Below are 111,184 nucleotides of genomic sequence, written 5' to 3'. Positions count from 1 at the left end.
TATCGTCACCGAGGGCAATATCCGCTTCGACGACGTGCATTTCGCCTATGACCCGGCCCGTCCGATCCTGAAAGGCATCAGCTTCGAGGTGCCGGCGGGCAAGACCGTGGCGATTGTCGGCCCCTCGGGCGCGGGCAAGTCCACCATCTCGCGCCTGCTGTTCCGGTTCTACGATATCCAGGAGGGCGCGATCACCATCGACGGGCAGGATGTCCGCGACGTGACGCAGGAGAGCTTGCGCAAAGTCATCGGCATGGTGCCGCAGGATACGGTGCTCTTCAACGACACCATCGCCTACAACATCCGCTATGGCCGCATGACCGCGAGCGAGGAGGATGTGGAGCGCGCCGCCGACCTGGCGCAGATCTCCAACTTTATCAAGCTCCTGCCTGACGGTTACCAATCCATGGTCGGCGAGCGCGGGCTGAAACTCTCAGGCGGCGAAAAACAGCGCGTCGCCATCGCCCGCACCATCCTGAAAGCCCCGCCGATCCTGATCCTCGACGAAGCCACCTCGGCGCTCGACACGGCAACCGAGCAGGAAATCCAGTCCGCGCTCGACATCGTCAGCAGGGGCCGCACCACGCTTGTCATCGCCCACCGCCTGTCCACGGTGATTGGCGCGGACGAGATCATCGTGCTGAAAGACGGCCTCATCGCCGAACGCGGCACCCACCGCACGCTGCTCAATAAAAAAGGCCTCTACGCCTCCATGTGGGACCGCCAGCGCGAAGCCACCGAAGCCGAAGAACGCCTGCGCCAGATGCGGCAGGAGGATGAACTGGGGGTGCTGGATAGGGGCGTCCCGGCGGGGGAGTGAGGGCAAACACCACCGTCCCGTCCCCCATGTTTGTGGCCGTTGTTGTCATGGAGGAGTAGAGGAATGGATCCCAGTGACGAGCACTGGGATGACGGGGTGGAGATGTTTTGCCCGTATCGGGTATGTTTCTGCCAAGCGGCGAGGAGGGGAGTTTGACTCCCCAATAGCCAAGCAACCCGTCATCCCAGTGCTTGTCACTGGGATCCATGCCTCGACGTCTCCGCCTCAACTACGTACGAAATACTTGCGCGGAATATAGATGCGCGTAACATTCGCTTCATGGCACGGCGGGGATATGTCTATATCTTGGCATCGAAGAAAAACGGGACGCTTTACGTCGGTATGACAAGCGACCTGTCGGGCCGGCTGTTGCAGCATCGCTCCGGGCACGGTTCCAAATTTGTCGATCGGTATGGCGTTATGCGGCTGGTATGGTTCGACGAGTTCGAACTGATAGTCGATGCCATCGCTCGTGAAAAGACAATCAAGGGCTGGCCGCGACAGTGGAAAATCAATCTGATCGAGCGAACAAATCCTCACTGGAACGATATCGCCTGGCATCTTGTTTAGCTGCTATTGTCTGTGCCTTATCGGCAAAACACACGTAATAGCTCGGCCCGCAATACACCAAGCGCGCACAATCAGGTTTGCTCATCGCTCTATTCTCCACTATGGAGTGGGCAAATAGAGGATTGACCATGAGCCTATTCGATACCATCCGCAACACGTTCGTGCCCATTCACCGCGAGGGCTATCCCTTCATTGCGGCGTTTTTCCTGGCGTCGCTCGTGCTTGGCTGGTTCTGGGACCCGCTGTTCTGGGTCGGCCTGGTGTTCACCATCTGGTGCATCTATTTCTATCGTGACCCCGAGCGCGTCACGCCGCAGGATGACCGGCTGGTGATCAGCCCGGCCGATGGCAAGGTGTCGTCTGTCGGCCCGGCCATCCCGCCGCGCGAGCTGGACCTCGGCAGCGAGCCGATGCTGCGCATTTCGGTGTTCATGAATGTGTTCTCCTGCCATGTGAACCGCGCGCCGGTGACGGGCCGCATCGAGCGGATCGCCTATCGCCCGGGCAAGTTCCTCAATGCCGAGCTCGACAAGGCGAGCGCGGAAAACGAGCGCAACGGTCTCGTCATCGACAGCGTTCACGGCAAGGTCGGCGCGGTGCAGATTGCGGGCCTCGTCGCGCGGCGCATCGTTTGCTGGGTCAAGGAAGACGAGCCGCTGGGCGCAGGCGAGCGCTTCGGCCTCATCCGCTTCGGCTCGCGCGTCGATGTCTATCTGCCTGAGGGAGCCACCCCGCGCGTCGCGGTCGGCCAGACGGCGGTGGCGGGCGAGACCGTTCTCGCTGAATTCGGCAGCGACCGGCCCGCCGCGCTCGTGCGGACGATCTGACGCCCATGGAAACGCCGTTTCCGCCTTTCGAGCCGAACGGTCCCGCCGAAGAGGGCAGGGGGCCGCGCCTTTCGCAGATACCGATGCGGATGGTGATCCCCAATGTCATCACCGTCCTCGCCATCTGCGCGGGCCTGACGGGCGTGCGCCTCGCCTTCGAGAATCGGTTCGAAATGGCGGTGTCGATGGTGCTCGTCGCCGCCTTCCTCGACGGTATAGACGGGCGCGTCGCGCGCATGATGAAGGGCTCGTCGAAATTCGGCGCGCAGATGGATTCGCTCGCCGATATCGTCAATTTCGGCGTCGCCCCGGCGCTGGTGCTCTATTTCTACATGCTCGACCAGGCGCGTGCCTTCGGCTGGATCGCCGCGCTGCTTTATTGCATCGCCTGCTGCCTGCGGCTCGCGCGCTTCAACGTCATGATCGAGAACCCGCGCCAGCCTCCCTGGCTCGGCAATTATTTCATCGGCGTGCCCGCTCCGGCGGGAGCGATGCTGGTGCTGTTGCCGGTCTATCTCGGCTTTCTCGGGCTCGATCCCTCGCGGACCATCGCCTATTTCGCCTCCATCTACACCGTCGCCATCGCCTTCCTGCTGGTCAGCCGCCTGCCGGTCTATAATGGCAAGGCAGCGGGCCTTGTGCGACGCGACGCGGTGATGCCGCTCATTCTCGGCGTCGTTCTCTATGTCGCTTTCCTGATGAGCTACACATGGCAGACCCTGGCGCTGACGGCGATCGCCTATCTCGCCTTCCTGCCCTTCAGCGTCGCCGCCTGGCGCAAGCGCATGGCGGCGGAGGCGGCGAGCCGGAGCGAGGATTAGACCTTTTCATATTTAGAGAAACGGTTGGTTGACACTTTCATCGTTCCGGTCGCGTCACCGCAGAGGCATGGATCCCAGTGACGAGCACTGGGATGACGGGGGGAGATGTTTTTTCACTACCGGATATGCTTCCGCCGAGCGGGGAGGTTGAAGTTTTACCTGCCAGCACCAAAGCAAACCGTCATCCCAGTGCTTGTCACTGGGATCCATTCCTCTACCTCTCCATGGCAACAACGGTCCAAAAGCTGAATTCAGGCCATTCCATCAAAACATGAACGGCGCTAGGCCCCTCAGCCCGGTTCCTTGTCCAGCGACATGTAGTCGAGCGGCAGCTCGGTCGTGTATTTGATCTGCTCCATCGCGAAGGATGACGATACGTCGCGAATGTCGATCTTGGCGATGAGGCGCTTGTAGAAGGAATCGTAGGCGGCGATGTCGGGAACGACGACGCGCAGGAGATAATCGACATCCCCGCTCATGCGATAGAATTCCACGACTTCAGGGAATTCCGTCACCACTTCGGAAAAGCGCTTCAGCCACTCGTGATTATGCGAGCTCGTGCGGACCGACACGAAGACGGTCACCCGCGCATTGATCCGCACCGGATCGAGAATCGCCACGCGCCGCTTGATGACGCCGTCCTCCTCCAGCTTCTGGATGCGCCGCCAGCAGGGCGTCGTGGAAAGCCCGACTTTCTTGGCGACGTCAGCAACCGCCAGCGTTGCATCTTCCTGCAGAAGCCGCAGAATTTTCCGGTCCAGTCTGTCCATGGCGTCGCCTCTCGATAATGCACGAAAGCTCATGCGCTTAAGAATGGAATACCTTATGCAGCATGAATGCTAGAGTATCCAAGAAAGGCTTTCTACTTATATCGTGCTTAGGCGAATTTATTTTCCGTTATCGGTCAATTCCTGAACAAGGCGCTGCAAAACAGGCACAAGTTCCCGGTCAAACCAGGGATTGCGTTTCAGCCAGCCGCTATTGCGCCAGGAGGGGTGGGGCAGGGGCAGCACGATACGTCCGGCTTTATCGGGCGCTTCGAGGAAGGCGCGCCAGTTCTCGACGGTTTGGGTCAGGCTCTTCTGGCGCCGGTCGGGCATATGGTAGGCCTGCGCATATTGGCCGATGGCGATGATGAGCTTCAACTGCGGCATATCGGCGAAGACGCGATCATGCCAGATCTCGCGGCATTCCCTGCGCGGCGGCAAGTCGCCGCCCTTGGCGTCATAGCCCGGAAAGCAGAAGCCCATGGGGATGACGGCGAAGCGGGCCGGATCGTAGAATTCCTCGCGCGTCACGCCCAGCCATTGCCGGAGGCGGTCGCCCGAGGGATCGTTGAAGGGCACGCCCGTATTATGGACGCGGATGCCGGGCGCCTGCCCGCATATGGCGATGCGCGCCGTCCGCGACATCACGCAAACCGGGTGCGGCTCATGCGGCAGCGGCTTGCCATGGCGCGGCGCGTCGAAGCACACGCGGCACTGCGAGATCTCGTCCCGCAAGCGGCTTTGATAGGTCACATTTGCTCCAGAGTGGTTTTGATAAGGCTCTTGAGCCAAAGATAGAGCTTCCGCAGGAAGGTTTCGAGGGGTGAGGGCGCATTGGGGAGCGCTTCCTGCGCTTGCCGCGCCTTTCGCCAGTCCTGCGGACGTTCGAAGGTTCCGGCCCATATGCCCCGCCGCATGGTCCGGGCCATCTCCTCCTCCCCGGCATAGCGGCCATAGGCGACGGCCCACCCTTCCTCGACCATCTGGCGGTTGAGGTCCGTCCCGCCTATCCGGCAATCGCTGAGGAGCCGCTGGTATTTGTCGATGCCCCGCCCGGTGCAGCGCACGCTCCGCCCGTTGATGAGCGCTTTCAGCGCATCGCGCGCTTCCACGCCGCAGGCATAATCCTGCCCGCCACGGCGGCAGCTTTGGCCCATCTCGGGCGCATCGATTCCGGCAAGGCGGATGTGCTGGCTGCTGATGACGAGCGTATCGCCGTCGATGATCCGCGCGGGCCCCGTCACGGGCTCACCCGTGGGCGGGGAGGTTTCGAGACGCGCCACCACCAGCGCGCCGAGGGCGAAGAAGGCGATTGCCAGGAACCAGTCGAACAGACGCCGCAACGGCCGCCGCCGGGGAGGCTCGCCGTCATAATACCATCTGCCGCGCCGGTACATGCGCCGATACATGGTTCCTACACTGTTCGATTGCGGTATTTGATTATTTATCTAACGTAAAGCTTGAGGTTCTTTTAATCATTTCTCCATATTCTGCCCCTCTGTGATCGATCCTGGGCTGTGGAACATGAGGCGGAAACTGCGGAAATGACAATGTCATCCCCGCTTATCGACAAGAATGTCGTCGACCGCCGCCGCGTCCCGCGAAATCCCGAGCTTGCGAAGACCATGCGGAAAACCCGCGACCGCCTGCTCGAAAAGGCCGGACAGGCCAATTACGAATATGAAATCCTGCGGATATATGCCCGGGCGGTAGTGGCGAGCGCCGTTCCCATCGGGCTTCTCGTGGCCATGGTGGCGGCGGCGGGATTTGTGGTCGGCCTCGAAAAACAGATGGTGATCTGGCTGGTGCTCACCATCGGCTGTTTCTCCTTCCTGATGCTTTCCGCCCACAAGTTCATCAACACGCCGCAGGAAGCGCTCGATATCGAGCAGTGGAAGAACATCTTCTTTGCCGGCCATGCGCTGACGGGCATTGGCTGGGCCTATTTCGCATCGGTCCGCTGCACCACATGCGGCATCGACTTTTTCCCCTTCGCGCAGGCGCTGGTCTTGCTGGTGGCGATGGCCGCGACCGCGATCATCTGCTCGGCGCTGCGCGGCGCGACCGTTGCCGCCTTCGCATTGCCCATCGTGACCTACAGCCTGACCACCGGCCGGGAACTGCCCCCCACCTTCCATGCCACCATGGTGGTGATGCTGGTCATGGCGCTGATTTTCTTCACCTACATCGCCACCCATTTCAACCGCTCTGCGCGCATGACGCTCGCTTTCCAGAGCGAGAAGGATGCGCTGATCGCGGAGCTCGAAACCGCCAACGCCATGTCCGACGAGGCCCGCCGCCGGGCGGAGGAGGCCAATCTCGCCAAATCTCGCTTTCTGGCCTCGATGAGCCATGAGCTGCGCACGCCGCTGAACGCCATCCTGGGCTTCTCCGAGGTCATGTCCAAGGAAATACTGGGCAGGATGGCCAACGACACCTATCGCGATTATGCGCGCGACATCCACACCTCCGGCCAGCATCTGCTAAACCTGATCAATGAGATACTGGACCTGAGCCGCGTCGAGGCGGGACGCTACACGCTCAATGAGGAGCCGGTGCAACTGGTGGATGCGGTGAACGAGAGCATCCACCTGATGCAGATCAAGCTGCAGAAGAAGAACATCAAGCTGACGGAGCATTTCGAACAGGAATTGCCGCTGCTATGGGCGGATATCCGTTCTGTCCGCCAGATCGTGCTGAACCTTCTGTCGAATGCGGTGAAGTTCACCCCGGCGAATGGGGAAATCCAGGTCAAGGTCGGATGGACGGCGGGCGGCGGACAATATATCTCGGTCCGCGACAACGGCCCCGGCATCCCGCAGGAAGAGATCCCCATCGTGCTTTCAGCCTTCGGGCAGGGCAGCATCGCCATCAAGAGTGCGGAGCAGGGCACCGGCCTCGGCCTGCCGATCGTCCAGGCGCTGATGGCCATGCATGGCGGCGAGTTCCGGCTTTACTCGAAATTGCGCGAGGGTACCGAAGGCATAGCCATCTTCCCCGCCGCCCGCGTCATGGAAGCAATGCCCGCGATCAAGCCGAAGACACGTCCGGCCAAGAGAGCAGCGAAGGGGTCGAGGGCTGCTGCTTAGAGCCTTTCAAATTGAACGGTAGCGGGACAGCGCCCCCCTCTGCCCTGCCGGGCATCTCCCCCTTGCGGGGAGATGCCCGGCAGGGCAGAGGGGGGCGCCTCGCGGTTCCATCAAAACATGATTTGCTTTCCAGCCTACCCCTTCCTCAGCGAAACCTTCCGCAGCGCCTCGAACAGCTTTTTCTTGTCCGCAGCCGTGAGCTTGGGCTCATCGACCATCCTGTCGAAAAGCGCCCGCTGGCCCGGCCTGATCCGCCCTTGCGAAACCAGCACTGCCTGCAACTGCCTCAAAATCGCATCTCCCGTTTCGCCAATGCGCGCGCGCAGCACGGGAAGCGGAATGGGCTTCGTATTCTCTCGCGGAACGGACATCCAGTCGGCGCGGTAGCGGTATTGGATGGCCTTGGCGGCGTCGATCTGGGCGCGCAGAAACGGGCCGATGGAGTCCGGCGCAAGGCCGATTCTGCCCGCTTCGGCTTTCGAGGCCGCGATGACCTTCTCTTCCTGCGCGATATCCTCGACCGGCTGATGGCTTGCCGCCTTATAGGCAGCCACATCCTTCATATAGGCCAGCCGCTGGTCGATGAGGCTGAAGAGCTTCTGGTCTTCGGCCGCACCAGCCATGGAAGGGGTTATGAGGATGGCGATGATGAATAACAGTCTAAGCAAGGCATTTATCCCCATAAGTAACAGTCTGTGGAAAACTTGCCTTATCCATGAATATCAGTCCATTTATTTCTGATACGCTTCGCTTATCTTTCAAGTCGCGCCAGCAGGGAAGACGTGTCCCAGCGCCCGCCGCCTATTTTCTGAACTTCCTTGTAGAATTGATCGACGAGAGCGGTAAGGGGAAGCGCCGCGCCGTTGCGGTCGGCTTCGGCGAGGCAAATGCCGAGGTCCTTGCGCATCCAGTCCACGGCGAACCCGAAATCATATTTGCCCTCATTCATCGTGTGGGAGCGGTTTTCCATCTGCCAGGAGCCTGCCGCCCCCTTGGAAATGGTTTCCACTACTTTTTCGATGTCGAGTCCCGCTTGCTTTCCGAAGTGGATGCCTTCGGCCAGTCCCTGGACGATTCCGGCAATGCAGATCTGGTTGACCATCTTGGTCAATTGCCCTGCACCTGACGGTCCCATCAGGCCGACGGAGCGCGCGAAAGCGCTGATAACAGGCTTTGCGCGCTCGAAAACCGCCTCGTCTCCGCCAACCATCACCGTGAGCACGCCGTTTTCCGCCCCAGCCTGACCGCCGGATACCGGCGCATCGAGGAAATGGAAACCGCGCTCCTCGGCCTTTACCGCAAGCTCGCGGGCCACTTCCGCCGATGCGGTGGTGTTGTCGATGAAAACAGCGCCCGGCTTCATAGTGGAAAAAGCGCCGTCCTCGCTGGTCGTCACCTGCCGCAGATCCTCATCATTGCCGACGCATGAGAAGACGAAATCCTTGTCTTTCGCCGCCTCCGCCGGGGTAGCGGCATATGCCCCGCCGAATTCCTGCGCCCATTTTTCGGCCTTGGCCGCCGTGCGGTTATAGACTGTGACATCATATCTGCCGCGCGTCTTCAGATGGCCGGCCATTGGATAACCCATTACGCCCAAACCGATGAATGCAACTGTCGTCACGGCCCATATTCCTCTTCAACCAATAGTGTGGGATGCTTCGTCTAGCGGTGAGTCTACGATCTTGAGAGGGAAACTAGGCGAATGCGTCGCATCATCAAAGTTCTTTTGTGGCTTCTGTTCTTTCTCGTTCCCCTCGCATTGCTGGCAGCGGCGGCGTTCTTCGTCTGGATCGGCCGGTCCGTCACCCGGCCTGATGGCGAGGCGCAACTGGAGGGGCTTACCGCGCCGGTGACCATCGTGCGAGACCGCAACGATGTGCCGCATATATCGGGCGCATCGCTCCCGGATGTGGCGATGGCGCTGGGCTTTGTGCATGCGCAGGAGCGGCTGTGGCAGATGGAGGTCGCGCGCATGGCCGCGCAAGGGCGGCTTTCGGAGCTCTTCGGCGAAACGACTGTTGGCACCGATATCTTCCTGCGCACTCTTGATCTCCATGGCGCTGCCGCCCAGTCACTGAATGCACTGACGCAGAGCGACCGGGCGGTGATCGAGGCTTATGCCAAGGGCATCAACGCCTTCATCGATGCGCCGGGCAGGCCGTTCGCCTCGAAATATTCGCCTGAATTCGTCATTCTCAGCCACAAGCCGGCGCCATGGCGGCCCGCCGACGTGGTCGCCGCCGTCAAGATGATGTCGCTCTCGCTCGGCGCCAACATGGCGCAGGAGATCGAACGGCTCAAATTCGCGCGCCTCGGGATGACGGATGCTGAAATAGATGACCTTCTGCCGCCGCTCAAGGCCGACAATCCGCCGCCCCTGCCGGACCTCAAAAACCTGCTCGGCCTCGCCAGCGGGCCGATCGATGCGGCGTCGCTGGCCGAAGAGCAACGTTTTGCCGCCATCGACGCCTTGATGGGCAAGGGCGCATCGAACAATTGGGTGCTTTCGGGCGATAAGACGGAGACCGGAAAGCCGATACTCGCCAACGATCCGCATCTGGAATTCTCCGCCCCCTCGCTCTGGTATCTGGCGCATTTGCAGGTGAAGACGCCTGATGGTGAGACGCGCAATGTCGTCGGCGTCACTTTGCCCGGCACGCCGCTGGTCTTCCTCGGGCGCAACGATCGCGTGGCCTGGGGTTTCACCAATACGGATCCGGATGTGCAGGACCTTTTCATCGAGCGGATCAATCCGGAAAATCCGGATGAATATCTGACGCCGGACGGCTATCGCTCTTTCGACAAGCGGACGGAAACGATCAAGGTCAAGGGCGTCCCCGATAGGACATTCGAGCGCCGCGTGACCCGGCACGGCCCGGTACTGCCGGGGAGCTATCGCGGCATCCAGCGCTACCTGCCCGAGGGAACCGTGGCAGCTTTGCAATGGACGGCCTTCGCCACCGATGACACGACGATGTCGGCGGGGTTCGGCCTGTGGCATGCGGGGTCGGTGACGGAGTATTTTGAGATTGTGCGGGATTTCGTGACGCCGATGCAGTCGATGGTCGTGGCCGATGTCGACGGTAATATCGGCCTTATCGCGCCGGGCCGCGTGCCGGTGCGCGATCCCGCAAACCTGGTCATGGGCCGCGCGCCGGTGCCCGGCTGGGACGCCACCTATGACTGGAAGGGCTATATCCCCTACGAGGAATTACCGCGCCAGTATAATCCCCCGCGCGGCGGCATCGGCACGGCCAATACGAAGATTGTCGATTCGAGCTATAAGCCGTTCATCACCTTCGACTGGGACGAGCCATGGCGGCAGGAGCGTATCAACACGCTGCTGCTCGACAGCAATGCCCGGCAGACGCTCGAAACCAATCGCGAGGCGCAAGGCGACGATTATTCCCCGGCCTATGCGGCGCTCGGGCCGGTCATGCTCAAGCTGGTCGAGGGGCGCAGCGACGTGGACCGGGAGGCCGTCACGGCGCTCCAGCGCTGGGATTACCGGCAGGACAGGACGCGCAGCGAGTCGCTCATCTTCGAGGCATGGCTTCGCGCCGCCACGAGGCGCATCATCGCCGACGATCTGGGCGAGGCCTTTCCCGATTACTGGAAGGCGCGGGCAAGCGCCATGCTTCGCTGGCTCGCTCCTGATCCGGCGCGCGACTGGTGCGACGACCGCCGGACACCGGAAAAGGAAAGCTGCGCCGACGAACTGGCGCTCGCCCTCAAGGACGCGTTGAGCGACCTCGAAACGCGCCTCGGACCCGACCGCAGCAAATGGGCTTGGGGCGCCCTGCATTACGCCTATGGCGCACACCGGCCCTTCGCGCGGGTAAGCCCGCTCAACCGGATTTTCGATGTGAACGAGCCGATGTCTGGCGGCGCCTTTACGCTTGACCGCGGCACCTCGAACTGGAACGACGACGTCAATCCCTACCGCGCCACTCACGGCACCAGCTATCGAGGCATATTCGACTTGGCCGACCTCGACCGTTCCACCTATATCCAGACCACCGGCCAGTCGGGCAATGTGCTCTCACCGCATTATCGGGATTTCGCCGCGCGCTGGGGCAATATCGAGGCGTTCACCATTCCCGTGGCGGAGGATGCGTATCGTGATGGCGCGCTGGGGACATGGCGGCTGGAGCCGAGGTGACAGCCTAATACGCAGAGGTCGGCGGGACAGCGCCCCCCCCCTGTCCTGCCGGACATCTCCCCCGCAAGGGGGGAGATTGGCTGATATGGCATTTACCGCACAGCTTTCGACCCTTTGCGATTGATACCGAGCATCTATGAAAGCGCAATCTCCCCCCTTGCGGGGGAAGATGCCCGGCAGGGCAGAGGGGGGCGCTGTCCCGCCAGCGCTGGAGTGCTTCACAGATAAAACTGTTGCTATGGCGCCCCCCTTCACCCTCGCCCTTCGAGGCTCGCTTCGCGAGCACCTCAGATGAGGGTGAAGGGGGGCGGCGGCGGCGCTTCAGTAGCCCTCATGGTGAGGTGCGAATGGAGCGCAGCGGAATTCGCCTCGAACCACGAGGGCGCTTGGCTCCTACGTCAGCGGCACCATCACCGTCTTCGCAAACGCCGGGCGGGCCTTCAACTGCTCATACCACCCCATCAGATTCGGAAAATCCGGCCGGCCCGGCAGCGGCAGTTCCGCCCAGGAGTAGATATAGACGCCGAGCGGAATGTCGCCCATGCCGAATTCGCTTCCCGAGAGCCAGGGCTGGTCGGCCAGCGTCTTCTCGGGCACTTCCAGCGCCTTGGCGAAAGCGGCGACGGCGGCGGAGAGGATTACCGGGTCGCGCTGATCTTCGGGCAGACGTAGCCCATGCCAGATGATGTCGCGGTAGGCGTTCGATAGCCGGGTGCTCGCCCAATCCATCCACTTCTCCGCATCGGCCCGGCGGGCAACATCATCGATCCAGAGCGTCTCTGCCCCATATTTCGCGGCGAGATAGCGCACGATCGTGTTCGATTCCCACAGGACGAAGCCGTCATCCTCGATGACAGGCACGAGGCCGTTGGGGTTGAGCGCGCGATATTCTGGCGTATCGACAATGCCATAGGAGCCGCCGGCGAGGACATTCTCATAGTCGAGGCCGAGCTCGGACGCCGTCCAGAGCGCCTTCTTCACATTGGTCGAATTGGGTCTGCCCCAGATTTTCAGCATGGCTTTTTCCCTATGGAGGTTAGCGAACGAGATGGCGCGTCAGGCGTCGCTCGAAGAAATCCCAGATATTGCGGATTATCTCGACAATGCCGAAATAGATGAGCGCGGCCCAGAGATAAGTCTGGAAATCGAAGGTCTGGGAATAGGCGCGGCGCGTCTCGCCCATCAGATCATAGACGGTGATGATGGCGACGATGGCGGAGCCCTTGAGCAGCAGGATCAGCTCGTTGCCATAGGGCCGCAGCGCGACGATCAGCGCCTGCGGCAGGATCACCTTCCAGAACGTCACCCTCTTGGAAACCCCAAGCGACGCCGCGCCTTCCCACTGGCCGACAGGCACACTCTTGATCGCCCCGCGCAGGATCTCGGCTTGATAGGCGGCGGTGTTGAGCGTGAAGGCGAGGACGCCGCAATTCCAGGCATCCCGAAAGAACACCCAAAGCCCCAGATCTTGGAGCACCGGGCGGAACTGGCCGAAGCCGTAATAGATGAGGAAGGTCTGCGCGAGCAGGGGCGTGCCGCGGAAGAAATAGACATATCCGCCCGAAAGCCGGCGCAGCCAGCGGTTCTTTGACAGGCCGCCCATCGCGATGGGAACCGAAACGATCATGCCGAGCAGGAAGGAAATGCCGACAAGCGCAAGGGTGATCTGGAGGCCGGACCAGTATTTGGGCGCATACCGGCTTATGAGATCGATGCTCCAGACATCATAGAGATAAAGGGCGAGGCCCGCGAAGAAGGCAAGCCAGATGCCGACGAGGATGTAGCCGGCCACGCGCTTGCCCGTCCAGGGGCGGGGCAGGGCGGGCGGGCGCAGCACCGTTGCAGCGGGGGACATGGCGGTATCGGTCGTCATCATGCGCGACCCTTCATGTTCTGGCTCTGATACGCCCAGTTCTCGATGCGGTTGATGAAGTAAGACGAGATGATGGCGAGCACCAGATAGAGCATGCAGGCGACACCGTAGAACAGGAAGGCTTCCTTGGTGACGCGGGCGGCGACGCCAGTCTGGCGCATGATGTCGGCAAGGCCGATGACGGAGATGAGCGAGGTATCCTTGAACAGCACCATCCAGAGATTGGCGAGGCCCGGCAGCGCGATGCGGACGAGCTGTGGCAGGATGATCTTGCGCATCGTCAGCCCGTTTGAAAGGCCGATGGCATAGCCCGCCTCATATTGCCCGGCGGGAATGGCGCGGAAGGCCGAGAGGAACACTTCGCTCGCATAGGAGGAAAAGACGACGCCGAGCGCCACCATGCCGGCGACAAAGGAGTTGATCTCGATGGTGGCGTCGATTCCGAGCAATGAGACGAGCTTCTGTAGCCCCATCTGCGCGCCGAAATAGACGAGAAACATCGTCAGGAGTTCCGGCAGGCCGCGAAAGATGGTGGTGTAGATATTGGCGGCGAGCCTTATGGAAGGTTCCTTGGATTGCTTCCCCATGGCGACGAAGAAACCGGCCAGCAGGCCCAATGGCAGGGTTGCCAGCGCCAGCGATACCGTGATGAACACGCCGCTGGCTATGCTCTTGCCCCAGCCCCCTTCGCCGAAGCTCAAGAGCGCCGCATAATATTCCATCCGCCTTTTCCCTCTCAGGACCGCTAGAGCAACTCACCGCTTTAGCCGGTCTGGCGTTTACCCGATGGTGCGTTCAAAATGAACCGGTTTCTCCGAAAAAGCGGCGGAATTCGCTTCCGCCGCTTTTTGTTTATTCAGATGCTGGCGGGACAGTACCCCCCCTTTGCTCGCCCTTCGGCAAGCTTAGGCCGACAGAGGGGGCCGTTGGCGCCTCCATCAAAACGCGGCCTCAATCGCCATAAACGTCGAAATCGAAATATTTGTCGTTGATCTTCTTGTAAGTGCCGTTGGCGCGGATGGCGGCGAGGGCGTCGTTGAACTTCTTCACCAGTTCAGGCCGCCCCTTCTTGATGGCGATGCCCATGCCGGGGCCGAAAATCGCGGGGTCCGCCTTGGCGGAGCCGATAATCTTGCAGCAGGCGCCGTCGGCCGTCTTCAGCCAATTTTCGATCACCACGCGATCGTCGACAGCCGCGTCGAGACGGCCATTGGCCAGATCAAGCTGATATTCCTCGGCGGTCGGGTAGGATTTGATATCGCTGTCCGTGTAGGTCTTTTCCGAAAAATTGGAAAAAGTGGTCGACCCCTGCACGCCGATGGTCTTGCCGGCGAGATCTTCCTTTGTGATGCCCTTGATATCCGTATCCTTGGGCGCGACGACGGCCGGCGGCGTGCTCATATATTTGCTGGTGAAATCGACCTGCTTCTCCCGCTCAGGCGTGATCGACATGACCGCGATATAGGCGTCGAACTTGCCGGCCTGCAGGGCGGGAATAGCGCCGTCCCAATCCTGGGTGACGAAGCTGCATTCCGCCTTCATCTGATCGCAGAGCGCCTTGGCGATGTCGATGTCGAAGCCTTCCAGCTTGCCATCGGGAGAAAGCGTGTTGAAGGGCGGATAAGCGCCTTCGGAAGCGATGGTCAGCTTCAGTTTGTCCTGAGCCTGCGCGGTATTGACCGCGATAGCGCCCATGGTCACGGCGACGACGGCTGCGGATGCCGCAAGAGCGAAACGCTTCATGATACGCATGATGATACTCCTGTATCTGCAAGTCCCAAGCCGTTCCCCATCTTTTTATGCAGCATGGAACTCAAGTGACGGCAAAAGCCGCCTATGGGAGGAATATTCCCATTATTTCCGGTTTAAAAGCAATAGGGTTCGAAGTGTCGCCTGCTCTTAGAAGCCTTGGCGGGACAGTAACCCCGTCTGCCCTGCCGGGCATCTCCCCCACAAGAGGGGAGATCGACCTTCATTGATGACGGCACCTAATCTTGCGACGTTGGTGATTAGCGAAAGTGGTTCTGACAGCCAATCTCCCCCCTTGTGGGGGAGATGCCCGGCAGGGCAGAGGGGGGTATTTGGCGCACCATTACAACAAAAGCGGCGGAACAAATTGCCCGCCGCTTTTTCAAATTCAAATCTCGATCAGACGGTCCGGCTCACTCGCCGTAGGCGTCGAAGTCGAAATACTTGTCGTTGATCTTCTTGTATTCGCCATTGGCGCGGATGGCGGCGATGGCTTCGTTGAACTTGGCGACCAGTTCAGGACGGCCCTTCTTGATGGCGACGCCGGCGCCGGGGCCGTGGATCTCGTCAACCGGCTTGATGGTGCCGACAACCTTGCAGCATTCGCCTTCCGGCGTGTTCAGGAACTTCTTGAGCACGACGATATCGTCGGTCGCTGCGTCGATACGGCCATTGGTCAGGTCGAGGAAATATTCCTCGGCGGTCGGATAGGATTTGACCGTGCTGTCGGTGAAGGTCTTTTCAGCATAGGTGAGGTGGGTGGTGGAGCCCTGCGCGCCGATAGTCTTGCCGGCGAGGGCTTCCTTGGTCGCGCCCGCGATGCCGGAATCCTTCGGCGCGATGACGGCCGGGGGGGTATTGTAATATTTATTGGAGAAGTCGACCTGCTTCTTCCGCTCGTCGGTGATCGACATGGATGCGATGAAGGCATCGAACTTGCCGGCCTGCAAGGCGGGAATTGCGCCGTCCCAATCCTGGGTCACGAAGGTGCATTCCGCCTTCATCTGGTCGCACAGCGCCTTGGCGATGTCGATATCGAAGCCTTCCAGCTTGCCGTCAGGCGTCAGCGTGTTGAAGGGCGGGTAGGCGCCTTCGGAGGCGATGGTGAGCTTCAGCTTGTCTTCCGCCTGGGCGGTGTTCATTGCAATCGCGCCCATCGTCAAGGCAACGGCGGCCGCGGACGCTGCAAGAGCGAAGCGCTTCATAATACGCATTTTGTCTAGACCCCTTTTGTTCATGCCCGGCTGTTCCCCGTCTTCTTTTTGGTTCAGCCTTCGGGCGGCAGGCGCGTATAGCCACGCCTATCGGCGAATAATCCCACTATTTTACGAGCAAAAGCAACAGCTATTCGCGGCTTTTCCCCGCCGATGAGAAGAACCGTGCGCATGACATATCGACGCATTTTCAGCGCAATCCGCTCTGAACCTCGACGAAATCGGCGATGCGGATGATGTCGTTTAGATCGAAAACCGGGGCGCTTTCGCCCGAAACCGGGTGATCGGCGGCGACGGCGACGATGTTGGGATCGCTTGCAGAAAGCGGCTCGCCCTTGCGGCCTTCGAGGCGGCGCACCTCGATCTTCTTGTGAGAATCGCGCTTATAGCCCTCCACGAGAACGAGATCGCAGGGGCTCATCCGCGCGACGATGGCTTCGAGCAAGGGCTCGTCCTCATTGTCCAGTTCATGCACCAGCGCCCAGCGGCGGGCGGACACGATGGCCACTTCGCCCGCCCCGGCCTTGCGGTGGCGAAAGGAGTCGGTGCCCTCATGGTCGATGTCGAAATCATGGTGCGCGTGCTTGATCGTCGCGATGCGCCAGCCGCGCCGCGTCAGTTCCTCGACGAGACGGACGGTGAGGGTGGTCTTGCCGGAATTCTTCCAGCCGGTGATGCCGAAAATGCGTTGTTCGCTCATGACTTGAGTTTTGCCAGCAATTCCGCCGCCCGCGCAAGGTCCTGCGGCGTATTGATGTTGAAGAAAGCATTGGCGTTGTCGGGAAAATCAGCTTCCGCCACACGGTATCGGCTGGCCCAGGCGCGCATGCCCGGCTTCTCGCCGCTGTTGAGAAAAGCGGCAAGGTCAGCTTCCAGCGCCACGGGCCAGAGGCCGGCAACGGGATGTACATTGCCGCCCGATGCCGCCAGCACAATGTCCGCTACTTCTGCCGCCGTCACGAGGCGACTTACTAGATCAGGAGGAAGGAAGGGCGTATCGGCGGCGGTTGTCACCACATGGCTCGCGCCCTTTCCAGCCGCATATCGCATCGTCGCGTGAAGTCCGGCGAGGGGGCCTTTGAAGCCGGGAATCCTGTCTCCCACCACCGGCAGCCCGAATGGCTGAAAGCGGGCGGGGTCGCCATTGGCGTTGATGATGAGATCGGGCAGTTGCGGGTGAAGCCGCGCGATGACATGGGCAATGACAGGCTTGCCGCCCAGAGGCAGGAGGCCCTTGTCGCCGCCGCCCATGCGCGTCGAGCGCCCTCCGGCGAGGATCACGCCCATGAGCTTGGGCGGCGCGGCCATCTTACGCCGCCTCCCTGACCGCCGCCGCTTCCGACGCTTTATCGGCAAGCCGCGCGCGCCTGATGACGACGCTCTCGCGATAGAGCATATAAATGCCGCTGAGGACGACAATAACGGAGCCGACGATCATGGGAAGATCGGGAATATCGCCGAAGATGACGAAGCCGAGCAGGATCGCCCAGAGCAGGCTCGTATAGCGGAAGGGTGCGACAAAGGAAATTTCGCCCGTGCGCATCGCCAGGATGACGAAATGATAGCCGATGAGGAGCAGGATCGAGGCGACCATGAGGAAGCCGATTTCCTCCCAGCTTGGCTCAACCCAGCCGCCCATGGGATGGATGAGGCAGGCGCCGGTCAGCGTGACGATGAACGAGGTCAGCGCCGAAATCATCAGCGTAGGCATCGTCTGCGGCACGCGCCGTGTCGCCAAGTCGCGGCAGGCGGTGAAGAGCACCCCGACGAGCAGCACCGCCGCGTAAGGGTTGATGCCGTCAGCGCCGGGGCGGATGATGATAAGCACCCCGACAAAGCCGATGGTGATGGCAAGCCAGCGCCGCCAGCCGACCTGCTCCTTCAGGAAAAGCGCGGCAAGCAGCGTCACAGCGAGCGGAACGGACTGGAACACCGCCGAGGTGAAGCCCAGCGACAAATGCGCCAGCGCGACGAGATAGGTGATGGTCGCGCCGAGTTCCCCGAGCGCGCGCAGCAGCACCATCGGATGCATCATGTTGCGTGGCGCGACCAACGCCTTCTGCTGCTTGGCGAGCAGCAGCACCACCGTGGTGGCGAGAATACCGCGCAGGAACATGATCTGCCCGACATTCATGCTTTCGGAGAGATATTTGGTGATGGAATCATTGATCGTGAACGTGGCCATGGCCAGCATCATGTAAACCGAGCTGCGAATATTTGGAGAAAGCGCCACGATGGGATGATTCCGAAGGAAGGCAGTAGAAGACTATAGGCCAATATGCCTTTTATAGCGCGATGTCTTCTGCTTTTTACGGAGGAGTTCATCAGGAAATAGCGGGAGGAAAAGCGCGCCAGCTAAGCGTTGGCGAGCGCCACGAATTCTTCCACGCTCAGCGTTTCCGCCCGCCGTGTGCCGTCGATCCCGGTCTTTTCCAGCAGCGCCTCGCCGCCGAGCGATTTGAGGCTCTGCCGCAGCATCTTGCGCCGCTGGCCGAATGCCGCCTGTGTCACCCGGCCCAGCCTTGTGGCGTCGCAGGCGAGCGGCGTCTCGCGCGGGATGAGATGCACGACCGACGAGGTCACTTTGGGCGGCGGGGTGAAGGCTTGCGGCGGCACGTCGAAGGCGATCTTCGCTTCCGTCCGCCATCCCGCAAGCACGCCCAGCCTGCCATAGGCCTCGCTGCCGGGCTTGGCGACGATGCGCTCCGCCACCTCGCGCTGGAACATCAGCGTCATCGAGGCGTAGAAGGGGGGCCATGGCTCAGCCAGCAGCCAGTTCAGCAGCAATTGCGTGCCGACATTGTAGGGCAGGTTGGCGACGATGCGCGGCTTTTTGCCATCGGGCGTCAGACTGGCGAAATCCTGTTCCAGCGCGTCGCCGGAAATGACATTGAGCCGTTCCGGATAATGCGCTGCGACCTCCTCCAGCGCAGGCAGGCAGCGCTCGTCGCGCTCGATCGCCGTCACCAGCGCGCCTTGGGCGAGCAGCGCCCGCGTCAGCCCGCCGGGGCCGGGGCCGACCTCGATCACCGGTTGGCCGGTCAGATCTCCGGCGGTGCGGGCGATCTTTGCCGTCAAATTGAGGTCAAGCAGGAAGTTCTGGCCGAGCGACTTCTTCGCCATCAGGCCATGGCGCTCGATCACGTCGCGCAAGGGAGGCAGGCTGTCGATGCTCATGCGGCGTTACGCGCATTGTCCGCGAGCGTGCGGGCGAGCCGGAGCGCTGCAATCAGGCTGTCGGGCTTGGCGATGCCCTTTCCGGCGATGTCGAAAGCCGTGCCGTGATCGGGCGAGGTCCGGATGAAGGGCAACCCGAGCGTGACATTCACCGTCTCGTCGAAGGCGAGCGCCTTGGCGGGGATCAGCGCCTGATCATGATACATGCACACCGCCGCGTCATAGGTAGCGCGGGCGGCGGGGTGGAACATTGTGTCGGCGGGGAGGGGGCCGCGCACGGCAATGCCCTCAGCCGCCAGCGTCTCGATGGCGGGACGGATGATGGCATCGTCCTCCTTGCCCATCGCGCCGCCTTCGCCCGCATGCGGGTTTAGCCCCGATATTGCGAGGCGCGGATGAGCAATGCCGAACCTCTCCCGCAATTCCCGCGCGGTGATGCGCGACACGGCGACGATGTCTTGGGTCGTCAATTGCTTCGGCACTTCCGCCAGCGGAATATGGATCGTCACCGGCACGGCGCGCAATTGCGGCCCCGCCAGCATCATTACGGGGGTAGAGGGCGTTCCCGTATATTTCTCGGCAAGCGCGGCGAGGAACTCCGTATGGCCGGGATGCGCAAAGCCCGCCTCATAAAGCGGCTTCTTGGCAATGGGGCAGGTGACGACCGCCGCAGCACGCCCTTCGAAGGTGTACGTTACCGCCCGTTCGATCGCCTCGATCGTCCCTGCGGCGTTTTCGGCACGCGGCTTGCCGGGGCTGTCGATCTGGCGGTTTTTCAGCGGCACGATGGGCAGGAAATCGCCAAACAGCGCCGCCGCCTCTTCCGGCTCGCAGATTTTAATCGGAATGGTCTCGCCAAGGCTTCGCGCCCGTGCGGCGATAAGGTCTGGATCGGCAATGAGGAAAAAGGCTGGAATATTCTCCGCCTCGCGCCGTTTCCAGGCGGCGATGGCAATTTCCGGTCCGACGCCGGACGGGTCGCCGCCACTGACGGCTAGCGGTAGCATTGGAGTGTTCCGCCTTTAATGGGACGCACCGGCGAGACAGCGCCCCCCTCTGTCCTGCCGGACATCTCCCCCGCGAGGGGGGAGATTGGCTGGAATGACGCGCGGCCCTCATTCTGCAACGCTGGCGATTGAAGCCGAGCATCAATGAAGGCGTAATCTCCCCCCTTGCGGGGGAGATGTCCGGCAGGACAGAGGGGGGCGCCTAGCATTTCCATCAAAACAATAATTGCTCTACCGATTGACGATGCGAGCCTTGGCCCGCAGCTCTTTCAGGTAATCCTCGCTAAGCTTCTCGCCCGCATTGTCGCCGCCGACTTTCTTCTCCGCATCCTGGATGGAGAAGACGAGCTGGGCGACGCGGTCATTGGAAACCTGGCGCGTCGAGCAGATGGCGAGGAACTCAACGCCCTTGTCTGTGTCATGAACCGGTGTGGTCCGGCCCGCCGCCGTCTTCTTGACGTCGTCCGCCCAGTCGCCGGGCAGTTGCGGTTCCAGAACCCGGGGGAGGTCGCGCACCGTCACATCAAGCATGCCCTTGGTCAGCTGCCGCGTGGTATCGCAGCTCTGGAAGCGAGCGCGGAAGGCATTGGCTTCCTGCCGGCGCCTCGGAATCATTTCCTTGCGCTTGTCGGCGGGGATGACGAAGATCACCTGCTGCAGCTGATACTCGGTCGCGCTCGGCTTGGCCCCGCCCTGCTGCAGCATGCGCTGGACTGCATCCTGCTCGCTGATCATGCCGGAGGAACGGGCCTTTGCGCTCAGCACCCGGCCCCAACCCATTTGCACCATGATGAAGGTCTTGAAATGCTCAGGCGTCACGCCAGCCTTGTTGAGTACCTCCGAGAGCTGTGCGGGCGTCAGCTTATTACGCGAGGCGAACCCGGCGAAGGCGTCGTCGATTTCCTTCTTGGAGATATCAATACCGCGCCGCTTCATCTCCATGCGCTTCAGCATGTCGTTGATCAGCTCTTCCTTGGCGATCTCGTTGAGATTGCCAGTCTTGCGCTGCAGTTTCAGGAAGGCCGCGCGCCGCTGTATGTCAAAGCTGGTGATCGGATTGGCATCGACCAGCACCCGGATTTCGTTCGCCTGGACCGGCTGCACGAAAGCATCGCCGATAGCCGCAACGCCCATGCCGGTTATCAGCAGGGCGGCGAAAAGTCGCTTGCTTCGTTTCATCATCTTAACTCTCGATCCCCGGATTCTGGCCGCAAGACACATTTTTCTTCAATATTTATAAATGGCGCAGTGCGGCGAAACGATGACTGCCCTTGCCCTCGTACACCCTGCATTATTCATCCTGCGGGAGAGCAGCCGTGCTCGATCCAAAATCGCCTAGCGTGCGGAACGCGATGTTGAAGCCAATGGTGGTTTTGGGCTCTTCATCCACGGCTCCATTGGTGCGAGGATTGCGAGTCTGGCTGACAGTCATCGAATAGGTGAAGCATTCGTCGTCATAGGCGAAGCCAGCGGACACGTTGGTGAGCGTTTCCGAAACCAAATCGTAGGTGGTGCCGCCGAAGACGCTCCAATGCTCGGCCACTTTCAGCGATGCCGCGCCGCCGACTTCCTGACGGTTCCGCGTATAGCCATATTGGGGCTGGGCATCGATATAGGCATAGCGCATTGAAACGGACAACCGCGACCAGCTCTGCGCCGCCTCCAACTCTCCGCGCCGCAATTCAAACGTTTCTTCGTCGAACCGCCCACGCGCCGCAAGCGTCAGCCCACGATTATTAGAGGCTCCGATCATCGCGACATAATCCGAACGCGCCGTCTCCAGGCCCGATTCGGCGCCTACATTGACAAAATCGCTTTCGGCGAAGGAGTTCACACCGCCAAGCTGGAAGGATTGACCGGCGAGTCCATAGAGCGACCAGTCATTGTTGAGATTGCCCGAATAACGGATGCCGAGATTGGCGCGATGGCCGCCTTCGACACGGTCATAGCCGGAGAATTTGTCACGCTGGAACAGCGTCGTCGCATCGAAGACGAAACTCTGTGCGTCTTCGTTAGGCAATTGTCCGGCGTAGCGTTCGTTGTTGCGCAGGAAGATTTGCGCCATCGGCTCGATGACATGCGTTGCGCTCGTCGTCGAGAACAGGATCGGCCAGCGCATTTCGAGGCCCGCGGTCGCCATGACGCGGAAAGCCTCCGAACGCACGACATCAATCGTGCTGTCGGGCTGATATGCCGAAGTGTCGAAATTGCTGTCGACACCGATCCCGTCGCCTCGCAACGCCAGCAGTGGTGTTATGACGAGACCGCCTGGCGCCATGAAGGTACGCTTCCACTCCGCCTCGCCCGTGATCCGTCCGCTTGTGCCGTTGATGCCGCCCATGCGGGTATAAGGACTGGGGGGATTGAAGTCGGCATTCTCGCGATAAATCCCCTGAACATTCATGTCGAAGTTCAGTTCGCCGCCATAGACAGGCTCCGGCGCGACATAGGAATAATCGATGCTCGGGAGCACCCAGGGCTGTCTGGAGTTGATCTCCCACTCGCTGCCGGGCAATACGCTTTCCTGCACATTGAACTTATAGAAATGCAGGTTGAAATAGCTTCGATCGCCCAGGCCACTTAAGTAAACCTCGTTCTTGATCACTTGGTCTGAGTACCCTGCCAGGCCGTAGGTCCGGCTGAAATTCTTGTCCGACTGGGCAATGACGTTCCAGCCGAAGGTCCAGCGTGGGTTGATCTCGAACTTGCCCTTGGAGGCGACCATGCCGCGGTCCGTATTGACCTGATCAACGGTGCCGCCACCGAACTCGTCCGGCTTATTCTGATGGATGCCGGCTATACGGAGATTATAGCTGCCATTTTCCAGCCGGTGACGCCATTCCACCTCGCCCAGGAAGCCCTGCTGGGTATAGGCAGTGGTGGAAAAGGTCAGGTCGTAATTGGGTGCGAGATTCCAGAAATAAGACCCACGCACGCCGAAGCCCAAGTCTTCGTCATAACGGAAGCCGGGAAAGAGGAAGCCGCTCTTGCGCTTGACCGTTGGGTCCGCCATTTCGAAGGCTGGAAAATAGGCAAGCGGCATGCCGAACATTTCGAAGCGCCCGCGCTCGAAGCGCACGGTCTTCGTGGTCCCGTTCCAGATGATCTTGCGCGCCTTGACCTGCCACAGCATCGGCCGGGTTGGATCTTTCTTGCAAGCCTCGCAAGCGGTGTAGATGCCATTGTTGAAGGTCGTGATTTCACCACCGCTGCGTTCGGCGCTTTCGGCGACGAAGCGCGTATTGTCCGTCGTCTCGACGCGCAGGCTGTTGACGAACCCGTCGCGGAAATCGTCGGTGACATCCATCTTGTCGGAATAGATGCGGTTGCCGTCCTTCTCGACGATCTCCACATTCCCTTCCGCCAGCATCCGGTTGGTACGCTGATTATAGGTCACCTTGTCGGCAACCAAGCGGTTGCCGTCATATTCGATCCTTACCGCGCCTTGAGCGGTCACGGCCTGGGCATCGTTGTCATAGACGAGTTCGTTCGCCTGCAACACCATCTTGGCGTTGGGGTCGGTTTGGAACGAGCTGCCGAACTCGCTCTGCGCCTGCGCATACGAGTCGGATAGGGTAGGGGCCGTGAGGGCGCATGCCAAGGCCGTCCCGCGCAGAAACCACGCGAGCCGCGCCGGCAACACCGTGCGGGCTTTACTCAATCCCACTAACCATCCTCCTTGTGCAGTAAAAAGGAGACCCCGAAGAACATTGCGATTACAACAGGGACCCAAGCTGCCACGAAAGGTGGAACGAAGCCAGCGGTCCCGAATGCTTTGACCAGAACAGTCACAACATAAAGCACGAAGCCGGCAATCACGCCACCCAGAATCATTGTTCCAGATTGCCCAAATCGCACAAATTTCAACGACACGGTAGCGGCAATCAGCGTCATCGCCATAAGAAGTGCGGGTAACGCCAGAAGCGATTGAAATTGCATGTCAAACGCGTTGGCGGAATAGCCGAACGAACGGGCGGCTCTGATCTTTCCGGGCAGTTCGAAAAAGGGAATCGCTTCCGGCGCGGCGAGCCGCTCCTCCACGAATTCGGGGCGCAGTTCGGTAGGGATGCGCATCTGCGCGATCTTCTGCGGCTCCTGCGCCACGGCGAATCGTGTGACGTCGCTGAGCTGCCAGTACCCATTCTCCAGCTGCGCGGTTTTGGCGTCGAAGCGCTCCCTGATCGTCTCGTCCTTGTTGAGCTCGATGAAGGTCGCATCACCCAGCGTCGCGCCGCGATTGAGGATGTGCTTGGCGCCGATGATCGTCTCGCCTTCGTCGGTCTTCTGCCGGAGCCAGGGAACGCGCGATTCGGAGGAATCGGTCGACCGGGCTCCCGTCCACGAGGCCTGGATTTCCTCCGCTTTGGAGAAACCGTAGGCCGCAAGCGGATTGAGGATGAAGATCGACGCCAGCCCGAAGAGGAAGGCGCCGAGGCAGGCGGGCAGCAGGAATTGCCATGCCGACACGCCGACCGAGCGCGCCACCACCAGCTCATATTTGCGATTGAGCGAAATCAGCGTCGCCATCGCCGAGAACAGCGCGACGAAGGGAATCATCTGCTGCATGATGAAGGGAATGCGCATGGCCGAAATGGCAAGCGCGCCCAATGCCGAATAGTTGGGCAGCGCTGAAAGCTTGCCCGCATTCTCGGTGAAATCGAGCAGCAGAGACAGGGCGAAGATGCCCAGCAGGAAATAGAGCGTCATCTTCACATAGCGCGTGAAGAAATAGCGTCCCAGCGTCCAGCCGATCATTGGCCGCCTCCTGCCCGCTTGCGCGGCCCGAACAGGCCCGTCACGGCAGCACCCCAGGCATCGAATCGGTCCTGGAGCCGGTCCGACCATCGTGTCGGAAGCCCGAGGCGCCGCCCCGTCGCCAGCATATAAATGGCGACCGCGCTGACCCCGAACGGCATCGCATACATGAGATACACATAGTCGAAGCTCTTGTCCGCACGCTCGGAGGCGAAATATCCCGCCCAATAGACCAGGAGCGACGTGGTGATTGCGGTGAAGGATGCCGACACCCGCGCCTCGCGATGCGAGCGCGAGTCACCAGCCACCGCCAGCGCGATGAGCGCAAATACCATTGGATAGAGCCATTCCGTCAGCCGGCGGTGCAGTTCCGCGGTGAAACGCAGCGGCTTCTGCTGGAATTGCGGATCGTTCGGGTCGGGATGAAGCAGATAATCAAGCGGGCGGTCCTTGGCATAGATGGTCTTCTCATCCGCCGCCGAGGCGAACTGGCTCAGGTCGAACGCATAGGTGTTGAACTTGATGATTGAGACGTTTCCGGTCTTCACGTCACGCCGCTGCACTTCGCCATTTTCCATCAGCAGCACCTCGCCGCTCTTGGTCTGGGCCACGCGACCGTCCGCCGCATAATAGATGAGGTCGACCGTGGGCTCGCGCGAATCGGCGATGAACAGGCCGCCAATATCGCCGTTTTCCTTGCGTTCGGCGATCTGGACATAAAGATTGTCGCCGATCTGCCGGAACGTGCCGTCCTGAAGCACAACATTGATGAGGTCAGCCCCCGCATCGGCGATCATCTCGCGCATGTTCATGCGCGCATAGGGATCGACGAAATTGGCGATCAGGAAAGAGGCGATGGATATAAGAACAGCGAAGAGCAGGATCGGCCGCATCACCGCCGAGCGCGGGCTGCCGGCGGCGTTGATCACCACCAGCTCCGAATCCTGGTTCATGGTCGAAAGCGTCTGCGCGATGGCGATGACCAGCGCGAACGGCATCACCAGCGGGATGGCCGAGGGCAGCAGCAGCGAGCTGAACTGCAGGATCGTATTGAGGGTCTGGCCGCTGGTCGTGAGAAAGTTGATGCGTTGCAGCACCTGAACCGTCCAGGTGATGCCCACGGCCGCCCCGAGAACGGCAAAAAACATAAGCGCGACGCGGCGCAGGATGTATAACTCGATCAATCGCATGTGGTTTAAGAGTTACATCCTGTCCCTGTTAGCATATTCGCCCGGTTTCCAGGCGGATATTGTCCCGTGCTCGTTATCATACCTACCCGGCCTTTGGCTAAAAATGGACGAAGAAACGCAGTAAACAGATTACTAAAGCGTGATCGCACTCACCATAGCCCTTGCCGTTTTGCCTAGCTTCTTTCACATGAAGTAAACACTTGCGACTCTTTATTCCATGCCATCCATGCCAAATTCCGGAGCCAACATGTCCAAATACCCCGAAATCGGCTTTTCCAGCTTCTCCACGCCCGAAAAAGATGCCGTTATCCTCCTCGTCACGCAGGATGGCAAATTTGCGCCGGAGGCCGAAGCTATCGGAGGCGGTGAGCTCATTTCGCGGCTCGTAGAGATAACCGGCTTCAAGGGCAAGCTCGGCGCTACCGTCGAAACGTTGTTGCCGGGAGAAAAGGGCGCGGACCGGCTGGTGCTGGTCGGCGCGGGCGACCCCGCGAAGCTGAAGGCTGATGACTGGATCAGGATCGGTGGTGCGGCATTTTCCAAGATAGGCAAGGCGAAGGCGGCGTCCGCCGTGCTTGCGCTGCCCGATTCCGCCGTTTCGCCGCAGAACGCCGCCGATTTCGCGCTCGGCATGCTGCTGCGCGCCTACCGCTTCGACAAATACAAGACGAAAAAGAACGACGACTTCAGTGACGAGCCCAGGCACAGCGTGAACGTCACCCTGCAAACCGCTGATCCCGCGAGTGCGCGCAAAGTCTTTGCCGATGCGCAGGCAGTGGCCGAAGGCGTCCGGCTCGCCCGCGACCTCGTCAACGAGCCTGCCAATGTGCTGGGCCCGGTGGAATTCGCCGAAGAGGCGCAGAAGCTGACGAAGCTTGGCGTGAAGGTCGAGATTCTCACCGAAAAGGAACTGAAGAAGCTCGGGATGGGTGCGCTGCTCGGCGTCGCGCAGGGCTCCGTTCGCCCACCCCGCATCGCCATCATGGAGTGGAACGGCGGCAAGAAGGGCGAGGCCCCCGTCGCCTTCATCGGCAAGGGCGTCGTCTTCGATACCGGCGGCATTTCGATCAAGCAGGCCTCGGGCATGGAGGAGATGAAGGGCGACATGGGTGGCGCCGCAGCCGTCACCGGCCTCCTTCACGCGCTCGCCGTCCGCAAGGCGAAGGTGAACGTCGTCGGCATCATTGGCCTCGTGGAGAACATGCCTGACGGCAATGCCCAGCGCCCGGGCGATATCGTCACCTCCATGTCGGGCCAGACCATCGAGGTGCTCAACACGGATGCGGAGGGGCGGCTGGTCCTCGCCGATGCGCTCTGGTACGCCAATGAGCGCTTCAAGCCGCGCCTCATGATCGACCTGGCTACCCTCACCGGCGCGATCATGGTGGCGCTCGGCCTGCATCACGCCGGCCTCTTCTCCAATGACGACACGCTTGCCGGCCAGCTCTATGAAGCAGGCCAGGCGACGGGCGAGAAAGTCTGGCGGATGCCGCTCGGTAGTGAATATGACAAGCTGATCGATTCCAAGGTCGCCGACATGAAGAACATCGGCGGCCGCAATGGCGGCGCGATCACCGCCGCGCAATTCCTGAAGCGCTTCGTCGGCGATACGCCCTGGGCTCATCTCGACGTGGCAGGCACGGCCATCGGCGCGCCGACCAACGAATACAGCCAGTCCTGGGCCTCCGGATTCGGGGTGAGACTGCTGGATCGGCTGGTACGGGATAATTTTGAGGGATGAATGATTTCATCTGACATCCACCTCTGTGGGCTGCCGGACGGGTTGGCGCCTTCCCTCCCCGCAAGGGGGAAGGAGGGCGCGAGCCCGTCCGGCAGGGCAGAGGGGGGCGCTGTTCCGCCGTGATCTCCAACGAAAAGGTTCTAACCGGATTCCATGGCTGAAATCCTCTTCTACCACCTGACCGAATCGACGCTCGAGGAAGCACTCCCCGGCCTTGTGGAGCGTTCGCTTTCGCGCGGGTGGCGGGTGGTGATCCAGGCCGCCACGGAGGAGCGCCGCGACGCCCTCGATAATCATCTATGGACATGGTCGGAGGAATCCTTCCTGGCCCATGGAACCGACCGGGAACCGCATCCGGCGGAACAGCCGATCATCCTGACCATAACGGACGCCAATCCCAACAGCGCAACGGTGCGCTTCATCGTCGAAGGGGCGGAAATCTACGGCGCGGGCGATTATGAACGCCTCGTCGTCATGTTCGACGGCCACGACCAGGACCAACTCGAGAAGGCGCGTGCGCAGTGGAAAACTCTGAAGGAAGAGGGGCATCAGCTGACCTATTGGCAGCAGACGCCCGACCGCCGCTGGGAGCGCAAGGCCTGACCCCGCCTATTTGAAAAGGGCGGGGTAGGTGAAAAGAAGCGCGTGAACGAAGTTCAGCAGGAAATGCACCGCAATGGACGCTTCCACCCGCCGCGTTTTCATAAAGGCCGTGCCGTAGAACAAGCCTGCCAGAGTGGCGAGCCACACATAGGTCCAGCCGCCATAGACATGCGGCAGCCCGAACAAAAAGGCGCTTATTACCAATGCGGCATAGGCGGCCCGAGGCCAGCCAAGGCGGGTGAACCCGGCGGTGAGGCTGCCCTGTATCATCCCGCGGAACAGAATTTCCTCCGAAAACGCGACGAAGACGAGGTTGTTCAGCGCCCAGATCCAGAGAAAAGGCATGAGCTTCGGATCGAACGCGATATAGCCCAGCGCCACCGAAACCGGAATCATCACGATAATGCAGCCGGCAAGGCACGCGGCGCCGATGGCGAGGGTACGCCCCGCGCCGGCCTGCTCGTTCGGCGTTCCTCGCACGCTTGCAGCCGCCGGGAAAAAGCCGCCGCATACCGCCAATATCCAGGCCGAAGCCACCTTGTCGAAGTTGAAATACATCGAGAACGGTATGCCGCCCTCCGACATCACCATCTTGTCGATGATTTTCACATTGTGAAAGCCGGGAATGATGGTGTGCGCGGCGAAGGCGACGGCCGCAGCCACGACCAGAAGGCCGGATAATACGGTCGCGCCGGGAAAAGCGAGGGTTGTGCCGCCCCGGCGCAGGCTGAAGTGCCAAAGACACAGAAAGAGAAACACCACCAGGGCGAGCACGGCCTCGACGCCAACAATCCCACTGAAAAAGGCGGCTACCAGGGAAAGGCAAGCAAACCCGATCGAGATGTTCTGCTTTCGGACGACAAGTGTAACGACGCAAAGCGCGAGCAGAAGATAAGCGAGACCCGCGAGGGGATGATCCAGAAGATATGACATCAAAACCTCTTGCGAATGATTGTCATTCCCCTCGATCCGGCGACTTAATCACCGCTTCGCTCGGAAATCAACGTTTTAAATAGATGTATTTTAAAGGAAATTTGAAACAGGTGCGCAAACATCAGGGTTCGGTACGCGCCGCGACGGGCAAGTAGATACCGCCGTCATTCTCGGGCTTGTCCCGAGAATCTGCCATAAGGAAACAGATAAGCGATTACCGTCCTGACAGATTGGGCCTCGGCAGATTCTCGGGACAAGCCCGAGAATGACGGCGAGCGAGAGGGGCGGCGCTTCAACGGAGGGGTGAGATAGTATTCCGCTTACTCCGCCATCGCGTCCTCATACTCCGTCGAGAGCATCAGCCATTTCTCTTCCGCATTCGCCAGTTCGGCCTTAGCTTTGGCGAGGTCGCGCGTGACGGCGGTGACCTTCGAGGCATCCTCTTCTGCATAGAGCGCGGGATCGTCGAGTTGCGCCTGCAGATCTTCCACCTTCTTCGTCAGCTTCTGCACGAATGCTTCGGCATCCTTGATCTTCTTCTGCAGGGGCTTCAGCGCCTCCCGCTTCTGGGCGTTGAGGCGGCGCTGGTCGGCCTTGGAGATTTTCGGCCCCTGGTCGGAGGGCTTTTCACCGCCGCCGGAACGGCTGTCGGAGAGCACCAGCGAACGGTATTCCTCCAGATCGCCGTCAAAAGGCTTCACCTCGCCACCCCGCACCAGCCACAGCCGGTCCATCGTCGCCTCGATCAGGTGCCGGTCGTGGGCGATGAGGATGACCGCGCCGTTGAACCCGTTGAGCGCGTGGACAAGCTCCTCGCGGCTGTCGATGTCGAGGTGGTTGGTCGGCTCGTCGAGGATCAGCAGGTTCGGCCCGTGGAAGGTGGCAAGGCCCATCAGGAGCCGCGCTTTTTCACCACCCGAGAGGTCCCGCGCGGGCGTCATCATCTTCTCGGTCGAAAGCCCCATTCGCGCCACGCGCGAACGGACCTTCGCCTCCGGCTCGCCCGGCATCAGCTTGCGCACATGCTCGATGGCGTTGTCGTCGGGCACCAGATCGTCGAGTTGATGCTGCGCGAAGAACGCGACTTTCAGATTGGGGGAAACCGTCAGCGTCCCGGTTTCCGGCGCAAGCCTGCCGCCCAGCAGCTTGGCGAGGGTTGACTTGCCGTTGCCGTTGGATCCGAGCAGCGCGATGCGGTCGTCATTGTCGATGCGCAGGTTCAGCCCGCGCAGCACCGGCTTGCCGGGGGCATAGCCGACATCGGCGTTTTCGAGCGCGATGATGGGCGAGGCGGCCTTCTTCTCCGCGTCGGGGAAGGTGAAGGGCTGCACATGCTCATCGATATGGGCGGCGATGGGCTTCAGCTTCTGCAGGGCCTTCAGCCGCGACTGCGCCTGTCTGGCCTTGGACGCCTTGGCGCGGAAGCGCTCGACAAAGGCCTCCATATGCTTGCGCTGCGCTTCCTGCTTCACGCGCTGCTTCTGCTGCAATTCGATCTTCTCGGCGCGCTGGCGCTCAAACTGATCGTAGCCGCCACGCCAGAAGGTCAATTTCTTCTGGTCGAGATGCATGATCGAATTGACGGCGGAGTTGAGCAAATCGCGGTCGTGGCTGATGAGGATGACGGTATGCGGATAGCGCCGCACATAATCCTCCAGCCACAGCGTGCCTTCGAGATCGAGATAATTGGTCGGCTCGTCGAGAAGCAGCAAATCCGGCTCGGAGAAGAGCACCGCGGCAAGCGCCACGCGCATCCGCCAGCCGCCGGAGAAGGACGAAGCCGGACGGCGCTGCGCCTCTGCATCGAAGCCGAGGCCGGAGAGGATCGCGCCCGCCCGCGCCTCCGCCGAATGCGCGCCGATATCGGCAAGCCGGGTATGGATTTCGCCGATGCGGTTCGGGTCGGTGGCGGTTTCGGCTTCTTCGAGCAGTGCCAGCCGCTCCTTGTCGGCCTTGAGCACGATCTCGATCAGCGGTTCTTCCGTTCCCGGCGCCTCCTGCGCGACCTGGCCGATGCGCGTGTTCTTCGGCATCGAGAAATCGCCGGTTTCCGGCGCAAGCTCGCCGGTGATGACGCGGAAGAGGGTGGATTTGCCGGTGCCGTTGCGCCCGACAAAGCCGGTCTTGGACCCCGCCGGCAGCGTCACGCTGGCGTGGTCGATAAGCAGGCGCCCGGCGATACGTACGGAAATGTCGTTCAGAATAAGCATGACAAGGGCTTTTGCACGGCAAGCGCCGTTTCGCAAGAGACTAAGAGACAGCTTGGGTTCGGGCATTTCACATGGAAACGCAGCACAGTGCCCCTCCCTTACCCTCTCCGTGAATTACGGGGAGAGGGGGAAAAGATGTTTTCGCTTTTCCTATTGCCAGGTGCAGGAGGTTCAGAATGCACGCGCCCCGACGTTGTCCTGGCGAGTCAATGGCCCGTCGCGCCTTTCCGCCCCTTGGCAAGGCCGCAATGCGCCGCTATAGGAGCCGCACCTTCCTTCAACTGGCAGTACAAAGGTTTTTTCCCATGGCGATTGAACGCACTTTTTCGATGATCAAGCCCGACGCGACCAAGCGCAACCTGACGGGCGCGATTACCAAGATGCTCGAGGACGCCGGCCTGCGCGTCGTCGCTTCCAAGCGCGTCTGGATGAGCCGCCGCGAGGCCGAGGGCTTCTACGCCGTCCACAAGGATCGCCCGTTCTTCGGCGAGCTGGTTGAATCCATGACGTCCGGCCCGACGGTCGTGCAGGTCCTCGAAGGCGAGAACGCCATCCTGAAGAACCGCGAAATCATGGGCGCGACCAACCCGGCCAATGCCGACGAAGGCACGATCCGCAAGACCTTCGCCCTCTCGATCGGCGAAAACTCGGTCCATGGCTCGGACGCCCCCGAAACCGCCGCCCAGGAAATCGCCTACTGGTTCTCCGGCACGGAAATCGTCGGATAAGCTTTTCAGTATCGCAGATATGATAAGCCCGCCGGAAACGGCGGGCTTTTTGCATAGAAGGGAGAGCGGGAGAGGCTCTATTCATTATCCGCTGTAGCGCGCGAGGGCGCGGGACGAAGAAGAAGCCTTGAATAACCCAACAGTTAGGTTATATTCCCTATGGTTGTCATTCACCGTGCCCACGGATTCCGGTTTGTCATCTATACTGCTGACCACGAACCGGCCCATGTACACATCACAGGCGCAGGCCAGGCGAAAATAAACCTTTTCGGACCCGGCGGCAGGCCGCGAGGTGGTTTCCTTCGTAGGCATCAAGCGCTCTGATATGCGGCGCCTGATGCTGGAAGTGATCGAGCACCGCGACGCGTTCATGCAGGAATGGGATCGAATTCATGGGCAAGCTGACTGATGCTGAACTCGATGCGGCAGAAGCACGCGGCAAAATAATGCTGGAAGCGGAGCCGCGCGCCGTATCGGCGCGTTATGATCGCCGCAGCGGGCGTGTGACGGTCGAGCTTGTGAACGGATGCACCTACATATTTCCGGCCCATCTCGTGCAGGATTTGAACGGAGCCAATGATGATGACCTTGAAACGATCGAGGTTGATGGCATGGGCTTCAATCTGCATTGGCCGCGGCTCGACGCGGACCTTTATGTCCCGGCGCTGGTAGCCGGAATCTTCGGTACCCGAGACTGGATGCGTAAGGCGCTTGCGCGAGAAGCGGGACAGAAAAGCAGTGTCGCGAAGACTGCGGCGGCAAGGGAAAATGGACGCAAGGGCGGCAGGCCGCGCAAGGCTGGGACCAATTAAAAGGTGGGTAGCAGATCGGGAACGCGCAGCTATTCGCTATCCATCCCGCTCAACCATTCTGCGACAGCCGCAATATCTCCTGCCCCTTCTCATCCAGCAGCAGCAATTTGCCCATGTCGACCTTGTAAGCCCGTGTCTTGCCGAGCGCGTCGAAGAACTTGCTTTCCTGGTTCATCAGCGCGGGCGGGCATTGCAGATAGGTGGAGCCGACTTCGGCGAAGGAGAGCGTGTCGGCGGAGAATGAGGCCTTGGTGAAATAGCGGTTGCAGCCGCTCGATCCGCTCACCTGGCCGTCATCGCCGATGGTCAGCGTCGTGCGGGCATCGTCGACGACGCCCGTGCCGTAGATGTCCTCCACGAGCCAGGTCGAGCCTTCTATGGGGCTGTCGGGCGCGGTTTCGGCGCTCTTCCTCACGCCGACCAGCTTGATTTTCACCGGCTCCTGCACTGTCTGCAGGTCGACACGGTATTGCTGGTCGTTGACGAACCACAGCGTGTCTCCCGCCGCGATGCGCGCCTGCAGGACATAGGTATGGCCGGGCTCGATGTCGTCGCTGTCGAAATCGAGCGAGAAGGGGGTAACGCCGTTCTCAACAGGGGAAACCCGCGTCTCGGCCAGGATTTTCCCGCCGGCATCGGAAGGCGAAACATCAGCGAGTTGCACATGGAGATCGGCTTCCGGGGGCAAGTCGACCTTTTCCTTGTAGGCGACCGCGCCGCGAATGGTCTTTTCCGCCGCCACACCGGAGGTTGGAAGCGACGTGGTGACGAAAAGGACGAAACCGCCAAGCACGGCCACCCCTGCCGCCGCAACTCCCATTATTGAAATCCTACCCGCGCGAGAGCGCCGCATATTTGTTACCCGTATTGTTTTGTTCTTTGGAAATCCCTCGACCCCATGTGGATAGGGCTGATTCTCCACTCCCATGGATGGGGAATCTTCGTGTGGAAATTGTGACATTGCAAGTTTTTGGTAATGATCTCTTAGGGTTTTTCATCGCGCTGCGGGCTGCCTGCCGTCCAGCGTGATTCTGCTTCGTCATCCAGGGCCTTGGCTTCCACCCAGCCGCCTCCTGAGCCTGCCGAAGGGGCGCCGTCGCGGCGATGCTCCTTTTTCCAGAAAGGCGCGCGGGTTTTCAGGAAATCCATGAGGAACGATGCCGCCTCGAATGCCGCCTGCCGGTGGGCGGAAGCCGTGACGACGAGGACGATGTTCTCCCCGGGCTGGATTTTGCCATGGCGGTGGATGATCCGTAGCCCCGTCAGCGGCCAGCGCCTGGCGGCTTCTTCCGCGATGCGCCCGATCTCCGCTTCCGCCATGCCGGGATAATGTTCGAGCTCAAGCGCCGCCAGCGTTCCGCCTTCGTCACGGCAAAGACCGGTGAAACTCACCACCGCGCCGATATCGCTGCGTCCCGCCGTCAGCACCGAAACCTCATGCGCAAGGTCGAAATCCTCGCGCTGGACGCTGATATGGGGGAGGGGGGCGGTATCCATCTCAGCCCCCCGTCATCGGCGGGAAGAGCGCGATCTCCCGCGCTCCGGCAATCGGCTCGTGATGCGCCGTGTGCTCATGGTTGATGGCGACGCGGATCACTTTAGGGTTCTGCAGCGCGGCTTCATATTCCTCGCCGCGCGTTCTCAGATAGTCCAGAAGCTCCGCCACCGTCCGCACCTCGGCGGGCAGGGCGATGTCTTCTTCCTCTTTGCCGATGCGCTCGCGCACCCAGGCGAAATAGACAAGTTTCGTCATCCTAACCCCCATGACATGGTCTTATCCAAAGTCGGCAACCTTGGGGACCATGTTTTAGTCCATCACATGCTTGAGCCCGGCGCGGAAATAATCCCAGCCGGTATAGAGGGTGACGAGCGCGGAAATCCACAGAAGCCCGATGCCGGTCGCCGTCGTATAGGGGAAGAACTGGTCGCCCGCATGGCCGGCAAGCAGGAAGCCGATGGCCACCATCTGGATGGCCGTTTTCCATTTGGCAAGCGTACTGACGGGTACGCTCACTTTCAGCTCCGCCAGGTACTCGCGCAGGCCCGAGACGAGGATTTCGCGGCACAGGATGATGATGGCGGCCCACAGCGTCCACCCCGCGATGGTGCGGTCGGCGGCAAGCAGCAGCAGGCAGGCCGAAACGAGCAGCTTGTCGGCGATCGGGTCAAGCATGCGGCCAATGGTCGAGGTCTGCTTCCAGATGCGCGCGAGATAGCCGTCGAAGAAATCCGTTATGCTGGCGGCGGCAAAGATAGCGAGCGACGACCAGCGCGCCGTGTCGCTCGATTTGAGGCTGCCTTCGACGAAAAAGCACAAAACCACCAATGGCACTGCGAGAATGCGCCCATAGGTGAGAATATTGGGCAAGGACAGGGCGTTTTTCCGCATATTCGGCAGCTCTCCCGCCGCATGAGGCCGTTGGAAGGAGCGTCATGCGGCAATTTATGAATGTATCGACACATCAACAGCGATGTGGGCAAAAAATCAACTCCCGCCGCCGCTGTTTCCAGTCAAGGCCGTGCTGCACCGGAAAAGGACTTAATGCATGTGGTTCGGCTCGATCGGCTGAACCGCCAGTCGTAGGCCCATGACACGCAGGATGGCGCTCAAGCTACGCACCTCCGGATTCCCTTTTTCCGAAAGTGTGCGGTATAGCTGTGTCGCGTTGAGATGCGCTTCTTTCGCCACCTTTGGCACACCGCCGAACGCTTTGGCCATCTGGCGCAACGTCACCAACAGTTCGTCCTGATCGCCATCGGCGAGGATTGCGTCGAGGGTTGCGGCTGCGAGTTTCGGATCGTCCTTGTACAGCGCGGCCATTGCGTCGTCGTGGGGGCGGTCTTTCATTGTGATTACTCCTTGCGACTCTGCCAGTCTCTCCAGCAGGCGACCGCCCGCTCGATGTCGGTCTCCTGCGTCTTCTTGATGCCACCGCATAACAGCAGTACTACCGTTTTGCCCGATTGCGCATAATAGACGCGGTAGCCCGGTCCCATGTCGATGCGCAGTTCGTAGACACCTTCGCGTAACGGCTTGAAGTCACCGAAATTGCCTAATTCCAGCCGGTTCAATCTCCGGATGATGGCGGTCTTAGCCTGCATGTCGCGAAGCTTTCGCAGCCAATCGGTTATCAAATCCTTGCCGTCGGCAGTGAGGTAATGGCGAAGCTCGAACATGGCGATATTCGTTTATAAACGAAAAATTGTCAAGGGCCAAACCGGCATCGCTTTCTTATCCCCCCTCATGAAAATGATCTCGTATCGCCCGCGCCATTGCCTCCGAAATTCCCTCGACCCGCATCAGATCCTCCACCGCAGCGCGCGAAACCGCTTTGGCCGTGCCGAACTCGTGCAGCAGCGCCCTTTTACGCGCCGGGCCGATTCCGGCGATTTCGTCGAGCGGGTTCTTGACCATCTCCTTCTTGCGCCGTGCGCGGTGGGTGCCGATGGCGAAGCGGTGGGCTTCGTCGCGCAGGCGCTGGATGAAGTAGAGCACCGGGTCGCGCGGCGGCAGGGTGAAGGCGGGCTTGCCTTCGACGAAGAAACGCTCGCGTCCCGCATCGCGGTCCACGCCCTTGGCAATGCCGATGGAGGTGACGAGATGGCCGATCCCGAGTTCCGCCAGAATGCCGCGCACCGCGCCGACCTGTCCTTGGCCGCCGTCGATGAAAATCAGGTCCGGCCAGGCGGGGAAGGCCTCGCCGGTCATGTCGATCTCATCGGTGCCCTCCGTCTCCACCGGCTGCTGCGCTTCCGGCAGGCCATGCTCCTTAACCAGCCGCGCGAAGCGGCGCTGGATCACCTCGCGCATCATGCCGAAATCGTCGCCGGGGGTGATATCCTGCGAGCGGATGTTGAACTTGCGGTACTGGTTCTTGACGAAGCCCTCCGGCCCCGCGACGATCATGCCGCCCACCGCATTGGTGCCCATGATGTGCGAGTTGTCGTAGACCTCGATGCGCCGCGGCACGCGCGGCAGGCCGAAGGTCTCCGCGAGTCCCTTAAGTAGCCGCGCCTGCGACGAAGTTTCGGCGAGCCTGCGTCCCAGCGCCTCGCGCGCATTGGTATGGGCGTGCTCGACAAGGCTCTTCTTCTCGCCCCGCTGCGGCACGGTGACCTGCACCCTATGTCCGGCCCGTGTCGAGAGAGCCTCGGCGAGCAGTTCCTGGTCCTCCACCGTTTCGGAAAGCAGCACCAGTCGCGGGCAGGGCTTATCGTCATAGAATTGCGACAGGAACGCGCCCAGCACCTCGGCATTGCCGAGCGATGCGTCCGCCTTTGGGAAATAGGCGCGGTTGCCCCAGTTCTGCCCGGTGCGGAAGAAGAACACCTGGATGCAGGTCATGCCGCCTTCCTGATGGATGGCGAACACGTCGGCCTCTTCCACCGTCTGCGGGTTGATGCCCTGATGGCTCTGCACATGCGACAGGGCGGAAAGGCGGTCGCGATAGACGGCAGCGCGCTCGAAATCCAGTTGTTCCGACGCCTCGCGCATCGCCTCGGAAAGATGTTCCTTCACGCTCTGGCTCTTGCCGGAAAGGAAAGCTTTCGCCTCGCTGACCAGTCCCGCATAATCCGCATCGCCGATTTCCCGGGTGCAGGGGCCGGAGCAGCGCTTGATCTGATAGAGCAGGCATGGGCGGGTGCGGATCTCGAACACCGAATCCGTGCAGGTGCGCAATAGGAATGCGCGTTGCAGCGCGTTGATGGTGCGGTCCACCGCCCCGGCGGAAGCGAACGGGCCGAAATAATCGCCCTTGCGCGAGCGCGCGCCGCGATGCTTGAAGATGCCGGGCGCGCGATGATCCCCTGTCATGAGGATATAGGGAAACGACTTGTCGTCGCGCATCAGCACGTTGAAGCGCGGGCGCAGGCGCTTGATGAGGTTTGCTTCCAGCAGCAGCGCCTCGGTCTCGGTGCGGGTGACGACGAATTCCATCGTCGCCGTCTCGCGCACCATCCGCGCAATGCGGTTGGTGTGCCCGTGGCCGCGCACATAATTTGAGACGCGCTTCTTGAGGCTGCGCGCCTTGCCGACATAGAGTACATCGCCTGCCGCATTGAACATGCGGTAGACACCGGGTTTGTTGGGCAGGCGCTTGACGAAGGCGTCGATCACTTCCGCGCCGGAGAGACCGGCCATCGTCTCACTGTTCTCTTCAAGCGCCGAAGTCCATACAATGGAGTCGGCGAGGCCGGCGCGCGCGGGCTCGCCACCCTCGTCCATATCGGGCGCATCGTCCTGCGCCTCAGCCTCGTCGATGAGGAAGCCGGCAACATCGTCCTGCCCGCCGCCCGGTTTCATTCCGCCGCTCATTCCGAAATTCCCAAGATATCCGGTGTCTCCCATGCCAGATGCTGGCCGCCGTCGAGCGCAATCATCTGGCCGGTCACTGATTTCATCTCCCATAGATAGCGAATCGTGAGGCCGAAATCAGACAGGGTAGGGCCTTTCCTCAAGGGAATCGCACCCACTTGCCGCTGGAAGTCCCTTTCCTCCTGCCGCTCGCTCGGCAGCGTCGGGCCGGGGCCGATGGCGTTGACCCGGATACGGGGCGCGAGCGCCTGCGCCAGCGTGCGCGTGGCATTCCAGAGCGCCGCCTTCGACAGCGTATAGGAGAAGAACAGCGGATTGGGTTTCCACACCCGCTGGTCGATCATGTTGACGACGAGCCCATCCTCTCCCTCGGAAAGCGCCGCCGCCATGCTCTCGGCAAGAAGCACCGGCGCCTTCAGGTGCAGGGCGAAGTGCCTGTCCCATATATTATCCTCAAGCCCGCCGACATGGTCCTCCACGAAAACAGAGGCATTGTTGACGAGAAGCCGGATAGGCAGCCCAAGCGCCGACTGCGCCTCCTTGACAAGCGCCCGTGCAGCGTCCGGGTCGCAGAGATCGGCCTGAATCGCCACGGCCTGCCCGCCGGCGGTCCTGATCTTTTCCGCCAGCGCCTCGCCCTCCGTCATCGAACCGTTGCAATGAATCGCTACCGCGAATCCGTGCGCCGCGAGGTCCCCGACGATCGCCTTTCCGATTCGTTTTGCCCCACCGGTGACCAGCACGCCGACGTGGGCGGAAAAGGCGGCTGGAAATTTGGAGTTCACGGTAAACGAATCCTTGTCTGTCTGCGCCGTCCAATTTTGTGCCATCCGCGATAGCAGAATGGGAGCCGGAATTCCTCTTGATATAGGCATACACCCCCGGGAATGCTGACAATTTAGCGCAAATGCCCCGGATATCGGGCTTTGGTCACGGCCCGTTGCGCCATAATAAGGGCCGCCTTCGGCCATGTGGCCATATTGCAACATCATATTTTAGCCATATTGCGGACAGGTTCTTTCCACGGATTGGCACAGGTCGCGCCGCATTTGAGCACGATCTTGCGTCCTGTCACAACGCGGTTTCTGCGAGGCCCCCACCTCTCTTCCCAAGCTTGAAACGCGTCCAATTGTAAAAATAAGTAAGTAAGGAGAATGCGCATGCGCACTCTTAAGACCCTCGCCCTTGCTACGGCTGCGCTGCTGCCGCTTACCTTTTCCGCCCTTGCTGCTGACGCCATCGTTGACCAGCCGCCGGAACCCGCTGCTCCGGTTGAAGCTGCTCCGCAGTACACCTGGGCCGGCGGTTACACCGGTCTCTACGGCGGCTGGGGCTGGGGCAAGTTCGGCACCGACGCTGTTGGCGACATCAAGGACAACAACGGCAAGGCTGGCGCCTATGCCGGCTGGAACTTCCAGAACGGCAACATCGTCTACGGTGTTGAAGGCGATGCCGGCTACTCCTGGCTGAAGGAAGAAAAGCGCGGCCTCGAAGCCAAGCAGGGCTTTGAAGGTTCGCTGCGTGGCCGCGTCGGTTACGCCATGGATCCGGCTCTTCTCTACGTGACGGGCGGCGTTGCCGGCTCGAACGTCGAGCTAAGCGCCGGTGACGACAGCGAGAAGAAGTTCCGCGCCGGCTGGACCGTCGGTGCCGGCGCTGAAGCCTTCATCACCCAGAACATCGTGGGCCGCGCCGAATATCGCTACACCGATCTCGGCAAGAAGGACTACGACCTGGGCGGCGCTTCAGTCGAGTCCGACCTGAAGACCCACGACATCCGTCTGGGCGTCGGCTACAAGTTCTAAATCCTTCCAAGATTTGAACACGAAAAAGCCGGGCGGAAGCCCGGCTTTTTTGTTGGAATAAGGACCTCTTGTGCATAATTCGAATTATTCGTATATTTGACTGAGAGGTACGCTATGAAAGAATTTACCACTGTCGAATTGTTGCGCGATTTCAAACATGTAACAATGGCTGCCGACCGGCAGCCCGTTGCAATCACGCAGCACCGCAAGCCTCGGTATGTCCTTATGACCTATGAGGATTTTCAGACTATCCGGCGACCGGACCCCCGCAGGGTGTTCGGGCCGGGTGAAATGCCGCCTGAACTGGCGGAGATTTTTCTACCAGCACTGGATAAATTAATCGCCGATGGCGATGGTGGCGATGAGTAGTCCGCTCCCACCAACGGGATCGGTTCTTGTCTATCCATACCTTTGGCGCTGGCAAGCCGATAGAGGGGAAACGGAGGGGCGCAAGGAACGCCCTGCTTGTCTTTTGCTGGCCATTCCATCGGATACAGCCACCCATGTACTGTTGCTTGCCATCTCAGGAACGCCGCCCCGTTCCGAGCAGACAGCGTTGGCGATCCCGCCACTTGAATGACGCCGTGCGGGCTTGCGAGAATGGAAAGAAGCTTGGATTACCGTCTCAGAATTCAACTACGACGTTGCAGAGACTTCCTATTATCTAGATCCGAACGCCGAAATTCTCGGTCGATTCAGCGCGAACTTTCTCTCGAAAATTGCTGCCGCCGCACGGCCTTTCATTCGGCAAAAGACCGCGCGGGTGGACAGGACGTAGCGTCTTATTTCGGCAGCATCCCCGCCAGTTCGGGATGCAACTCCCCGAACCGCTTGAGCCAGCGTCTGAGCTTCGGACGGCCTTTTTCCCACTGTCCTTCGAAACGCAGGCTGAGATAACCCAGCGTTGCCGCGAGCGCGATGTGGCCTGCGTTGAGCTTGGCTGTGAGGCGCGGCGGAGCGGCCTCAAGGAGATCTAGCGCCCGCATGGCCTTGCCCCATTGCCGGTCGAGCCAGGGTTGATGAATCTTCTCCTCGGGGCGAAAGCGGCGCTCATAGACATGGGCGAGAAGCGCATCGCATATGCCGTCCGCCAGCGCTTCCAGCTTTTCCGCGTCGAGCCGCTTGTCGGCATTACGCGGGAAGAGCTTGTTGCCGGACACGCGGTTCAGATATTGCGTGATGACGCGGCTGTCGAAAATGGTCTTGTCGTCATCGGTGAGGAGGGTGGGTATCTTGCCCAGCGGGTTGACGGAAACCAGCTCTTCCGGCTCCTCATTGGCATTAACGATCACGACCTCCACCGGGATATCGGCATAATGCGCGGCCATCCGCACCTTCACGCTGTAGGGCGAAGCGGCGGCATAAAGAAGTTTTGTCATTTCGATTGAAGACTCCCGTGATGTTTTTTAGTCGTTTAACGCACCGGCGGCATGGTAACCGAGCGCCGGCGGCAGGCATTGGCATCGACTTCCCCGCAACTGCGGAATTTGAGATCCTTGGTCATGCATATGCGCACATCTTCCAGATGCCCGTCCTTGCAGGTCACCGCTATGCCACCCGCCGGAATGCCGGGATTGGCGGAAATGAAGGCTTTCTCCACCAGCATAGGGTCGACATCGCGGGTCGCCGTGGCGTTGCGGAAGTTCGGGGGGATCGTTATCGCCTCATAGGCGCGGCGAACGGCAGAGAAATAATCGGATTGCGACAGCCCGCTGCAACTTCCATGCTTGCGCCATTCATGCCCCATCAAGCCTGCCGAGGGCATGATGTCGCGCATCTGCGAGACGAGCTCGCGAGGCACATAGGGATTGTCGATTGGACAGTCCTGCGGATAGCCGCGCTCATTTTGCGGCCAGAGCCCATGCGCGACGAAGGCATAAGGCCGGCTTGACGAGCATTGCTGCCGGTCTGCGCGCCGGCCTTCCGTGGCGCAGTAACTTGGCGACCAGGAAAGCGACAGCACATAGAAATCGAAACCGTGGCCGCCCAGCGAACCATTGCCGTCCCGGGCGGAGGCAGGATCGCCACTGCCCTGCGGTGGTTGGGGCAGGGGATTCGGCTTGTTTCCGCTGAAAATGGATGTCGGCGAACCGCTATCCCGCGCGGCCCGTGAGAGGGGATTGGGCGCCTCATCATTGAGAAGCGAGAAAAGAAACCATGCGATGGCGGCAAGAGCCACCAGGATCAAAAAGCTTCTTCCCTGCATTCTTTATCTACCGCTCAGCGAAGAACCCGGCAGTTGCCGTCATACGCATTCCAGCGGTCGAAGCCGGTGACGCAGAACTCGACATTGTCGCCGATCGAGGCGAAGCCCTGGCCTTCCTCTATCATGTACCAGACGGGCCGCTGGTCGCCATCGGAGAGGACTGCCGTCCCGCGGCAGTAATAGCGGGTGATCAGCGGAGGCGTCACGCCGGGCTCGAAATGGTTCTGGGAGATGTTGCTGAAAGCGGAAATGCCGACCTGCGGCAGATTGGGCACGTGGGTGACCTGATAGCTGAAGCGCGAGACGATGGATTTCAGCACGCGCTGGTCGCTGCAGACGCCGCCGGTATCGGCATAATCCCCGCGCGTCGCCAGAAGATCGGCTGCTCCGGCAGGCGTGGATGAAAGACCGCCTGCGGAAAGGACGGTTGCAAGGGCAAATGCCGCAGAGGCAAGCATATGGCTGAATTGTCCGAAGCGCTTCATTGACCAATTCCTGTATCGGTAGTGGAGCATATGATTCACCTTCGGCTACCGCCGGGCTTCGGTCAAGCGTTAACCTGCTCGCCTCGTATCCACTCTATTGCAAACGATCCGCCTTTTGCTTCGCTCAACAGGTTAGTGAGGCAGGGAAGCAACAGTTTCATCTCGCCTTCGAGCGTATAGGGCGGGTTGACGACGATCATGCCGGTGCCGTCGAGCCGTGGCTCGGGCGAGGGCGGGCGGATCGCCAGTTCCAGCCGCAATATTTTCGGGATGCTCGTTTCACGCAGCCTTGCGACGAAGCGCTTTACTTCCTGCCGGTCCTTTACCGGATACCAGAGCGCATAGGTGCCGCCCGGAAGTCTCTTATGCGCCCTGACGAGGCCATCCACCAGCCGGTCGAATTCGCCCGGTAGCTCGAAGGGCGGATCGACCAGTACGAGGCCGCGCTTTTCCTTGGGTGGCAGATGCGCGCCCAGCGCCAGCCAGCCGTCGAGATGGATGACGCGAACCTGATGATCCCCGGCGAAGAGATCGGCGAGCGTCTTTGCGTCTTCGGGATGTAGCTCAAGCGCCGAGAGCCGGTCCTGCCTGCGCATCAGCCGCCGCGCCAGAAGCGGGGAGCCGGGATAGGCGTTCAGGCTATCGCTCGCATTCTCCGCCCTGATGATGTCGAGAAAGGGCGCAAGAAGCTCCGCCGCGTCGGGTGGGACCGTGCCGTGGAGAAGGCGGAAAATGCCCTCCTTCCACTCGGCGGTCTTGCCCGCTTCCGTTCCAGTGAGATCATAGCGCCCGATTCCGGCATGGGTGTCGATCACCCGGAACGCCTGCTCCTTGCGCTTCAGATATTCGATGATCCGGGTGAGCACGACGTGCTTGAAGACATCGGCGAAATTCCCGGCATGATATGCATGGCGATAGTTCATGGCCTTGCCAATTCCATGCCTGAAGGGGAACTGCAAGGGGTTTCAGTGTTGCGGGGTATCCCACGGATTAACGAGCGTCACCCCCTGTCGGCTTAAAATCAGCAACGTTACGGGTGACGAGCGTCATGCGATGCACGAGGGCGGTTGCCGCGATGTAAGCATCTCGTTCCGGACGAGGATCGGGCACATGGAGCCGTGCACAGCGAAACGCAACAGCCATATCGACCGACAGGGTACGCTGGGAGAATTCGGGTATAACGTGGTCGTTCATCCAAATGCGCAGCAGAGCTCCTTGAGTGGGATCGCGCCGTTCCTTCCGCAAAATTCCCAAATCCAGTTCCATCAGCGTCACGGCGGAAACGTAAAAATTCGCGATATCCTTGCTGGATAGCCAGGCGACGACATTGGGATTTGCCTTTTCCCATGGCTGCCTTGCGAAGTTCGGAAAGAACATTCGTATCAAGCAGGTACATCAGTCAAAATCCGCAGGGCGTGGCAGATCTCCAAAGCGAGGAATCTCGAGCTCGATATCCGCAAGCCCAGGCATTGCCAGAGCATCGACGATACTGCGCCGCTGCTTGGTCAATTGCTGATATTCCTCGATGCTGAGCAGCACATGCGAAGGCTTGCCCCGGTCCGTGATGAACACGGGGCCTTGCTTCGCCGCCCTTTTTGCGCGGGTCACATTCTGGTTCAGTTCGCGGCTCGATATGGTTGTGATCGACATGGCGATATCTCCTGGCTCCAATACGTAGTAACGTTCCTATTTTTGCAAGCGAGCGAACAGCCATTCCTCCACCCCCACCGCTGCTGATACGGTGGAGCCCGCATATCGCCTCCTCTGATTCCGGTAACCCCTCCCATGTCCGGCACGGTTGTTCTACTCGTCCTTTTCGGCGCTTTCCTCAATGCCAGCTGGAATGCGGTCGTCAAATCGAGTGGCGACAAGTTTCTCAACGCCGTCATCGTCGTCGGCGCGGCGGGGCTGATTGCGGCGCTCGCCCTGCCTTTTCTGGCCGCGCCGGACCGGGCGAGCTGGCCGTTTCTCGCCATGTCGATGGTGCTGCAGGTGATCTATCTCTGCCTCGTCGCCGCCGCCTATGAGAGCGGGGACATGAGCCAGGCCTATCCGATCATGCGCGGCACGCCGCCGCTGCTGGTGGCGCTCGTCAGCGGCCCGCTCATCGGCGAGGTGCTTCCCGCCGCGCGCTGGGTCGGCATCGCCTTCATCTCGGGCGGCGTGCTGGCGCTGGCTTTCGAGGCGCGGCGAAGGGCAGCCCACGGCAATGGCCGCACTACCGCGATTGCCCTCGTCAACGCCATGTTCATCGCCGGTTACACGCTGGTGGACGGTATAGGCGTGCGCAAATCCGGCGCGCCCGTCGCCTATACCATGTGGGTGTTCGTGCTGAATGCCGCCCCGCTCGTTCTCTGGACGCTGCTGCGGCATCGCGAGCGCATCTGGCCGCATCTGCAAGGACGCTGGTCCCTGGCCTTCATCGGCGGGGTGGGAACGCTCGGCTCCTATGGCCTGGCGCTCTGGGCGATGACCTTGGCGCCCATCGCCGTCGTCTCGGCGCTGCGCGAAACCTCGATCCTCTTCGCCATCCTCCTATCGGCGCTTTTCCTGAAAGAGCGCATTGGCTGGCAGCGCATCCTCGCGGCGCTGCTCATCGTCATAGGAGTCGTCATCATCCGCCTAAGCTGATATGGATCGGCCACGCCCCGCTGATTTGGATCAAGCCATGAACAAGCACGTTCTCCATATCGGGCACTCCGCCTGCCCGCACGATTGCCCCTCCACTTGCGCCCTCGATGTGGAGGTGCTTGACGCCCACACCATAGGGCGCGTGCGCGGCGCGAAGGAGAACAGCTATACCGATGGCGTCATCTGCGCCAAGGTCGCGCGCTATGCCGAGCGCATCCACCATTCCGACCGCCTCCTGAAGCCTTTGATCCGCGCCGGCGGCAAGGGGGAGGGTGTCTGGAAGGAAGCCTCGTGGGAAGCGGCGCTTGACCTCGTCGCCGAACGCTTCCTGAAGGCGGAAGCGGAACATGGTTCCGAAAGCATCTGGCCCAATTTTTACGCCGGGACGATGGGCCTCGTGCAGCGCGATTCGATCCATCGCCTGCGCCACGCCAAGAAATACTCCAACCAATTCGACAGCTTCTGCACCAATCTGGCCTGGACCGGCTTTTACGCCGGCACGGGCAGCCTGACCGGCGTCGACCCGCGCGAAATGGCGAAGGCCGATTGCGTTGTCATCTGGGGCACCAATGCCGCGGCGACGCAGGTCAATGTCATGACCCATGCGGTTAAGGCGCGCAAGGAGCGCGGCGCTAAGATCGTCGCCATCGATGTCTATGAGAATGCGACGGTTCGTCAGGCTGATATGGGCATCGTGCTGAAGCCCGGCACCGATGGCGCTTTCGCCTGCGCCGTCATGCACATCCTCTTCCGCGACGGGCTGGCCGACTGGGACTATCTCAACGCCTATACGGACGACCCCAAGGGCCTTGAGCGCCATCTGCAAACCCGCACGCCGGAATGGGCTTCCGCCATCACCGGGCTGCCGGTGGAGGAGATCGAGGCCTTCGCCCGTCTCGTCGGCACGACCAAGCGCACCTTCTTTCGCCTCGGCTATGGCTTCACCCGCCAGCGCAACGGTGCGGTCAGCATGCACGCCGCCGCCTGCATTCCCGCCGTGACAGGCGCATGGCTGCATGAGGGCGGTGGGGCATTCCACTCCAATTCCGGCATTTTCCGGCTGGACAAGTCGGAGATCGAGGGCAGGTCCTTCAAGGACCCGGATATCCGCTATCTCGACCAATCGAAGATCGGCCGCATCCTCACCGGCGACAGGGAATCGCTGAATGGCGGGCCGCCCGTCATGGCTATGCTGATCCAGAACACCAACCCGGCCAATGTCGCGCCGGAGCAGCGTCTGATCCGCAAGGGTATGCTGCGCGAAGATCTGTTCATGGTCGTCCATGAGCAATTCATGACCGATACGGCCAAGCTCGCCGATGTCGTGCTGCCCGCGACCATGTTCCTGGAGCATGACGACATCTATCGCGGCGGCGGCCAGCAGCATATCGTCCTGGGACCGAAGCTGGTGGAGGCATCGGGCGAGGCGAAGCCCAATCTCTACGTTCTCAATGAGCTGGCGAACCGTCTGGGCGTCGGCCATATGCCGGGCTTCAACGTCGATGAACGCACGCTTATCGACAACATGTTGCGCAAGGCCGGCCTGCCCGGCTTCGACGAATTGAAGGTACTGCGCTGGCTCGACATGCAGCCGGACTATGAGCGCGCCCATTACTTGAAGGGTTTCAACTGGCCGGACCGCAAATTCCGCTTCAAGCCGGACTGGACCGGCAGCCCGTCGCCCGACAAGCCGCCGCGCTCCATGGGGCCGCAGGGGCCTTACCGGGACTTGCCGGAATTCCCCGATTACTGGCAGGCGATCGAACTGGCGGATGCGGAACATCCCTTCCGCCTCGCAACCTCGCCCGCGCATAATTTCCTGAATTCAAGCTTCTCCATAACGCCGACCTCGCTAGCCAAGGAAGTGCGCCCGCAATTGCTGATCCATAGCCAGGACGCGGCGGAACTCGGCATATCCGATGGCGACCGCGTCGAAATCGGCAACCAGCGCGGCGAACTGGTGCTGCACGCAAGGGTGCGTGACAGCCAGCGCCGCGGCGTGGTGATTTCCGAAGGCATCTTCCCCAACTCCGCCTTCGAGCGCGGCGAGGGCATCAACACACTCACCGGCGCCGACGCTGCAGCGCCTTATGGCGGGGCGGCGTTCCATGACACGAAGGTGTGGGTGCGGAAGGCGGGGTAGGGCTTGCGGGCCGGTATCGACCGCGCGGCAAATTTGCGTTCCGGCCCAAAACGAGGCTAAAATAACGGGATACAGTGCCGGAGGCTTTGAGATGCCCATCTCGGCAGCGCATAAATCCCGTTTGCTTGATGACATCCATTGGGGGCGTCTGATCGTAGGCTTTTGCCTTACTGCCGTGTTATCGCTCAGCGTCCACACGGTCATGATCGACGTTCTGCATGTGCCTTACCCCTCTCAGGAAGTTAAGGCCTTGCTGCCCTTTCGGCTCATCACCAATCTGGCCGTGGCCTTCGGCGCGGTCTGGCTCTACGGCGCGCTGCGGAAGGATTTGCCCCGTCGCGGCTGGGCGCTTCCCGCCATTATCCTTTTTCTTCTGATGTGCGGCTTGAACGAGACCCTGCGGGGCTGGCTCATGAATGCATATTGCAATGCCCCATTTCTGGAATCAGCGCTTTTCCTCGGGCTCGTTACTCTGGCCGGGACATTGTATTACGCAAGCACCGCCGCTTTAGTCGCGCTCGGATGGCGCTATATGCGAACAGACGGCCAGAAAGTCCTTGGCTTATTGGCCATCGTGCTTTTATTGACCTTGGTAATCAGCCCGCTCGCCGCCCTTGCGCGTGAAGAAACCGCAACCCACTTCAAATATCTCTCGCCTCTCAACGGCTGGTGCATCATGCCGTACGGGCCGAATATCCTGATCCCCGCCTATGCAACCTTCATTGAACCAGCCTTGGCCTGCATGATCTGCGTCGCATTCTGCTGGAACTATCTTCCAGGTGGCTTCTGGACGAAGGTTCTTGCCTTCACCCTGCTCATCATGGCGCTCAAGCAGCAGCTTTTCGCCGCTTTCCTCTACGCCTTTTACGCCAAGCTGTTGGAGTGGACGGCCCCCGAACGGCATCAAAATGTGCCAGAGTGAGTCGTTATGATCTCAAACAAAGGGAGCCGCCCGTGGACAGGATTATTCGCATTGGTATGGATACGTCAAAGCATGTTTTTCAGTTGCATGGCGTGAACGCTGCCGAGAAGCCGGTCTTGCGCAAGAAGATGCGCCGCAAGGAGATGATCGATTTCTTCACGACCTGTCCGCCAACCGTGATCGCCATCGAAGCCTGTGGCGCTTCCCATCACTGGGCACGGCTGCTGACTTCGTTCGGGCATGAGGTGAAAATGATCGCGCCGCAACTGGCGAAGCCCTATATCAAGCGAAGCAAGAACGACGCTGCCGACGCTGAGGGATTATGCGAGGCAATGAGCCGCCCGACGATGCGGTTCGTGCCGGTCAAGACGGCCGATGAGCAAGCAGCGCTTATGCTGGTAGGCGTTCGTGCCCGACTGATCGCCAACCGCACCCAACTCGCCAACGCCATCCGGGGGTACGCCAGCGAATTTGGCATTTCCGCGGCCAAGGGGTTAGCTCATGTTTCTTTGCTGCTTGAAAGGATACAGGCTGATGGGACCGTGCCGGAGTTGGCCAAGGAATTATTTGCCAGCCAGGCGGAGGAATACGCTCAACTGGAAGAGAAGATTGCCGATGCGGATGCGAAGCTCAAGGCATGGCAGCGTAACGATGAACGCAGCAAGCGTCTTAACACCATTCCAGGCATCGGCCCAATTGGCGCGGCGCTCTTGATCATGAAAACACCCGCTCCGGAGCTATTCCGATCCGGTCGCCAGTTTGCAGCCTGGATCGGGCTGACACCAAAGGATCACTCGACTGGCGGAAAGCTGCGGCTCGGTTGTATTACGCGAGCAGGCGATGAGGCATTGCGGGCGGTTCTGGTGGCAGGAGCAACGGCTGTCGTTCAACACGCACGGCGTTCCGGTAAAGCCTCTTCGTGGCTGGCAGAACTGCTCAAGCGCAAGCCCCCTAAACTCGCAGCTGTTGCGCTGGCCAACAAGATTGCCAGGATTGCCTGGAAGATGATGATAACCGGCGAGACTTACAAAAGCAGCCCTGCGCAATCGGCTTTGAGCGGCGCGGCGCGAGGAAATCAGTTGGCGATGGTGAACAGGATATAGATGTTACCGCGCCGAACTGATGCGTGAACTTGCAAGAAACGAGCAGATGGTGTGATCGATCGATCCGAGACGCGGGAAATTCCGTAAAATCGTATGGCCCAATGTGGTCGACAAGCTGTTTGGAACCCACGTCGCGGAATCCATCTTGGCCAGCGTTCATGTGCGAGCGCGACAACAGGCCGAACATATGCACGCAAGCGATCCGCTCAGCACCATCAAAGAGTTCTTGCAACCAGGGGGCCGTCCACATATGCCGTTTTGGACCGGACTGGCCAGCATGGGCCAGTTCTCGCTGGAGGCGGCGGCGCTTGGGCTTCTGACCGCGCTGAGCTGGACCTGGGCTATATCAGGGGGTAAATACGCCGATTAACGTCTTATCGGCCTTGGTAAGCCCCGAATAGACAATCCCGCCATCCACCATCGCCACTTTCCCCCCCGCCACCAGCTTCAGCGCCAGCGGATAGAGCTTGTGCTCGACTGTTAGTACCCGCGCGGAGAGGGTGTCTTCCGTATCGCCGGGTTCCACCGGCGCCACAGCTTGGGCGATGATGGGGCCGCCATCCATTTCGGCGGTTACGAAATGCACCGTGCAGCCATGGACGCGCATGCCGGATTCGAGCGCGCGGGCGTGGCTGTCGAGGCCCTTGAAGAGCGGGAGCAGGGAAGGGTGGATGTTGATCATCCGGCCCTCCCAGCGGGCGACGAAATCCGCCGACATCAGCCGCATATAGCCGGCAAGGCAGACGATATCGGGCGCGATGCGGGCAAGCTCAGCGTTGATCGCTTCCTCATGCGCGGCGCGCGAGGCATATTCCTTCTGCGGCACGGCGATGGCTTCGATGCCATGGCTGCGCGCCACCTCCAGTCCCGCCGCGTCGGGCTTGTTGGAAAGCACCGCGACGATTTCGGCAGGGTAGGCGGGGTCCTTGCAGGCCTCAATCAGTGCGGACATGTTCGACCCGCGTCCCGAGATCAGCACTGCGACGCGCTTCTTCATCATAGCGCCAGCGTGCCGCGATAGACGACGCCTATGCCGTCGCGGGGGATCATTTTGCCGAGCGTGACGACCGTCTCGCCCTCCGCCGCGAGCGTTGCCGCCACTTCCGCCGCCTGTTCCGGCGCGACGACGGCGATCATGCCGACGCCGCAATTGAAGGTGCGCAGCATCTCGTCGCGCTCCACACCGCCGGTCTTGGCAAGCCAGGAGAAGACGGGCGGCACGGCGATGGCCGAAAGGTCGATTTCCGCTGCAAGGCCGGATGGCAGCACGCGCGGGATATTGTCCGGGAAGCCGCCGCCGGTGATATGCGCCAGCGCCTTGATGCCATCGCCGGCGCGGATGGCGGCGAGGAGCGGCTTCACATAAATGCGAGTCGGCGTCAGCAGCGCCTCGCCCAGCGTTTTGCCCGGCGCGAAAGGCGCATCCGCATCCCAGCCGAGGCCAGAGAGCTCGACGATGCGGCGCACCAGCGAAAAGCCGTTGGAGTGAACGCCCGAAGAAGCCAGGCCGAGGATGACGTCGCCGGGGGCGATATCGCCCTTGGGCAGCAGGCGATTGCGCTCCGCCGCGCCGACCGCGAAGCCGGCAAGATCATAGTCGCCGTCGCGATACATGCCCGGCATCTCCGCCGTCTCGCCGCCGATGAGCGCCGCGCCCGCCTGCCGGCAGCCTTCGGCAATGCCGGCGACGATGGCCGCGCCCTGGTCGGGGTCGAGTTTGCCCGTGGCGAAATAATCGAGGAAGAAGAGAGGCTCCGCGCCCTGCACCACCAGGTCGTTGACGCACATGGCCACGAGGTCGATGCCAACAGTGTCATGGCGACCTGCGTCGATGGCGATTTTCAGCTTGGTGCCGACGCCGTCATTGGCCGCCACCAGCACCGGATCGGTGAAGCCCGCCGCCTTCAGGTCGAACAGCCCGCCGAAGCCGCCGATCTCGCCATCGGCGCCCGGACGCCGCGTCGAGCGGACGAGCGGCTTGATCTTCTCGACCATGAGATTCCCGGCGTCGATGTCCACGCCCGCTTGCTGGTAGGTCAACCCGTTCGTGGCTGTTGGGCGCGTTGCCGTCATCACTTGCCTCTGAAAACCTGTTATATAGCTGGGGGAAATGGCACGAGTTCGCCCGCCCCGCAAGGCTGATATGCCCGGATAAGCCAGAAAAGCGGGCGGAAAACGGCCTCATCCACGCCTTTGCACAGTCAATGGCGCGGGCTGCCGACACTTCACTTGACCGTGACTGAAACAGCAGCCTATCTCAATCGCAGGCTCGAACCGATGGTATCACATTTATGGCCAAGACAACGGTGAAGACAAAGCCTGAAGGCGACGTTCACGTCGATGTGCAGGTCAATACCCTTGCCGCCAACGTGCGCCGCCAGGCCCTGTTCTGGCTTGGCGCAATGGCGCTCTTCGGGCTGTTCCTTTGGATTTTCAGCCCGATCCTCCTGCCTTTTGTGGCGGGCATGGCGCTGGCCTATTTTCTCGATCCGGTCGCCGACCGGCTTGAGCGGCTCGGCTTGTCGCGCCTGGCTGCCACCATCTTTATCCTGCTCACTTTCCTGGTCGTCCTGGTATTGGCGATCATGATCATCGTGCCGATGCTTGTCACGCAGGCTACCGATCTCGGCGCCCGGCTACCCGATTATGTGAAACAGCTCCAGGCCTTCATTGCCGAGCGGGACTCGCCCTGGCTGAGAAAGCTCATCGGCGGCGACAATTCCAATTCCGTCATTCAGGACAATCTGAGTACGCTCCTGCAACAGGGCACGAGCTTCCTGTCCACGCTCCTCCAGTCGGTGTGGAACTCCGGCAAGGCGATCATCGATATCGCGGCGCTTGTTGTCGTCACGCCTGTCGTCGCCTTCTACATGCTGCTCGACTGGGACCGAATGATCAATCAGATCGACTCGTGGATACCGCGCGAGCATCTCCAGACCGTGCGCGCCCTGGCGCGCGCCATGGATGCCGCCATCGCCGGCTTCATTCGCGGGCAGGGCACACTCTGCCTCATCCTCGGCACCATCTATGCCGTAGGCCTCACCATTGTCGGGCTCAATTTCGGTCTGCTGATCGGCCTTTTCGCTGGGCTCATCAGCTTCATCCCCTATATCGGCTCGCTGGTGGGGCTGGTGCTGGCCTTGGGCGTTGCGCTGGTTCAGTTCGGTTTGAGCTGGATGGTGCTGGCCGTTGCCGCGGTCTTTTTCATCGGCCAGTTCATCGAGGGCAATATACTGCAGCCGAAGCTGGTCGGCTCGTCGGTCGGCCTGCATCCGGTCTGGCTTATGTTCGCGCTCTTCGCCTTCGGCTCGCTGCTCGGTTTCACCGGTATGCTGATCGCGGTGCCCGCCGCCGCCGCTGTCGGCGTTCTGGTGCGCTTCGCGCTCGGACGCTATCTGGAATCGCCGCTCTATCGCAGCCGCGGCAAGGAGCGTGCGCGGCTTGAGGATCGCAGCGGAGACGACGCTCCATGACAATCATGATGCCCCGCCAATTGCCACTCGCGCTCGGACATGAGCCGGGCTATGGCCGCGAGGATCTGATCGTCGCGGCGTCGAACCGCGCGGCGGTGGATATCATCGACCGCTGGCCCAACTGGCTTTCGCCCGTGGTGGTGCTCGCCGGCCCGGCAGGCTCTGGTAAGACGCATCTCGCCGCGATCTGGAAAGCGGCCTCCGATGCCGCCATCCTCGACGTGGCAGACCTCGGGCCTGATGCAATCGAAAAAGCCAATGCCGGTCCGGTGCTGATAGACGACATCGGTACGGCCCCGTTCAACGAGACGGGCCTATTTCACCTCATCAACGCGGTGCGGCAGGCGGGAACCTCGCTGCTGATGACCTCGCGCAGCCGCCCGGCCAACTGGCCGCTGGCGCTGCCGGACCTTGCCTCGCGCATGAAGGCGGCGACGGTGGTGGAAATATCCGAGCCGGACGACGAGCTTCTCTCTGCGGTCATTTACAAGCTCTTCGCCGACCGGCAGGTGGCGGTAGAGCCGCCCCTCGTCGCCTATCTCGTCAGCCGCATCGAGCGCTCGCTTTCCACCGCCAACCGCGTCGTCGACCGGCTCGACCATGCGGCGCTGGAGCAGAAATGCCGCATCACGCGGACGCTCGCGGCGAATGTGCTGGCGGAGATGGAAGAGGGGAATAGTGAGGTAGGGAATAGTGAGTAGTGAGTAGTGAGTAGTGAGTAGTGAGATAATAGGCTCTTTTGATCACTACCTCACTATCTCACTTCTTGAATATCGATCCCGTGAAGAATGGCGGCGAGGACGCGAGCTGGTCCTCATGCACCCAGCCGATCATGCTGGTGGAAGGCACGACGACGCGGTGCCATTTGCCGGTCTTGCCATATGAGCGCATTTCGCGCCCGCGCTCGACGGCGCCGATAGCGGCGGATTTGTCCCAGGCATGTTCACGAATGACGACGCGCTCCCGTGCATAGAAGGCGGAGGGCGTCGTCGCCGGATCTGGCCTGCCGACAGGAATATTCGCCACCGATTTCGCTTGGGTAGTATTGACGGGGGCAGGGGGCCGCGGAGGCATTATCCGCAGGGCGGAATCGCTTGATGGGGCTACAGCTGGACGGACCGGGGCTGCCGGTCGCGGCACATCGGCCTTTCGTGCAACCGCCGCGCTCGCCTTTGGAGCTTCTTGCGGTTTGGCGGGAGCGACGGCCACCTTCGGCCTCGGACTCGCCTCTTCCGCCTTCCCGAAATTCGGAACCTGCTTCAGCAAGCCAGACAGTTCCGGGCGTTTCCCATCGGATGCCGCCCACCAACCCGCCGCGCCCAGCGCCACGATAGCAAGAAGCGCACTGCCCGACCCGATCCCGGACGAGCTCTTGGATGAACGTCTCTTCCTGGCCATGAAACTCTACCCGCTGATTCCCGCATGAAGGCCATGCGGCGGGAAGCTATCAGCGGTTTGTTCGGATTTGGTTACCGGGGCAGGATACGAGAAGTGATTACGCGGTCTTGGTTTGTCCCTCTTAGATAATTATACATTGAAATCATTATGTAATGAAATCATTATGTAATTTTCGGGGATGCTAAACAGCCTTGGGCATTCCGCGGTATTTGATTTGGGCACTTTCGCGAGGCAGGCACAAAAAAAGCCCGCCGGAGCGGGCATTCGAGACCGTATTGATAGCCCCTCTCCGAACGGCATGTTGCGCTCGAGAATGTCCTGCATGAGATCAATTACAGGTGCGTACGCTTCCTTTGCCTGGTTGCGGCGAAGCCATTTCACCATCGGCCCGATGACCGATTCGATATATTGAGTTGTCGGGCGCTTCCGATCGATGACCTCCGCCATAACATGGCGGATTTCGCCTTCTCCCTTTACCGCGATATTGAAACCCCATTCACGCAGATCGGTTCCCTCGTGCATCCAGGCCCTGACATCTTGGAGGATCAGGAAGTCGCCGAGATAGCGAGAAAACTCGGCAGTGACGTGAGCGTCGAGCCGGTCGAGGAAGCCATCCCCGCTATCCAGAAATACTCGGTCGCGCAGATACGTATCCAGCCGAGGCTGGCGGCTCGGGACAGAAGTAGCCGCTACGTCCTCGATCAGTCCGAGATTGGCTTTTACGAATTGCGGGAAGTCGTGGACGTCGCCGGCGGCGTCGACAGCCACTTCCGTCAGAGCGCAGCCGTGAACCGGACATCCTTTAATGGCGCGGATCGACCACCATGCGCGGCGATAGGCGCGAGACGCCATGCGCCCCATCTCGCTTTCTCGGTCGTCCAACACGCACCGGGCGCAGAAGCGGTGCATTCGTCCTGGCCGCATGTCCTTGCTGAGGATTGCACAGCCCATTCGCCAAGTGCGACCCGCACCAGACGCCACCGCCGCTAGTTGTCCTAGTCGCGCGACCGGCACCCCAGACCACTCGCTGACGAAAGCCAGGGCCTCCGTCTCGCCATGTACGATGGCGTTGGCCGTTGTTGTCAGTATGGGCGAGGAAGTCGCGCAACGACGGATAGCCGTTGGCGATCGCGAGACGGGCGACGAAATCGAGCGCCGCCTCGTCGTCATGATGGAGAAGCGTTACAGGCAGAACCATCACTTGCCTCCCTTACCAACGATGGCCAAGTCGGCCAGCGCGTTGCTGGGATCGATTTCACTCCAGCGCGCGGCGGTGAACACGTTATCGCTCGGGAGGCAGCCGGTGTCACGCTGATACACGCTGATAGTTGTAAGCGAAAGCCCGACGATCGACCGTTCCTTTGCCTTTGTGCATGACCAGGAAGCAGGCTGTCTGAACCGCCTCGATGATTTTCCCGTAGCACCCGCTGTTGGCGGAGCACAGACGCCCGAGGAAGTCATCGGTGCGGAGTTCCTCGGAGAGGCTCAGGCCGCACTTTTCTTCAACGATGTCGGACAGCACTTGTTCGATGCTGGCCTTGTCTCCGGAGAGGCTCAGCGGGATGAAGCGGATCACCATCGCCCGGTTGGATAACTCTCCCGCTAAGCCTCCGGCTCTGCCGGAGCGAATAAAGGCCGTTTTACAGCTACGGGAATAGGGTAGCAGAGTCATACGATCTCCCTGGGGAACCGCAAGGGCCTCCAAGGAGATCACAATGTCACAGGATCATAATCACCTGAACCACGCGACGTGGGAGTGCAAGTACCACGTCGTGTTCACACCGAAATACCGCAAGAAAGCCCTGTTTGGTCAAGTCAGGCGGTAGTTGGGAACTGTATTCCACGATCTTGCCCGTCGCAAGGAATGCCGTATCGAGGAAGGGCACCTGATGCCGGACCATGTGCATATCTTGATATCGATTCCGCCGAAATATTCAGTGGCGGAGGTAATCGGGTATCTGAAAGGCAAAAGTTCGATTTGGGTAGCGCAGAATGTGGAGCGCAAGATGCGCAATTTTCTGGGGCACAAGTTTTGGGCGAGGGGCTATTTCGTATCGACTGTTGGGCGGGACGAAGAAATGATCCGGGCCTATATCAGGAACCAGGAATTGGCCGATAAGCAGTTGGACCAGATGCAACTGCGGCTCGGTTCTTCATAAAATCCAATCTATCGTCCCAATATCTTTTATAACCGCCTATGGCGGTTCCCCGTCAAACCCCCAGCTTTGCTGGGGGTTATTGGCTGCTGGTCGCCCGTGAGCAGATCCGCGAGTTGCGGCATCCCGGAGTAGATCGTATGCAGCGGCCAGTCCTCGATCTGCATCAGGCTCTTGAGGCGATCCTGGACATCGAGAATCGCACTGCTACGACTATGGCGAAGTAGATGCTGAGCCTCGTCTACGTGGAGATAGTGGATGCCGCGCTCGCGCAACTGGGTCTTCACAGTCGCAAAGAGCTGGCCTTCCGTCATCTTCGACTTGGAGGGCACACCGATGGCATCGAGGATCGCGACAGCGAAGTCCTTCGTCGTGCAGGGCTTGGGGGCCTCGATGCTCAGTGTCCGTCCGGCGACTTCGTGAATCGGGAGAATCGGTTAGCGAATTTGGTATTGTACGGTCTGATCGGGCGTGATTCCTTGTTTGGCAACTGCGTCGAAAAGGAAGATGCTGATGTGGACTGTTACGAACCGCGCGCGCTACAACCGTGACCGGTTGCGCTATCCGAGTGACCTGACCGATGAGGAATGGGCGCTCCTGCGGAGAAGGGGTCGTAGGTGTTCGGCCTCAGGATGGGAATTCGCTTCTGGAGCATGTTCAGATTTCCGGTCGATACGCAGGACATAAACGGACAGCTCCGTCGGATGGACGGAAGCCAGAGGGTCAGCGCTCTATTCGTATCGATCTGAACATGAGAAGACCGATACTAGGGATATCATCCGGAGTCGATTCGAATTGCTTTGACGCGTGACAGTCCAAGCGAAGCCAGGAGTTAAAAATATCCATGAAGCTTGCGAGGGCATCTTGCTTCATTCGAAGAATGTGCTATTTAAGTAGCACAAACTGGAGTTCATCAGATGAGTAATACGGCAAAGATTCGCCGTCAGGGCGGCGCGACCGTATTTAGCATTCCTCCCGCGCTTTTGAAGATGCTCGGCGTCGAAGTCGGCACAGAGTTGACCTTGGTTGTCAATAATGGGTCTCTTGTGGCGACCCCGAAGCAGGGAAAGAAAAGATACACGCTGGCTGAGCTGCTCGAAGGAGCAGATGAAATGGCTGCACTCAATAAAGAAGCGGCCTCCTGGAATGTTAGCACGCCCGTTGGTAACGAAGTGTTCTGATGGTCCGAAGCAACATTCCAAAGCGTGGCGACGTCTTTCTCGTCGGCCTTAATCCCGTTGTAGGCAATGAAATGAGGGATGATCATAGCTGTGTCGTGATCACCCCTCGTGAAATCAATCTGGTCGGCATGTGCCTTACAGTTCCCATTACGACGGGCGGTGCGTTCACCCGCAAAGCCGGTCTTGCCGTCAATATCTCAGGCCACAAAACGACCGGCGTGGCTCTCTGCAATCAGGTGAGAGCACTCGACATCCTGGAGCGGGTAAAGCAAAAGACTGCCAAACATGTCGATACGCTGGACGCCTCCACCATCGACGAAATTGTCGCCAGAGTGGTCAGCATGATCGACCCTGCTTAGTCGGCCAACACACGTCGCCGAGAACCCTCACCTTAAATTTGCCTATCCCACCTCAAGGTGCCGTGAGCCTTTAATCAGGTTTGTGGCAACTGCTCCATAATGCCGGAAAAGTCCGCCTGTGAAGCACGTTTCGATGCCGTTCCTGCCGCGGTGAGCGGATTGCTCGCTTCGACTACTGCCTCACGCGCATCCATGGCCAACGTGTTCACGAACTCGCCGAGAGATGGCCAGTATCTTAGGTCGTATAGCCCTCTCAACGCACGAACCTTTTCGCTGACGTGCATTTCGTAAAAGGAGTTATGCCGCGCGGCAACTTCCATCACCTCCAAGACATCATAATGGGTGTGGCTGTAAAATCCATCTTGCCCGTTGAGATTTGATCGCTTTTCCAACAGCACAGCGAGTTCACCGGCCTTTTTGGCGATCTCATTGTTCAGGTTATCAAGCCTAGAGCGCTTTTCTCGCGCAGTAGTGAGCTTCGTCGGACTCCAGAATGCCGCCGTGTTGAGAAGCCCATCGAAAAACATAGTCAGGGCTTGATGCTTCGTTCCCAGCTTCGCATGGACCTCTCGATAGGCCTCACTCAGTTCGAGGCCGCGCGAGAGCAAACCTTCGGCGACCTTGATCACGGAGGGCAAGATATTTTTCTCGGTATTGTAGGCGATCTCAGTCCTGAGGATGGCTTCGCGGGCTGCGGCGTAGTCAGTTGGGGGCCTAGACATGTCGTTCTCCTTGTTACGGTTTTACCTAACCGCATGCCTTCCGAATTGTCGGAACCTGAAGCGAAGTTTTTTCGGGATCGTTCAGGTACTTCGTCTCAGGGGTAACCAGTTGAGCTGAAATAGAAAGAAGGACATGTCGACAGCGGTCGGAACTCAAAGGAACCTAGTCCAGAGATATGAGGCGCAGAGGTCCGGGAATTTTGGAACATAGACCAGACGTATCTGGCGCTGCATACCACTTCAGGCGCGAAAAATCGAAGATGCCCTAATCAAATGCCGCGAAGAGGCCACATCAGCCAGCGCAGGGACAAACCAAACCCGCGAAATCATCAAGGAAGGTGCAGGAAAGCAGTGGTCCGTATTTAAAATGGCGATCCCGACAGGATTCGAACCTGTGACCATCGGCTTAGAAGGCCGGTGCTCTATCCAGCTGAGCTACGGGACCCACGGGGACAAGCAATATACGCAGAGTTTCGCCCAGCCAAGCAAAAAGGCTCGGGATGCCAGCTTGAGCGGGACAAAAACCGCTCAATGCGTCCAGGGCTGCTGGCGGTCGTATTTGAAATTGTCGGAATAGGAAACCTTGCGCCGCTTCGCCTCTTTCGGCTCGAAGAGCCGGTAGGGGATGCCGTGCTTTTCGGCATAGGCGATGGCGTCTTCCTTGGTGTCAAAGAAGAGCTTGATCTGGCTCTTCATGTCGCCAGAAGACGTGTAGCCCATCAACGGCTCCACCTTGCGTGGGCTTTCCGGTTCGAATTCCAGCAGCCAGGAGGTCGTTTTGGCCTTGCCCGACTGCATCGCGGTCTTGGCGGGACGATATATGCGCGCAACCATTCTACACCTTTAAGTCCGCTTTCGCAGCATCCCGCAGATGTCCCCTCGGGAAGTGCCAGATGCCTCTAAAAAGCTGGTCGGAGCGAGAGGATTCGAACCTCCGACCCCCTGATCCCAAATCAGGTGCGCTACCAGGCTGCGCTACGCTCCGCCAATACTGATTTTCCCTAGAGATTTCATCCTTCCCGCGCAAGAGGGAAAAACGTCTATTCCGCGTTTCGAGCCGCCTCAAAGCCATTTTCGAGGTCTGCAATCAGGTCAGCCGTGTCCTCAAGGCCGATCTGGAGCCGGATGACCGGGCCCGGATAGTCCTTTCGGCTGACCGTGCGGTCGGAGAGGCTCACCTGCAGGGCGAGGCTGCTATAGCCGCCCCAGGAATAGCCGATGCCGAAGAGATTAAGCGCGTCGAGGAAGGCATGCGCCGTCTTCCTGGCGCCTTTCTTGAGCGCGAAAGAAAAAACGCCCGACGCGCCGGTAAAGTCGCGCTTCCAGATCGCATGGCCCGGATGGCTTTCGAGCGCCGGGTGCAGCACTTCGGCCACCTCCGGGCGCGTTTCCAGCCAGCGGGCAATCTCAAGCGCGCTTTTCTGGTGCGCTTCGAGCCGCACACCCATGGTTCTCAGACCTCGCAGTACCTGGTAGACATCGTCGGGCGCGGCGCACATGCCGAGCGTGCCATGGCTTTCCAGAAGCTGCGGCCAACAACGCTCATTGGCCGAGATGGTGCCGAGCAGCACGTCGGAATGGCCGGCCGGATATTTCGTTGCCGCATGGATGGAAATGTCCACCCCATGATCGAGCGGGCGGAAATAGAGCGGCGTCGCCCAGGTGTTGTCGATCATCACGACCGCGCCCGCCTCGTGCGCCTTAGCGGCGATGGCGGGGATATCCTGTATCTCGAACGTGTTCGAGCCCGGTGATTCCGTGAGCACGACCTTGGTGTTCGGGCGCAGCAGCGCGGAAATACCGGCGCCGATGGCCGGGTCGTAATATTCGACCGTCACACCCAGCCGCGTCAGCATGGTATCGGCGAAATGCCGGGTGGGGTTGTAGATCGTGTCGACAAGAAGCGCGTGATCCCCTGCGGAAAGGAAGGCGAGGAGAGGGATGGTGACCGCCGCAAGACCTGATGGCACCAGAACCGTCCCGGCGGAACCCTCCAGCTCATCGATCGCCTTGGCCAGCGCATCGCTCGTCGGCGTGCCGCGCGTGCCGTAGGTATAGGGCTGCTTGTGCGTCGCCTGCGTCTGCGAATCGGGGAAAAGCACGGTCGAGGCGCGGACGACGGGCGGGTTCAGGAAGCCGTAGAATTCATGTGGGTCGTTGCCGCCTTTGACGAGGCGCGTGTTGACCCCGAGCGACTTCTGCTTGTCCGTGGGTTTTCCCATCGATATTTCTCCCGCTATGATCAGGCCAGCCTATTCGTGACAAAATTCGATGCAACGCTTAGAGCGGATGTTCGACACGGTCAAAGCCAATCTCCGTCTTGCCTTTCGCGCGCTCGCAGCCGGCCTTCGCCTGCAGGCGCCCGCCGACGCGCCATCCCCCTGGACGCGGTCCATGACAGTGGGCGCTGTCGTGGTGATGCTGGTCCTGTGGTTTCTGCACCCCTATGACGGGATCATCTTGCGCGCCGTTTCCGCAAGCGATATGCCCGGCCTCTCCCTCTTGCGGCAATTGACCGATCTGGGCCGGACGCTGCTTTATCTGGCCATTCTCTTTTGCGTCCTCATCTGGACCACGGGCCGGAACCGGCAAGGGCTGGAAGCGCGGCAGCATGCGCGTATCCACACGCTCGAAAGCCAGGCCGCGTTCGCCTTTGCCGCGATCGGGCTGAGCGGCCTTATCGTGGAAATCCTCAAAGTTCTCGTCGGGCGGCCGCGTCCGGCGCTGATCGATGCGCTCGGCCCTGATATCATCCAGCCCTTCCACGGCGGCTATTTCCATGCGAGCTTCCCCTCGGGACATTCGGCGACGGTCGGCGCAATCGCGGTCATCCTGGCGCTCTGGTTTCCCTGCTGGCGTCTGGGCGGCCTCATTGCCGCCCTCGCGCTCGCCTTCAGCCGCGTCGCCGTCGCCGCCCATTATCCGACCGATGTGGTGGCTGGCTTTACAATCGGCTTCCTCGCCACGCTTTTCCTCGCGCGCTTTCTAGCCAACCGGAAGTTGGGTTTCATGATCGTTCCGGGAAGGCTCCTGCCGGAACGCCGCCGCCCCGCCCTGGAATGAGCGCAGGGCTACGCAATTCCCGGCGCGGTTGCTGCTTTGGTTGAATAAGCGTTAAAAGCCTTGACCCGGGGCGAATTATCGCATTCGATATAAATCGTGAATGGGAGCACGGCAGACCTGTCCATCGACCCGGTTTCGCGCTTGGTGCGTGATGCCGGGGCATTCTGCTTTGATGCCCTTCTAACGGGAACACGAAGGCAACACAAAAAGGGGTAGTGGCCAACATGAAAAAATCTGTACTTAAAGGTGCCTTCGGCATCGCCGCGCTTGCCTGGACCGCCGCATCTGCGAGCGCCGGCACGCTGGACGACGTCAAAGCCAAGGGTTTCCTGCAGTGCGGTGTCAACACCTCGCTCGCCGGCTTCTCGGCGCCGAACGACAAGGGAGAGTGGTCCGGTTTCGACGTGGATTACTGCCGCGCCATCGCCTCCGCCATCTTCGGCGACCCCACCAAGGTCAAGTTCACCCCGCTCAACGCCAAGGAGCGCTTCACCGCGCTGCAGTCGGGCGAGATCGATGTTCTGGTCCGCAACACGACCGAGACCATCAGCCGCGACACCGCGCTGGGCCTCGATTTCGCGGGCGTCAACTATTATGACGGCCAGGGCTTCATGATCAACGCGAAGAAGCTGTCGGGCATCAACTCCGCCCTCCAACTCTCGGGTGCGTCGATCTGCGTGCAGGCCGGCACCACGACCGAGCTGAACCTCGCCGACTATTTCCGCGCCAACAAGATGGAATACAACCCCGTCGTGTTCGAGAAGCTGGAAGAGGTCAACGCCGCCTATGATGCCGGCCGTTGCGACGCCTACACCTCCGACCAGTCGCAACTCTATTCCGTGCGCCTCAATCTGGGCAGCCCGGACGACCATGTCGTCCTGCCGGAAATCATCTCCAAGGAGCCGTTCGGCCTCGGTGTCCGCCAGGGCGATTCCCAGTGGGCCGACGTGGTGCGCTGGACCCATTACGCGCTGCTGAACGCCGAGGAATTCGGCATCACCAAGGCGAATGTCGACGAGATGAAGAACTCGGCCAACCCCGAGATCAAGCGTCTGCTCGGCTCCGAGGCCGACACCAAGATCGGCACCGACCTTGGCCTGACCAATGACTGGGTGGTGAAGATCATCAAGGGCGTCGGCAATTACGGCGAGGTCTTCGAGCGCAATCTGGGCACCACCAGCCCGCTGAAGATCTCCCGCGGCCTCAACGCCCAGTGGACGAAGGGCGGCCTGCAGTACGGCATGCCGATCCGCTGATCGCCGTATAGTCTGGCAAACGTCAAAGCTTTGCTCGGGTTGGGACCGGTTCGCCGGTCCTGACCTGGAGGCTATTGGATGTGGTGTCGAATAAAGCGGAAACGCGGATTAAGGCGTGGCCTGCCGGACTTGAATGGGCGCCAGCCTTTTTCCCGTCATCCTCGGGCTTGACCCGAGGATCCACGGCAAGGGAGCATAAGCGCTATTCTCATGTGCGACGGGATCATAATTCGCTACGTGACACGGTGATCGGTTTCTTCCTTGCTGGAATGCGTCGATGCGGTTTGGAACGTTGGCGTCTCTTTGCCATGGATACTCGGATCAAGCCCGAGGATGACCGTGGAAAGCGAAGCGCAAGGCTGGTGCCGCCGGCGTTTTCGGTGAAAGCCCGCCGGCTTACCACCCGAACGCACAAAGCAAAATTTGCGCCAAATGCGATAAAGGCATAAACTGAACGGCGAGGCGGCTGGAAAAGCCGCCTTCCCCGATAAGCGACCCAGAAAAATAATAAATTGGGAATAACAGAGAAGTTGAAGTGAGGGGTGCATGGCTACGCAGGAGATTGCACAATCCGGCCGTGAAAGCCCGGGCGTATCGTTTCTATACGACCCGAAAATCCGCGGGCTGATCTATCAGGCCGTTGTTTTCATCGGCATCATCGCGCTGATCTATTGGATCGCCAACAACACGGTCACCAATCTGCAGCGCGCCCATATCGCCTCGGGCTGGGGCTTTCTGAAGGGCCGCGCCGGGTTCGATATCAGCCAGTCGCTCATTCCCTATACGAATGATGCAACCTATGCCCGCGCGCTGCTCGTCGGCGTGCTGAACACGCTCTATGTCGCGGTTTTCGGCATCATCCTGGCCACGGTCGTCGGCTTTCTGGTCGGTGTCGGACGGCTTTCGCGCAATTGGCTGATCGCCAAGATCTGCCTCGTCTATGTGGAAGTCTTCCGCAACATCCCGACGCTACTGGTCATTTTCTTCTGGTATTTCGGCGTGCTGATGGTCATGCCCGTGGTGCGCCAGAGCTATTCGCTGCCGCTCGGCACCTATATCAACAATCGCGGCCTGTTCTATCCATCGGCCGTCTGGGGCGACAAGGCGTGGCTCGTCGGCGTCGCTTTCCTTCTTGCGCTGGTGCTGTCCTTCTTCGTCGCCCGCTGGGCGCGCGCGCGGCAGATGGCGACGGGGCAGATCTTCCCGGTCTACCGCACTGCCGCCGCGCTCATCGTCGGGCTGCCGCTTCTCGCCTTCGTCGTGACGGGATTCCCGCTCACCTTCAACTATCCGAAGCTCGGCAATTTCAACCTGTCCGGCGGTTCGCACATGAACCCCGAGTTCCTGGCGCTGCTGCTGGCGCTTTCCTTCTACACGGCCTCCTTCATCGCCGAGGTCGTGCGCGCCGGTATTCTGGGCGTCAGCAAGGGACAGACCGAGGCGGCCTATGCGCTCGGTCTGCGCCCCGGCCAGACGATGCGGCAGGTGGTGGTTCCGCAGGCGCTGCGCATCATCATCCCGCCGCTGACGAACCAGTATCTGAACCTGCTCAAGAATTCGTCGCTCGCCATCGCCATCGCCTATCCCGATCTCGTCGCGGTGGGCGGAACGATCCTCAACCAGACCGGCCAGGCCGTCGAAGTGGTGGCGATCTGGATGGTGATCTATCTGGGCCTCAGCCTCGCGACCTCGGGCTTCATGAACTGGTTCAACGGCAAGATGGCGCTGGTGGAGAGATAAGATGGCAAATTCCGATCCCGGTTTCGTGCGCAAGGAAATGGCGGGGGCAGAGCCGGCCCCGCTGGGCGAGCGCGGCATCGTCCGCTGGCTGCGCGTCAATCTGTTCGCCACGCCCGTGGATGCCGCAATGTCGGTCCTGGCGATTTTGGCGCTCGTCTGGTTCCTGCCGCCGGTCTTCAACTGGCTGTTCTTCAGCGCCGCATGGACCGGCACGGACCGCACCGCCTGCCTGACCGTGGCGCAGGGCGGTACGCATCCGGAAGGATGGTCCGGCGCCTGCTGGGCCTTCGTCAACGCCAAATTCGAGCAGTTCATCTACGGCCGCTATCCGATAGACCAGCGCTGGCGCGTCGATATCGTGGCGGCGCTCTTCGTCGCCCTGCTGGTGCCGCTGATGATCCCGCGCGTGCCCTACAAGAAGGCGAACGCCCTGTTGTTCTTCATCGCCTTCCCGATTGTTGCCTTTATTCTACTCGTCGGCGGCTCGTTCGGCTTCAGCCATGTCGAAACCCCGCTCTGGGGCGGCCTGCTGGTGACGCTGGTGCTCGCCTTCGTCGGCATCATCGTTTCGCTGCCGCTCGGCGTCATGCTCGCGCTTGGCCGACGGTCGAAACTGCCCGTCATCCGGCTGCTCTCCGTCATCTTCATCGAGACGGTGCGCGGCGTACCGCTGGTGACTGTGCTGTTCATGGCCAGCGTCATGCTGCCTCTGTTCCTGCCGCCCGGCGTCACCTTCGACAAGCTGTTGCGGGCGCTCATCGGCGTCGCCCTGTTCGAGGCCGCCTATCTGGCAGAGGTGGTGCGCGGCGGCCTGCAGGCCATCCCGAAGGGCCAGTTCGAGGGCGCGGATTCGCTGGGCTTGAGTTACTGGCAGAAAATGCGGCTCATCATCCTGCCGCAGGCGCTGAAACTGGTCATCCCCGGCATCGTCAACACCTTTATCAGCCTCTTCAAGGACACCAGCCTCGTTTACATCATCGGCATGTTCGACCTGCTCGGCATCGTGCGGCAGAACTTTGCCGATACGAACTGGTCATCGCCGCAGACGCCGGCGACGGGCCTCGTCTTCGCCGCTTTCGTCTTCTGGATTTTCTGTTTTGCGATGTCGCGCTATTCCATCTTCATGGAGCGCCGGCTCGATACCGCTCATAGAGCATGATCCCAAAAAGTTGCAGACTTTTTGGACAAGATCATGCGGCTAGCAAAATGAGATAAGGGAACTTACCCATGAACACACAACACAGCATCGTCGATCCGATGGAAATCCAGGCGGACCGCTCCAAGATGACGGTTTCCTCCACCGAGGTGGCGGTCGAGATCGTCAACATGCACAAATGGTATGGCGACTTCCATGTGCTGCGCGACATCAATCTGAAGGTCATGCGCGGCGAGCGCATCGTCGTCGCCGGGCCGTCCGGCTCGGGCAAGTCCACCATGATCCGCTGCATCAACCGGCTGGAAGAGCACCAGAAGGGCAAGATCATGGTCGACGGCAAGGAACTGACAAACGATCTGAAGAAGATTGACGAGGTGCGCCGCGAGGTCGGCATGGTGTTCCAGCACTTCAACCTCTTCCCGCATCTGACGATTCTCGAGAATTGCACGCTCGCGCCGATCTGGGTGCGCAAGATGCCGAAGAAGAAGGCGGAAGAGATCGCCATGCACTATCTGGAGCGGGTAAAAATCCCCGAGCAGGCGAACAAATATCCCGGTCAACTCTCCGGCGGTCAGCAGCAGCGCGTGGCCATCGCCCGCTCGCTCTGCATGAACCCGCGCATCATGCTGTTCGACGAGCCGACCTCGGCGCTCGACCCGGAAATGATCAAGGAAGTGCTCGACACCATGGTCTCGCTTGCCGAAGAAGGCATGACCATGATCTGCGTCACCCACGAAATGGGCTTCGCCCGCCAAGTCGCCAACCGCGTCATCTTCATGGACCAAGGCCAGATCGTCGAGCAGAACTCACCGAAGGAATTCTTCGACAACCCGCAACACGAGCGGACGAAGCTGTTCTTGAGCCAGATTTTGCATTGAGCGGTTTAATGGCTTGAAGAAAACACCCGCCGGATACGTGCCCGGCGGGTGTTTTTATTTCCTGTATTTGAAATCTTGTTCATCGATGCAGGAAATGAACTCCTTCTGAACGGTGGCCCATCTGGCGATGGTATTCGCTTCGTCAGGCGTCTTCTGAAGCTTTTTAAGAATTTCGAAAACCTGTTCGCGAACGGCGGCTTTGGAGCGGTAAACCTTATTTCCAACCGCAAAGCCCTTGCCATAGACTTTGGAATCGCAAAGCTGATAGGCTTTCACATATGCAGGGTGTTTATCATCCACAATGCCATATTGCGGATGGGAAAATTGACTTCCCAATGATGTGGCGGTGGTGGCGATGATTATTCCCACGCCTGTTCCGACTGAAAGGGCCCATTTATACCCTTGGGATCGACCCTGAATTTTGGGCATTCTCATCCAAAGCCTTCTCTGATTATGACTGAACCGCCGCAACCGCATCATACCCATAAAGCCAGTCGAGATCGTCGAGAAACCGCTCCGGCGGCCGCGCACGAAACAGCATATTCCGCCCCAGCGCCAGCGGTCCCGCCGCGTGGTAGGCGAAGCGGTTTAGTGACCCGCGCCGCGCCACCTTTGCGATGCGGGCCGTGCGCTCTTCGTTGAACATGGCGAGCGCCGCGGGCCATTCCGCTTCCTCGCCGGACAATGCCGCCGCGAGCGCGCAGGCGTCCTCGATCGCCATCGCCGCGCCTTGCGCCGCGAAGGGCGTCATCGCATGAGCGGCGTCGCCGAGTAGAACTGTGCGCGCGCTCAAGATGAAGCGGGGGGAGGGCATCTGGAACAGCGGCCAGAAGGTCCATTGCTCCGCCGCCGCGCGGATGACGGCGTGGATCGAAGGATGCCAGCCGGAAAAGGCCGCTTGCAGCGCGATGCTGTCGCCCTTTGAAGACCATTCCCGCCCCGGATCGCGTCCCCTGGTGATGGCGACGAAATTGAAGGATTTTCCAGCCTTGAGCGGATAGGCGATGAAATGCACGCCGCGGCCGAGCCATGCGGACACGCTGTTCTTCTCGCCAAGCGTCGTCTGGAAGATATCGGGCACCGCTCCGGCGGCAAGGCTCGCGCGCCAGGCGATATGGCCGGTGAACCGCGCGCCATCATGCGCGGCGACGGAGCGGCGCATCGACCAAACCCCGTCGCAGCCGATGAGCAACGCACCCTGGTGCTCCTCGATGCGGTCTCCGGCGTCGATCTGCACCGTCACACCGCCTTCGCTCACGCTATGGGAAATGACATTCGCGCCCAGCTTCAGGGTGATGGCGGGGTGATCCTCCGCTGCCCTGACCAGCGCCGCCTGCAGATCGGCGCGGTGGCAAACGATATAGGGCGCGTTCCAGCGCGCCTCCGCTGCCGGTCCGAGGCCCATACGGGTCAGGGTTTTGCCGTTCGCGCCATTCTTGAGATAAAGCGCATCCGGCGTCACCGCCTGCGGCAAGAGCCGGTCGAGCACGCCGAGCCGGGCGAGAAGCCGCGTGGCGTTGGGTGCAAGCTGCAACCCCGCGCCGACCTCGGAAAGAGCAGGCGTCCTGTCGAAAATGCTGACGCTGAACCCCTTCGCCGCCAGCGCCAGCGCTGCGGTCAGTCCCGCAATGCCCGCGCCGGAGATGATGATGTGTTTGGCGGGGATGGTTGTCATGGGCTTGGAGCGCCGGCGCCAAACACCCCCCTCTGGCCTGCCGGCCATCTCCCCCACAAGGGGGGAGATTGACGAGGAGTTCCGCTTTCGCCAATCGCTAATGTTGCAGGATTAGCTGCCTTGGTCGTTGCCAGCCAATCTCCCCCCTTGGGGGGGAGATGCCCGGCAGGGCAGAGGGTGGCTGGCGTTAGCGTTTCCATCTCAATGGGAATTGGCTCAAACGTTCGTCAGAACGTAGAGGCAGCCCTCAGGCCGGGTCTCCGTCCCATGCAGGTTGGGGCTGTATTTATAATGCGTCGAGCAATAGGGGCACACGGTCTCGTCGCTGTCGCCCATGTCGAGATAGACATGGGGGTGGTCGAAGGGCGGATTCGCACCGACGCACATGAACTCGTGCACACCGATTTCGATGGCGCGATGACCGGCATCGTTTTGAAAATGAGGAATGGCATGATCGGACATGGGCAGGCTCCGGCATTAACCGAGGACGATCCCGCCAAGCCCTGAGCTTCCGGGATCCTGTGACAATCGTGCCACCTGTTACCGTGGACGACCTGTTTTCGAAAAGCGGTTTGGATCAAATCGCGCGATATTTCAAGCCGAATTCCAGTCGAGCACACGGCGGACGAGCGGCGCGAGCAGCGGCTGCATGATGCCGACGACGAGGATGCCGCCGAAGATACCGGCGAGGCGGTCGATGGCGGGCAGCATGTCGGGCGAAGGGCCCTGGCCCTGCACCATCGCATGATGAGCGCCACTCCCGCCTGCAAACCGATATAGGAAGCCTCGCCTCCGCGGTGGTTGACCTGCGCGCCGACGAACAGCCCCGCCGCCATCAGGGCGAGCCAGGGCAGCAGGGCGTCCGCGGCAAGCTTCATGGCGAGAAGCCCGTAGATGCCTCCGATGAGGCAGCCAGAGGCGCGCGTGATTGCCTTCCAGTGCGGTTCGCTCTGCATGGAGATGAGGATGATGACGGCGGTGATCGGCGTTTGCCCCAGTGCAGGCAGTTGCAGGCTTTCCCAAATGGTGGGGATCATCGCGACGGCGAGGCCGCCGCTGATCGCGTTGACCGCCAGTTCCCGGTCGCCCGGTGGGTGCGCTGGAGGTGTCGCGCCGGATGCGTCCCCCTTCGGCGCCCGCTCGGCGAGCACATAATCGACAAGGCAGGCGGCGGCGATCCCGACGAGGATTTCCAGCGCGCGGTAGACGGCGAAATCAATGGCGGCGTCCGGCTTGTTGATCGATCCGAACATCACCACGACCGCCGTGACGCCGCCCAGCAGGAAGGCATAGCCATGTTTCGCACGCTCGAAACCATAGATGGAGATGGCCGTCACCACCGCGCAGGTGATCGCGAATGCAAGATGCTGGATGACGAGCGCCGCGCCCAGATAGCCGGCCACCGCACCGATGAGCGTGCCGATGGCGCGGTCGAAACTGCGCTCGAGGGTAGCCGTCACATGGCTGCGCCCGATGACGAACGCGCTGATTCCCGCCCACCAGGGATTATCGAGATGCAGCCATAGCGCGGCGAGCAGCGCCAGCATCGTGGCAAGCGTCGCCCGGACGCCGGTTTGGACATGCATGTACCGCAACGAAAGCGACAGCGCGCGCCATTCTTCTTCAAGGCTGGCGATGAGGCGCTCGACGAAGCCCAGCATGGCGGCTCAGCGCCAGAAAAACACGCGGGCGTCGGCGCCCATGAAAAGCCCGTTCGTCCGCGCCGGCTGGTCGAGCACGATGGTAACCGGCAGGCGGCGGCGCAGCCGGATCCAGTCGGTCGTCGGCGCGACGTAAGGCAGAAGCCCCTCCGGCCCCGGCTGCCGGGCGATGCCGCGGGCGACGCTCTCGACCCGGCCCGGCAGGATGTGCCACGGGTCGGCATCGAGCCAGACCCAGACGCGCGTACCCACGGGTACGGACGCCGCCACATCCTCCTTGAAATTGGCGACGATGCGCCAGCTGCCGTCATCGATGATGCCGATGAGCGGCTGGCCGGTGCTGGCATAGGCGCCGGGACGCAGGGTGAGGTTATTGACATAGCCTTCGACCGGTGAAGTCAGCCGCGTCCGTGCGAGATTATATTGCGCCATGGCCAGCTCAGCCTTGGCCGCCGCCACAGTCGCATCCGTCCTGCCCGGCGCGGCTTCGGCGCGCGCGAGCTGCGCCCGCTTCAGGTCGGCAGCAATCCGGTAGGGTCCGGGCTCGATCACGGCAAGCAGCGTGCCGGGCGTTACGCGCTGATTGTCCTTTACATCGACCGACCGGACGACCCCCGACACTTCCGGCGTGACGGCCACCAGATCGGACCGGACATAGGCATCGCCGGTATAGGCCATGAAACGGCCCGCGAGCGTGTAAAGCGCAATGCCGATGATAAGAATGCCGGCGACCCACGCCGCGCGAGCGAGGCGGGTGCTGGTGGGTTTGGGGTAAGTATTGGTTCGGGTTTTTGAGGTCATGACTCCTTAATCTATAAATATTCATATTTAATACATGGAAAATATTATTTATGAATCTGATTTGTTTTTAATAGTACTTTTGAGATGGGTGCTGGGCATACCCCTCATCCGACCGCGCTACGCGCGGCCACCTTCTCCCACAAGGGGGAGAAGGTTGGAGGATTGCATTACCGCCTCTGCCAATCGTAGACGGTGGTGTTTGGCGTTAGTGTCGAAGCCAAACACCCTCCCTTCTCCCCTTGTGGGAGAAGGTGGCCGCGCGAAAGCGCGGTCGGATGAGGGGTTTTTTCCGCAGCTTCACCGAAGCGTTTACCCCGCCTTCGTTCCCCTGTGCTATCAAACTGTCATAATAGTTTCATAGGTTCCGTGCTTGTGCGGGGTATTTCCGGACGGCAACGGAGAGTGGGTGAGATGAACGAAGTGAACACGACCATTGTTGAAGAAGCCGCGACGCGGATCGAGGCGGAGGCGGCGGCTGCGCCGGGCGAATTGTCGCTCCTCGAAAGCCCGCACCGCTTCGTCAATCGCGAATTCTCCTGGCTGCAGTTCAACGCCCGTGTGCTGGAAGAAGCCCGCAACGGAAAACAGCCATTGCTGGAGCGCCTGCGCTTCCTCTCCATTTCCGCCACCAATCTCGACGAGTTCTTCATGGTCCGCATCGCGGGTCTGGCGGCACAAGTGCGCGCCGGCATTGCCACGCGCAGCGCCGATGGCCGCACGCCGCAGGAGCAGCTCGAATTCGTGCTGGAGGAGGTCGGCAAGCTGCAGGCGGCACAGCAGGAAAAACTGCGTGTCCTGCTGGGTGAACTCGCCAAGGAAAAGATCGAGATCGTCAAGCCGGAGGCGCTGACCGATAGCGAGAAGAGCTGGCTGGAAGGCCATTTCCTCGAAACCATCTTCCCTGTGCTGACACCGCTTTCCATCGACCCGGCGCATCCGTTCCCCTTCATCCCGAATCTCGGCTTCTCCATCGCGCTGCAGCTTGCGCGCCGTGCCGATAACCACCCGATGACGGCGCTGCTGCGCCTGCCCACGGCGCTCAAGCGCTTCATCCAGCTTCCCGGCGAGAACGGCAGTTTCCGCTTCATCTCGCTCGAAAACGCGGTGAGCCTGTTCATCGGCAAGCTTTTCCCCGGCTATGTGGTGAAGGGCGCGGGCACCTTCCGCATTATCAGGGATAGCGATATCGAGGTGGAGGAAGAGGCGGAAGACCTTGTGCGCCTGTTCGAAAGCGCCTTGAAGCGCCGCCGCCGCGGTCAGGTCATCCGCATCGAGTTCGATAGCGAGATGCCGGAGGGCCTGCGCCACTTCGTCGCCACCGAGCTGGGTGTGCCTGATAATCGCATCAGCGTACTCAGCGGCCTCCTGGCGCTCAACATGATTTCGGAGATCGTCGCTATTCCACGCGCTGATCTGAAATTCGTGCCCTATAACCCGCGATTTCCCGAACGTATTCGCGAGCATGGCGGCGATTGCTTCGCGGCTATCCGGGAAAAGGACATCGTCGTCCACCACCCCTACGAATCGTTTGACGTGGTGGTTCAGTTCCTGCGTCAGGCGGCTCAAGACCCGGATGTGCTGGCGATCAAGCAGACGCTCTACCGAACCTCCAACGACAGCCCCATCGTCCGCGCGCTGGTGGATGCGGCGGAAGCGGGGAAATCCGTGACGGCTCTGGTGGAGTTGAAGGCTCGCTTCGACGAGGAGGCCAATATCCGCTGGGCGCGCGATCTGGAGCGCGCGGGCGTGCAGGTCGTTTTCGGTTTCATCGAGTTGAAGACCCACGCGAAAATGTCGCTGGTGGTGCGCCGGGAAGATTCGCGCCTGCGAACCTATGTCCATCTCGGCACCGGTAATTACCACCCCATCACCGCGCGCATCTATACCGACCTGTCCTTCTTTACGTCAGACCCGGCCATCGCGCGCGACGTCTCGCACATCTTCAATTTCATCACCGGCTATGCCCAGCCGGCGGAGGAGATGAGCCTCGCCGTCTCGCCACTGAATCTGCGCGACCGGATATTGAAGCACATCGACGACGAAATCGCCCATGCCAAGGCCGGGCGTCCCGCCGCGATCTGGATGAAGATGAATTCGCTCGTCGATCCGCAGATCATCGACGCGCTCTACCGCGCCAGCATGGGCGGGGTGGAAGTCGACCTCGTGGTGCGCGGCATCTGCTGCCTGCGGCCGGGAGTGGCGGGACTGTCGGAGAATATCCGCGCCAAATCCATCGTCGGGCGGTTCCTCGAGCATAGCCGCATCTTCTGCTTCGGCAACGGCCATGGCCTGCCCTCGGAAAAGGCGCTGGTCTATATCGGCTCCGCCGACATGATGCCGCGCAATCTCGACCGCCGGGTGGAGACGCTGGTGCCGATCACCAACGCCACGGTGCATCAGCAGGTGCTTTCGCAAATCATGCTTGCCAACATCATTGACAATCAGCAGAGCTACGAACTACTTGCCGATGGTACCTCTCGCCGGATAAAACCTGCCGAGGGAGAAGAAGCCTTCAACGCGCAGGAATACTTCATGACCAATCCCAGCCTGTCAGGGCGTGGCAAATCGCTGAAATCCTCGGCGCCCCGCCTCATCGCCCATCGCAAGCGCGCCCGCGCTGAGAGAAATCGCGGCGCATGAGTTTGCCCCAAGGCCAGGGGACGGTGGCTCAGGGCCGTCTGAAGGGGCGGCAGCCGGTCGCGGTCATCGATATCGGGTCGAACTCGGTCCGCCTCGTCGTTTATGAAGGCATCGTCCGCTCCCCGACGGTGCTTTTCAACGAGAAGATCCTGTGCGGCCTTGGCAAGGGGCTGGCGAAGACCGGCCGCCTCAACGATAAATCCGTCGAGAGCGCATTGAGCGCCCTGCGCCGGTTCCGTGCATTGGCCGCGCAGGCCGGCGCGACGAGCATTCATGCGCTCGCTACCGCCGCCGCGCGCGAGGCGGAAAACGGCCCGGCCTTCATTGCGGAGGCGGAAGCTGTGCTGCGCGCGCCCATCCAGGTGCTCTCGGGCAAGGAAGAGGCCTATTATTCGGCGCTCGGCGTCATCTCCGGCTTCCATGATCCCGACGGCATTGCGGGGGATCTCGGCGGTGGCAGCCTCGAGCTTGTCGATGTGCGCGGCCACACCATCGGCGACGGCATCACGCTGCCGCTGGGCGGCTTGCGCCTTCAGGATCTCTCCAACGGCAAGCTAACGGAAGCGGGGCAGATTGCCCACACGGAACTCGACCGGGCAACGCTGCTGAAGGAAGGGGAGGGCCGCATCTTCTATGCGGTCGGCGGCACCTGGCGAAATCTCGCCAAGCTGCACATGAACGTCAAGAACTACCCCCTTCACATCATGCACGCCTATGAGATGGACCCGAAGGAGGCGCAGAACTTCCTGGTCCGCGCCGCCAGGGGCGATATCGACCATATGCGCGGCATCGAGGCGGTGTCGAAGAACCGCCGGCAATTGCTCTCCTATGGCGCGATCGTGCTGCTCGAAACCATCCGCCGCATGAAACCCTCGAAGATCGTCTTCTCGGCGCTGGGCGTGCGCGAGGGCTATCTCTATTCTCTCCTGTCAAAAGCGGAACAGCGTTCCGATCCACTGCTTGCGGCGGCGGAGGAGACGGCGATCCTGCGCGCCCGCTCGCCGCGCCATGCCCATGAGCTGGCGGACTGGACGGAAAAGGCCTTCGCCGCGCTGGGCTTCGACGAGACGGAGGACGAGGCTCGCTACCGCCGCGCGGCCTGCCTTCTCGCCGATATCAGCTGGCGCGCTCATCCGGACTATCGCGGCTCGCAGGCGCTGAACCTCATCGCCCACGGCTCCTTCGGCGGCATCGACCATCCGGGCCGTTCCTATATGGCGCTCGCCAATTATTTCCGCCACGAGGGCGTGGTGGACGACGCCGTCGCGCCGGAAATCCTCAAACTTGCCACCCCGCGCCTGCGCGAGCGGGCAAAGCTGCTGGGCGCCCTCCTGCGCGTCGTCTACCTCCTCTCCGCCTCCATGCCGGGGATTATCCCGCATCTCCACTGGCGTGAGATGGAAAATGGCGGCCTGGAACTCGTCGTGCCGAAGGAGCATGCCGATCTGGTGGCCGAGCGGCCCGAGGGGCGCTTGCAGCACCTGGCGAAGCTGGTGGGGAAGGAACTGCATCTGGTGGTGGGGTAGAGCCGCAATTGGGCATTGCTACCCAAGGCGGTTTTAACGTCGGCGGGACAGCGCCCCCCTCTGTCCTGCCGGACATCTCCCCCGCGAGGGGGGAGATTGGCCTTCATCGAGGCCGGCATCAATCGCAAACGTCGAAGGGGGAGCGCGGTGTAAGCCGTATCAGCCAATCTCCCCCCCCCCATGCGGGGGAGATGCCCTGCAGGGCAGAGGGGGGCGCTGTCCCGCCGACATTTCTAATAGATAAAACCTCTGCGCAGGCGGCTTAGGCCAGACCCCGGCTCCGCGACGGTGGTGCCCCATGGATCCGGTTCCAGGCGCGGCGGAATTGCCGGGTGGAGGCGAAGCCGGCCTTTTCGGCGACGCTTTCCATATCGAGCCGTGAGCCGTCGACCAGTTCTCGGGCGAGGGCGACCCGCAGCCGGTTGACATAGTCGGTAACGCTCATGCCTGTGTGCTCGTTGAAGAGGCGCGACAGGTTGCGCGGGCTGGTGGCCGCGATGTCGGCCAATCGTTCCACGGACCAATCCCGCGCGGGGTCGCCCGCGATGGCGTCCTGCGCCCGGTGGATCGCTGGGTGGATATGGTTGCGGCCTTCGAGCCAGGGCGAGAGCTGCGGGTCGCTGCCGCTGCGCCTGAGATAGACGACCAGATAGCGGGCGACGGAAAGCGCCGTGGCGTGCCCGGCCTCTCGCGCCACGAGATACAGCATCAGGTCTATGCCCGCGGTGATCCCGGCGCTGGTGAGCCGTTCGCCGTCTTCCACATAGAGCCGGTTTTCGCGCACCATGGCCAAGGGCGTAATCCGCTTCAGGTCCGACATCGACGCGTGATGCGTGGTGCATTCATAGCCGTCCAGAAGACCGGCGCGGGCCGCAAGCAGCGCGCCGGAGCATATCGTCATCAGCCTTATGCCGGGCCGGATGGCGCGTTTCAGCCACGCGACGATTTCCGCTTCCTGCCGCCGTTCTTCAGCCATATCGCGGTCAAGATGACCCATCGGCTCGTCGGCGGCCCCGGAAATGATAACCAGCGCACCATCAGGCAGCGCTTCGGGCAAAGGCGCGATCCCCGCCACTTGCAGCCCGATCGAACTTCCGATGGCGGGGGAGGGGCCGATATAGGTGGCATCGAAGCCGACGGTTTGCTGATCCAGATTGGCCTTGCGCAGCACTTCCATCGGCCCGGCAATATCAAGCAGGAGCGCGCGCGGAGGCACCACCACGAAAACCGGGATGGTCCTCCGCGCGCCCATCATCATGCCGCCTGCAGCGGGCTGGCCAGCGCCTCGTCCACCGTGACGATGCGCGCGAAGCGGCCCGCGAGCACCAACTCAGTGCGGGCGCGGATTTCATCGGCGCTCCAGACGCGGCCCGTCGCATCGGCCATCGGGAAGGTCAGTGTCGCCTCGCCTGCATAATCAACCTTATAGCCGAGATCGGAGGCATGGCGCGTCGTGGTCTCGCAGCATTGCTCGGTGCGGATGCCGGAGATGATCACGCGGCTTATGCCGTTCTTCGTCAGCCACACATCGAGGCCGGTGCCGACGAGCGCGCTGTGCCGCGTTTTCCTGAACACCGCATCGGGGATGATGCTAAGGCCCTCGAGCGGCCTCACAAAGCCAGACGCTTCGGAAAACGGGCCGCTTTCCTCGACATGGTAGATCTGCACCACCGGTATTCCGGCGGCCTTCGCCCCATCGATCAACGCCTGCTGGCGCTCGATATAGGCTGCGACGCCTTCCTCGCGGAAATAAGGCCGGTGGCGGAAGGATTCCTGAACGTCGATTACGATCAAGGCGGTATCAGCGGACATTTTTGGCATCTCCAGATGGTTGATCCGGAATGGAGAATAAACAAGTCCCGCCGTTGGTAAATGTCGGTTCCGGACCGATAGGGGACAATTCGCGCCAATGAGGGGAGCGGTTCCCGCCGTGTTATCTGGACAAATCCTGCTCGATCAGAAGCCGGATATAGCGGGTGAAGGGCACACCTTTGGCCGCCGCCTTTGCCTTTACCGCATCAAGCAGGCTCTGGGGAATCCGCATGTTGAGCGCGGCTGCTTTCTTTTCGAATTCATAGCGCACCGGCTCGGCAGCGCTCCAGTCATATTCCGACAGGTCGGCCTGTGCGACAAAATCCTCCGCCGCCTCATCCGTCGGCAGGCTTGGCCATTGCTTTTTCGATCTGCTCATAGGCTCTCACCTCCTTGTCGTGCATGTGGCGGGCGCTGATAAGCCGGAGATAAATGTACCCGTCTCGCTCCCGATGCGTGTACACGATGAAAACTATCCGGCCATCCGGCGCGCGGCCTGCCGTGCGATACCGCGTCTCGCCCGGATTGGGATCAGGAATACGGAACGTCATATGCCGCAACACCTGCTCGATCTCGTCCAGGCTGACGCCATGCTTTCCGCATTTCGGCCAGTTGCCCTCGTCCCAGTCGAAACCTGCGATCTTCTCCCCCATAAGGTATGTGTAGTCATTTGCGTCTACAAGTGCAATGACAGGTACATCTTATTGGGTTAGAGAGGGGAGCGCTCAACCCAGCTCCACCGCCGTGATCTTCCGGTTCTCGAACTTTATCCCGATCTTGCCATCGATGAGCTTGAGCGCTTTTTCGCCGAAAATCTCGCGCCGCCAGCCGTGGAGCGCGGGAACGTCGGCCTTTTCGCCCTCGATGGCGATCTTGTCGATGTCGTCGGAATTGGCGACGATCTTGGCGGCGACGCCATATTCCTCGGTCACGAGCTTCAGCAGCACTTTCAGCAGGTCCGCCGCCGCGCCCGCGCCCTCCGGGGAGTGCGATTGCTTGGGCAGGCGCGGCATCTGGTCCCGCGGGATCGCCAGCGCTTGCGTGACGGCGGCGATGAGGCCGGCCGCCTGGCTCGAACGCTCCCAGCCCTTCGGGATCGAGCGGAGCTTGCCCAGCGCCTCGGCATCAGCCGGTTGCTGCTGGGCGATTTCATAGATGGTGTCGTCCTTGATGATGCGCCCGCGCGGTACGTTGCGCTCGCGCGCCTCGCGTTCGCGCCACGCCGCCACGGAACGCAGCACCGCCAGTTCCTGCGGCTTCTTCAGCCGCGACTTCAGGCGCTTCCATGCGTCGTCCGGATGCATGTCATAGGTTTCGCGCGCGGTGAGAATGCCCATTTCCTCGTTCACCCAGTCGGCGCGGCCCTCCTTTTCGAGCAGCGCCTTCAGGTGCAGATATACGTCGCGCAGATGCGTCACATCGGCGAGCGCATATTCCAGCTGCTTCTGCGAAAGCGGCCGCTGGCGCCAGTCGGTGAAGCGGGAGGATTTGTCGAGATGCTCGCCGGTCACCCGGTTGACGAGCTGATCATAGGAAACGGCGTCGCCGAAACCGCAGACCATCGCAGCCACCTGCGTGTCGAACACCGGATGCGGAATGAGATCGCCCAGATGGAAGATGATCTCGATATCCTGCCGCGCGGCATGGAACACCTTCATCACCTTCTCATTCGCCATCAGCGAGAAGAAGGGCGCCAGGTCCAGACCGGGCGCCAGCGCATCCACCAGCGCCGTCGCGTCGGGCGAGGCCATCTGGATCACGCACAGTTCCGGCCAGAAGGTCGTCTCCCGGATGAACTCGGTGTCGATGGTGATAAAATCGGACTTCGAAAGGGCGGAAACGGCCTCTTCAAGGGCCTCGGTCGTGGTAATCAGTTTCATAAAATTTTGTATAGCAGGCAGAAGCAAATAGTGAATAGCCAATAGCGGCCTGTGGGTAACGAATAGTAAGAAAAGGTAAGGAGCAGCGAAAGCCGTCGCGACCGCCATTCCCCTTGCGCTATTTGCCCTTACGCCTTGACAAATCCCGGTCAAAATGCGCTTGTCCGCCCAATTTTTCATGAAAATTCGCCCGGCGTTTTTTCTTTACAAATCAGAGGCTGACATCATGCACCGTTACCGCAGCCACACCTGCGCGGCCCTTCGCAAGTCGGACGTCGGATCGACCGTCCGACTGTCCGGCTGGGTCCATCGCGTCCGCGACCATGGCGGCATTCTCTTCATCGACCTGCGCGACCATTACGGCCTGACCCAGATCGTCGCCGACCCCGATTCGCCCGCCTTCAAGGTGGCCGAGACGGTGCGCGGCGAATGGGTGATCCGCGTCGATGGCGAGGTGAAGGCCCGCACGGGCGATACGGTCAACCCGAACCTGCCGACAGGCGAGGTGGAAATCTTCGCGACCGAGATCGAAGTCCTGTCCGCCGCCAAGGAACTGCCGCTGCCGGTGTTCGGCGAGCCGGACTATCCCGAGGACATTCGCCTCAAATACCGCTTCCTCGACCTGCGCCGCGACACGCTGCACCGGAACATCATGAGCCGCACCAGGATCATCGCCGCCATGCGCCGGCGCATGACCGAGATCGGCTTCAACGAATTCTCGACGCCGATCCTGACCGCTTCCTCGCCGGAGGGCGCACGCGACTTCCTCGTGCCGAGCCGTATCCACGAGGGCAAATTCTACGCGCTGCCACAGGCGCCGCAGCAATATAAGCAATTGCTGATGGTTGCCGGTTTCGACCGCTATTTCCAGATTGCGCCCTGCTTCCGCGACGAGGACCCGCGCGCCGACCGCCTGCCGGGCGAGTTCTACCAGCTCGATCTCGAAATGAGCTTCGTCACCCAGGAAGAGATCTGGGAGACCATGGAGCCTGTCATGCGCGGCATCTTCGAGGAATTCGCCGAAGGCAAGCCGGTGACGCAAACCTTCCTGCGCATTCCCTATGACGAGGCGATCCGTAAATATGGCTCCGACAAGCCGGACTTGCGCAACCCAATTGTCATGGAAGCGGTGACCGACCATTTCGCCGGTTCCGGCTTCAAAGTCTTCGCCAATATGATCGCTGGCGACCCAAAGGTGGAAGTCTGGGCTATCCCCGCCAAGACGGGCGGCAGCAGAGCCTTCTGCGACCGCATGAACTCTTGGGCGCAGCAGCAGGGCCAGCCGGGCCTTGGCTATATCTTCTGGCGCAAGGAGGGCGACAAGCTCGAAGGCGCGGGACCGATTGCCAAGAACATTGGCGAGGAGCGCACCGAGGCGATCCGCACTCAGCTCGGCCTCAGCGACGGCGACGCCTGCTTCTTCGTCGCCGGTCAGCCGTCAAAGTTCTACAAATTCGCAGGGGAAGCCCGGACCCGCGCGGGCGAGGAACTGAATCTCGTCGACCGCGACCGCTTCGAACTTGCCTGGATCATCGACTTTCCGTTCTACGAATGGGACGAGGACAACAAGAAGCTCGACTTCGCCCACAACCCGTTCTCCATGCCGCAGGGCGGGCTGGACGCGCTTGAAAACAAGGACCCGCTGGAGATCAAGGCCTATCAGTACGACCTTGTCTGCAACGGCTACGAGATCGCGTCGGGCTCGATCCGCAACCAGCTTCCTGAAGTCATGGTCAAGGCGTTCGAGAAGGTGGGCTTGACCCAGCAGGATGTGGAAGAACGCTTCGGCGGCCTCTACCGCGCCTTCCAATATGGCGCGCCGCCGCACGGCGGCATGGCAGCGGGCGTCGACCGCATCATCATGCTGCTCGTCGGCGCGAAGAATCTGCGCGAAATCTCGCTCTTCCCGATGAACCAGCAGGCACTCGACCTGCTCATGGGCGCGCCGTCGGAGGTGACGCCTGCGCAACTGCGCGACCTGCACATCAGGCTGAACCCGGTGAAGAAGGACGCATAGTCCGGCTTGCCGTATGCTTGAACTGAGCGGCGAAAAATAGTATATACGCCTTCGTAGATACGAACGGAGGCGTATATGCCCCAACTTGCGCGCGTATTTCAATCCGGCAATTCGCAGGCCGTCCGCCTGCCGAAGGAATTTCGTTTGGATGTCGATTGCGTGGAGATCACGCGCGAAGGCGATGCGCTTGTCCTGCGCCCCCATGTGGAGCCAACCGAGCCGTGGGCGAACCTGAAAACGGCATTGGCCCGCGGTTTTAGTGATGATTTCATGGCGAACGGCCGCGAGCAGCCGGAACAGCAGGAGCGACCGGAGCTTGACGAGCTGTTTCGGTGATCTCGCATCTTCTAGACACGAACGCCGTCATCTCGTTCACGGGTCGTAAATCGGATGCATTGGTCAGGCGTGTCCTGGGCAAGGCCAAGGGCAGTATTGGCCTTTCATCGGTCGTAGCGTTCGAGTTGTATTTTGGGGCGCTGAAAAGTGCGAGGATCGAATACAATCTCGAAACAGTGCGGTTGATTTTGGCGGACTTTCCAATCCTCGACTTCGATCAGAACGACGCCTTTGTCGCAGGAGAAATCCGCGCCGCTCTTGCCGCGAAAGGCACGCCAATCGGCCCATATGATTTGCTGATTGCAGGGCAAGCGAAAGCCAGAGGCTTGACGCTGGTTACCAATAATACGCGTGAGTTTAGCCGGGTCGAAAACCTGCAGCTGGAAGATTGGTCTCTCTGATCATTTTGAAGGAGTGCCCCGAATAGGGCACCCCTTCTTGATAATGCATTACTTATCCGCCGTCACCGTCACGCCCAGCACGTCGGGCAGGCGTTCGGGCTGGGCGGAGCCGGTGGCGGTCAGCACGGCGACCGGGACGGGCGAGGGCGGCGCGGCGCGGATCTCGAGCGATTTCGGGTTGTCGAGATAGGCGCTGACGGCCTGCGTTACCTGTGCGGCGAAGGCGGCGTTTTTCAGCTGTCCGGCGAGGAGCGGCAGCGCCGCCTTCGTCAAGTTTACCACCGTCGAGCGGTCCGTGTTCTGCTTCTTGGCGTAATAATCAAGGATCTTCCCCGTCAGCGAGGCATCCTCGAACCGGATTGACGCGCCGTTGACCGTCAATTGCTGCATGAGGCCGAGTGTCGCCATGCCCGCCGTGTTCTTGTCCTTGGTGGCGGCCAGTTCGGTCTGTGCCTGCTGCATCTCCTTGACGAAGTCGAGCGTATAGCCGCCCATGTCGAGGGTCACGCTGAGCTTGCCGCCTTCATTCATGTTGAAATCGAACTGGTCGAGCTTGAAACGTCCGTCCGCCGGCGCCCAGTTCGCCTTGGAGACGATATTGCCGGTGATTTTCTTGTAGCCCATCGTCTCCAGCGCCTTGGTCAGCTCCGATGGCTTGGCCTTGGCGACGTCCACGGTTACATTGCCGATGTCCCAGCTGGTGTCGATGGGGCTGCCCTCCTTATAGGGCGAGACCGTGGTCGTGATGTCCTTCAGCAGGGCGAATTCCTTGCCGTCCTGGGTGAGGGTGGCCTCGGCGATCTTTGCCGTCTGGTAATAGACATAGCTGGCGAGCGGATCCGACGAGCCCTTGGGCGCCAGGTGCATCTTGTCCATCTCGATGCCCTTGGCCGCGATGGTCAACTCGCCGAAGGGGAAGGTCACATCAGGCATGGTCGCCTTGGTGATGTCGTAGCCGCCATCGGGTGCGTCGGTGACGCCGTCAAGCGTGATGTCGCCGAGGTCGAAGGGCTTCTGGTCCGCCGGGGAGCCGGGCATCTTCAGCGTGGCGTCCTTCAGCACGACGGTCGCGCCGCTGGTGGTGACCTGCCCGTAGCTGAGCTGGCCGCCCTGTTCGGCATAAAGCTCCTTCATGCGTTCCGCCACGGCATTGCCCTCGAAGGCGAAAGCGGAACTCGCCATCAGGAGCGACAGGGCCGATGCAACCATCAGGCTGCGTGCCGTGGATTTCAAGGTGACGGGCATGTTGTTTCCTCGTTGGTGGATGTGATTCTCTTTAGCCGAGAGATAAACCGGCGGATTGCGTCTAAATCGCGTTCATAAAGCTTCGCTTCAACTGGAAAAATATAGGGAGCGTCTCGCCTTTCCGCCAATGTTGACTTGCGATGGAATCACCCGCTTGCTAACCCAAGCCCCATGGGAAAAAGCCTGATTCCGCCTGATGGCGGCAAAGACAATCATATCGAGCCGATCGATCTGAAATCGGCGCTTGAAGAGCGCTACCTGGCCTATGCGCTCTCGACCATCATGCACCGCGCGCTGCCGGATGTGCGCGACGGGCTGAAGCCGGTGCACCGCCGCATCATGCATGCGATGCGGCTGCTGCGGCTCGAGCCCAACCAGGCCTATGCAAAATGCGCCCGCATCGTCGGCGACGTCATGGGTAAGTTCCACCCCCATGGCGACCAGGCGATCTATGACGCGCTGGTGCGCCTGGCGCAGGATTTCGCCGTGCGTTACCCGCTGGTGGACGGGCAGGGCAATTTCGGCAATATCGACGGCGATAACGCTGCGGCCATGCGCTACACCGAAGCGCGCATGACCGATGTGGCGACGCTGCTGCTCGACGGTATCACCGAGAACGCCATCGACTTCCGCCCGACCTACAATGAGGAGGACGAGGAGCCGATCGTCCTGCCCGGCGCTTTCCCGAATTTGCTGGCGAACGGCTCTTCCGGCATTGCCGTGGGTATGGCGACCTCCATCCCGCCGCACAATGTCGCCGAGCTTTGCGATGCGGCGCTGCATCTGATCAAGCACCCGGACGCGAGCGTTGACGATCTGGTGGCGCTGGTGCCGGGTCCGGATTTCCCCACCGGCGGCATTCTGGTCGAGCCGGCGGCGCAGATTCTGGAAGCCTACCGCACGGGCAGGGGCGCATTCCGCCTGCGCGCGCGTTGGCACAAGGAGGACGGCGGACGCGGTACCTGGGTGATTGTCATCACCGAAATCCCCTATCAGGTACAAAAATCCCGCCTCGTCGAGAAGATCGCCGAGCTGCTGATGGCCAAGAAGCTGCCGCTGCTCGACGATGTGCGCGACGAATCGGCGGAAGACATCCGCATCGTGCTGGAGCCCAAGAACCGCTCCGTCGATCCCGAACTCCTGATGGAATCGCTGTTCAAGCTGACCGATCTGGAGACGCGCTTCCCGCTCAACATGAACGTGCTGTCGCATGGCAAGGTGCCGAATGTGCTCTCCTTGCGCGACGTGCTCAGGGAATGGCTCGATCACCGCAAGGAAGTGTTGATCCGCCGGTCGCGCTACCGGCATGGCGAGATCGAGAAGCGGCTGGAGGTGCTGGGCGGCTATCTCGTCGCCTATCTGAACCTCGACGAGGTGATCCGCATCATCCGCGAGGAGGAGCACCCGAAGCCGGCCTTGATGGCGGCCTTCGGCCTCACTGACAATCAGGCCGAAGCGATCCTCAACATGCGCCTGCGCTCTCTGCGCAAGCTCGAGGAATTCGAAATCCGCAAGGAGTTCGACGCGCTTAATGAGGAGAAGACGCAGATCGAGGAGCTTCTCGCCTCCGACGCCAAGCAATGGCAGACCATCGGCTGGGAAGTCGCCAACGTCCGCAAGAAATACGGCCCCGACACGCCGCTGGGCAAGCGCCGCACGACCTTCGCGGAAGCGCCCAATCACGACCACGAAGACATCCAGCAGGCCATGATCGAGAAGGAGCCAGTGACGGTCGTCGTCTCGGAAAAGGGCTGGCTGCGCGCCTTGAAGGGGCATCTGGCCGATTTCTCGACGCTCTCCTTCAAGGAAGGAGACAAGCTGAAGCTCGCCTTCCACGCCGAGACCACCGACAAGATCCTGATCTTTACGACAGGCGGCAAGTTCTACACCATCGGCGCCAACACCCTGCCGGGCGGCCGCGGCCATGGTGAGCCGGTCCGCATCATGGTCGACATGGAAAACGACCAGGACATCGTGACGGCCTTCGCGCATGACCCTACCGCCAAGCTTCTGCTCGTCTCGCATGAGGGCAACGGCTTCCTTGTGCCGGAAACCGAGACGGTCGCCAACACCCGCAAGGGCAAGCAGGTGATGAATGTGAAGGCGCCCGACGAGGCCAAGCTCTGCATTCGCGTCGCGGGCGACCACGTCGCCATCGTCGGCGAAAACCGCAAGCTGCTGGTCTTCCCGCTGGCCCAGATACCGGAGATGACCCGCGGCAAGGGCGTGCGCCTGCAGAGGTACAAGGACGGCGGCGTCAGCGATATTCGCACCTTCGTTCTCGAACAGGGGCTGACCTGGCAGGACGCGGCGGACCGGACATTTACGCGCAAGAAGGAAGAGCTTGCGGAGTGGTTGGCCGATCGGGCTAGTGCGGGGCGGATGGTGCCGAAGGGTTTCCCGCGTAGCGGCAAATTCTCCTGAGGCCGTAACGACGGTAGGTGCAGGTCGTCACTGTTTTAAGCTCGTTACACGGCGAAGGGCGCGATTGAACAGCATGCTGTCGTGGATGAAACCGAGAATATCGGCAATCCCATCTTGCCCAATGCGAAAGACGAGGGGCGCTGAAAGGCGGTATTTAGCCATGCTGCGGACCGCTCGCCCGCTTCGTAGCAGCCGAACGCGCCTTCAAACGATCCAGCAATGCTTGAGAGTCTTCTGGTCCGCTGACAAGCGTGAAATTGCCGCTCTCAATAGCTACGATCCCCTCTGCGGCGACCTTTTCGATCACAGCAAGGCTGGCAAGCTCGGCGTTGATATCGTCTTCGTAACGCCTCAGCGCTTCACGGATAACTTCGCTGGCATTCTGGTGACGTCCCGACTCGACCTCCCGGTCGATAAAGCTACTTAAATGGTCCGTCAGGCTAAAGTTTCTTCCGCTCATCGCGCAACTCCAATGATCGCAATAGTAGCAAGCTTTGTTATTGTGAGCAACGCGCGCCAGATTGCAAGCTAACCCCGTCTTTCCCACCCCTTCGGCCCCAGATGCTCCTGCGGCGTGAAGCGGGTTTTGTACTGCATTTTCCGCGATCCCTCGACCCAATAGCCGAGATACACATGCGGCAGGCCCAGTTTTATCGCGCGCTGGATATGGTCGAGGATCATGAAGGTGCCGAGTGAGCGGTCGGGCAAGGTTGGGTCATAGAACGAATAGACCATCGACAGGCCGTCCGACATCACATCGGTCAACGCCACCGCGATAAGCTCGCCCTCGGTCTTACCCGTTGAGCCCTCCGGTCCGTCCCCGGGCATGCGGCGGCGATATTCGATGATGCGCGTGTCGACATGGGTGTCCTCCACCATCATCGCATAGTCGAGGACGCTCATATCCGACATGCCGCCCTTGCGGTGGCGCGCGTCGAGATAGGTGCGGAAGAGCGAATATTGTTCGGTCGAAGGCTCGGCCTTGTGGCTCTGTCCGACAAGATCGGCATTACGCTTCCATACCCGCTTCATCGAGCGGTTCATTTCGAATTCATTGGCGAGGATACGCACGGAGACGCAGGCGCGGCAGGTCTCGCAGGCGGGCCGGTAGGCGATGTTCTGCGACCGGCGAAAGCCGCCTTGCGTCAGCAAGTCGTTAAGCTCATTGGCCTTTTCGCCGACCAGATGCGTGAACACCTTTCGCTCGAACTGGCCATCGAGATAGGGGCAGGCCGAGGGAGCGGTCAGGAAGAACTGCGGCGATTGTTGCGGTTGATGCTTCATTCACATCTGGTCCATGCCTGTCGATCTTGAAGATGAACTTGAGGCAGGGGAAACGTCAATAGAAATTAAGCCGTCAGGAACTGAAATCAACCTGCCATGCTTTTCGATTGGTAAAGTAAAGGGGAGATTTACCAGGCATGGCAGGATTAGAAGAAGCTGCTTTCACAGCCGCCGCGACTTATCTGTCCGCCCGCACCACCACCGTGCCCAGCAGCATGTCATGCACGGTGCGCTTGCGGTCGAGGAAGAGGGTGGCGAGCAGGATGAGCGGGGTGAGGATGACATTGCCCGCCCAGAACAGCACCGTATGGACGATGGCGAGCATGCCGTCGACCGGCTTGCCGTCGAGCCGCTCCAGCTTGATATCCATCATCTGCATCCCCTTGGTCGCCTGGCGCGGGCCGCCCAGCGTCGCCGCCACATAGCCGAGCGCCACCAGCGGGAACATGATGCCGTAGAGCATCCAGCCGAGGCCCAGCGTCGCAACGCCCAGAACGGCGATGACGATGGCCACCGGAATGCACAGCAGCAGGATCAGGATGTAATCGATCAGGAAGGCGAACACGCGCCGCGTCCGCACACCCTGATAAAGACGCCAATCGTCCCGTTGCGAAGGGATGATCTCGCCATGCAGCACATTGTCAGTCATCTTGGTATTCCCGTCGGATGGCTCCATTTGTTGAAGGAAATGGGATAGGGAGCCATCTTTTTCAAGAATATCTTATCCATCTCGCAGCTTTTCGGCGACCTCGATCGCGAAATAGGTCAGGATTCCGTCGCAGCCGGCGCGCTTGAAGGCGAGCAGGCTTTCCATCATCACCTTGTCCCCGTCGATCCAGCCATTGGCCGCCGCCGCCTTGATCATCGAATATTCGCCCGAGACCTGATAGACATAGGTCGGCATGGCGAAGGCGTCCTTGAGCCGCCGCGCGATGTCGAGATAGGGCAGGCCCGGCTTGACCATGATCATGTCCGCGCCTTCGGCCAGATCCTGCTCCGCCTCCCGCAACGCCTCGTCGCTATTGGCGGGGTCGATGTAATAGGTCTTCTTGTCGCCCTTGAGCAGGCCCGACGTGCCGATGGCCTCGCGATAGGGACCATAGAAGGCGGAGGCGAATTTCGTCGCATAGGACATGATCGCCACGTCGCTGAAGCCGTTGCGGTCGAGCGCCTCGCGGATCGCTCCGATGCGCCCATCCATCATGTCGGAGGGGGCGATGATATCAGCGCCCGCTGCCGCCTGCGCCAGCGCGCCGCGCACCACCATATCCACCGATTCGTCATTGACGATGATGCCGTCGCGCAAGATGCCGTCATGGCCGTGGGTGGTGAAGGGATCGAGTGCCGCGTCGGTGATGATGCCGATCTCAGGCACTTCCTTTTTGACCGCGCGCACGAAGCGGTTGATGAGATTGTTCGGGCTGGCGATGTGCGAGCCGGTCTCGTCCTTGATCTCCATGCTCTCCCGCGGGAAGGGCGCGATGGCGGGAATGCCGAGCTTTGCCGCCTTTTCCGCCTGCCGCACCGCCATATCCACCGAGAAACGCCGCACATCAGGCATGGCGTCGATCGACTCGCTGTAATTCTCGCCCTCGCAGAGGAAAATCGGCAGAATGAGATCGTCCACCGTCAGGCGATTCTCCTGCACGAGCCTGCGCGACCAGTCGGCCTTGCGCATGCGGCGCAGCCGGCGGCCTTGCGTGATCTCGTCGACGCTGCGTGCACGGATGGTTTCGGAAAACGGCTTGTTCATTTGGGTCTCCCCGCGAAGATAATGGGAAGGTTTATCACGGTAAGGATGGCGAAACCAAGTTCATTGACCCGCGCGCCATTGACGCGGCGGCTTTCCCTTTTTACCCCTGTTGACGACAGCTTATCGAATATGTCGCGGAGTGCCCCTCACCCTTACCCTCTCCCCGTGAGTTACGGGGAGAGGGGGACATAGGCGTTTTCGTTCTTTCTGTCTGCCGGGTGCAAGGAAGGAGAAAGAGGCGACAAGGCTTACGTCCCCCTCTCCCTGCTTGCGGGGAGAGGGTAAGGGTGAGGGGCATTCCACAGCATTGGACGAGTAGATTGCCATATAGTGGGAGCGGATGGTGGAAGTCGATTTTGGCGGTGAAAATGATGTCGTTTTCGAGCGCCGCGGCTGCGCGGGCCTGATCCGCCTGACGCGCCCCGCCGCGCTGAATGCTCTTACCCACGGCATGGTCAGGGCGATGCGGCGCGCGCTTACCGCCTGGGAGGCTGATCCGGATGTCGCCTTGGTCATCGTGGAAGGAGAGGGCCGGGCCTTCTGCGCCGGCGGCGATGTGGCTGCGGCCTACAGGGCCCGCCTCGCAGGCACTCCGGCCCATGACTTCTTCGCCGGCGAATACCGCCTCAACGCCCAGATCAAGCGCTACACCAAGCCCTATGTCGCCTTTCTCGACGGCATCGTCATGGGCGGCGGCGCGGGCATTTCCGTGCATGGCTCCCACCGGATCGTGACGGAGAACACGCTTTTCGCCATGCCCGAGGTCGGAATCGGATTCTTCCCAGATGTGGGAGCAAGCGCCTTCCTGCCGCATCTGCCCGGCCGTTTCGGGATCTATCTGGCCCTCACCGGCACCCGGATTCGTTGGGGCGACTGCCTCGGAACCGGCATCGCCACGCATGCGATTGCTTCGCAGACCATAGGCCGCGTGCGGGATATGCTCATCGAGACGGGTGATGTCGTGGCGGCTCTGTCCGATACGGTAAATCCCGATTTCGAGACTGATGGCAAAACCCGGCAACTCATCGTTGAATGTTTCGCAGAAACAACCGTGGAGGCTTGCATTGCAGCATTGCAGGGCAGGGCGGATGAAGGCAGCGCCGCGGCCATCCTGAAAACCATGGAAAGCCGCTCGCCGACGAGCCTGTGTGTCACATCAAGGCAAATGGCGGAGGGCAGGGCGCTTTCCATGGACGATTGCATGCGGATGGAATATCGCATCGTCACCCGAATGCTTGCAGGGCATGATTTCTATGAAGGGGTGCGCGCGGCGCTGATCGACAAGGGCGGCAAGCCCCGCTGGCAGCCTGCACGGCTCGCCGATGTCCTGCCCGGTGATGTCGATGCCTATTTTGCGCCGCTTGGAACGAGGGAACTGACGCTGCCATGATGGAGGAGCAACTGCGCCAGCGCGCCGAGCCCACGCTCGCCGAAACCGGCTTCGTCTGGTTCATGCGGCTTTTGTCGATCTATTCGCTCGCGCTGGGCGTCGCCTATTGGATAAGGCTCATCGGTCTCCATCCGGGGCTGCTCTGGCGCTTCGACCTGATGCCTTGGCAATGGCAGGCCGCGTCCGTCTCGTTGGCGGTGCTGTTCCCGGTGGCGGCATCCGGCCTCTGGATGCGCGCGCCCTGGGGCCCGGTCGTCTGGTTCGCCGCGGCGATATTGGAAACGGCGATGTACACCGTCTTCGAGCGCGTCTACGCCGCCAAGCCCATGGTCGGCGTTACCAACCTCCTGATCCTGGCCGTCTATATCGCGTTTCGCGTCATGCTGTTTCTTCAGGAACGCGAGCGACGTAAGCCATGAGTACAGGCTACATAAGCAATTCATTAAGCCTGAATTTGCTTCTTCTTTGGTAAGCACCTGTTAAGTCTGTGTTTTAATTCGAATTTTATGCGTACGCGATATTGTCTCTCTCAACGGTGAGAAAAAAACACCGACGCAACAGAGAGGCATAAGACGATGATCAATACCCAGCGCAAGTCGGGCGCCGAAGCGCGCTCGCAGAATGAACAGACGGCTTTGCGGACGCTCTATCTGGAAGCGTTGCAGCTTGTAGAGCGCCTGCATCGCCGCCTGCTCGATGTCGTCAAGGACGAGTTCGAGCGTAACGGCCGCAGCGACATCAATGCGGTTCAGGCACTGCTGCTGTTCAACATCGGCAATGCCGAGTTGACGGCGGGCGAACTGCGCAGCCGTGGTTATTACCTCGGCTCCAACGTGTCCTATAATCTGAAGAAGCTTGTCGAGATGGGCTTCATTCATCACGAGCGTTCCCGCATCGACCGCCGCTCGGTGCGCATCAGGCTGACCCCGAAGGGCCAGGAAGTGGCCGACGTGGTGGCAGGTCTCTACGAGCGCCATGTCGGTTCGATCGAGCAGGTCGGCGGCATCCGTGCCGAAGAGTTCCAGAACATGAACAAGTCGCTGCAGCGCCTCGACCGCTTCTGGAACGACACCATCGCCTACCGCATGTAATTTCTCCTGCATGCAATTGTTGCACAAACGTCACATCGATAAAAAGTCCGGCTGACCAGCCGGGCTTTTTGCCGTCCGCGTGTTCTTTTGACGCTTGCGGCGCGCCGCTGCGACATGATTAAGCCATAAACGCGGGCCTGATGCATAGGCGGGGAAAACTCCGCGATCAGCTTTAAACAAGGGGTTTGGGTGCCGGTCTCCCGTGTGTTCGAAAGAATGCGCGGAAGGAGAAAGTTGCCGTTTGTTAACGCTGTCTTGGTAAAGTTTGAATCAATTTTGCGTCCATAAACGGCTGGAGAACTTGAGCTAAAGATGAGCAATTCAGGGAATGCACCGATGAACAATCCTCGGAAGAACTTCGCAGCTTCCAAAATGGATCGCCGCTTGTTTCTGCGCGGCGCGGCGACCGCCGGGCTGTCGGCATTCGCGACGGGCGCTTTCGCGCAGCCCGTCATCAATGAGGTTCTCGCCGCCCCGCGCCGAGGCAACTGGAATGACCAGTTCGATGCCCGCGCCTCCGGCGCGCAGAAGGTGGCGACGAACCAGCCCATCATGAGCGCGGCGACGCTGTCCTATGTGCAGACCGCAATCGGCCAGTACAGCAACATCGTTGCCCAGGGCGGCTGGCCGCAGGTGCCGGGCAATGCCAAGCTGCGCCTCGGCGCGGTCGATCCCGCCGTGTCCATCCTGCGCCGCCGCCTGATGATCGCCGGCGACCTGCCGGAGAGCTCCGGCCTTTCCAACGCCTACGACACCTATGTAGACGCGGCGGTCAAGCGCTTCCAGGCTCGTCACGGCCTGCCCGCCGATGGCGTGATGGGGCAGTTCACCTATGCGGCCATGAATGTGAGCGCCGATGTGCGGCTCGGCCAGCTCAACACCAATCTGCAGCGCCTCGGCGAAATCGCCAACATCACCGATCCGCGTCTCGTCATGGTCAACATTCCCGCTGCCCAGATCGAGGCGGTGGAGAATGGCCGCGTCGCCCAGCGCCACACCGCCATCGTCGGCAAGATCGACCGCCAGACGCCGCTGCTCGTGTCCAATATCCATGAGGTCATCCTCAATCCCTACTGGACCGCGCCGAAGTCGATCATTGAGAAGGACATCATTCCGCTGATGCGGAAGGATCCGACCTATCTGACGCGCAACAACATCCGCCTCTATAATGCCCAAGGGCAGGAAGTGCCGCCGGAAAGCGTGGACTGGAACACCAATGAGGCGGTCAAGCTGATGTTCCGGCAGGATCCTGGCAAGATCAACGCCATGTCCTCGACCAAGATCAATTTCCATAATTCTCATGCGGTCTATATGCACGATACGCCGCAGAAGAGCCTCTTCAACAACCTGATGCGCTTCGACTCCTCGGGCTGCGTCCGCGTCCAGAACGTGCGCGACCTCGACGTGTGGCTGCTGAAGAACACGCCGGGCTGGGACCGGCAAACCATCGAGGCGACGATCAAGTCCGGCGTCAATACGCCAATCCTGCTTGCCGACCCGGTGCCGGTGCATTTCATCTATGTCACCGCCTGGTCCACCGGCGACGGCGTCGTCCAGTTCCGCGATGACATCTATCAGCGCGACGGCGCGATGGAACTGGCGCTCGGCACGGACATCTGAGCCAACACCAATAGCCGAAGATTAATAGCGAACAGGGATGCCCCTGTTCGCTATTTTTAATTGCATCGCGCCCCGCGATTATGGAAACTATCCATCGGTAAGCGTGGGGGCGCGGAAATGGTGGTCAAGCGGGAGCATTTTACGCAATCGGTCAAGGCCGGCACCTTGCCGGACGATGGCGCAAGTGTCATATCTTCAACCATGAGTGAGGTTGACGCGAAGATTGTTGCTTCCGAGGCCCGGACGGATACCAAGTTCGCCCAGGTAATGGGCGAGTTGCGCCTCATTAATCAGCGATTTGATCATGTTGAAAAACGATTGGATCACGTCGATCAGCGGATTGATCAGGTGGAGGAACGAGTCGAGCAGCGCCTGGCTCGGGTTGAAACGGCATTATCTCCTATCAGATTAAATATCTGGCTTGCTTCGGCCACTACCATTGGTCTGGTGATAGCGCTTCTCAGCTGGGGCACGTCGATGTTTGGCACCGGTCTGGATACCCAAACCATCGCGGACCAAGCCAGTAAAAATGCCATGCAGCAAGTCCAGCCAAGATTGGGTGATATGGAAGCCAGGCTTGGCAATCTTGAAAAACAGGTTGGCGAGGTGCTGACCACGCTCCAGACGATGAAAAAGGAACAGCCGGCTCCTGCTGCGCAATAAGCCCAAGGCGTTTCACACAGCGTTGTCCACCAATGCCGCTTTCCAGCCACTGCTTTTCGCGGCTGCACCATTGGCCTTGGGCGTGTGAATATGATAATGCGCCGTCATCCAATGATGAACGCCCGGCAACCCGGAGGGATAGCTATCATGTCGCAGGCCAACGCTGCCTCGGAAGTCTTTTTCAACGCTCCCCTTGAGGAGATCGATCCCGAGCTTTTCGGCGCGATCCGCAACGAGCTTGGCCGTCAGCGCCATGAGATCGAGCTGATCGCCTCGGAAAACATCGTCTCCCGCGCCGTTCTTGAGGCGCAGGGCTCGATCATGACCAACAAATATGCAGAGGGCTATCCGGGCAAGCGCTATTATGGCGGCTGCCAGTTCGTGGACGTGGCCGAGGAACTTGCCATCGAGCGCGCCAAGCGGCTGTTCGACGCGGAATTCGTCAATGTGCAGCCCAATTCGGGCAGCCAGATGAATCAGGCCGTGTTCCTGGCCCTGCTGAACCCCGGCGACACCTTCATGGGCCTCGACCTCAATTCCGGCGGCCACCTGACGCACGGCTCGCCCGTCAACATGTCGGGCAAGTGGTTCAACGTTGTGTCCTATGGTGTGCGTCGCGACGACAATCTCCTCGACATGGACGAGATCGAGCGTCTGGCGCAGGAGCATAAGCCGAAGCTCATCATCGCCGGCGGCACTGCCTATTCGCGCTTCTGGGACTGGCAGCGCTTCCGCGCCATCGCCGATTCTGTTGGTGCCTATCTCATGGTTGACATGGCGCATATCGCCGGCCTCGTCGCCGGTGGCGTGCATCCGTCGCCGGTTCCCCATGCCCATGTGTGCACGACGACGACGCACAAGTCGCTGCGCGGCCCGCGCGGCGGCATGATTCTGACCAACGACGCCGAAATCGCCAAGAAGATCAATTCGGCGGTCTTCCCCGGTTTGCAGGGTGGTCCGCTGATGCATGTGATCGCCGCGAAGGCCGTGGCATTCGGCGAGGCGCTCAAGCCCGAATTCAAGACCTATGCCCGCAACGTCGTGGAAAACGCCCGCGCGCTGGCGGATGTCCTGAAGGAGAACGGGCTTAACATCGTCTCCGGCGGCACGGACAACCATCTTATGCTGGTCGACCTGCGCCCGAAGAACGCCACCGGCAAGCGCGCGGAAGCCGCCCTTGGCCGCGCCAACATCACCTGCAACAAGAACGGCATTCCCTTCGACCCGGAAAAGCCCTTCGTCACATCAGGCGTACGCCTGGGTACGCCTGCCGGCACGACGCGCGGCTTCGGCGTGGCCGAGTTCCGCGAGATCGGCAATCTGATTTCGGAAGTGCTCGACGGCCTGAAGGCCGCCAATTCCGATGAGGGCAATGCGGCGGTGGAAGAGGCCGTGAAGCAGAAGGTCATCGCGCTCACCGACCGCTTCCCCCTTTATCCGTATCTGGGCTGATAGAAGGCTTACGGAAGACTTCTTGGGCCATCACTCTCCCCGCGAGCGGGGAGAGTGTCGTGGATCGTTGAGAGTGGCGCAACTAGAGCATTTGCTCTTTAGATAGAAGCGGGTGGCTCGTTCATTTATCGTAGCGGCAGTTTCGCTGTAGAGGAATGGATCCCAGTGACAAGCACTGGGATGACGGGGTGGAGAGGTTTTATCTCCTACCGGACATGCTTCTGCCGGGTGAGAGGTTGGAAATTGTCATGCCAACCGCAACACAATCCGTGATCCCAGTGCTTGTCACTGGGATCCATTCCTCTACCTCTCCATGACAACAAGGGCTCCAAAACGGAATTGAGACGATTCCATCAAAGCATGAACCGCGCTCAACATCCTAATCACGCCATATGTGATTATTTCGCCGGTACAGCCGGCAATTGCGCGGTTCATTATCAAGCCGTTATATCCTAGTGTCTCATTAAGGAATCACGGCGAAAGAAGTTCATGCGTTGTCCCTATTGCCAGTCGGAAGACACACAAGTGAAAGACTCCCGCCCCGCTGAAGACGGGGCGGTGATCCGCAGGCGCAGGGTCTGCTCGGTTTGCGGCGGGCGCTTCACCACATTCGAGCGCGTGCAGCTGCGCGAGCTTCTGGTCATCAAGAAGAGCGGGCGGCGGGTTCCTTTCGACCGCGACAAGCTGATGCGGTCGGTCGAGGTGGCGTTGCGCAAGCGCCAGGTTGATCCTGACCGCGTCGAGCGCGCCATTTCCGGCATCGTCCGCCAGCTGGAAAGCTCCGGCGAGGCGGAGGTGGAATCCGAGGAAATCGGCCGTCTCGTCATGGACGCGCTCAAGGGCATCGACGATATCGCCTATATCCGCTTCGCCTCGGTCTATCGCAATTTCCGCCAGGCGCGCGATTTCCACAGCGTGATCGACGAACTGACCGCGCTGGACAAGCTGCCGGACGGTGATTTCGTCGAGGAGTAAGCACTATGGCGGGGGCCGATACACGCATCAGCAAAGACGATCTGCGGTTCATGGCCGCCGCCATCCGCTATTCGCGCCGTCATCTCGGATTGACCGGCACCAATCCCTCCGTCGCCACCCTTATCGTTCGTGACGATGGCAACGGGCCGGTCATTGTCGGGCGCGGCGTCACGGCGATAGGCGGCAGGCCCCACGCCGAGACGGAGGCCATCGCCGAGGCCGGCGAGAAGGCGAGGGGAGCCACGGCCTACGTTACCCTCGAGCCATGCGCCCATCATGGCCGCACCCCGCCCTGCGCCGAGGCTCTCGTCGCCGCGGGCGTGACGCGCGTCGTAGCAGCCGCGACCGACCCGGACGACCGCGTCTCCGGGAAGGGATACGCCATATTGCGCGCCGGCGGCCTCGAAGTCGCCGAAGGCGTGCTGGCCGATAAGGCTGCTGATGTCATGGCCGGCTATCTCATGCGCTCGCGCAAGAAGCGCCCGGAGGTGACGCTGAAGCTCGCCCTTTCCGCCGATGGCATGATCGGGCGCCGGGGCGAGGGGCAGGTGGCAATCACCGGTCCGGTCTCATGGGCGCAGACCCATATGATGCGGGCGGAGAGCGATGCAATCCTCGTCGGCATCGGCACCGTGCTTGCCGACGACCCCATGCTGACCTGCCGCCTGCCGGGCCTCGAAAAACGCTCGCCTGTCCGCATCGTGCTCGACAGCGATTTGCGCCTGCCGCTTTCATCCGCGCTGGTGGTTTCCGCTTCCGCGGTTCCCGTCTGGATCGCCTGCGATGCCAATGCGGATCCGCGCAAGAAGCAGACGATGATCGATGCTGGTTGCCGGATTCTGGCGACGGAAAGCGTCGACGGCCGCATCGCCCTGCCGGAACTGCTGGAGGATCTGGCCGCGCAAGGCATCGCCACCGTCATGGTGGAAGGAGGCGGAGAGATTGCCAACCAGTTCCTGAGCGAAGGGCTGGTCGACCGCATCGCGCTTCTGGAGGGGCCGGATGCGATCGGCGGAGAAAACGGGGTTGCCGTGCCCGGCCTGCGCCCCCATATCGCCGATAGTTTTGTGATTACCCGCGAGGCGCGTTTCGGCGCCGATCGCTTCACCGAGTTCAGGAGGAAGCCCTGATGTTTACAGGTATCGTAACCGATATCGGCAAAGTCGATCGCATCAAGCAACTGAACGAGGGCGTTCATCTGCGTATCGAAACGAATTACGACCCCGACACCATCGCGCTCGGCGCATCCATCGCCTGCGCCGGGGTGTGCCTGACCGTCGTCGCCCTGCCGGAAAAAGGCTCCAACGCCCGCTGGTTCGAGGTGGAAGCCTGGGAAGAGGCGCTGCGCCTGACGACGCTCGGCACATGGAAATCCGGAACGTGCATCAATCTCGAGCGCTCGCTGAAGCTGGGCGACGAGATGGGCGGGCATCTGGTGTCGGGCCATGTCGATGGGCAGGCCGAAATCATCGAGCGGAAAGAGGAGGGTGACGCCGTCCGCTTCCGCATCCGCGCGCCGGAGTCCCTGGCGCCCTTCATCGCGCAAAAAGGCTCGGTCGCGCTCGATGGCACCTCGCTGACGGTCAACGGCGTCGATGGCAATGTGTTCGATGTTCTCCTGATCCGCCATTCGCTCGAGGTCACCACCTGGGGCGAGCGCAAGGTGGGCGACAAGGTCAACATCGAGATCGACCAGCTCGCGCGATATGCCGCTCGGCTCGCGCAGTATCCGAAGGAGGCGTAGGCTCGCACCCTCCTTCCCCCTTGCGGGGAAGGTGCCCGCGTCAGCGGGCGGATGGGGGTGGTGACGTTTGCGCTTGCTTCGCAGACCGTAGTGCAAGCGTAACCACCCCCATCCGTCTGCTCCGCAGCCACCTTCCCCGCAAGGGGGAAGGAGGATGCGAGCCCGCATCCATCAAAAAGTGAAAACTCTTAAATTGCTCTAAGGCAGCATGCCTCATTGAAATTCATCGCATCCTGCTCTAGAGCGGTTGCCAATATGCGGACCTGATTTCCGCCCCCAATTTTGCGGCCCTGTCGCTGGCCGCGCGAAACCCGTCATGGAGCACCCTTATGGCCACGAACAAGGCGCGCGCGCCGCATTTGCTTATTGTCGAAGCCCGGTTTTACGATGATCTGGCCGACGCACTGCTCACCGGCGCCAAGGCGGCGCTCGATGAAGCGGGTGCGACCTATGATGTGGTGACGGTTCCCGGCGCGCTCGAAGTCCCGGCGGTCATTTCCTTCACCCTCGATGGCGAAACCGATTATGACGGCTTCGTCGCGCTGGGCTGCGTTATCAGGGGCGAGACCTATCATTTCGACATCGTTGCAGGCGAATCGGCGCGCGCGCTGATGGATCTCTCCGTCGAGGAAGGCATCGCCATCGGCAATGGGATCCTGACGGTGGAGAATGAGGAGCAAGCCTGGGTTCGCGCCCGCCGCGAGGATGGAGACAAGGGTGGGTTCGCCGCCCGCGCCGCGCTGACCATGATCAAATTGCGCGAAAAACTGGGAGCCTGACGAAATGGCTTCTACCCCCGAAGGCCGGCCCGCTCACCGACCGGCCAACAAGCGCGGCGCCGCCCGTCTCGCCGCCGTACAGGCGCTCTATCAAATGGATGTGGCCGGCACGGGCGTGCTTGAGGTCGTCGCGGAATACGAGGCCCACCGGCTCGGCAAGGAAGTGGACGGCGCGCAATATCTGGAAGCCGACCCGCAATGGTTCCGCGCGATTCTCTCGGGCGTCGTCACCGACCAGCTGAAGCTCGACCCGATGATCCGCGATGCGCTGACGGAGGATTGGCCGCTCTCACGCCTCGACTCCACCCTCCGCGCCATCCTTCGTGCCGGCTGCTGGGAACTCAAGGACCGCAAGGACGTGCCGACCGCCGTCATCGTCTCGGAATATGTCGATATCGCCAAGGCGTTCTTCACCGAAGACGAGCCCAAGCTCGTCAACGCGGTTCTCGACAGGCTTGCCTTCCGGATACGTGGCGAAAGCCGCGGGCAAAAGGGCGGGTAGACGCTGGGAGTTTTGTGAAATGGGTGTCAGAAATTATCTTATCGAAGGCGTTTCTGGCACCGGCAAGACCTCAGTCTGCGATGAACTGAGCCGACGCGGCTATCACGCCATTCATGGCGACAGGGAATTGGCCTATCAGGGCGATCCAGAAACCGGCGAGCCTTTGGACGGATTCACCCATGAACATCATATTTGGGATGTTGATAAGGTCACGGCTTTGGTGGCGGGCCAAAGTCATCAGGCGTCGTTCTTTTGCGGCGGATTCAGGAATTTGAACTGTTTCATTGATCTGTTCGATAGAGTTTTCGTTCTTGAAGTTGATTTAGATACCTTGCACCGCCGCCTTGCCGCTCGACCTGAAAGCGAGTTTGGCGGGAAGGCAAGCGAACGGGAATTCATTGCGCGACTACATGCCACCAAAGAGGGTGTCCCAAAGAACGCAATCACAATCGACGCTACGGCTTCGCTTGCCCGCGTCGTTGATGAGATTTTGGCAATCTGCAACTAAGTTGCCGCCGCTAGTCGTATGGGAGGATTGATGCAGCTTCAGGGATCGAGCGTAGCGCTCTCAACAGACCGCCTTGTGCTACGCAGTTTTGTAGAGAGTGATTTTCCTGGCTATGCCGCGTACCACTCTCTACAGGACGTTTATCGTTATCTCTATAAAGCGCCTCCAACTGGAGACGCTTTGGTGGAGAAGTTCTTAAAAATACTCAGTGCCTCATTCACGCAGGACGGTGATATTTATCGACTGGCTGCTGTGCGGAAAGATGATGAAGCCTTGCTTGGGGAAGTCTTGTTGAAGCTGGCGAGCAAGGATGCGCTGCAAGGCGAGGTTGGATATGTCTTCAATCCCACCTTTGCCGGAAATGGATATGCGACAGAGGCAGTCGCGGCGGTGATCGGCATAGGATTTTCCGAGTTCGGGTTTCATCGAATTTTCGCCCGGCTGGATGCGGCGAACAAAGGCTCGGTCGGGGTTGTGGAGCGTTTAGGTTTACGTCGCGAGGCTCATTTGATTGAGAACGATCGCTTTAATGACGTCTGGGGCGATGAATACATTTATGCCGTCCTTGCTAAGGAATGGAAGTCGCGGGCCGTTTCCACCGCTCCGGCGTGGTGAAGTCCTAAGACGCTGATCAGATTAAGCGTGATAAGTCAGGAAAATCCCGTGTCCCACGCCCTAGCCACAAGCCAGCCCTCCGCCGAAACCGAAGCCAAACGGACCGCCTTCATCCTGGCGGTGGCGCAGGCTGTTGTCGGCAGCGCCTCGCCCATCGCCATCTCCATGGGCGGGCTGGCGGGTTATTACCTGCTGGAACTCGACAAATCCCTCGCCACCGCACCCGTCACCGGCTTCAGCATCGGCACCGCATTGGGGATGCTCCCAGCCGCCGCGCTGATGCGGCGGATCGGGCGGCGGCATGGCTTCATGGCCGGGGCGGCGGTGACGTCGCTGGGCGGCATCGTCGCGGCGCTCGCGCTGTTCCGGGGCGATTTCTGGCTGTTCGTCGCGGGGCTGCTCGGCATCGGCCTCGGCAGCGCCTTCGTCCAGCAATACCGCTTTGCCGCCACCGACGATGCGCCGTCCGCCTTCAAGCCCAAAGCCGTGTCCTGGGTGATGACGGGTGGCGTGTTCGCCGCCGTCCTTGGCCCCATGGCCGTTATCTACACCCGCGACCTGTTCGAGCCGGTGATGTTCGCCGGAGCTTTCCTCTCGGTTGGCGTTATCGGGGTGGCAGGCATCGGCATCCTGTCACTGCTGCGCCTGAAAAGTCATGTCGCGACGGTGGTGGAGGAAGATAGCCTGCCGGCCCGTCCGCTCAAGACCATCATTTCCCAGCCGCGCTTTTTCGTGGCGCTTTTCTGCGCCATCGTCACCTATGCGCTGATGAGCTTCGTCATGACCGGCGCGCCGCTCGCCATGGTCGGCTGCGGCCTTTCCACCGACGAGGCGACGCTCGGCATCCAGTGGCACGTGCTGGCCATGTTCGGGCCGAGCTTCTTCACCGGGCGGCTGATCGGGCGCTTCGGCAAGGAGGCGGTGGTCGCCGCCGGGCTTCTTCTGCTGCTCGCTTGCGCGGCTGTCGCGCTCGCCGGCATCGCGCTCTGGAATTTCTGGCTCGCCCTCATCCTGCTCGGGATCGGCTGGAATTTCGGCTTCATCGGCGCCACCACCATGGTGACGGAAACCTACCGCCGCTCCGAAAAGGGAAAGATCGAGGGCCTGCACGATTTCCTCCTCTTCGGCACCGTCGCCATCGCCTCGCTCCTGTCCGGCACGACCCTGACCGCCTATGGCTGGGATGTGCTCAACTGGATCGTGGTGCCCGTGAGCATCGCCTGCCTTGCCGCACTCGCCCTGCTGGCGATACATGAGCGGAGGCAGGTGGTGGAGTAAGAGGCGGAAAGCGTCGGCGCGCCCTAAAACACCTTGACGGCCTACCGCTCAAATCACCCTCACCGACGGCCTGCCCCCGCCCGTCGGCCATGTCGACAGCGCCTGCTCGGCAACGGCCTCCAGCATTTCCCGGCTGAACCCGGCCTTGGCTTGCACCGCCATACCGTGGAGGACGGCCAGAATGAACGCGGCGAGGGCGGCGGGTTTGGCGGTATCGGGTAAATCCCCCTCGGCCTTCGCGCGCTCGAAGCGTTCGCGCAGTTGCGCCTCGCCGGCCGCGCGCGCTTCTATGAGGGCCTGCCGGACGGGCTCCGCCTCATCCGACCCTGCCAATACGCCGTTCACCCCCAGGCATCCCGGATGTTCGGGGTAGCGGGTGTGGAGATCGACGGCGCGGTGGAGAAGATACGCGGCTACGTCCCGCGCCGTGGGGAGCTCAAGCGCCGCCGGAAAATAATTGAGATAGCGCTCGTAATAGCGCGCCAGCACAAGGCGGAACATCGCCTCCTTGTTGCCGAAGGCAGAATAGAGCGCGGGTCGCTCGACACCCGCCGCCGCCGTCAGGTCGGCATAGGAAGCCCCTTCATAGCCCTTGCGCCAGAACACGCACAACACGGCGTCCAGCGCTTTGTCCACGTCAAATTCGCGATGGCGTCCCATCGGCTCAATCCTCTCATTTCATAATGATCATTATTAAATCCCTTGACCACTTCTGTCAAATTTCATACCAATCGTTATCGTAACAATCGTTACTAAAACATGGCATCGCCCCGCAGGGCCTGATCCAGCATCGAAAGGAATATCCATGTCGAAAACATTGAAAGGGAAGGTCGCCCTCGTGACCGGCGGTTCCCGTGGCCTTGGCGCCGTCACCGCGGAAGCGCTTGCCGAGCACGGCGCCGATGTCGCCATCAGCTATGCGGTGTCGGCGGCCAAGGCGGAAGCCGTCGTGGAGAAGCTCAAGGCAAAGGGCGTTCGCGCCATCGCGGTCCAGAGCGACCAGTCGGACCTCTCATCCGCCAGGCCGCTGATCGACCGGGTGATGGCCGAGTTCGGCAGGCTCGACATCCTCGTAAACAACGCCGCCATCGCCATCCAGGGCCAGACCGTGGACGATCCCACACTCGACGGCGACAATTATAATCGCCAGTGGCAGGTCAACGTCATGGGCACAATCGCCAACACGCGCGCGGCGGCCCCCCAGATGAGCGATGGCGGGCGCATCATCTTTGTCGGCTCGGGTCTCGGTTCCGTCGTGCCGTTTCCGGGCGTCGCCGACTATGCCGGAACGAAATGGGCAATTGCCGGATACGCCAAGGGCATCGCCCGCGACCTCGGCCCGCGCAACATCACTGTCAACATCGTCCAGCCGGGCATCATGCCCACTGACATGGCCGCCGAAGTTGCCGGCGAACTCCCCAACCGCGACGCCATCCTCGATATGCACCCGATCCGCCGTATCGCGACCCTCGAGGAAGTCGCCGAAACCATCTGCTTCCTCGCCGGCCCGCACGCAGGGTATATCAACGGCCAGCAGTTGAACATTATGGGCGGCCTGGGGATTTAGGCTTCAAATCGATCCTTTTGAGCCTTGCCGGCCGGTTTGCGCCTTCCCTCCCCCTTGCGGGGAGGGTGGCCCGAAGGGTCGGGTGGGGGTGGTGACGTTTGCGCTAGGGTCTTCGGAGCAAGCGCAAACGTCACCACCCCCATCCGCCCGCTGGCGCGGGCACCTTCCCCGCAAGGGGAAGGAGGGCGCAAAGCGGCCCAGCAGGGCAGAGGGGGCTGTCCCGTCAGCGCCTAAAGCGTTTCACGAACCACCCACCCAGTAATCGCCATAACTATATCTTGACGTCTGCCTTGCTGTTCCGCATCTTTCTTATTGCGGCAGGAGAAATATTTCGTGCTGCTTAAATACTGGCCCGGGAGGAGCTTTGGGTCTGTAAATAATGGAGCATGCCCCTGAACCGAAGGTCAGCGTCAGCAAAAAGTTGCAGACTTTTCGGACAAGGCCATGCGGCTAATAAACAAAAATAATGGGAGTTGGCATGACAGTTCTTCTTCTCGTCATCGCCTGCGGCGCGGCGGCAGTGCTTTATGCCGTATGGGCCACCAGATCGGTGCTCGCAGCCGATCAGGGCAACGCGCGGATGCAGGAAATCGCGGCGGCCATCCGTGAGGGTGCGCAGGCCTATCTCGCCCGGCAATATACGACCATCGCCATTGTCGGCATCATCGTTTTCGCCATCGTCTGGTATTTATTGTCGGCCTCGTCGGCGGTCGGCTTCCTCATCGGCGCGGTGCTGTCGGGCCTTGCGGGCTTCATCGGCATGCATGTCTCCGTCCGCGCCAATGTGCGCACTGCGCAGGCGGCCTCGCGCAGCCTTGCCGCCGGTTTGGAAATCGCGTTCAGGGCAGGGGCCATCACCGGGCTTCTGGTGGCGGGCCTCGCGCTGCTGGGCGTCGCCGTCTATTATCTCGTGCTCACCCAATGGCTGGGCTATCCATCATCGGGGCGCGAGGTGATCGATCCGCTCGTCTCGCTCGGCTTCGGCGCTTCTCTCATCTCCATCTTCGCACGCCTCGGCGGCGGCATCTTCACCAAGGGTGCTGATGTCGGCGGCGATCTCGTCGGCAAGGTCGAGGCGGGCATTCCCGAGGACGACCCGCGCAATCCGGCCACCATCGCTGACAATGTCGGCGATAATGTCGGGGATTGCGCAGGCATGGCGGCGGATCTGTTCGAGACCTATGCGGTGACGGTCGTTGCCACCATGGTGCTCGCCGCGATCTTCTTTGGCGCAAGCCCGATGTTCGAGTCGATCATGGTCTACCCGCTCGCCATCGCCGGCGTCTGCATCCTGACCTCCATCGCGGGCACCTTCTTCGTCAAGCTCGGCGCAAACAATTCCATCATGGGCGCGCTCTACAAGGGCCTCATCGCCACCGGCCTCCTCTCCATCGCAGGCCTCGCCGTCGCCACGTCGATGACCATCGGCTGGGGCGAGATCGGCTCTGTCGCGGGAATGGCGGTCACCGGAAGCAACCTTTTCATCTGCGGGCTGATCGGGCTCGCCGTGACCGGTCTTATCGTCGTCATCACCGAATATTATACCGGCACCGGCAAGCGCCCGGTCAACTCCATCGCGCAGGCCTCGGTGACCGGACACGGCACCAATGTCATCCAGGGGCTGGCGGTTTCGCTCGAATCGACGGCGCTGCCCGCGCTCGTCATCATCGGCGGCATCATCTCCACCTACCAGTTCGCGGGCCTGTTCGGCACGGCCATCGCCGTCACCGCCATGCTCGGCATTGCGGGCATGATCGTCGCGCTCGACGCCTTCGGCCCGGTCACCGACAATGCGGGCGGCATTGCGGAGATGGCGGGGCTCGACCCTGAGGTGCGCAAATCCACCGACGCGCTCGACGCGGTCGGCAACACCACCAAGGCGGTCACCAAGGGCTATGCCATCGGCTCGGCCGGCCTTGGGGCGCTGGTGCTCTTCGCCGCCTATTCGAACGACCTCGCCTATTTCGCCGCCAATGGGGCGACCTTCCCCTATTTCGCCGATATAGGCCACGTCTCCTTCGACCTCTCCAACCCCTATGTGGTGTCCGGGCTGATCTTCGGCGGCCTCATTCCCTATCTCTTCGGCGGCATCGCTATGACCGCCGTGGGCAGGGCAGGGGGCGCGGTGGTGCAGGAGGTGCGCCGGCAATTCCGCGAGAAGCCGGGAATCATGACAGGAACCGACCGCCCGGACTATGCCCGCGCTGTCGATCTGCTGACCAAGGCGGCGATCCGCGAGATGATTATCCCGTCATTGCTGCCGGTGCTGGCGCCTATCGTGGTCTATTTCGGCGTATTGCTGATTTCAGGCTCGAAAGCCTCCGCCTTCGCCGCGCTCGGCGCATCGCTCCTCGGCGTCATCGTCAACGGATTGTTCGTTGCGATTTCGATGACATCGGGCGGCGGCGCATGGGACAACGCCAAGAAGAGCTTCGAGGACGGCTTTGTCGATAATCAGGGGGTGAAGCATCTCAAGGGCTCTGAGGCGCACAAGGCTTCCGTCACCGGCGATACGGTGGGTGACCCCTACAAGGACACCGCCGGCCCCGCCGTCAACCCGGCGATCAAGATCACCAACATCGTCGCGCTGCTGCTGCTGGCGGTGCTGGCGCATTGAACAAAGAGCTCGAGCAGGATGCCCCAACAATTTACCGGGCGTCCTGCTCAAGGAATCGTAGACAAAAGCAGCTGTGCGGTGATTGAACCAGGCGCGCGCATCCGGCGAATTGGCGTCCGGACTGAGGCATGACACAGCCTTGTCTGCGAAGGAGACGATATGATGTGGTGTATACCGCTGATTATCACGCTTGAGATAAAGAAAACCCGCACGGCCTGGATAATCACCGTGCGGATTTATATCGAAATCTAAGCGTCCGGCCTACAGCGTTCCCGCGCTGCAGGCCACTCCTTATATAGGCCAAACATCGTATTTTTACAAGAACCGGCAAGCCTGCCGGGGGCCGATTACCGCCCCGTCGCGGGCATGCCCATCGGCATCTTGCCTGCGCCGGCGAGGATCTGGCCGAGGAAGGTCTGGTCCTTGCCGCCAGTCGGCGTTGTCCGCGAGATGAAGTCGAACACCTTGCCGTCCTGCAGGCCGTAATGGGCGATCCGCTCGACCTTGCCGTCCTTGTTGAAATAGACGGCGAGGATGCGACGGTCGATGGTCCGGGGCGTCAGGAACTGGGCCGGGCGATAGCGCTTCTCGGAGATGTAGTAGAACACCTCATTGTCGAAGGTCGCTGTGGTCGAGGGCGAGCCCAGCGCCAGCAGAACCTGTTCGCGGCTCGATCCGACCGGCACCGTATCGAGCGCCTGCTGGTCGAGCACATAGCCCTGCGTCAGCGTTTCGGCGGGGTTGAGCGAGGCGGCCGTGTTGCACCCCGCCAGGCCGGCCGAAAGCAGGATGGTGCTCGCGATGAGGAATGCCTCTCTCGTCTGGACACTCTTGAAAATCCGCTGCGACAACGACATCTCCATCTTCATCTGTAATCCGGCACTTCCGCCATCGGGTGAACTTCGGTAAACCACCTTGCTTCTGGATGCAACAAGCGCGGGTCCCACCCGGATGATTCTTAAATTATTCAGCCGCAAGGCAAAGGTAAACGAGGCAATTACTCTTGCCGTTTATGAAGCGATCGTGGCAGCGGCGCGGCAGCCGCACTTTTATGCACTGCTTTCTGTGCCCGATACGCCTATCGGGCGCTATGAAATGCTCTCGCTCCACATGTTTCTTGCCCTGCACCGGCTGAAAGGGGAGAATGAAGCGCTCCGCGACATCGCCCAGGAGATAGCCGACGAGTTCTTCAGGGATGTGGATCACTCCCTGCGCGAACTCGGCATCGGCGACCAGGGCGTGCCGAAACGGATGAAGAAACTGGCGCGCATGTTCTATGGCCGCATCGAATCCTATGAGTCGGCCTTTGCGGTTGATAACCGGGAGGCCTTCGCCGCGGCGCTGACGCGCAATGTCCGGCCCGATCTGGAATTCTGGCCGGGCGCTGCGCCGCTGGCCGCCTACGCATTCGAGGCGAAGGATGAGTTGCAGGGCCAGCCGGACGAGGAACTGGCGCGGGGACACATGATTTTTCCCGATGCCGAACGGGCCGCCATACCGGCCTGAACGAGAAGAAAGAAGACGAAGATGAACGACATGTCCGCCCTGAGATTTCCTGTTTCCGTGCAGCATGTGCCGCAAAAGGGACTGACCGTCACGATCAAGGCCGACGACCGGGAGCGCGCCGCCCTTGCCAGTAACCATGGCCTGGAGGAGGTGAAATCCTTCGAGGCGGAGTTCCAGATCATGCCGTGGAAGAAGCGCGGGCTCAAGCTGCATGGCCGAATCGATGCCGACATCGTCCAGTCCTGCGTGGTCACCCTGGAGCCTATCGAAGCCAGGATCGCCGAGAAGGTGGAGACGATTCTCATTCCCGAGGATTCGAGCCTCGCCCGCATCCGGCTCGATGAGAGCGGTGAAATGCTCATCGATGCTGAAGGCCCCGACGTGCCCGAAACCTTTTCCGGCGACCATATCGACGCGGGCGCCATCGCCGAGGAGTTCTTCGAGCTTGCTCTCGATCCATACCCGCGCAAGCCCGGCTTGCCGGAGGAAACGGTCATAGAAGTGGGCAATGCCGAGCCGGAAAAGCCGGTTTCGCCCTTCGCGAAACTCGCGGATTGGAAGAAGTGAGGAGTGGTCCGCGCAGCGGGCAAAAAGCCAACGATTTGGCTTTTTGAGCGACGAACGCCCGAAGCCGTAGCGGAGGGCAGCAGTGAATTGACGAAATTCCTGTTGTCTGCGATTGCAAAACCGCTATTTTCCCCGCGATTGCGGGGATCGGTGCCGGGCGGAGCGGCTGGCGCTGGATTTACGTTAAAGCAAAATGGGCTGGGAAGATTTCCGGCATTCAATAAGCATAATCAGGCGGCTGCAAAGCCGCCGGACCGGGACAGGACAAGAGTGTGATCAGAATCTCGATCGACGCGATGGGAGGCGATTTCGGCCCAGAAGTTGTCATCCCCGGCGCGGCAATGGCGCTTGAGCGCCATCCGGATATCCGGTTCGTCATCTATGGCTTGGCCGATCAGGTCGAGCCCGTTTTGGCGCGTTACCCCAAGCTGCAGGCGGCCTCCACCTTCCATGCCAGCGAGATGGCCATCCGCATGGATGAGAAGCCGAGCCAGGCGCTGCGCAATGGGCGCGGCAAATCCTCCATGTGGCAGGCGATCGAGGCGGTGAAGGAAGGCGAGGCGGATGTCTGTGTCTCAGCGGGCAATACCGGCGCGCTGATGGCCATGTCGAAATTCTGCCTGCGCATGATGGCCAATGTCGAGCGCCCGGCCATCGCGGGCATCTGGCCGACCTTGAAGGGCGAAAGCATCGTGCTCGATGTCGGCGCCAGCATCGGCGCCGATGCGGTCCAGCTTGTCGATTACGCCGTGATGGGCGCGGGCATGGCGCGGGCGCTGTTCGAGATTCAACGCCCCACCATCGGCCTGCTCAATGTCGGCGTCGAGGAGGTGAAGGGGCTCGACGAGATCCGCGAGGCCGCGCAGATGCTGCGCGACACCCAGCTGGATGGTCTCGAATATGCCGGCTTCGTCGAAGGCGACGATATCGGCAAGGGCACGGTGGATGTCGTGGTCACGGAAGGCTTCTCCGGCAATATCGCATTGAAGGCAGCCGAAGGCACCGCGAGGCAGATGGCGCAATATCTGCGCGCCGCGATGAGCCGGACGCTCATGGCCAAGATCGGCTATCTCTTCGCCAAGGGCGCATTCGAGATGGTGCGTGAGAAGATGGATCCGCGAAAAGTGAATGGCGGCGTCTTCCTGGGTCTCAACGGCGTGGTCATCAAGAGCCATGGCGGAACGGACTCGGAAGGCTTTGCCGCCGCGCTGGAAGTCGGCTACGACATGGTGCGCAATGAGCTTTTGAAGAAGATTTCCGCCGATCTCAGCCAGTTTCATGACAGCCGCCCTCTTGCCGCCACGGTTGCAGGCGAGGCCGAAGCCAAGGAACAGCAGTAATTTTGCCGCGGCGAGCTTAAGGCCGCAGGACAGGAACAACCAGAATGATCAGATCCATCGTCAGGGGCGTCGGCTCGGCAACTCCGGCCCGCATCATGAAGAACGCCGATTTCGAAGGAGTCGTCGAAACATCGGACGAGTGGATCGTCCAGCGCACCGGTATCCGCCAGCGCCATATCGCTGGCGAGGGGGAGACGACCGTTTCGCTCGGCGCCGCTGCGGCGCGGGCCGCGCTTGCCGATGCCGGCCTCACGCCCAACGACATCGACTTGATCGTCCTGGCCACTTCCACGCCCAATCACACCTTTCCGGCGAGCGCCGTTGAAATCCAGCGTGAACTTGGTATCACACACGGCTTCGCCTTCGACGTGCAGGCCGTCTGCAGCGGCTTCATCTATGCGCTGACCACCGCCGACCTTTACATCAAGGGCGGGCTGGCACGGCGGGTGCTGGTGATCGGCTCCGAAACCTTCTCGCGCATTCTCGACTGGAACGACCGCACCACCTGCGTGCTCTTCGGCGACGGCGCGGGCGCGCTGGTGCTGGAAGCGGGTGAGGGCAGGGGATTGACCTCCGACCGCGGCGTGCTGTCCGCCAATCTGCGCTCTGACGGCTCGCACACCCAGAAGCTTTATGTCGATGGCGGCCCTTCGACCACCCAGACGGTCGGTCATCTTCGCATGGAGGGCCGTGAGGTCTTCAAACATGCTGTCGGCATGATAACCGACGTGATCGAGGCTTCCTTCGCCCAAACGGGCGTTACCGCCGAGGATATCGACTGGTTCGTGCCGCATCAGGCCAACAAGCGCATCATCGACGCATCGGCCAAAAAGCTCAACCTGGCCGAGGAAAAGGTGGTCATCACCGTCGACCGTCACGGCAATACGTCCGCCGCGTCGGTTCCGCTGGCTCTCGCCACGGCTGTTTCCGATGGCCGCATCAAGGAGGGCGATCTCGTGCTTCTGGAGGCGATGGGCGGCGGATTCACCTGGGGAGCGGTGCTTGTGCGCTGGTGAGGGCGCTTTTAAGCCATAAGGCGGCTTGACCCGGCCGGAAATGATTGTGTAACGTCCTGACCCTGTTACCTTATTGTGAAAAGCTAACCAAGCAGGTTCCGTCATGGGGGGAAAGACTGTCACCCGCGCTGATCTGGCCGAGGCGGTTTACCGCCGGGTCGGGCTTTCGCGAACCGAGTCGGCAGCACTGGTCGAGATGATCCTTGACGAGGTTTGCGACGCAATCGTCAATGGCGAGACGGTCAAGCTTTCCTCTTTCGCGACCTTCCACGTCCGCGACAAGAACGAACGTATTGGCCGCAACCCAAAGACGGGTGAGGAAGTGCCGATCCTGCCGCGCCGGGTCATGACCTTCAAGGCCTCCAATGTGCTGAAGCAGCGCATTCTGGAGGCCCATCAGGCGCGCAAGGCAAAGGCAAAACCGGCTGAGCAGGCGCCGCAATAAGGAAGCCAATGGACAAGAGCCCGGATGCCTTCAGGACCATCAGCGAGGTAGCGGAAGAGCTTAACCTGCCGCAGCACGTGCTGCGCTTCTGGGAAACGCGGTTTACCCAGATCAAGCCGATGAAGCGCGGCGGCGGCCGGCGTTATTACCGTCCGGTCGATGTCGAGCTCTTGAAAGGCATCCGCCACCTTCTTTACGACCAGGGCTATACGATCAAGGGCGTGCAGCGCCTGCTGCGCGAGAACGGCCCGCAATTCGTCATCGCTCTTGGCAATGGCGATATGGCGGCGGTGGAAGCAATTGCGCGGCAAAAGCAGGCTGCCGCGAGGGATGCCGAGGAAGAGGAGGCGAACGCCGTCCTGCCCGCCGGCATCGCGCGCCCGCAGCCCGGCCGCAAGCTCTTCGGACTCCTGAAAGGCGAAGAAGACGGCCCCGTCGGCGCAGACGACAAGCGCCTCTCCAAGGACAACCGAACGCTCCTGCAGGAAGCGCTGTTCGATCTGCTGGAATGTAAGAGGCTGCTGGATCAGGTGCGGTGAAAATATATAAACTTATGTGGGTTGGGCACGGACACGAATGAAAAAGATAGCCGTCACTGCCTTCCTGTTGCTTGTTAGTCCTCAGCTCGTATCCGCCGAAACACCAACGCTGCCGCCCCGCGTTTCCAAGGAACATTACGTGTTATATGTGGCATCCGCCATGGCTGCCGTGCGTTATTGTGAAAGGCTTGAACTCAATTCTCAATATATCGTGGGTTTTGGCGACGCCACGGGCCTCATTGCTCCATTTGCGGAACCTGGTTATCGAGAAAGCTACCAGCGAGAGTTCGAGAGAAGAGAAAAAGAGGCACGAGAAGACCCCCAAAATTACTGCAAGCTTGCCATTGCGATGTTCCATAGGGACGTGAAGCCGAGGGCCGTGCTCGCACCACTGTTAATGAATAAATCGTCGCCCGTGAACTATTCCCATCACGTTGATAGTTTTGTTTAATTTCTCTCTTCCCACCGCTTTG

General features: G+C 60.9%; 117 protein-coding genes, 2 tRNA genes and 3 pseudogenes (1 of these 122 cut by a window edge). 59 read left to right on the top strand and 63 right to left on the bottom strand.

The features are described 5' to 3' along the window. The 4 genes from IEX53_RS10610 to pssA form a co-directional block, all read left to right on the top strand. Nucleotides 1-820, top strand: the end of a protein-coding gene (locus IEX53_RS10610; protein WP_188824142.1) for an ABCB family ABC transporter ATP-binding protein/permease. The gene continues 1,076 nt to the left of window position 1, outside the view; only the last 820 of its 1,896 coding nucleotides appear in the window; its start codon lies beyond the left edge, outside the window; the stop codon is at nt 818-820. 279 nt (nt 821-1,099) lie between these two features. Beyond that, complete coding sequence (locus IEX53_RS10605; RefSeq protein ID WP_188824141.1) at nt 1,100-1,390, top strand: GIY-YIG nuclease family protein; 291 nt, start codon at nt 1,100-1,102, stop codon at nt 1,388-1,390. A 128-nt stretch (nt 1,391-1,518) separates the two neighbouring features. Beyond that, complete coding sequence (locus IEX53_RS10600; protein WP_188824140.1) at nt 1,519-2,217, top strand: phosphatidylserine decarboxylase; 699 nt, start codon at nt 1,519-1,521, stop codon at nt 2,215-2,217. A 5-nt stretch (nt 2,218-2,222) separates the two neighbouring features. Further along, nucleotides 2,223-3,038: a CDP-diacylglycerol--serine O-phosphatidyltransferase gene (pssA, locus tag IEX53_RS10595; protein WP_188824139.1), complete on the top strand. Its 816-nt coding sequence runs from the start codon at nt 2,223-2,225 to the stop codon at nt 3,036-3,038. Nucleotides 3,039-3,328: 290 nt separating this feature from the next. On the opposite strand, the gene IEX53_RS10590 is transcribed toward pssA, so the two are convergent. The 3 genes from IEX53_RS10590 to IEX53_RS23875 form a co-directional block, all read right to left on the bottom strand. Next, entirely contained in the window at nt 3,329-3,808 is a 480-nt protein-coding gene (locus IEX53_RS10590) for an Lrp/AsnC family transcriptional regulator (protein WP_188824138.1), read from the bottom strand. Nucleotides 3,809-3,925: 117 nt separating this feature from the next. After that, complete coding sequence (locus IEX53_RS10585; protein WP_373288625.1) at nt 3,926-4,558, bottom strand: uracil-DNA glycosylase family protein; 633 nt, start codon at nt 4,556-4,558, stop codon at nt 3,926-3,928. Then, entirely contained in the window at nt 4,555-5,214 is a 660-nt protein-coding gene (locus IEX53_RS23875; protein WP_236016129.1) for a thermonuclease family protein, read from the bottom strand. The genes IEX53_RS10585 and IEX53_RS23875 overlap by 4 nt, the downstream gene beginning before the upstream one ends. Nucleotides 5,215-5,355: 141 nt before the next feature. Here IEX53_RS23875 and IEX53_RS10580 point away from each other — a divergent pair, with 141 nt between their 5' ends. Next, nucleotides 5,356-6,894 carry a sensor histidine kinase gene (locus tag IEX53_RS10580; RefSeq protein WP_373288624.1) on the top strand — a complete coding sequence of 513 codons (1,539 nt, stop codon included), beginning with the start codon at nt 5,356-5,358 and terminating at the stop codon, nt 6,892-6,894. A gap of 134 nt (nt 6,895-7,028) precedes the next feature. On the opposite strand, the gene IEX53_RS10575 is transcribed toward IEX53_RS10580, so the two are convergent. Then, nucleotides 7,029-7,562, bottom strand: coding sequence for a chorismate mutase (locus tag IEX53_RS10575; protein ID WP_188824135.1), 534 nt, complete (start codon nt 7,560-7,562; stop codon nt 7,029-7,031). An 83-nt stretch (nt 7,563-7,645) separates the two neighbouring features. Further along, the gene (locus IEX53_RS10570; RefSeq protein ID WP_188824134.1) at nt 7,646-8,515 is read right to left on the bottom strand and encodes an NAD(P)-dependent oxidoreductase; all 870 of its coding nucleotides are present in this window, start codon (nt 8,513-8,515) and stop codon (nt 7,646-7,648) included. Between the two features lie 81 nt (nt 8,516-8,596). On the opposite strand from IEX53_RS10570, the gene IEX53_RS10565 reads away from it, so the two are divergent. After that, nucleotides 8,597-11,056 carry a penicillin acylase family protein gene (locus tag IEX53_RS10565; RefSeq protein ID WP_188824133.1) on the top strand — a complete coding sequence of 820 codons (2,460 nt, stop codon included), beginning with the start codon at nt 8,597-8,599 and terminating at the stop codon, nt 11,054-11,056. Nucleotides 11,057-11,449: 393 nt separating this feature from the next. On the opposite strand, the gene IEX53_RS10560 is transcribed toward IEX53_RS10565, so the two are convergent. The 14 genes from IEX53_RS10560 to lptF all read right to left on the bottom strand — a co-directional run bounded on the left by IEX53_RS10560 (nt 11,450) and on the right by lptF (nt 26,021). Further along, nucleotides 11,450-12,073 (bottom strand): glutathione S-transferase family protein, encoded by a 624-nt coding sequence (locus IEX53_RS10560; RefSeq protein WP_188824132.1) that lies wholly within the window; start codon nt 12,071-12,073, stop codon nt 11,450-11,452. Between the two features lie 19 nt (nt 12,074-12,092). After that, nucleotides 12,093-12,932: an ABC transporter permease gene (locus IEX53_RS10555; RefSeq protein ID WP_236016128.1), complete on the bottom strand. Its 840-nt coding sequence runs from the start codon at nt 12,930-12,932 to the stop codon at nt 12,093-12,095. Continuing rightward, nucleotides 12,929-13,651, bottom strand: a complete 723-nt coding sequence (locus tag IEX53_RS10550; protein ID WP_188824131.1) for an ABC transporter permease — start codon at nt 13,649-13,651, stop codon at nt 12,929-12,931. Before IEX53_RS10550 ends, IEX53_RS10555 begins: the two co-directional genes overlap by 4 nt. 229 nt (nt 13,652-13,880) lie before the next feature. Beyond that, complete coding sequence (locus IEX53_RS10545; protein ID WP_373288623.1) at nt 13,881-14,681, bottom strand: transporter substrate-binding domain-containing protein; 801 nt, start codon at nt 14,679-14,681, stop codon at nt 13,881-13,883. A 410-nt stretch (nt 14,682-15,091) separates the two neighbouring features. After that, nucleotides 15,092-15,892, bottom strand: coding sequence for a transporter substrate-binding domain-containing protein (locus IEX53_RS10540; RefSeq protein ID WP_188824130.1), 801 nt, complete (start codon nt 15,890-15,892; stop codon nt 15,092-15,094). A 190-nt stretch (nt 15,893-16,082) separates the two neighbouring features. Then, nucleotides 16,083-16,592 carry a molybdopterin-guanine dinucleotide biosynthesis protein B gene (gene mobB / locus IEX53_RS10535; RefSeq protein WP_188824129.1) on the bottom strand — a complete coding sequence of 170 codons (510 nt, stop codon included), beginning with the start codon at nt 16,590-16,592 and terminating at the stop codon, nt 16,083-16,085. Further along, nucleotides 16,589-17,200: a molybdenum cofactor guanylyltransferase MobA gene (gene mobA / locus IEX53_RS10530; protein ID WP_188824128.1), complete on the bottom strand. Its 612-nt coding sequence runs from the start codon at nt 17,198-17,200 to the stop codon at nt 16,589-16,591. The genes mobB and mobA overlap by 4 nt, the downstream gene beginning before the upstream one ends. A 1-nt stretch (nt 17,201) precedes the next feature. Beyond that, nucleotides 17,202-18,089 (bottom strand): DMT family transporter, encoded by an 888-nt coding sequence (locus tag IEX53_RS10525; RefSeq protein WP_308429139.1) that lies wholly within the window; start codon nt 18,087-18,089, stop codon nt 17,202-17,204. Between the two features lie 158 nt (nt 18,090-18,247). After that, a complete protein-coding gene (gene rsmA / locus IEX53_RS10520; RefSeq protein WP_188824126.1) occupies nt 18,248-19,069 on the bottom strand; it encodes a 16S rRNA (adenine(1518)-N(6)/adenine(1519)-N(6))-dimethyltransferase RsmA in 822 nt (273 codons plus the stop codon). Next, nucleotides 19,066-20,076, bottom strand: a complete 1,011-nt coding sequence (gene pdxA / locus IEX53_RS10515) for a 4-hydroxythreonine-4-phosphate dehydrogenase PdxA (RefSeq protein WP_188824125.1) — start codon at nt 20,074-20,076, stop codon at nt 19,066-19,068. Before pdxA ends, rsmA begins: the two co-directional genes overlap by 4 nt. Nucleotides 20,077-20,307: 231 nt before the next feature. Next, entirely contained in the window at nt 20,308-21,255 is a 948-nt protein-coding gene (locus IEX53_RS10510) for a peptidylprolyl isomerase (RefSeq protein WP_188824250.1), read from the bottom strand. A gap of 112 nt (nt 21,256-21,367) precedes the next feature. Continuing rightward, complete coding sequence (locus IEX53_RS10505) at nt 21,368-23,743, bottom strand: LPS-assembly protein LptD (RefSeq protein ID WP_188824124.1); 2,376 nt, start codon at nt 23,741-23,743, stop codon at nt 21,368-21,370. Then, nucleotides 23,743-24,831: an LPS export ABC transporter permease LptG gene (gene lptG / locus IEX53_RS10500; RefSeq protein ID WP_188824123.1), complete on the bottom strand. Its 1,089-nt coding sequence runs from the start codon at nt 24,829-24,831 to the stop codon at nt 23,743-23,745. Before lptG ends, IEX53_RS10505 begins: the two co-directional genes overlap by 1 nt. After that, complete coding sequence (gene lptF / locus IEX53_RS10495; RefSeq protein WP_188824122.1) at nt 24,828-26,021, bottom strand: LPS export ABC transporter permease LptF; 1,194 nt, start codon at nt 26,019-26,021, stop codon at nt 24,828-24,830. The genes lptG and lptF overlap by 4 nt, the downstream gene beginning before the upstream one ends. A 247-nt stretch (nt 26,022-26,268) precedes the next feature. Here lptF and IEX53_RS10490 point away from each other — a divergent pair, with 247 nt between their 5' ends. Continuing rightward, nucleotides 26,269-27,762, top strand: a complete 1,494-nt coding sequence (locus IEX53_RS10490) for a leucyl aminopeptidase (protein WP_188824121.1) — start codon at nt 26,269-26,271, stop codon at nt 27,760-27,762. Nucleotides 27,763-27,915: 153 nt separating this feature from the next. Continuing rightward, nucleotides 27,916-28,365 (top strand): DNA polymerase III subunit chi, encoded by a 450-nt coding sequence (locus tag IEX53_RS10485; RefSeq protein ID WP_188824120.1) that lies wholly within the window; start codon nt 27,916-27,918, stop codon nt 28,363-28,365. 6 nt (nt 28,366-28,371) lie between these two features. Here the strand turns inward: IEX53_RS10485 and IEX53_RS10480 are convergent, their stop codons facing one another. Together IEX53_RS10480 and IEX53_RS10475 are read right to left on the bottom strand one after the other, a co-directional pair. Beyond that, nucleotides 28,372-29,298 carry a CPBP family intramembrane glutamic endopeptidase gene (locus IEX53_RS10480; protein WP_188824119.1) on the bottom strand — a complete coding sequence of 309 codons (927 nt, stop codon included), beginning with the start codon at nt 29,296-29,298 and terminating at the stop codon, nt 28,372-28,374. Nucleotides 29,299-29,618: 320 nt separating this feature from the next. Then, on the bottom strand, nt 29,619-31,508 hold the full coding sequence (locus IEX53_RS10475; protein ID WP_188824118.1) for an ABC-F family ATP-binding cassette domain-containing protein: 1,890 nt from the start codon (nt 31,506-31,508) through the stop codon (nt 29,619-29,621). Between the two features lie 305 nt (nt 31,509-31,813). Between IEX53_RS10475 and ndk the strand changes: the two genes are divergently transcribed. The 3 genes from ndk (at nt 31,814) to IEX53_RS10460 (ending at nt 33,048) form a co-directional block, all read left to right on the top strand. Beyond that, complete coding sequence (gene ndk / locus IEX53_RS10470) at nt 31,814-32,236, top strand: nucleoside-diphosphate kinase (RefSeq protein WP_188824117.1); 423 nt, start codon at nt 31,814-31,816, stop codon at nt 32,234-32,236. Between the two features lie 159 nt (nt 32,237-32,395). Beyond that, nucleotides 32,396-32,560 (top strand): DUF4160 domain-containing protein, encoded by a 165-nt coding sequence (locus IEX53_RS10465; protein ID WP_188824116.1) that lies wholly within the window; start codon nt 32,396-32,398, stop codon nt 32,558-32,560. Nucleotides 32,561-32,628: 68 nt separating this feature from the next. Continuing rightward, the gene (locus tag IEX53_RS10460) at nt 32,629-33,048 is read left to right on the top strand and encodes a DUF2442 domain-containing protein (RefSeq protein ID WP_188824115.1); all 420 of its coding nucleotides are present in this window, start codon (nt 32,629-32,631) and stop codon (nt 33,046-33,048) included. A 49-nt stretch (nt 33,049-33,097) separates the two neighbouring features. On the opposite strand, the gene IEX53_RS10455 is transcribed toward IEX53_RS10460, so the two are convergent. From IEX53_RS10455 to IEX53_RS10420, 8 genes are all read right to left on the bottom strand, one after another. Beyond that, entirely contained in the window at nt 33,098-33,901 is an 804-nt protein-coding gene (locus IEX53_RS10455) for an META domain-containing protein (RefSeq protein ID WP_188824114.1), read from the bottom strand. Nucleotides 33,902-34,032: 131 nt separating this feature from the next. After that, nucleotides 34,033-34,545, bottom strand: coding sequence for a molybdenum cofactor biosynthesis protein MoaE (locus IEX53_RS10450; protein ID WP_188824113.1), 513 nt, complete (start codon nt 34,543-34,545; stop codon nt 34,033-34,035). A 1-nt stretch (nt 34,546) separates the two neighbouring features. Further along, a complete protein-coding gene (gene moaD / locus IEX53_RS10445) occupies nt 34,547-34,801 on the bottom strand; it encodes a molybdopterin converting factor subunit 1 (protein ID WP_188824112.1) in 255 nt (84 codons plus the stop codon). 54 nt (nt 34,802-34,855) lie between these two features. Next, nucleotides 34,856-35,437, bottom strand: a complete 582-nt coding sequence (gene pgsA / locus IEX53_RS10440) for a CDP-diacylglycerol--glycerol-3-phosphate 3-phosphatidyltransferase (RefSeq protein WP_188824111.1) — start codon at nt 35,435-35,437, stop codon at nt 34,856-34,858. Nucleotides 35,438-35,587: 150 nt separating this feature from the next. Continuing rightward, nucleotides 35,588-35,896, bottom strand: a complete 309-nt coding sequence (locus IEX53_RS10435; RefSeq protein WP_188824110.1) for a helix-turn-helix domain-containing transcriptional regulator — start codon at nt 35,894-35,896, stop codon at nt 35,588-35,590. Between the two features lie 5 nt (nt 35,897-35,901). Next, nucleotides 35,902-36,225 (bottom strand): type II toxin-antitoxin system RelE/ParE family toxin, encoded by a 324-nt coding sequence (locus IEX53_RS10430; protein WP_188824109.1) that lies wholly within the window; start codon nt 36,223-36,225, stop codon nt 35,902-35,904. A 55-nt stretch (nt 36,226-36,280) separates the two neighbouring features. After that, nucleotides 36,281-38,365 carry an excinuclease ABC subunit UvrC gene (gene uvrC / locus IEX53_RS10425; RefSeq protein ID WP_236016125.1) on the bottom strand — a complete coding sequence of 695 codons (2,085 nt, stop codon included), beginning with the start codon at nt 38,363-38,365 and terminating at the stop codon, nt 36,281-36,283. Then, a complete protein-coding gene (locus IEX53_RS10420; protein ID WP_188824108.1) occupies nt 38,362-39,195 on the bottom strand; it encodes an SDR family oxidoreductase in 834 nt (277 codons plus the stop codon). The genes uvrC and IEX53_RS10420 overlap by 4 nt, the downstream gene beginning before the upstream one ends. Nucleotides 39,196-39,525: 330 nt before the next feature. Between IEX53_RS10420 and IEX53_RS10415 the strand changes: the two genes are divergently transcribed. Beyond that, nucleotides 39,526-40,170, top strand: coding sequence for an outer membrane protein (locus IEX53_RS10415; protein WP_188824107.1), 645 nt, complete (start codon nt 39,526-39,528; stop codon nt 40,168-40,170). Nucleotides 40,171-40,284: 114 nt separating this feature from the next. After that, entirely contained in the window at nt 40,285-40,539 is a 255-nt protein-coding gene (locus IEX53_RS10410; protein ID WP_188824106.1) for a type II toxin-antitoxin system Phd/YefM family antitoxin, read from the top strand. Nucleotides 40,540-40,952: 413 nt separating this feature from the next. Here the strand turns inward: IEX53_RS10410 and IEX53_RS10405 are convergent, their stop codons facing one another. From IEX53_RS10405 to IEX53_RS10380, 6 genes are all read right to left on the bottom strand, one after another. Further along, on the bottom strand, nt 40,953-41,549 hold the full coding sequence (locus IEX53_RS10405; protein ID WP_188824105.1) for a glutathione S-transferase: 597 nt from the start codon (nt 41,547-41,549) through the stop codon (nt 40,953-40,955). A 35-nt stretch (nt 41,550-41,584) separates the two neighbouring features. Beyond that, nucleotides 41,585-42,376: a ribonuclease T2 family protein gene (locus IEX53_RS10400; RefSeq protein WP_188824104.1), complete on the bottom strand. Its 792-nt coding sequence runs from the start codon at nt 42,374-42,376 to the stop codon at nt 41,585-41,587. 14 nt (nt 42,377-42,390) lie between these two features. Continuing rightward, on the bottom strand, nt 42,391-42,861 hold the full coding sequence (locus IEX53_RS10395; protein WP_236016124.1) for a phage portal protein: 471 nt from the start codon (nt 42,859-42,861) through the stop codon (nt 42,391-42,393). Between the two features lie 62 nt (nt 42,862-42,923). After that, on the bottom strand, nt 42,924-43,784 hold the full coding sequence (locus IEX53_RS10390) for a 23S rRNA (adenine(2030)-N(6))-methyltransferase RlmJ (protein ID WP_188824102.1): 861 nt from the start codon (nt 43,782-43,784) through the stop codon (nt 42,924-42,926). 67 nt (nt 43,785-43,851) lie between these two features. Beyond that, nucleotides 43,852-44,238 carry a type II toxin-antitoxin system VapC family toxin gene (locus IEX53_RS10385; protein ID WP_308429138.1) on the bottom strand — a complete coding sequence of 129 codons (387 nt, stop codon included), beginning with the start codon at nt 44,236-44,238 and terminating at the stop codon, nt 43,852-43,854. An 18-nt stretch (nt 44,239-44,256) separates the two neighbouring features. Beyond that, complete coding sequence (locus tag IEX53_RS10380) at nt 44,257-44,511, bottom strand: type II toxin-antitoxin system Phd/YefM family antitoxin (protein ID WP_188824101.1); 255 nt, start codon at nt 44,509-44,511, stop codon at nt 44,257-44,259. Nucleotides 44,512-44,646: 135 nt separating this feature from the next. On the opposite strand from IEX53_RS10380, the gene IEX53_RS10375 reads away from it, so the two are divergent. From IEX53_RS10375 to IEX53_RS10360, 4 genes are all read left to right on the top strand, one after another. Beyond that, nucleotides 44,647-45,492 (top strand): EamA family transporter, encoded by an 846-nt coding sequence (locus tag IEX53_RS10375; RefSeq protein WP_188824100.1) that lies wholly within the window; start codon nt 44,647-44,649, stop codon nt 45,490-45,492. Nucleotides 45,493-45,529: 37 nt separating this feature from the next. Then, nucleotides 45,530-47,635 (top strand): molybdopterin oxidoreductase family protein, encoded by a 2,106-nt coding sequence (locus IEX53_RS10370; protein ID WP_188824099.1) that lies wholly within the window; start codon nt 45,530-45,532, stop codon nt 47,633-47,635. A 91-nt stretch (nt 47,636-47,726) separates the two neighbouring features. Next, entirely contained in the window at nt 47,727-48,557 is an 831-nt protein-coding gene (locus IEX53_RS10365) for a hypothetical protein (protein ID WP_188824098.1), read from the top strand. A gap of 32 nt (nt 48,558-48,589) precedes the next feature. After that, nucleotides 48,590-49,660 carry an IS110 family RNA-guided transposase gene (locus tag IEX53_RS10360; RefSeq protein WP_188824097.1) on the top strand — a complete coding sequence of 357 codons (1,071 nt, stop codon included), beginning with the start codon at nt 48,590-48,592 and terminating at the stop codon, nt 49,658-49,660. A 346-nt stretch (nt 49,661-50,006) separates the two neighbouring features. Here IEX53_RS10360 and purN read toward each other — a convergent pair whose 3' ends face one another. Both purN and purM read right to left on the bottom strand, forming a co-directional pair. Beyond that, nucleotides 50,007-50,660, bottom strand: coding sequence for a phosphoribosylglycinamide formyltransferase (gene purN / locus IEX53_RS10355; protein ID WP_188824096.1), 654 nt, complete (start codon nt 50,658-50,660; stop codon nt 50,007-50,009). Then, nucleotides 50,657-51,733, bottom strand: coding sequence for a phosphoribosylformylglycinamidine cyclo-ligase (gene purM, locus IEX53_RS10350; RefSeq protein WP_188824095.1), 1,077 nt, complete (start codon nt 51,731-51,733; stop codon nt 50,657-50,659). The genes purN and purM overlap by 4 nt, the downstream gene beginning before the upstream one ends. Before the next feature lie 218 nt (nt 51,734-51,951). Here purM and IEX53_RS10345 point away from each other — a divergent pair, with 218 nt between their 5' ends. Then, on the top strand, nt 51,952-53,133 hold the full coding sequence (locus tag IEX53_RS10345; RefSeq protein ID WP_188824094.1) for an AI-2E family transporter: 1,182 nt from the start codon (nt 51,952-51,954) through the stop codon (nt 53,131-53,133). Continuing rightward, nucleotides 53,130-53,834 carry a DnaA regulatory inactivator HdaA gene (gene hdaA, locus IEX53_RS10340; RefSeq protein WP_188824093.1) on the top strand — a complete coding sequence of 235 codons (705 nt, stop codon included), beginning with the start codon at nt 53,130-53,132 and terminating at the stop codon, nt 53,832-53,834. Before IEX53_RS10345 ends, hdaA begins: the two co-directional genes overlap by 4 nt. A gap of 58 nt (nt 53,835-53,892) precedes the next feature. Here the strand turns inward: hdaA and IEX53_RS10335 are convergent, their stop codons facing one another. Further along, nucleotides 53,893-54,159 (bottom strand): hypothetical protein, encoded by a 267-nt coding sequence (locus IEX53_RS10335; protein ID WP_188824092.1) that lies wholly within the window; start codon nt 54,157-54,159, stop codon nt 53,893-53,895. A gap of 163 nt (nt 54,160-54,322) precedes the next feature. On the opposite strand from IEX53_RS10335, the gene IEX53_RS10330 reads away from it, so the two are divergent. Continuing rightward, nucleotides 54,323-54,559, top strand: a complete 237-nt coding sequence (locus IEX53_RS10330; protein ID WP_188824091.1) for a hypothetical protein — start codon at nt 54,323-54,325, stop codon at nt 54,557-54,559. A gap of 101 nt (nt 54,560-54,660) precedes the next feature. Here IEX53_RS10330 and IEX53_RS10325 read toward each other — a convergent pair whose 3' ends face one another. Next, nucleotides 54,661-55,701: a TniQ family protein gene (locus IEX53_RS10325; RefSeq protein ID WP_236016123.1), complete on the bottom strand. Its 1,041-nt coding sequence runs from the start codon at nt 55,699-55,701 to the stop codon at nt 54,661-54,663. On the opposite strand from IEX53_RS10325, the gene IEX53_RS23865 reads away from it, so the two are divergent. Then, nucleotides 55,595-55,846, top strand: a complete 252-nt coding sequence (locus IEX53_RS23865) for a hypothetical protein (protein WP_236016145.1) — start codon at nt 55,595-55,597, stop codon at nt 55,844-55,846. The genes IEX53_RS10325 and IEX53_RS23865 overlap by 107 nt on opposite strands. On the opposite strand, the gene IEX53_RS10320 is transcribed toward IEX53_RS23865, so the two are convergent. Then, a complete protein-coding gene (locus tag IEX53_RS10320; protein ID WP_188824090.1) occupies nt 55,838-56,203 on the bottom strand; it encodes a hypothetical protein in 366 nt (121 codons plus the stop codon). The genes IEX53_RS23865 and IEX53_RS10320 overlap by 9 nt on opposite strands. 43 nt (nt 56,204-56,246) lie before the next feature. On the opposite strand from IEX53_RS10320, the pseudogene tnpA reads away from it, so the two are divergent. After that, nucleotides 56,247-56,690, top strand: a pseudogene (gene tnpA, locus IEX53_RS10315) (IS200/IS605 family transposase). A 26-nt stretch (nt 56,691-56,716) separates the two neighbouring features. Here the strand turns inward: tnpA and IEX53_RS10310 are convergent. After that, complete coding sequence (locus IEX53_RS10310) at nt 56,717-57,037, bottom strand: P-loop NTPase family protein (protein WP_236016140.1); 321 nt, start codon at nt 57,035-57,037, stop codon at nt 56,717-56,719. Between the two features lie 163 nt (nt 57,038-57,200). Between IEX53_RS10310 and IEX53_RS10305 the strand changes: the two are divergent. The 3 genes and pseudogenes from IEX53_RS10305 to mazF all read left to right on the top strand — a co-directional run. Then, nucleotides 57,201-57,287, top strand: a pseudogene (locus IEX53_RS10305) (IS5/IS1182 family transposase); the annotation flags it as partial. Between the two features lie 317 nt (nt 57,288-57,604). Next, nucleotides 57,605-57,868, top strand: a complete 264-nt coding sequence (mazE, locus tag IEX53_RS10300) for a type II toxin-antitoxin system antitoxin MazE (protein WP_037063579.1) — start codon at nt 57,605-57,607, stop codon at nt 57,866-57,868. Then, nucleotides 57,868-58,227: a type II toxin-antitoxin system toxin MazF gene (gene mazF, locus IEX53_RS10295; RefSeq protein ID WP_188824089.1), complete on the top strand. Its 360-nt coding sequence runs from the start codon at nt 57,868-57,870 to the stop codon at nt 58,225-58,227. Before mazE ends, mazF begins: the two co-directional genes overlap by 1 nt. Nucleotides 58,228-58,301: 74 nt before the next feature. Here mazF and IEX53_RS10290 read toward each other — a convergent pair whose 3' ends face one another. From IEX53_RS10290 to IEX53_RS10270, 5 genes are all read right to left on the bottom strand, one after another. After that, the gene (locus tag IEX53_RS10290) at nt 58,302-58,949 is read right to left on the bottom strand and encodes a hypothetical protein (RefSeq protein WP_188824088.1); all 648 of its coding nucleotides are present in this window, start codon (nt 58,947-58,949) and stop codon (nt 58,302-58,304) included. 368 nt (nt 58,950-59,317) lie between these two features. Next, nucleotides 59,318-59,394, bottom strand: a tRNA-Arg gene (locus IEX53_RS10285). 83 nt (nt 59,395-59,477) lie between these two features. Beyond that, a complete protein-coding gene (locus IEX53_RS10280; RefSeq protein WP_188824087.1) occupies nt 59,478-59,783 on the bottom strand; it encodes an ETC complex I subunit in 306 nt (101 codons plus the stop codon). A 74-nt stretch (nt 59,784-59,857) separates the two neighbouring features. Further along, nucleotides 59,858-59,934: transfer RNA gene (locus tag IEX53_RS10275), tRNA-Pro, on the bottom strand. A 55-nt stretch (nt 59,935-59,989) separates the two neighbouring features. After that, the gene (locus IEX53_RS10270; protein WP_188824086.1) at nt 59,990-61,171 is read right to left on the bottom strand and encodes a cystathionine beta-lyase; all 1,182 of its coding nucleotides are present in this window, start codon (nt 61,169-61,171) and stop codon (nt 59,990-59,992) included. A 49-nt stretch (nt 61,172-61,220) separates the two neighbouring features. Between IEX53_RS10270 and IEX53_RS10265 the strand changes: the two genes are divergently transcribed. The 5 genes from IEX53_RS10265 to IEX53_RS10245 all read left to right on the top strand — a co-directional run bounded on the left by IEX53_RS10265 (nt 61,221) and on the right by IEX53_RS10245 (nt 67,042). Then, a complete protein-coding gene (locus tag IEX53_RS10265) occupies nt 61,221-62,012 on the top strand; it encodes a phosphatase PAP2 family protein (RefSeq protein ID WP_188824085.1) in 792 nt (263 codons plus the stop codon). A gap of 224 nt (nt 62,013-62,236) precedes the next feature. Continuing rightward, on the top strand, nt 62,237-63,268 hold the full coding sequence (locus IEX53_RS10260) for an amino acid ABC transporter substrate-binding protein (protein ID WP_188824084.1): 1,032 nt from the start codon (nt 62,237-62,239) through the stop codon (nt 63,266-63,268). A gap of 546 nt (nt 63,269-63,814) precedes the next feature. Beyond that, nucleotides 63,815-65,008, top strand: a complete 1,194-nt coding sequence (locus IEX53_RS10255) for an amino acid ABC transporter permease (RefSeq protein WP_188824083.1) — start codon at nt 63,815-63,817, stop codon at nt 65,006-65,008. Nucleotide 65,009: 1 nt separating this feature from the next. Continuing rightward, nucleotides 65,010-66,167 carry an amino acid ABC transporter permease gene (locus IEX53_RS10250; RefSeq protein ID WP_188824082.1) on the top strand — a complete coding sequence of 386 codons (1,158 nt, stop codon included), beginning with the start codon at nt 65,010-65,012 and terminating at the stop codon, nt 66,165-66,167. Between the two features lie 68 nt (nt 66,168-66,235). Continuing rightward, nucleotides 66,236-67,042 carry an amino acid ABC transporter ATP-binding protein gene (locus IEX53_RS10245; protein ID WP_308429137.1) on the top strand — a complete coding sequence of 269 codons (807 nt, stop codon included), beginning with the start codon at nt 66,236-66,238 and terminating at the stop codon, nt 67,040-67,042. Between the two features lie 54 nt (nt 67,043-67,096). Here the strand turns inward: IEX53_RS10245 and IEX53_RS10240 are convergent, their stop codons facing one another. The 5 genes and pseudogenes from IEX53_RS10240 to IEX53_RS10225 all read right to left on the bottom strand — a co-directional run bounded on the left by IEX53_RS10240 (nt 67,097) and on the right by IEX53_RS10225 (nt 71,179). Beyond that, the gene (locus tag IEX53_RS10240) at nt 67,097-67,471 is read right to left on the bottom strand and encodes a hypothetical protein (protein WP_188824081.1); all 375 of its coding nucleotides are present in this window, start codon (nt 67,469-67,471) and stop codon (nt 67,097-67,099) included. A 22-nt stretch (nt 67,472-67,493) separates the two neighbouring features. After that, nucleotides 67,494-68,717: an FAD-binding protein gene (locus IEX53_RS10235; RefSeq protein ID WP_188824080.1), complete on the bottom strand. Its 1,224-nt coding sequence runs from the start codon at nt 68,715-68,717 to the stop codon at nt 67,494-67,496. Between the two features lie 216 nt (nt 68,718-68,933). Beyond that, nucleotides 68,934-69,179 carry a zinc-finger domain-containing protein gene (locus IEX53_RS10230; protein WP_188824079.1) on the bottom strand — a complete coding sequence of 82 codons (246 nt, stop codon included), beginning with the start codon at nt 69,177-69,179 and terminating at the stop codon, nt 68,934-68,936. Nucleotides 69,180-69,865: 686 nt separating this feature from the next. After that, nucleotides 69,866-70,303 (bottom strand): annotated as a pseudogene (locus IEX53_RS23860) (FUSC family protein); the annotation flags it as partial. Nucleotides 70,304-70,384: 81 nt separating this feature from the next. Then, nucleotides 70,385-71,179 (bottom strand): HlyD family secretion protein, encoded by a 795-nt coding sequence (locus tag IEX53_RS10225; RefSeq protein ID WP_188824078.1) that lies wholly within the window; start codon nt 71,177-71,179, stop codon nt 70,385-70,387. Nucleotides 71,180-71,635: 456 nt separating this feature from the next. Between IEX53_RS10225 and IEX53_RS10220 the strand changes: the two genes are divergently transcribed. Continuing rightward, nucleotides 71,636-73,819, top strand: coding sequence for an RNA degradosome polyphosphate kinase (locus IEX53_RS10220; RefSeq protein ID WP_236016139.1), 2,184 nt, complete (start codon nt 71,636-71,638; stop codon nt 73,817-73,819). Beyond that, nucleotides 73,816-75,345: an exopolyphosphatase gene (ppx, locus tag IEX53_RS10215; RefSeq protein WP_188824076.1), complete on the top strand. Its 1,530-nt coding sequence runs from the start codon at nt 73,816-73,818 to the stop codon at nt 75,343-75,345. Before IEX53_RS10220 ends, ppx begins: the two co-directional genes overlap by 4 nt. A gap of 262 nt (nt 75,346-75,607) precedes the next feature. On the opposite strand, the gene IEX53_RS10210 is transcribed toward ppx, so the two are convergent. The 5 genes from IEX53_RS10210 to rnd all read right to left on the bottom strand — a co-directional run bounded on the left by IEX53_RS10210 (nt 75,608) and on the right by rnd (nt 79,037). Further along, complete coding sequence (locus IEX53_RS10210) at nt 75,608-76,603, bottom strand: GlxA family transcriptional regulator (protein WP_236016122.1); 996 nt, start codon at nt 76,601-76,603, stop codon at nt 75,608-75,610. Continuing rightward, on the bottom strand, nt 76,600-77,157 hold the full coding sequence (locus IEX53_RS10205; protein WP_188824075.1) for an isochorismatase family protein: 558 nt from the start codon (nt 77,155-77,157) through the stop codon (nt 76,600-76,602). The genes IEX53_RS10210 and IEX53_RS10205 overlap by 4 nt, the downstream gene beginning before the upstream one ends. A gap of 121 nt (nt 77,158-77,278) precedes the next feature. After that, nucleotides 77,279-77,536, bottom strand: coding sequence for a CopG family antitoxin (locus tag IEX53_RS10200; protein WP_188824074.1), 258 nt, complete (start codon nt 77,534-77,536; stop codon nt 77,279-77,281). Beyond that, on the bottom strand, nt 77,493-77,810 hold the full coding sequence (locus IEX53_RS10195; protein WP_188824073.1) for a BrnT family toxin: 318 nt from the start codon (nt 77,808-77,810) through the stop codon (nt 77,493-77,495). The genes IEX53_RS10200 and IEX53_RS10195 overlap by 44 nt, the downstream gene beginning before the upstream one ends. A 72-nt stretch (nt 77,811-77,882) precedes the next feature. Further along, a complete protein-coding gene (rnd, locus tag IEX53_RS10190; RefSeq protein WP_188824072.1) occupies nt 77,883-79,037 on the bottom strand; it encodes a ribonuclease D in 1,155 nt (384 codons plus the stop codon). Between the two features lie 226 nt (nt 79,038-79,263). Between rnd and aspS the strand changes: the two genes are divergently transcribed. The 3 genes from aspS (at nt 79,264) to IEX53_RS10175 (ending at nt 81,791) form a co-directional block, all read left to right on the top strand. Further along, on the top strand, nt 79,264-81,054 hold the full coding sequence (gene aspS / locus IEX53_RS10185; RefSeq protein ID WP_188824071.1) for an aspartate--tRNA ligase: 1,791 nt from the start codon (nt 79,264-79,266) through the stop codon (nt 81,052-81,054). A gap of 75 nt (nt 81,055-81,129) precedes the next feature. After that, the gene (locus IEX53_RS10180; protein ID WP_188824070.1) at nt 81,130-81,390 is read left to right on the top strand and encodes an antitoxin; all 261 of its coding nucleotides are present in this window, start codon (nt 81,130-81,132) and stop codon (nt 81,388-81,390) included. Next, entirely contained in the window at nt 81,387-81,791 is a 405-nt protein-coding gene (locus tag IEX53_RS10175; protein WP_188824069.1) for a type II toxin-antitoxin system VapC family toxin, read from the top strand. The genes IEX53_RS10180 and IEX53_RS10175 overlap by 4 nt, the downstream gene beginning before the upstream one ends. Before the next feature lie 48 nt (nt 81,792-81,839). Here IEX53_RS10175 and IEX53_RS10170 read toward each other — a convergent pair whose 3' ends face one another. Further along, the gene (locus IEX53_RS10170; RefSeq protein ID WP_188824068.1) at nt 81,840-83,036 is read right to left on the bottom strand and encodes an aq_1923 C-terminal domain; all 1,197 of its coding nucleotides are present in this window, start codon (nt 83,034-83,036) and stop codon (nt 81,840-81,842) included. A gap of 171 nt (nt 83,037-83,207) precedes the next feature. Here IEX53_RS10170 and parC point away from each other — a divergent pair, with 171 nt between their 5' ends. Next, nucleotides 83,208-85,460, top strand: a complete 2,253-nt coding sequence (parC, locus tag IEX53_RS10165) for a DNA topoisomerase IV subunit A (RefSeq protein ID WP_188824067.1) — start codon at nt 83,208-83,210, stop codon at nt 85,458-85,460. Between the two features lie 154 nt (nt 85,461-85,614). On the opposite strand, the gene IEX53_RS10160 is transcribed toward parC, so the two are convergent. The 4 genes from IEX53_RS10160 to hemB form a co-directional block, all read right to left on the bottom strand. Further along, nucleotides 85,615-85,920 carry a type II toxin-antitoxin system ParD family antitoxin gene (locus tag IEX53_RS10160; RefSeq protein ID WP_188824066.1) on the bottom strand — a complete coding sequence of 102 codons (306 nt, stop codon included), beginning with the start codon at nt 85,918-85,920 and terminating at the stop codon, nt 85,615-85,617. Between the two features lie 68 nt (nt 85,921-85,988). Beyond that, nucleotides 85,989-86,744 (bottom strand): arginyltransferase, encoded by a 756-nt coding sequence (locus IEX53_RS10155; RefSeq protein ID WP_188824065.1) that lies wholly within the window; start codon nt 86,742-86,744, stop codon nt 85,989-85,991. A gap of 178 nt (nt 86,745-86,922) precedes the next feature. Continuing rightward, nucleotides 86,923-87,393 carry an RDD family protein gene (locus IEX53_RS10150; protein WP_188824064.1) on the bottom strand — a complete coding sequence of 157 codons (471 nt, stop codon included), beginning with the start codon at nt 87,391-87,393 and terminating at the stop codon, nt 86,923-86,925. 72 nt (nt 87,394-87,465) lie between these two features. After that, nucleotides 87,466-88,497 carry a porphobilinogen synthase gene (hemB, locus tag IEX53_RS10145; protein ID WP_188824063.1) on the bottom strand — a complete coding sequence of 344 codons (1,032 nt, stop codon included), beginning with the start codon at nt 88,495-88,497 and terminating at the stop codon, nt 87,466-87,468. 343 nt (nt 88,498-88,840) lie between these two features. Here hemB and IEX53_RS10140 point away from each other — a divergent pair, with 343 nt between their 5' ends. From IEX53_RS10140 to IEX53_RS10075, 14 genes are all read left to right on the top strand, one after another. Next, nucleotides 88,841-89,887: an enoyl-CoA hydratase/isomerase family protein gene (locus IEX53_RS10140; protein ID WP_188824246.1), complete on the top strand. Its 1,047-nt coding sequence runs from the start codon at nt 88,841-88,843 to the stop codon at nt 89,885-89,887. Next, complete coding sequence (locus IEX53_RS10135) at nt 89,884-90,306, top strand: DUF6163 family protein (RefSeq protein WP_188824061.1); 423 nt, start codon at nt 89,884-89,886, stop codon at nt 90,304-90,306. The genes IEX53_RS10140 and IEX53_RS10135 overlap by 4 nt, the downstream gene beginning before the upstream one ends. Before the next feature lie 156 nt (nt 90,307-90,462). Then, on the top strand, nt 90,463-90,978 hold the full coding sequence (ldtR, locus tag IEX53_RS10130) for a transcriptional regulator LdtR (RefSeq protein WP_188824059.1): 516 nt from the start codon (nt 90,463-90,465) through the stop codon (nt 90,976-90,978). A 336-nt stretch (nt 90,979-91,314) separates the two neighbouring features. Then, nucleotides 91,315-92,598 carry a L,D-transpeptidase family protein gene (locus IEX53_RS10125; protein WP_188824057.1) on the top strand — a complete coding sequence of 428 codons (1,284 nt, stop codon included), beginning with the start codon at nt 91,315-91,317 and terminating at the stop codon, nt 92,596-92,598. A 117-nt stretch (nt 92,599-92,715) separates the two neighbouring features. Further along, nucleotides 92,716-93,261: a hypothetical protein gene (locus IEX53_RS10120; RefSeq protein ID WP_188824055.1), complete on the top strand. Its 546-nt coding sequence runs from the start codon at nt 92,716-92,718 to the stop codon at nt 93,259-93,261. Nucleotides 93,262-93,408: 147 nt separating this feature from the next. After that, nucleotides 93,409-94,713 (top strand): serine hydroxymethyltransferase, encoded by a 1,305-nt coding sequence (gene glyA, locus IEX53_RS10115; protein ID WP_188824053.1) that lies wholly within the window; start codon nt 93,409-93,411, stop codon nt 94,711-94,713. A 489-nt stretch (nt 94,714-95,202) separates the two neighbouring features. After that, nucleotides 95,203-95,688: a transcriptional regulator NrdR gene (gene nrdR, locus IEX53_RS10110; RefSeq protein ID WP_188824052.1), complete on the top strand. Its 486-nt coding sequence runs from the start codon at nt 95,203-95,205 to the stop codon at nt 95,686-95,688. Between the two features lie 5 nt (nt 95,689-95,693). Then, a complete protein-coding gene (gene ribD, locus IEX53_RS10105) occupies nt 95,694-96,818 on the top strand; it encodes a bifunctional diaminohydroxyphosphoribosylaminopyrimidine deaminase/5-amino-6-(5-phosphoribosylamino)uracil reductase RibD (RefSeq protein WP_188824050.1) in 1,125 nt (374 codons plus the stop codon). Beyond that, complete coding sequence (locus tag IEX53_RS10100) at nt 96,818-97,432, top strand: riboflavin synthase (RefSeq protein WP_188824048.1); 615 nt, start codon at nt 96,818-96,820, stop codon at nt 97,430-97,432. The genes ribD and IEX53_RS10100 overlap by 1 nt, the downstream gene beginning before the upstream one ends. A gap of 329 nt (nt 97,433-97,761) precedes the next feature. Beyond that, entirely contained in the window at nt 97,762-98,211 is a 450-nt protein-coding gene (gene ribH, locus IEX53_RS10095; protein ID WP_188824046.1) for a 6,7-dimethyl-8-ribityllumazine synthase, read from the top strand. A gap of 4 nt (nt 98,212-98,215) precedes the next feature. Next, complete coding sequence (nusB, locus tag IEX53_RS10090) at nt 98,216-98,713, top strand: transcription antitermination factor NusB (RefSeq protein WP_188824045.1); 498 nt, start codon at nt 98,216-98,218, stop codon at nt 98,711-98,713. A gap of 19 nt (nt 98,714-98,732) precedes the next feature. Continuing rightward, nucleotides 98,733-99,221: an ATP-binding protein gene (locus tag IEX53_RS10085; RefSeq protein WP_188824043.1), complete on the top strand. Its 489-nt coding sequence runs from the start codon at nt 98,733-98,735 to the stop codon at nt 99,219-99,221. 30 nt (nt 99,222-99,251) lie between these two features. Continuing rightward, the gene (locus tag IEX53_RS10080) at nt 99,252-99,836 is read left to right on the top strand and encodes a GNAT family N-acetyltransferase (RefSeq protein ID WP_188824041.1); all 585 of its coding nucleotides are present in this window, start codon (nt 99,252-99,254) and stop codon (nt 99,834-99,836) included. Nucleotides 99,837-99,884: 48 nt separating this feature from the next. Beyond that, nucleotides 99,885-101,114 carry an MFS transporter gene (locus tag IEX53_RS10075; RefSeq protein ID WP_188824039.1) on the top strand — a complete coding sequence of 410 codons (1,230 nt, stop codon included), beginning with the start codon at nt 99,885-99,887 and terminating at the stop codon, nt 101,112-101,114. Between the two features lie 48 nt (nt 101,115-101,162). On the opposite strand, the gene IEX53_RS10070 is transcribed toward IEX53_RS10075, so the two are convergent. Beyond that, a complete protein-coding gene (locus IEX53_RS10070; protein ID WP_188824037.1) occupies nt 101,163-101,774 on the bottom strand; it encodes a TetR/AcrR family transcriptional regulator in 612 nt (203 codons plus the stop codon). Between the two features lie 145 nt (nt 101,775-101,919). Between IEX53_RS10070 and IEX53_RS10065 the strand changes: the two genes are divergently transcribed. Further along, on the top strand, nt 101,920-102,681 hold the full coding sequence (locus IEX53_RS10065) for an SDR family NAD(P)-dependent oxidoreductase (RefSeq protein WP_188824035.1): 762 nt from the start codon (nt 101,920-101,922) through the stop codon (nt 102,679-102,681). Nucleotides 102,682-103,147: 466 nt separating this feature from the next. Then, nucleotides 103,148-105,298, top strand: a complete 2,151-nt coding sequence (locus IEX53_RS10060; RefSeq protein ID WP_188824033.1) for a sodium-translocating pyrophosphatase — start codon at nt 103,148-103,150, stop codon at nt 105,296-105,298. 347 nt (nt 105,299-105,645) lie between these two features. Here the strand turns inward: IEX53_RS10060 and IEX53_RS10055 are convergent, their stop codons facing one another. After that, complete coding sequence (locus IEX53_RS10055; RefSeq protein ID WP_373288622.1) at nt 105,646-106,149, bottom strand: outer membrane protein assembly factor BamE; 504 nt, start codon at nt 106,147-106,149, stop codon at nt 105,646-105,648. Nucleotides 106,150-106,249: 100 nt separating this feature from the next. Here IEX53_RS10055 and IEX53_RS10050 point away from each other — a divergent pair, with 100 nt between their 5' ends. The 7 genes from IEX53_RS10050 (at nt 106,250) to IEX53_RS10020 (ending at nt 111,162) form a co-directional block, all read left to right on the top strand. Then, entirely contained in the window at nt 106,250-106,804 is a 555-nt protein-coding gene (locus tag IEX53_RS10050) for a ubiquinol-cytochrome C chaperone family protein (RefSeq protein ID WP_188824031.1), read from the top strand. A gap of 21 nt (nt 106,805-106,825) precedes the next feature. Continuing rightward, a complete protein-coding gene (locus IEX53_RS10045) occupies nt 106,826-107,371 on the top strand; it encodes a YceD family protein (protein WP_188824029.1) in 546 nt (181 codons plus the stop codon). Nucleotides 107,372-107,643: 272 nt separating this feature from the next. Then, the gene (plsX, locus tag IEX53_RS10040; protein ID WP_188824027.1) at nt 107,644-108,711 is read left to right on the top strand and encodes a phosphate acyltransferase PlsX; all 1,068 of its coding nucleotides are present in this window, start codon (nt 107,644-107,646) and stop codon (nt 108,709-108,711) included. A 44-nt stretch (nt 108,712-108,755) separates the two neighbouring features. Then, nucleotides 108,756-109,727 (top strand): beta-ketoacyl-ACP synthase III, encoded by a 972-nt coding sequence (locus IEX53_RS10035; protein ID WP_188824025.1) that lies wholly within the window; start codon nt 108,756-108,758, stop codon nt 109,725-109,727. A 103-nt stretch (nt 109,728-109,830) separates the two neighbouring features. Further along, a complete protein-coding gene (locus IEX53_RS10030) occupies nt 109,831-110,172 on the top strand; it encodes an integration host factor subunit alpha (RefSeq protein WP_188824023.1) in 342 nt (113 codons plus the stop codon). An 8-nt stretch (nt 110,173-110,180) separates the two neighbouring features. Continuing rightward, nucleotides 110,181-110,711: a MerR family transcriptional regulator gene (locus tag IEX53_RS10025; RefSeq protein ID WP_188824021.1), complete on the top strand. Its 531-nt coding sequence runs from the start codon at nt 110,181-110,183 to the stop codon at nt 110,709-110,711. A 37-nt stretch (nt 110,712-110,748) separates the two neighbouring features. Further along, on the top strand, nt 110,749-111,162 hold the full coding sequence (locus IEX53_RS10020) for a hypothetical protein (RefSeq protein WP_188824019.1): 414 nt from the start codon (nt 110,749-110,751) through the stop codon (nt 111,160-111,162). Nucleotides 111,163-111,184: the final 22 nt, after the last annotated feature.

The sequence above is a fragment of the Paramesorhizobium endophyticum genome (genome assembly GCF_014640615.1).
Classification (GTDB): domain Bacteria; phylum Pseudomonadota; class Alphaproteobacteria; order Rhizobiales; family Rhizobiaceae; genus Paramesorhizobium; species Paramesorhizobium endophyticum.
Note: the sequence above shows the minus strand (reverse complement) of the source record. Positions and strands in the feature narration are given on the sequence as shown.

Bases quoted from the DNA above. Each gene is read 5' to 3' on its own strand.
- glyA (WP_188824053.1), top strand. From the start codon at position 93,409: ATGTCGCAGGCCAACGCTGCCTCGGAAGTCTTTTTCAACGCTCCCCTT.
- aspS (WP_188824071.1), top strand. From the start codon at position 79,264: ATGCACCGTTACCGCAGCCACACCTGCGCGGCCCTTCGCAAGTCGGAC.
- IEX53_RS10290 (WP_188824088.1), bottom strand. From the start codon at position 58,949: ATGTCTAGGCCCCCAACTGACTACGCCGCAGCCCGCGAAGCCATCCTC.
- IEX53_RS10020 (WP_188824019.1), top strand. From the start codon at position 110,749: ATGAAAAAGATAGCCGTCACTGCCTTCCTGTTGCTTGTTAGTCCTCAG.
- IEX53_RS10590 (WP_188824138.1), bottom strand. From the start codon at position 3,808: ATGGACAGACTGGACCGGAAAATTCTGCGGCTTCTGCAGGAAGATGCA.
- IEX53_RS10230 (WP_188824079.1), bottom strand. From the start codon at position 69,179: ATGTCCGATCATGCCATTCCTCATTTTCAAAACGATGCCGGTCATCGC.
- IEX53_RS10580 (WP_373288624.1), top strand. From the start codon at position 5,356: ATGTCATCCCCGCTTATCGACAAGAATGTCGTCGACCGCCGCCGCGTC.
- mazE (WP_037063579.1), top strand. From the start codon at position 57,605: ATGAGTAATACGGCAAAGATTCGCCGTCAGGGCGGCGCGACCGTATTT.
- IEX53_RS10480 (WP_188824119.1), bottom strand. From the start codon at position 29,298: ATGTCATATCTTCTGGATCATCCCCTCGCGGGTCTCGCTTATCTTCTG.
- IEX53_RS23875 (WP_236016129.1), bottom strand. From the start codon at position 5,214: ATGTATCGGCGCATGTACCGGCGCGGCAGATGGTATTATGACGGCGAG.
- ppx (WP_188824076.1), top strand. From the start codon at position 73,816: ATGAGTTTGCCCCAAGGCCAGGGGACGGTGGCTCAGGGCCGTCTGAAG.
- IEX53_RS10390 (WP_188824102.1), bottom strand. From the start codon at position 43,784: ATGAACTATCGCCATGCATATCATGCCGGGAATTTCGCCGATGTCTTC.
- ribH (WP_188824046.1), top strand. From the start codon at position 97,762: ATGGCCACGAACAAGGCGCGCGCGCCGCATTTGCTTATTGTCGAAGCC.
- IEX53_RS10030 (WP_188824023.1), top strand. From the start codon at position 109,831: ATGGGGGGAAAGACTGTCACCCGCGCTGATCTGGCCGAGGCGGTTTAC.
- hdaA (WP_188824093.1), top strand. From the start codon at position 53,130: ATGACAATCATGATGCCCCGCCAATTGCCACTCGCGCTCGGACATGAG.
- IEX53_RS10180 (WP_188824070.1), top strand. From the start codon at position 81,130: ATGCCCCAACTTGCGCGCGTATTTCAATCCGGCAATTCGCAGGCCGTC.
- IEX53_RS10070 (WP_188824037.1), bottom strand. From the start codon at position 101,774: ATGGGACGCCATCGCGAATTTGACGTGGACAAAGCGCTGGACGCCGTG.
- IEX53_RS10050 (WP_188824031.1), top strand. From the start codon at position 106,250: ATGATTCTTAAATTATTCAGCCGCAAGGCAAAGGTAAACGAGGCAATT.
- IEX53_RS10455 (WP_188824114.1), bottom strand. From the start codon at position 33,901: ATGCGGCGCTCTCGCGCGGGTAGGATTTCAATAATGGGAGTTGCGGCG.
- IEX53_RS10280 (WP_188824087.1), bottom strand. From the start codon at position 59,783: ATGGTTGCGCGCATATATCGTCCCGCCAAGACCGCGATGCAGTCGGGC.
- IEX53_RS10450 (WP_188824113.1), bottom strand. From the start codon at position 34,545: ATGGATACCGCCCCCCTCCCCCATATCAGCGTCCAGCGCGAGGATTTC.
- IEX53_RS10320 (WP_188824090.1), bottom strand. From the start codon at position 56,203: ATGACTCTGCTACCCTATTCCCGTAGCTGTAAAACGGCCTTTATTCGC.
- mobB (WP_188824129.1), bottom strand. From the start codon at position 16,592: ATGAGCGAACAACGCATTTTCGGCATCACCGGCTGGAAGAATTCCGGC.
- IEX53_RS10560 (WP_188824132.1), bottom strand. From the start codon at position 12,073: ATGCTGAAAATCTGGGGCAGACCCAATTCGACCAATGTGAAGAAGGCG.
- IEX53_RS10125 (WP_188824057.1), top strand. From the start codon at position 91,315: ATGAACAATCCTCGGAAGAACTTCGCAGCTTCCAAAATGGATCGCCGC.
- IEX53_RS10510 (WP_188824250.1), bottom strand. From the start codon at position 21,255: ATGAAACGAAGCAAGCGACTTTTCGCCGCCCTGCTGATAACCGGCATG.
- IEX53_RS10415 (WP_188824107.1), top strand. From the start codon at position 39,526: ATGCGCACTCTTAAGACCCTCGCCCTTGCTACGGCTGCGCTGCTGCCG.
- IEX53_RS10605 (WP_188824141.1), top strand. From the start codon at position 1,100: ATGGCACGGCGGGGATATGTCTATATCTTGGCATCGAAGAAAAACGGG.
- IEX53_RS10260 (WP_188824084.1), top strand. From the start codon at position 62,237: ATGAAAAAATCTGTACTTAAAGGTGCCTTCGGCATCGCCGCGCTTGCC.
- IEX53_RS10160 (WP_188824066.1), bottom strand. From the start codon at position 85,920: ATGAGCGGAAGAAACTTTAGCCTGACGGACCATTTAAGTAGCTTTATC.
- IEX53_RS10325 (WP_236016123.1), bottom strand. From the start codon at position 55,701: ATGACGACGAGGCGGCGCTCGATTTCGTCGCCCGTCTCGCGATCGCCA.
- purN (WP_188824096.1), bottom strand. From the start codon at position 50,660: ATGATGAAGAAGCGCGTCGCAGTGCTGATCTCGGGACGCGGGTCGAAC.
- IEX53_RS10170 (WP_188824068.1), bottom strand. From the start codon at position 83,036: ATGCCCGTCACCTTGAAATCCACGGCACGCAGCCTGATGGTTGCATCG.
- hemB (WP_188824063.1), bottom strand. From the start codon at position 88,497: ATGAACAAGCCGTTTTCCGAAACCATCCGTGCACGCAGCGTCGACGAG.
- IEX53_RS10225 (WP_188824078.1), bottom strand. From the start codon at position 71,179: ATGACCTCAAAAACCCGAACCAATACTTACCCCAAACCCACCAGCACC.
- IEX53_RS10375 (WP_188824100.1), top strand. From the start codon at position 44,647: ATGTCCGGCACGGTTGTTCTACTCGTCCTTTTCGGCGCTTTCCTCAAT.
- IEX53_RS10405 (WP_188824105.1), bottom strand. From the start codon at position 41,549: ATGACAAAACTTCTTTATGCCGCCGCTTCGCCCTACAGCGTGAAGGTG.
- IEX53_RS10150 (WP_188824064.1), bottom strand. From the start codon at position 87,393: ATGACTGACAATGTGCTGCATGGCGAGATCATCCCTTCGCAACGGGAC.
- nusB (WP_188824045.1), top strand. From the start codon at position 98,216: ATGGCTTCTACCCCCGAAGGCCGGCCCGCTCACCGACCGGCCAACAAG.
- IEX53_RS10600 (WP_188824140.1), top strand. From the start codon at position 1,519: ATGAGCCTATTCGATACCATCCGCAACACGTTCGTGCCCATTCACCGC.
- IEX53_RS10250 (WP_188824082.1), top strand. From the start codon at position 65,010: ATGGCAAATTCCGATCCCGGTTTCGTGCGCAAGGAAATGGCGGGGGCA.
- IEX53_RS23865 (WP_236016145.1), top strand. From the start codon at position 55,595: ATGGCGTTGGCCGTTGTTGTCAGTATGGGCGAGGAAGTCGCGCAACGA.
- IEX53_RS10135 (WP_188824061.1), top strand. From the start codon at position 89,884: ATGATGGAGGAGCAACTGCGCCAGCGCGCCGAGCCCACGCTCGCCGAA.
- IEX53_RS10555 (WP_236016128.1), bottom strand. From the start codon at position 12,932: ATGATGACGACCGATACCGCCATGTCCCCCGCTGCAACGGTGCTGCGC.
- IEX53_RS10270 (WP_188824086.1), bottom strand. From the start codon at position 61,171: ATGGGAAAACCCACGGACAAGCAGAAGTCGCTCGGGGTCAACACGCGC.
- IEX53_RS10205 (WP_188824075.1), bottom strand. From the start codon at position 77,157: ATGTCCGCTGATACCGCCTTGATCGTAATCGACGTTCAGGAATCCTTC.
- pssA (WP_188824139.1), top strand. From the start codon at position 2,223: ATGGAAACGCCGTTTCCGCCTTTCGAGCCGAACGGTCCCGCCGAAGAG.
- IEX53_RS10420 (WP_188824108.1), bottom strand. From the start codon at position 39,195: ATGGCACAAAATTGGACGGCGCAGACAGACAAGGATTCGTTTACCGTG.
- IEX53_RS10380 (WP_188824101.1), bottom strand. From the start codon at position 44,511: ATGTCGATCACAACCATATCGAGCCGCGAACTGAACCAGAATGTGACC.
- parC (WP_188824067.1), top strand. From the start codon at position 83,208: ATGGGAAAAAGCCTGATTCCGCCTGATGGCGGCAAAGACAATCATATC.
- moaD (WP_188824112.1), bottom strand. From the start codon at position 34,801: ATGACGAAACTTGTCTATTTCGCCTGGGTGCGCGAGCGCATCGGCAAA.
- IEX53_RS10060 (WP_188824033.1), top strand. From the start codon at position 103,148: ATGGGAGTTGGCATGACAGTTCTTCTTCTCGTCATCGCCTGCGGCGCG.
- ndk (WP_188824117.1), top strand. From the start codon at position 31,814: ATGGCGATTGAACGCACTTTTTCGATGATCAAGCCCGACGCGACCAAG.
- IEX53_RS10365 (WP_188824098.1), top strand. From the start codon at position 47,727: ATGCCCATCTCGGCAGCGCATAAATCCCGTTTGCTTGATGACATCCAT.
- IEX53_RS10395 (WP_236016124.1), bottom strand. From the start codon at position 42,861: ATGAAGCGCTTCGGACAATTCAGCCATATGCTTGCCTCTGCGGCATTT.
- pgsA (WP_188824111.1), bottom strand. From the start codon at position 35,437: ATGCGGAAAAACGCCCTGTCCTTGCCCAATATTCTCACCTATGGGCGC.
- IEX53_RS10065 (WP_188824035.1), top strand. From the start codon at position 101,920: ATGTCGAAAACATTGAAAGGGAAGGTCGCCCTCGTGACCGGCGGTTCC.
- IEX53_RS10100 (WP_188824048.1), top strand. From the start codon at position 96,818: ATGTTTACAGGTATCGTAACCGATATCGGCAAAGTCGATCGCATCAAG.
- IEX53_RS10545 (WP_373288623.1), bottom strand. From the start codon at position 14,681: ATGCGTATCATGAAGCGTTTCGCTCTTGCGGCATCCGCAGCCGTCGTC.
- IEX53_RS10430 (WP_188824109.1), bottom strand. From the start codon at position 36,225: ATGTTCGAGCTTCGCCATTACCTCACTGCCGACGGCAAGGATTTGATA.
- IEX53_RS10085 (WP_188824043.1), top strand. From the start codon at position 98,733: ATGGGTGTCAGAAATTATCTTATCGAAGGCGTTTCTGGCACCGGCAAG.
- IEX53_RS10550 (WP_188824131.1), bottom strand. From the start codon at position 13,651: ATGGAATATTATGCGGCGCTCTTGAGCTTCGGCGAAGGGGGCTGGGGC.
- uvrC (WP_236016125.1), bottom strand. From the start codon at position 38,365: ATGAGCGGCGGAATGAAACCGGGCGGCGGGCAGGACGATGTTGCCGGC.
- pdxA (WP_188824125.1), bottom strand. From the start codon at position 20,076: ATGCTACCGCTAGCCGTCAGTGGCGGCGACCCGTCCGGCGTCGGACCG.
- IEX53_RS10025 (WP_188824021.1), top strand. From the start codon at position 110,181: ATGGACAAGAGCCCGGATGCCTTCAGGACCATCAGCGAGGTAGCGGAA.
- IEX53_RS10525 (WP_308429139.1), bottom strand. From the start codon at position 18,089: ATGATGCTGGCCATGGCCACGTTCACGATCAATGATTCCATCACCAAA.
- IEX53_RS10240 (WP_188824081.1), bottom strand. From the start codon at position 67,471: ATGCCCAAAATTCAGGGTCGATCCCAAGGGTATAAATGGGCCCTTTCA.
- IEX53_RS10410 (WP_188824106.1), top strand. From the start codon at position 40,285: ATGAAAGAATTTACCACTGTCGAATTGTTGCGCGATTTCAAACATGTA.
- rsmA (WP_188824126.1), bottom strand. From the start codon at position 19,069: ATGAGCATCGACAGCCTGCCTCCCTTGCGCGACGTGATCGAGCGCCAT.
- mazF (WP_188824089.1), top strand. From the start codon at position 57,868: ATGGTCCGAAGCAACATTCCAAAGCGTGGCGACGTCTTTCTCGTCGGC.
- IEX53_RS10475 (WP_188824118.1), bottom strand. From the start codon at position 31,508: ATGCTTATTCTGAACGACATTTCCGTACGTATCGCCGGGCGCCTGCTT.
- lptG (WP_188824123.1), bottom strand. From the start codon at position 24,831: ATGATCGGCTGGACGCTGGGACGCTATTTCTTCACGCGCTATGTGAAG.
- ribD (WP_188824050.1), top strand. From the start codon at position 95,694: ATGGCGGGGGCCGATACACGCATCAGCAAAGACGATCTGCGGTTCATG.
- mobA (WP_188824128.1), bottom strand. From the start codon at position 17,200: ATGGCCGCGCCGCCCAAGCTCATGGGCGTGATCCTCGCCGGAGGGCGC.
- IEX53_RS10255 (WP_188824083.1), top strand. From the start codon at position 63,815: ATGGCTACGCAGGAGATTGCACAATCCGGCCGTGAAAGCCCGGGCGTA.
- nrdR (WP_188824052.1), top strand. From the start codon at position 95,203: ATGCGTTGTCCCTATTGCCAGTCGGAAGACACACAAGTGAAAGACTCC.
- IEX53_RS10235 (WP_188824080.1), bottom strand. From the start codon at position 68,717: ATGACAACCATCCCCGCCAAACACATCATCATCTCCGGCGCGGGCATT.
- IEX53_RS10435 (WP_188824110.1), bottom strand. From the start codon at position 35,896: ATGAAAGACCGCCCCCACGACGACGCAATGGCCGCGCTGTACAAGGAC.
- IEX53_RS10155 (WP_188824065.1), bottom strand. From the start codon at position 86,744: ATGAAGCATCAACCGCAACAATCGCCGCAGTTCTTCCTGACCGCTCCC.
- ldtR (WP_188824059.1), top strand. From the start codon at position 90,463: ATGATCAATACCCAGCGCAAGTCGGGCGCCGAAGCGCGCTCGCAGAAT.
- IEX53_RS10490 (WP_188824121.1), top strand. From the start codon at position 26,269: ATGTCCAAATACCCCGAAATCGGCTTTTCCAGCTTCTCCACGCCCGAA.
- IEX53_RS10200 (WP_188824074.1), bottom strand. From the start codon at position 77,536: ATGAGCAGATCGAAAAAGCAATGGCCAAGCCTGCCGACGGATGAGGCG.
- IEX53_RS10400 (WP_188824104.1), bottom strand. From the start codon at position 42,376: ATGCAGGGAAGAAGCTTTTTGATCCTGGTGGCTCTTGCCGCCATCGCA.
- IEX53_RS10385 (WP_308429138.1), bottom strand. From the start codon at position 44,238: ATGTTCTTTCCGAACTTCGCAAGGCAGCCATGGGAAAAGGCAAATCCC.
- IEX53_RS10035 (WP_188824025.1), top strand. From the start codon at position 108,756: ATGATCAGATCCATCGTCAGGGGCGTCGGCTCGGCAACTCCGGCCCGC.
- IEX53_RS10245 (WP_308429137.1), top strand. From the start codon at position 66,236: ATGAACACACAACACAGCATCGTCGATCCGATGGAAATCCAGGCGGAC.
- IEX53_RS10345 (WP_188824094.1), top strand. From the start codon at position 51,952: ATGGCCAAGACAACGGTGAAGACAAAGCCTGAAGGCGACGTTCACGTC.
- IEX53_RS10080 (WP_188824041.1), top strand. From the start codon at position 99,252: ATGCAGCTTCAGGGATCGAGCGTAGCGCTCTCAACAGACCGCCTTGTG.
- IEX53_RS10370 (WP_188824099.1), top strand. From the start codon at position 45,530: ATGAACAAGCACGTTCTCCATATCGGGCACTCCGCCTGCCCGCACGAT.
- rnd (WP_188824072.1), bottom strand. From the start codon at position 79,037: ATGAAACTGATTACCACGACCGAGGCCCTTGAAGAGGCCGTTTCCGCC.
- IEX53_RS10485 (WP_188824120.1), top strand. From the start codon at position 27,916: ATGGCTGAAATCCTCTTCTACCACCTGACCGAATCGACGCTCGAGGAA.
- IEX53_RS10460 (WP_188824115.1), top strand. From the start codon at position 32,629: ATGGGCAAGCTGACTGATGCTGAACTCGATGCGGCAGAAGCACGCGGC.
- IEX53_RS10195 (WP_188824073.1), bottom strand. From the start codon at position 77,810: ATGGGGGAGAAGATCGCAGGTTTCGACTGGGACGAGGGCAACTGGCCG.
- IEX53_RS10540 (WP_188824130.1), bottom strand. From the start codon at position 15,892: ATGCGTATTATGAAGCGCTTCGCTCTTGCAGCGTCCGCGGCCGCCGTT.
- purM (WP_188824095.1), bottom strand. From the start codon at position 51,733: ATGACGGCAACGCGCCCAACAGCCACGAACGGGTTGACCTACCAGCAA.
- IEX53_RS10565 (WP_188824133.1), top strand. From the start codon at position 8,597: ATGCGTCGCATCATCAAAGTTCTTTTGTGGCTTCTGTTCTTTCTCGTT.
- lptF (WP_188824122.1), bottom strand. From the start codon at position 26,021: ATGCGATTGATCGAGTTATACATCCTGCGCCGCGTCGCGCTTATGTTT.
- IEX53_RS10045 (WP_188824029.1), top strand. From the start codon at position 106,826: ATGAACGACATGTCCGCCCTGAGATTTCCTGTTTCCGTGCAGCATGTG.
- IEX53_RS10210 (WP_236016122.1), bottom strand. From the start codon at position 76,603: ATGATGATGGGCGCGCGGAGGACCATCCCGGTTTTCGTGGTGGTGCCT.
- IEX53_RS10120 (WP_188824055.1), top strand. From the start codon at position 92,716: ATGGTGGTCAAGCGGGAGCATTTTACGCAATCGGTCAAGGCCGGCACC.
- IEX53_RS10465 (WP_188824116.1), top strand. From the start codon at position 32,396: ATGGTTGTCATTCACCGTGCCCACGGATTCCGGTTTGTCATCTATACT.
- IEX53_RS10265 (WP_188824085.1), top strand. From the start codon at position 61,221: ATGCAACGCTTAGAGCGGATGTTCGACACGGTCAAAGCCAATCTCCGT.